Source organism: Methylophaga sp. SB9B (assembly GCF_004832235.1).
GTDB lineage: Bacteria > Pseudomonadota > Gammaproteobacteria > Nitrosococcales > Methylophagaceae > Methylophaga > Methylophaga muralis.
On record NZ_SSXS01000001.1, the window covers coordinates 13,163 to 128,505 of the forward strand.

Below are 115,343 nucleotides of genomic sequence, written 5' to 3' on the forward strand. Positions count from 1 at the left end.
AGTTTTTTTAGCTTGTTCAATCGCTAAATGAAAAGCTGGGATGTTTTGAATAACATGATCTGCGGCTAGCACCAACAACAATGGATCGCTACCTGTGTCCAATGCTCTTAACGCTGCTAAAGCAATTGCCGGAGCGGTATTTCGAGCACATGGCTCTAAAATAATATCTTTCGCTACAAGATCGATTTCCTGTAATTGCTCAGCAACCATGAAGCGATGATCGATATTGCAAACAATTATAGGGGCAGCAGTGTCATCAAATCCGTATAACCTTGTAAGCGTATTTTGGAATAAAGAGGCCTCATCAAATAAGGATAAAAACTGTTTAGGCTTGTTTTTTCTTGATAATGGCCACAAGCGTGTGCCAGTTCCACCAGAAATTATTACAGGAATCATCTAAATCTATCCTTATTAAAACAATTCATTTTGATGCCACTTCCATGCCGTTGAAATAATTGATTCTATATCCTTATATACTGGTTGCCAGCCCAGCACATTCCGAGCAAGACTTGAATCCGCAACTAGAATGGCCGGATCACCCGTTCTTGGTGCTTCAATAGAAAAATCGATATCTTGCTGAACAACTTTCTTTGCTGCTTCAATCACCTGCAGAACACTGAAACCGTTTCCATTACCTAGATTGAAGGCAAATGCGCCATTATTATTCTGTAAATATTCACCAGCAAGAATATGCGCTGATGCCAAATCATTCACATGGATATAATCACGAATACAAGTACCATCTGGGGTTGGATAATTATCACCAAACACCTTCAATTCTGAACTTTTGCCGGCAATGGCAGATTTGAGAATATTAGGAATTAAATGTGTTTCAGGTTCGTGACGTTCGCCAATCTCGCCATCAGGATCAGCACCACTAGCATTGAAATAGCGTAGCGCAACGGACTTTATACCATATGCATGATGATAATCACTTAATACATCTTCAATTATTTTTTTTGATTGGCCGTATGGATTAATTGGTAGGCGCGAGTGTTGTTCATCTATTAACCCTTTCTTTGGCAAGCCAAAAACGGCAGCGGTGGATGAAAATACAAGTTTGTTATGCTTAGTTGCCACCATGGCATCCAATAAATTCAAAGTTCCTGCTACATTATTTCGATAATAGACTGCTGGGTTTTGTACGGACTCGCCCACCAACGATTTTGCACAGAAGTGCATTATCAAATCAAACGGGCCTTCATTTTGTAAAATACTTATAAGCGTGGCTGAATCAAGAATATCTGCCTCGATAAAGCGACTCCAGCGAACCGCTTCACGGTGGCCAGTGCTTAGATTATCAACTACTAAACTCTCATGATTCAGCAAAGCCAGGGCTTTGCAAATATGTGATCCGATATAACCAGCACCACCAAGAACTAACACTTTCATTTTTGGCATCCCTAAATTTCGCACAAAACCTTTGAAAGTTACCTAAGCAAATTTCTTGGTCATCTTTAACCTGAATTTTAATGAAGGACTTTGGCGAACGACATTAAATAGTAACGTTGTACAGATACAATATATCAGTCTAGGGATGGCCAAATAAAATGTTTAATCATGCATTTCTTGAACTTCACAGGCAATTACTTTAGCTTAACGTCATCACTTTTTTCCACAACAGTTTGATAAGGATCTCGTCAATGGCTGTAAAAAGTCTTATAAGAAAATGTTTATTTCCAGCAGCCGGTTATGGCACACGATTTTTGCCTGCTACTAAAGCTATGCCAAAAGAAATGTTGCCAATCGTTAGTAAACCATTGATTCAATATGGTGTTGAAGAAGCCATGGAGGCAGGAGTCAGTCAAATTGGTTTTATCACTGGTCGTGGTAAACGGGCAATTGCTGACCATTTCGACACCAGTTTTGAATTAGAACATCAGATCAAAGGCACATCGAAAGAAAAGTTTTTAGATGATATTCGCTATCTAATGGATAACTGCGAATTTGTATTTATGCGCCAACGTGAAATGCTCGGTCTGGGTCACGCAATTTTGACGGGTGAACCCATGATTGGCGATGAACCTTTTGCTGTCATCCTCGCAGATGATCTATGTGCAAAACCTGATGAAGGTGGTGAACGTGCACTTAGTCAGTTAGTGGCTCTATACGAACGTTATCGATGCAGTATTGTGGCTATTGAAGAAGTACCCGCCGAAGAAACCCATAGTTATGGTGTTATATCCGGTGATGAAATTGCCCCAGGTATTTATCAAATCAAAGACATGGTAGAAAAACCCAAACCAGAAGAAGCGCCAAGCAACCTGGCAATTATTGGTCGCTATATTTTGACGCCAGAAATCTTTGAATATCTACGTAAAACCAAACCCGGTACCAATGGCGAAATTCAGATCACCGATGCTTTGCGTTTGATGGCTCAAGAACGATTAGTTTTAGCGGTTAAATTCAAAGGTCGTCGCTTTGACTGCGGTAGCGTTGAAGGTTTTGTGGAAGCCACTAATTATTATTACGAACACGAACATTTGAATAAATCAGCGTAGTGCAAATAAATCACCATCATCGCTGCTGATATAAAGCGTACCGTTATCGACAAACGGTGATGCAAATATGGCCCACCCTGAATCAAATCGCCAAATTTGCTCACCGTTGTTTATATCAAGTGCATATAGAAAACCATCCATTGAACCTATATATACCTGATCACCTGCTATTGCCGGAGAGGAAAATAACACTGCCTGAGCGTCAAATTGCCAAAATGGTTCTCCACTCTCCTTATTTAAGGAAAATACTCGGCCATCTGTTGCAGCAAAAATAACCTGCTGATCTTTCAACGCAGGTGAAGCAAACAATCTGGATCCAGATTCAAATGTCCATAGCGGCTTACCGGACTCTAAATCCACAGCAAATAACACTCCGGCATCATTGCCTACATAAAGCAAATTATCTGCTGCAGAGATGACTGGTGATGCATCAATGGCAGCGCCAGTGTCCAAGGTCCAGATCCGTTCACCGTTAATCGAAACTGCATATAAAGAACCATCATCGCTGCCGAAATATAATTGATCTTTATGCATAGCAGCCGATGAATCTACCTGTCCCTGAGTTTCAACAATCCATTTAAGTTCGCCACTATGCCGGTCTATTGCGTAGAAATTGTGATCAAGACTACCAATAAAAATCGTACCTTTGGCAATCAGTGGAGAAGCAAACACTCTGTCTTGGGTTTCAAATGTCCATAAAAGATTGCCAGTAAACTTATTCAAGGCATAAATATTTTTGTCGTCACTGCCAAATACTAGCTGTTCTTCTGCAACTGACGGAGTAGAAAAAATTCCACCCCCAGTAACAAACTGCCATTGCTCTTCGCCCGACTTCTTGTCTAATGCCAGCATCCGACCGTCAAATCTGCCTGAAAACACTAAATTACCACTACTAACGGGTGATGATGAAGCGCCAACATCCGCATGATAACGCCAGAGAGTTTCAGGTTTTTGCTGTGGGCCTTGAGTAAGAAAATCACCACTACGATGTAAATCAGCTCTAAACATGGCTGAAGATTCAGTATCAGTTTTCTCTGAACAAGCACTGCTGATTAGAACCAGTAAAAATAGTCCAAAGATTGATTTAGTGAGTTTTAAAAATGGATATCGGCTCATTGTTTATCGGTACATAATTTGAAAAGGTTATTTATCTATCTAGACAGCTAAAGTTTCAGCCGGAGGGTTCAGACTAGAATTCATTAAATCATAACTCAGGATTAAACATAATCATTCAGATAAATAGCCTGACCCTGCAGGATAGCCAGTTTGATCATTTACCTGCAAGATTCGTTGCTTGATATCTTCTTTCGTTGCTGTAAAAACATAAGGAGCCAGGTCACGAAGCCGTCCTTGTATATAGGGAGAAACATCTGCCCCCTGCAAAAATAATTCTGTGCGGACTTCGCATATACGCATGATGCCCTCGCGAAAACCAACAATAGTTGCAGCGGGCCGCCGATCTTCGCCCAAGGTCCATCCCCTGCTTTGCCATTCCTGATAACAATCCGTGATTAAGCTTTGTGAGCTTTGCATATCTGCTGCCACAAGCAAGTTTGAGTACATTGAAAATAAAATAACAATCAGTTTTTTCATTTATAGCCATCTCAGCTGTTATTCATAATTAGATATGACTGGCAAAAAACCGTGAAAAATTCCTGCATCACTAGATGAATGCGCTGCTGAGGTGCAAAGCTGCTGTTTTGTGGTGCGAATAATCTTTCATTTACCCAATAAAAAACATTAACCATATGTTTTTAAATGATTTAATTTTTTGGCATCGTTAATGCAATAACAAAGTTGTAGTTTTCTTCAGTGCATGTTCGTTCTCTCTCGCTGCGTGCTGAGCTTTGGGTAAACCTTCGGGTTTACCTTTCTTTTGACAGTTTTATAGCCTTAATCAAAACACGCTCTAAATAAAATCCTAGCTAATGTAAATTTTTCCGATCAGAACGGCTCAATTGAAACAGCTCAACAATCTAATCAATCTGAGTCTCAAATTTTACGAATCAATTTTCACACTGATTTCTTTGGATAGTTCTAAGCCAATCCCGTCAAGCTAACGCTAAAAAGACCCTGCTTTAATACCAACATGAAGTTTTTCCCTATACCGGTATGAAACTTGCGTCAGGGAATTTCAATATCGATTGGAACAGGCAATGGTGATGGTCAATCTTTCTACAAACATTCAGAATTTCCTAAGCGCGCATCAGCTATCAGCTAAATACGCACAACAAATTGATGATTGGTTTGCTGAGGTCGTTAAGGAATTGGTTTTGCACCAAAAAGGAGCAAAACGCCCCATAATCATCGGCATCCATGGTGCGCAGGGTTCAGGCAAAAGTACTTTAGCTGAATGTTTGGTTCACATATTAACCACCCAACACCATCAATCTGCAATTGCCTTATCCTTGGATGATTTCTATCTAACTCATCAACAACGAGTCGACCTAGCCAATACTGTTCATCCGTTATTGGCTACTCGAGGTGTACCAGGAACCCATGATGTTGAACTGGCATTAACGACCTTGGACAAATTACTCTCACAAAGAAAAAACATTGCTATACCGCGTTTTGATAAAGCACACGATGATCGTTTTCCTGTTGAACAATGGCCAGTATTAGAAAGCGCACCCAAATTTATTGTATTGGAAGGCTGGTGCATGGGTGCATGTCCTCAACCTGAAGAAGCCTTAACCACTCCAATCAATAAACTCGAACAAAGTGAAGATCCGGATGCTTATTGGCGACACTTTGTAAATCAAAAGCTCGAGCAGGAATATCAAGCCCTGTTCCAAAGAGTGGATAGCTGGATCATGCTTAAAGCACCTAATTTTGACTGTATCTATGACTGGCGATTGGAACAGGAAGAAAAACTGCAACAAGTCGTCAGCTCAACTGAAAACAAAATTATGAATGCCGATGATATCGCGCGGTTTATTCAATATTACCAACGTGTGACCCAACACTGTCTGGATACACTACCGGAACAAATGGATTATGTTTTTGAACTTAATATGGAAAGAGATATCGTGGCCTTGAAACGTCCGAAACAATCCCCCCTTGGAGCATCATGCCCCAAGGCCTCATTGTTAGTATTTACCGATCTGGATGGCAGTCTGCTGGATCATCATAATTATCGTCACGATGAAGCTGATCCCGTCTTGGCAAAACTTAAACAGCTGCAAATACCACTTATTCCTGTCAGCAGTAAAACCCAGTCTGAAATTGAACAAATAAGTGAATCACTGGAAAACCCACATCCCTTTATTTGTGAAAATGGGGCGGCAGTATTTATTCCAGTAAATTATTTTCCTAACCAGCCAACTGATACTAAAACCAGTGGTAAGTATTGGATAAAAGAATTTGTTCAACCACGCTCCCATTGGCAATCCATTATCAAATCGGTGGAACCATCATTTAATGATGATTTCACCACGTTTGCCCAAGCGGGTATTGACGGCATTATCGCCATGACCGGTTTGGATGTGCATGCCGCAGCGCGTGCAGCACGAAGACAATATGGAGAAGCTCTGGCCTGGCATGGTAATCCGCGTAAGCAAAAACAATTTATAGAAGAAGTCCGAAAACGTGGCGCACAAGTTTTAATAGGTGGGCGCTTCATGCATGTTTCAGGACAATGTGACAAGGGCAAAGCTATCCAATGGCTTAAACAGGTTTATGAAAATTTCTGTCCAGACAAACGCTTTACCAGTCTGGCAATTGGAGATAGTCAAAACGATGTGGCCATGCTGGAAACAGCAGATATGGCTTTATTGATTCCATCTCCAGTGAACGCACTACCCTTATTAAAACGACATCACGATGTAATGCAGGCAGCACATTGTGGACCTCGAGGTTGGGCGGAAGGTGTCCAGCAAGTCTTACAGCAGCTCCACCTAGGCACAGCATTAGTGCATTAATAACAAAGGGCTCCCATGGCAGACTTTCATCAGAACGGTATTATCACGACACTACATAATCTTACACATCGACATCTGGCAGATTTAGAACAAGATCTGGTGCAGTTCAGCCAGCAACGTCCCATGGGGTTATTGTTACCCTCTCTTTTTTCGGAGCTGCAAGGCGAAGCCCTGCCCGCCATTGTTCAGCAATTAAAAACCGTCCCGTATTTATCAGAAATTGTGATTGGGCTGGACCGAGCCAATGCCGATGAATTTAAACATGCTTTAGGTTTTTTTAGTGATTTGCCCCAACATCATCGGGTTATGTGGCACGACGGACCACGGTTAAGTGCGATTGATGCCGAATTACAAGCTTTGAATCTGGCTCCACATCAAGCTGGTAAAGGCCGAAATGTCTGGTATTGCATGGGATATATTTTAGCTTCAGGCAAAGCCGAATCAATTGCATTGCATGATTGTGACATTGTTACTTACAACACCGAACTATTGGCCAGATTAATATATCCCGTCGCTAATCCGATGTTTAATTATGAATTTTGCAAAGGCTATTACGCCAGAGTTTCAAGCGGAAAACTGAATGGCCGGGTCAATCGTTTATTAATCACGCCACTTTTGAGAGCACTTAAGACGGTCATGGGCCCAAGTGATTACCTCGATTATATGGATAGCTTTCGTTATTCATTAGCTGGGGAGTTTTCCTTCCGCCGTGATGTATTAAGTGATATCCGTATCCCTAGCGATTGGGGTCTGGAAATCGGTGTGTTATCTGAAATGCATCGAAACTACGCCAATAACCGACTATGTCAGGTCGATATCGCCGATATTTATGATCACAAACATCAAGATCTTTCTACCGACGATCAGCAAGGCGGTTTATCAAAAATGTCAGTAGATATTTCCAAAGCTCTATTCCGAAAACTTGCCACCAAAGGGACTGTTTTCAGCCCTGAACATTTTCGTAGTATTAAAGCTACCTATTACCGTATTGCATTGGATTTTGTGGAAACCTATCGAAATGATGCAGTGATGAATGGTTTGAAATTTGATATTCACCAGGAAGAAGCTTCAGTAGAGATGTTTGCACGTAACATCATGGACGCTGGACAGATTTTTCTGGACAACCCGATGGAAACACCTTTTATCCCTAGCTGGAATCGGGTGCAAAGTGCCTTGCCGGATATTTTCGAACGGATCTATCAGGCGGTGGAAGATGATTATCTGGAATATTCTGCTTAGGGGCTAAGTAATGACACAAACACCCGAGCGTCCAGCGGTTTTCCAAAATGTGCTTTATCATCTGACGACTGTCTACGGCGAAATCCAAGACTCTCAAACGCTTTCTAGTCTAGCGAATGAGTTATTGGCCATCATGCAAGTCAGCCCCGAAGCTCAGTCTCCTCAACCGTATCAAAATAAATGGCAGGCTAATGATATCGCCATGATTACTTACGGTAATAGCATTCTGAAAAGCGATGAAGCACCATTGCAAACGCTTAAACGGTTTCTGGATGATTATTTTGCAGAGAGTATTAATACGGTACATATCCTGCCGTTTTTTCCCTTCTGCAGTGATGATGGTTTTGCTGTGAAGGATTTTTTTCAGGTCAATCCTGAATTAGGCGATTGGTCGGATATCAATGCTATCGCCAAAGATTATCGACTGATGGCAGATTTAGTGATTAACCATGGCTCAAGTAGCAGCCAATGGTTTCAGAATTTTATCGCCGGTCACGGTGAGGGCCATGATTATTTTTATACTTGTGAGGCAGATACACCAATATCGCAAGTGGTCCGCCCACGAATCACACCGCTGTTAAGAGAGACCGAAACGGCTAATGGTATTAAACATGTCTGGTGTACTTTTAGCCACGAACAGGTGGATTTTGACTTTCGTAATATCGAAGTACTTAAAACCTTTGTAAAGATTATTCGATTTTATCTGGATCAGGGTATACGCCTGTTTCGCCTTGATGCTGTGGCATTTTTATGGAAACAGGCTGGCACTAATTGTCTGAACTTACCACAAACCCATGAGTTAGTGAGATTGATGCGTTTGTTAATTGAACAAGCTCAAAATGATGCGGTGATCATTACTGAAACCAATATCCCAAACCGGGAAAATCTCAGTTATTTTGGCAACGCCAATGAAGCCCATTGGATCTATAACTTTTCATTACCACCGCTATTACTCAACAGCTTAATAACTGGTAATTGTTTTTATTTACGCCAGTGGCTTATGAGTATGCCTCCCGCACAAAATGGTACTGCCTACTTTAACTTTATTGCATCACATGACGGTATTGGCCTGCGGCCTGCCGAAGGTCTGTTAACTGATAGTGAAATTGCCGCTCTTATCTCAACCATGCAGGGTTTTGGTGGTGAAATTTCCTGGCGTGCCGCTGAAAACAGTATTAAAAAACCTTATGAAATCAATATTTCGCTATTTGATGCGTTGCAAGGAACATTAAAAGGCCCCGATCAATGGCAACAGGCCCGGTTTATCTGTGCCCATGCAATTATGCTGGCACTCGAAGGTATACCGGGGATTTATATTCATAGCCTGTTAGCCTCCGGCAATGATTACCAACGGCTGGAGAAACAACAACATAATCGCGCTATTAATCGTCATCAATGGGACGATGCAGCCATTCGGGCGGCGTTAAAACATCCAACAAATAATCACTCTATGGTTTATCAAAAACTCACTGAGCTTATTAAACTTCGTATACAACAAGCTGCTTTTCATCCGAATGCCACGCAATATACATTACAAATGGGTGATTCTTTATTTGGCTTCTGGCGACAAAGTATTGATCGTCAACAAAGCATATTCTGTATATTTAATATCAGTGATCAGGCTCAAATACTTCGCATTGCCGATCTCAATCTGGTGGCCACCGATAACTGGCATGATCTTATCAGTGGCAATGTTATCGAATCTTGGCAAAGTGAAATTCAGCTGTCCCCTTATCAAAGCCTCTGGCTGAGCAATCGCTGATCCCCGTATTTTCAAAGTTAAGGATTTATTCATGACCGAACAAGTTGATATCCATAAATGTCTTTTCCCCGTCGCCGGCTATGGCACACGTTTTTTGCCGGCCACTAAAGCTATGCCGAAAGAAATGTTACCTATCGTTGATAAACCTTTGATTCAGTACGGTGTAGAAGAAGCGATGGAAGCCGGATTGTATAGCATGGGTTTTATTACTGGGCGAGGAAAAAGAGCCATCGCCGATCATTTTGATACCAGCTTTGAATTGGAACAGCAAATCCAGGGAACCAGCAAAGAGTCTTATCTTACCGATATCCGTAATGTTATGGATTCATGCGATTTTATTTTTATGCGTCAACGTGAAATGTTAGGTTTAGGCCATGCCATTTTGACGGGTGAACCAATCATTGGGCACGAAGCTTTTGCCGTATTACTAGCGGATGATTTATGCGCCACGCCAGAATCTGGTGGCAAGCGCGCCTTAGGGCAACTTGTCGAACTGTACAGAAAACATCAATGCACCATCGTAGCAATTGAAGAAGTGCCAGCCGATGCAACGGGTAGTTATGGTGTCATTTCTGGCGAGGAAATTGAACCGGATATTTATCGTGTTACGGATATGGTTGAAAAACCCAAGCCAGAAGACGCACCAAGTAATTTAGCCATCATCGGCCGTTATGTTTTGACTCCCGATATCTTTGAGTACTTACGCAATACACCACCTGGGGCAAATGGCGAAGTACAAATTACTGATGCCATCCGTGCCATGGCTCAAGAAAAGCCGGTACTGGCAGTTAAATTTAAAGGTCACCGCTTCGATTGCGGCAGCATTGCCGGTTATGTTGAAGCTACCAACTACTATTTCAAAAAACAATATGGTTGATTTGCATAAGTAAAATCAACTGCAAATTACGATCTTTAGCGAGTTTTTAAAATGTATATTTGTTAATCACGCTTCAAGGATAAGTTCGCAGTTGGCCTACAACAACTCCCTGAATACTGAGCCGTTTAGCATCAATCGTTACAGGTTCAAACGCGTCATTTGCAGGCATTAAAGTAATGGTGCCATCTTTATTGACCAACATGGTTTTAAGGGTGGCATCATAACCATCAACCAAAGCAACAATCATGTCACCGTGCTTAGCCTGTCTGGTCGACTCCACAACCACATAATCACCAGACATAATGCCTTTACCGATCATCGACTCACCACTGATTTTGAGAACATATCGTCCTTTACCTTTGAACATGATGCCAAGGTCAATTTCAGACTCATCTGGCACGGCTTCAATCAAACGGCCAGCAGCAATTTTACCCATCATCGGCAATATAAGAGATTGATCTGAGGTTGCTGGTTCGTTCAACTGTAAACCACGCGTTCTGCCAGTAAGTCGTTCCAAGTAGCCACCATCAATCAAAGCTTGAATATACCGATGAGTAGTGCCTTGCGAGGCAATCCCCAATCCCTCAGCAATTTCGGTCACCAGGGGGGCTTCACCATTTTTTTCAATGTAATGACGAATAAAATTGAGCGTATCTTGTTGTCTTTTGGTTAGCATGGCTATTTACTCGCAATGAGAATAAAAGGAGAAGATAAAATATAGAGAATTTAATCAATAGATACAAGCACTATTTTTTAATTTAATCTCATGCTCCGCCATATCATTGAATACATAGAATAACGAGACTTTTAGACTGGCATAATTGATGCGCAACTGGTATCTTTATGAGTTAAAAAAGAATCAAGTACGAGGTAATCATGTTCAAAAAAATCGATGAATTTTTGATGCAAAAATTTCCGCACATCATCTTGCTCTTTACCATTTTCTGGTTGGGTTTAGTTGCTATCGGCTGGTATTTATCCAAGTAAAAACTGCTGGTTTAAATCGCCGGTCAAACGATGTAAACCACACTCGAGTATGATTTGATCCAGATCAATGTCTTCTAGCGGGGTCAGCATGATAATCAACAACGGAAACACACTATTTACCGTTGTTTTGGAGATTTATCATGCACAAATTAGAAGAATGGTTAATGGAACACTTCATTGAGTTCATTATAGTTATGTCACTGGCCTGTATCGGACTGGTGGCCTATGGCTTACTGATGTCCTGACATTTCGGGTTGAATTGCTAAGCCAAAGTAAACCTTTAATATTTAGATATTTTTTCGGTGTCCCGTAACTGAATCTAGCCATGCCCCTTGAGGAGTCTATGGAGAGATTATTTCGGGACACGTTTATTTTCTTAATAGTCGTTCAACGTGACTCTAGTAATTAACATTATTGTTGATGTCATACTCTCAGATAACGCAAAACTAAATGATAAACTCAATCTCGATAAAAAAACGGATCCAAGCAACCTGGTTATAAATTCTTTATCAGCCTGCATAGGTCAGCAGCAAATCCTTTTTTCTAACGCTTTGAATAATTATTGCCCGTTATGTGTATTAATGACTTCGGCAATCTTTCCCAACATGCATTTAAAATGCAGAATATGTCACCTTTCTGAGTTTATATTGACAAAATTTAGCTTTATTAACGCCGCCAAAATAATTTTGTAGAGCTTTACCACACTGCTGAAGTCTTGCTGTTCTATTTATGCGTGATGAAAAGAAATAAGCTCTCACAATTTACAATACAATGAGTTATATTCATTTCCTAAGAGATGCTTTCGATATTATCTACTTCAGCTCCCAATTTTTTGTTGATAAATACAGTCATTTCAGCACATTATTAACAAATGAGCGATGAAACCGAAAACACCAGTCAACAAATAAGAAACGTATTTTTCGTATCGGATCGAACCGGTTTAACGGCCGAATCTTATGGAAAATGCCTATTAGCCCAATTTCCAGATATTGAGTTTGAAACAATCACACTTGCTTTTGTCGATAGCAAAGAAAAAGCAGAAGATGCTCGAGAGCAAATTAACTCGCTTTGTGCCGAATCGGATCTACCACCGTTGGTTTTTAGTACCTTAGTGAATAACGAAGCCCAACAAATCATCGAAGACAGTGATGGTTTAGTGATTAGTTTGTTTTATAACTTTATCGGTTCAATGGAAGGCTTTCTTGGCATTCAAGCTTCACAAAAGGTAGGGGTTTCACGAATATTAATAAGTGATACAACCTATCAAAAACGTTTGGATGCGATTGATTATGCGTTGACCCATGATGATGGTATCCGTCCGGATCAATATGAAGAGGCGGACGTCATTCTCGTAGGTGTTTCGCGTTGTGGTAAAACACCAACCAGCTTATATTTAGCGATGAACTTCTCGCTTAAAGTAGCTAACTATCCATTAACTGTCGAAGATTTGGAGGCAGAGGAGCTGCCGGAATATCTGAAAATTCATAAACATAAACTTGCCGGTTTAACGATTAAACCTGTACCGCTGAGCCGAATTCGTCGTCAACGTCGACCTGATAGTAATTATTCCTCTTTGGAAATTTGTCAGGCAGAATTAGATAAAGCAATGATTATGTTTGATAAAATTGATATTCCAGTATTTGATACTACGAATACTTCTATTGAAGAAATATCCAGTCGTGTTGTTCGCACTCTGGGGCTTGCGCGAGAGCGCATCCGCGAATCAACCATTACATTTAACAAAACTAAAAATTTAAGGTAGGTGTCATGACCGAATATGTAATTCCACTCGATAAATTGTGCATGAATGATGTCGGGAGAGTTGGCGGGAAAAATGCTTCTTTAGGCGAAATGTTACAAAATCTAGCACCTTTGGGTGTAGCCGTTCCAAGCGGTTTTGCAACAACGGCTGACGCTTATAGAGAGTTTTTACAACATGATGGGCTACAAGGAAAAATAAACGATTTATTGCGTGAACTGGATGTAGACGATGTTGTTGCACTGCAAAAAGCAGGCAAAACAATCCGTGAATGGATCATGACTATCCCGTATCCAGAAGAAATGGAAGCAGCAATTGATGAGGCTTATCGTAAATTAGAACAAGAGTACGGTACTTCGACCAGTTGGGCTGTTCGTTCATCAGCGACTGCCGAAGATTTACCAGATGCATCGTTTGCCGGACAACAAGAAACCTTTCTGAATGTTTCAGGTTTAGACCATATCAAGTTTGCCATCCGCGAAGTATTTGCTTCACTATTTAATGATAGGGCAATTGCCTATCGTGACCATCAAGGCTTCGAGCACAGTGAAGTTGCATTGTCTGCCGGTATTCAGAAGATGGTGCGTTCTGATATCGCTGCTGCTGGCGTGGCTTTTACATTAGACACAGAAAGTGGTTTCCGTGATGTCGTGTTTATCACAGGTAGTTACGGCTTGGGCGAAATGGTGGTTCAAGGTGCAGTTAATCCCGATGAATTTTATGTTCACAAAACCACATTAAGCGCAGATCGTCCGGCTGTATTACGCAGAACATTGGGTCAGAAAGCCCTGAAAATGGTTTACTCGGGCGATGCCAAATCACCAGTCAAAACAGTTGATGTAGATGCCGAAGAACGATTACATTTTTGTTTGAGTGATGAAGAAATTGAATCATTGGCCCGTATGGCGATGATTATCGAAAAGCATTACCAAAGACCAATGGATATTGAATGGGCTAAAGATGGTAATGATGGCCAGATTTATATCGTTCAAGCACGTCCGGAAACAGTTGAAAGCCGTAGCGTAAATGTCACAGAACAATTCATTTTAAAAGACAAAGGTGAATTGCTGGCTAGAGGCCGAGCCATTGGTCGGAAAATTGGCAGTGGCCGGGTGAGACTTTTAACTAGTCTTGATCAAATGGATCAATTTGAAGCTGGTGATGTATTGCTCACTGACATGACCGATCCAGATTGGGAACCGATCATGAAAAAAGCTGCTGCGATTATTACCAATCGCGGCGGACGTACTTGTCATGCAGCCATTATTGCGCGTGAATTGGGTATTCCTGCTGTTGTAGGCTGTGGCGATGCCACTGAAAAAGTCGCTGAAGGCATTTCTGCAACGGTTTCCTGTGCCGAAGGTGATGAAGGTTATATTTATCAAGGACTTCTGGATTTTGAACACCGTGTTCAGTCCTTAGACCAAATGCCTGAATTACCGGTCAAGATCATGATGAATGTGGGTAATCCTGATCGTGCATTTAGCTTTTCCCAGCTTCCTAATGATGGGGTTGGTTTGGCTCGACTGGAATTCATTATCAACAATATGATTGGTATCCATCCTAAAGCGTTAATGGCTGCTGATGAAATGGATGCGGAAGTCCAACAAGTCATTCGCGAAAAAACTACCGCTTATGGTGATCCAGTAGAGTTTTACATCAGTCGTATTACTGAAGGTGTTTCTACCATTGCTGCTGCATTCCATCCGCATAAAGTTATTGTGCGTATGTCCGATTTTAAATCGAATGAATACGGTAACCTGATTGGTGGTGCGCAATTTGAACCACACGAAGAGAACCCGATGATTGGTTTCCGTGGTGCGGCTCGTTATAGTTCTCCAGAATTTGAAGCTTGCTTTGAATTGGAATGTGAGGCGATTAAGCGTGTGCGTGACGTCATGGGGTTAACTAACGTTGAAGTCATGATTCCTTTTGTTCGCACCTTGAGCGAGGCTGAAGCTGTAATCAAAATTCTTAAAAAGAATGGTTTGGAACGTGGCAAGAATGGCCTGCGTTTAATCATGATGTGTGAGTTACCTTCAAACGCAGTACTTGCAGATCAATTTCTGGAATTCTTTGATGGCTTTTCAATCGGCTCTAATGACATGACTCAGCTGACACTGGGCTTAGATCGTGATTCAGCCCAAATTGCCGCTGCATTTGATGAACGTGACCCTGCGGTATTGGCGATGCTGGAAATGGCAATTAAAGCCTGTCACAAAGCGGACAAATATGTCGGTATCTGTGGACAAGGCCCTTCAGATCATCCTGATTTGGCAGAATGGCTACTTGAGCGTGGAATCAGCAGTATTTCATTAAATCCGGATACTGTCGTCAGTACCTGGCAAGCATTAGCTAAATAATAAAATTTGCTAGCATCCATGACAAAAACTATGGGCCCTACGGGGCCCATAGTTTTTTTATGTTGCTAGTTCAGAGTTTTTTTCGGCGATACTTTTAGAGAAAATTCAGTCAAGCTTTAAATCCACTGAAGCCTCTCCGTGAACTACTCCGTTGATAAGTATCTCTATGCTATGGCGACCACCGTAATATTGCCGAGTGGTCAATTTTAAAAATCCATGTGACTTCTTCAAAGAAATGCTTTCTCCTGCCAATAATGTGATGTTTTTCCATTTATAAACTTTGGCGGTGGTCTTACCATTGCTTTTGACATGCCAGACTCGATAATCCACCACCAGTTCTTGTGCCTGGCTAGTTTTAGAATTGATTGATATCTGCATTTCCAGCTTTTCACCTAACCGGATGTGTTTCCCGGTTAATTCGAAATCAACATTTACCGCTGGCTTCTCACTGTAGCCCAGTAATGGGAACACAGCTGGGTCACCTGACTTAATCAGACTACGAAGCCCGTGGCGGACAATCCAGCGGCGTTGTAATGTGGGATTTTTTAGCCACTCGCGACATAAATCAATTACACGCTGAGGATTATCTTTACTAATATCGTTTAAATTATTGGCAACGGATTTTTGAACATATTTGCTTTTGTCATCTTTCAGCTGGTTGAGTAAGTCAAATACAGGCTGCGGGTTTTGTTGTAACGCTTTTAAATGCCCTCCCCAAGGCAGTCTTGGTCGCATTCCTTCTGATGCAAGTCGCCGGACATGTTCATTTTCATGCTGACACCAGAGCAATAATTCTTTATAGGTCAGCTCAAAGTGCTGCTCTATATAGGGTCTGATAGCAAATTCTGCAGTAAATAAGGGCGTCAGGTGCTTCAATAAATCCAAGGCTATTTCAGGAGGTGCTGCAGGCCCTGTTTGCCAGCGTAATCAATTAACGGCCATGCCATAAAACTATGCCATCCCTTTTCGATATTCTTGCCAGGCCAGTTATCGGCAAGCTGTTTAAGCCATTGCGCATTCACTGCATAGTCGTCATCCAATAGCGTATCCAGAATCTTACTGAGATGATTGACTCGGGTTTTCAGTGGCATAGATTCTAAATTATCAGTCGCCTGCTTTACGAAATCATCTGCCACAAATCCAGCGTGATATTGCTGAATTAATTCAGCTAACACTCCAATCGAATCAGGATTGATATGATCTTTTAGTAATGGTGGTGTATCGGATGCAGTAGACGGTTCGGAACTTGCCATCTGAATTACTCACTTTTGCCGGACATAAAAAAACCGTGGCTCGAAAGCCACGGTTTTTATTTTACGGTATTACGGAGAGAATTAAGCTTGTTGTGCTTTTGCTCTTCTACGCATTGCCATAAAGCCCATCAAACCAGAACCGAACAACCATACTGCTGCTGGTAAAGGTACTTCAGAAGGCATTGAAGTAAATTGACCAAGCAGTTTAACTGTTGTGTTTTTACCTTCTTTCAGGAAAATTTCATCAATTAATTTAATACCATTTTTAGTATGAATACCAAAACCTAATAATTCAAAGTAATAGTCAGTACCAGCATAGCTATAGAATTTAGTAGGAACTGAAGTTAGGAATGTAGTGGTATCACCTGTTGGGTTAACAACGTTATTCAATGAAAAACCATAGTTAAAGGTTTCCGAGAAAGCAGATGGTGAAGTGAAGTTCAACGTTAGAGATAAATCAACACCTTCTGCTTGGGTACCAGAATAAATGATACCGTTGTAGAAATTCAGGTAACCGGCGATGAATGTTTGATCAACATCTGTGTTAAAACCTGTTCCAGTCATTTTTAATTTACTAGGATCATGATATTGAGCGACTGGTTGAAAGCAAAACCAACCGCAACTCTGCCATGACGTGTGGCTATATGCGCCTTCGCCCCAAGTAAATTCATTTGTACCCACACCAGTTGTTACCATCCCGGCAGGACCTGTAGGGTTTTCAAATGTTCCAGAAGTACTGCCTTGGAACGTAGCAGCATTAGCTGTCAGAGAAGCAGCCAAAAGTGAAGCAAAAAGTAGCAAATTTTTCATAAAATTTCCTTTTCAGAAAAAAGCAACCCGGCTATCTTTTGATAAGACCCGTGGCTTTCCGTCTCTTGGCTCACACCAAGGTTGGCACTCAGTTAATTAATATTGTTCCGGTTACCTTCTGGAGCAATGGTGCCAATCTTAGAGGAAAAAATCCCTGAAACAATTGTACCTTGGTACTAGCTAATAACTTTTTTGAATAAAGCGATGGATTCAACGTGGCTGGTGTGTGGAAACATATCCATAATTCCAGTCTGAACTAATGTATATCCATACTGGTTTACTAACTCTCCGGCATCACGAGCCAGGGTTGCCGGGTTGCAGGAAACATAAACAATGGTTTCAGCTCCCAAATCGGCAATTTGACCGAGTACTTCAAAAGCTCCACTTCTTGGAGGGTCTAATAACACTTTAGTAAACCCGGCTTGAGCCCAAGGATAATCTTTAAGTTGTGTCGTGGTGAGATCGGCCATTTCAAATTCAGCATTCTCCAAACCGTTAATTGTTGCATTGCGCTGTGCATGGGCTACCAATGATTTATCGCCTTCAACACCAATGACGCTGCTGACTCGCTTTGCCAGTGGCAGGGTAAAATTCCCTAAACCACAAAATAAATCCAGAACGCGATCATTTTGCTGCAAATCCAGCAGCTCAATCGCTTTGGCAATCATTTTATGGTTAATACCCGCATTGACCTGAGTGAAATCACCCGGTGCAAACTCCAGTCTGAGCCCCTCCTCCGGCGCATAATACAATTGCGGTGCTTCAGGCCATAATGGACTGACGGTATCCGGACCACCAGGCTGCTGATAGATCCACAAATCATGCTGTTGACCATAGTTGATCAGTTTTTGCTTATCCGTTTCACACAATGGATCCATATTTCTAAACACCAATGCGGTATGGGCATCGTCCATGGCAACTTCTATCTGTGCGATGCGATTGTAGGCTTCAAGACTAGCAATCATTTTGCCCAGCACTTCCAAGCGTAAGCCAACCCGAGGGTCAAGTACTTCACATTGAGTGAGTTCAGCTAGATACGGTGTGCCTTTTTCACGAAAGCCTACCAATACTTTTTCTTTTTTAGTGACATAACGCACGCCCAGTCGAGCTTTACGACGATACCCCCATAAGGGTCCAGTTAAAGGTGGCAACCAATGTTCAGGAGTAAGTTGACCAAAATGTGACAGCTGTTCCTTCAACGTATCCTGTTTCAAGCTTAGCTGTGCTTCAGGTGCCATGTGCATCAAACTGCAGCCGCCACAAATACCAAAATGCTGGCATTTGGGATCAACCCGATCTGCTGACGCATTTTCAACAGAAACTACTTTGGCTTCGTCGTATTTTTTATGTAGCCGGGTATACATGAAAGAGACATTCTCGCCTGCCAATCCCCCATCAACAAAAACCGTTTTGCCGTCAATTCTGGCAATGCCACGACCATCATGTGAAAGGCTTTCTATAACAGCCTGGACAGCTTCTGTAGGAAGCCGTTGTTTGTGATTACGTCGTGCCATTTATTCAAACCTATAAACTGAAATTACATAAAAAAAGTCCGGCTATGCTTTTGCATAACCGGACTTTCACTTGATTAGAAAATTATTTTTGTTGCCAACTGCCGCCTTGTTGGAACCACCAGCCTTTAGCTGCGTTACTAATCCAACGTCTGGCAAAGGTTTCCTGAATATCAGATTCCCATTCTGGATGACCATTCGCACGGGCGATTTCAGCATATAAAGCTTTACGATCCTGATTCTCTTCGGCAATAAGTGTATTTACTGTATTACGATCTTTAAGCGGTACTGCTGAGGCTTCACGTAAGGTAATCAAACCGTTACTGGTCAGGCCAATAGCGCCCGTTTGATAAAACGGATGTAACAGCTCATGGCGTTGCTTCATTTTAGCCTGCAATGCATTAATTGCCGGTGAGTTAATATTCAGATTAACTTCTGCTTGAGCAGGTGATACCAGCCAATTCAAAACCTGCATCGCGAGCGGTAATGTTTGTTTCAGCTCGCTTGTATCTTCCGGAGAAGTTGATTTCGGTTGGGATTGAACTTCCCGTCCCCAGACATCTTCAATAATGCGGTCTGCGGCTTTTTCGGCAGCAGCGGCAGGAAAATAAATATTTATCGTGACACAGGAAATCAGCATTAAACCTGCTGTGCTTCCCATTAACCATTTTAATAAACGCATTCGACTTTCCTTTATTGAATAACTGGCCCGTCACTGTGACGAACCGCTTTTAACCTGGCTATTAATTCAGGCCAATCTACTTCCCGGGTAAACCCCACCACATTAATCCATGGAGGTAAGCCACCACCTTTGACAATATAGTACCCCTGCTCAGTCGGTTCGACACCATCCATCTGGCAAACTGAATTCATCAAACGACAACTTAGACCAATTCTTTGATAGGAAAAATCTTCAAATAAGCCCATAAATCCTCGCGATAAAATTGCCGAAGGTCCGCCACCGACTTGCGAAATATTATTTACAGCCCGCTGACTGATTCGCCGCCTTCCAGGATCTTTTTCCGGCGTCATAAAGACCGCGTCGAACTGTACCGGCTCCCAGTTTGATAAGCGTAGATTATGTATCTTGCCATCAATTTTGCCGCTTATATTACCAAAATCAAACGTGCTGGTGAGGGTCTGCAGATCTAAACGACTAATATCAATATTGGCGTATAGCTGCGGCAAACTGCCAAATGGCTGCTGTAAACGTAAATCTCTGATGACGGTAGTGCCATCAAATATTTTCAGCAATAACGCACCGTCTACAGTGATCAATTCATCTCGGTAACTGACATTTGGAATCATGCCGGACAATTTTCCCTGTAACTCGGGCCATCCCATCAAGCTGCTTAATTGATCCATCGATACCGGACTAAGCAAGCCTTGAAACTGCCATTGCATTCCTTGTTCTCCTGCCAAACTTAGCTGGAAATCATTCAGTGATAATTCCCCATCCAGAATCGGCAGTGATAGGCTTTCAGTAAAACGAATCTGATTCCGGCTAACCTCAGCCAATAGTTTCGAGCCACCTAGCGGTAAAGACAGAACTGAAGCCGATTGCCATCTTAATTCTATCGGCATAACTGTCGCCTGATTGGTCCAACCCAATTGACCGTCCAGATTTTCAATGCTGAACCGCCCTGCCTCATCGGAAATATTGACGGACTGTAAATCTATATTGAATTGATATTGTTCAGCCTGCCATTGCACATCGGCTTTAAGTTGTCCGGTCGTTTGTAAACGACTTAAAGATGAACCTGGGAAAAAGGGTTGTAACCAACCTTTATACAGAGAATCCACATCATCACTCTTAAGCGCCAGTTGCAAGCTCGTTAATTGCAAAGCTTTGCCTTGTAGCTGACCTGTTGCCTGAACTGACTCTCCCTGTTCTAATCCAAAATGGTTTACCTGCCACTGCAGATCCTCTTTAGCAAAACGGCCTTCGCTGTGAATGGTCACTGGTTGCTCGGCCAAATCGAGAAAGATTGGCTCAAAATAGGCCTGACCATCATCTATCGTGAGGGTTTGTTGCCAGTTCCAAGTGCTCGAATCGGCTTCTAGTTGCAATCTGACCTCTGCTGCTAAAAGCTCCCCGACATAACTTCCACCTGGATCAGAAAAGCCGATATTAGTTAATTTACCAATAACATCAGCCGAGTTGAGTTGTTGTTGCTGACCGCTAAGTTTGGCATTGATATCGGCTTTGGCATTTACAGTCCATTGCGCAAGCATCGTTAGTTGCTGCTCAGTGAGATAGGTACTGACAAAATTGACCAGATCCGCCAATTCTATTTGTTGTCCCGTTAGATCGGCTTGCCAGTTTCCCTGCTGGTAATTTGCCTGAAGATCGACACGACCTTGCTCTATTCGAATACCGTTAAGTGTTAACTGATAACTTTCTTCTTCCGCTCTGGATTGAACTTTAAATGTAATTTGTTGATTGCCCCATTGTGCATGGGTGAAGTCCAATTGACCGGCCTGGCAATCAAGTTGGCCGGAAAACCAGCGCAACGTATCACAACGAAGTCTGACATTGGTCAATTGCCCTATAGGTTCAACTAATTGAACTTTTCTGGCACTGGCGGTAACTGCCAGTCCCGATGACTTGAGGCTAATGTCAACTTGCAGATCAGTGATATCAAGCTGCTCGCTTGACCAGAGGCCTATCTGAATAGCGACCTGATCTATAGCACGTACGGAGGTGGTTACCACGAGTAACAAAACCATCAAAACGATTACATTTCTCGTGTTGAATGGCATTAGTCTGCTGGAAACACACCCGTGGAAAGATAGCGATCACCACGATCACAAATGATGCAGACAATCACTGCATTGTTAACTGTTTCGGATAGACGTAAAGCTGCAGCGACATTGCCGCCCGATGAAACGCCACAGAAGATACCTTCTTCACTGGCAAGTCGGCGCATGGTTTCTTCAGCAACTTCCTGCTGCATATCCAGAGTAATATCTACCCGTTCAGGTTCAAATATTTCCGGTAAATATGCCGCTGGCCAACGGCGAATACCGGGTATTTTTGCCCCATCCACTGGTTGCACACCGACAATTTGTACCGCTGGATTTTGTTCTTTTAAATATCGGGAAACGCCCATGATGGTGCCGGTAGTGCCCATGGCACTGACAAAATGTGTCACTTCACCTTTTGTATCTCGCCAGATTTCCGGCCCGGTAGTTTCATAATGCGCTAATGGGTTGTCAAAATTACCAAATTGATTCAGTACCTTACCTTCTCCCATCGCCTGCATCTGTAGTGCTAGATCACGAGCCGATTCCATACCGTCGGTCAGAATGATTTCAGCACCATAAGCCCGCATTGATGCACGGCGTTCCAGACTCATGCTTTCCGGCATAATCAAAATCATCCGATAGCCAAGAATGGCAGCGACCATCGCCAGAGCAATACCCGTATTACCACTAGTGGCTTCAATCAAGGTATCGCCGGGCTGAATATCACCTCGTTGCTGGGCATGGCGGATCATGCTGGCAACTGGTCGGTCTTTAACCGATCCAGCCGGATTATTGCCTTCGAGTTTGGCCAGAATAGTATTGCTGGTATTTCCGGGTAAACGCTGTAAACGAACTAGCGGTGTATTGCCAATGAATGATTCAATGGTTGGATAGTCAGTCATTCTGGCCTTCCACTAAAACAACGTAAGCTGTGGCGTAATCACCATCGTCACTGAGACTGAGCATGGCGGTTTGGATATTTTTTTCAGATAACAATTGCTCGGCATAGTCATGAAATACCAGCTCGGGTTTACCCAGACTATTATTACGCACAGCGATATGTTGCAGGCTCAATCCATCGCGAAATCCAGTGCCTAATGCTTTGGCGGTGGCTTCTTTTGCGGCGAACCGTTTGGCCAGAAATGCCGCAGGTTGTTTGTTTTGTTGAAACTGCTCGAATTCAGTTATATCCAGGATGCGCTGCGCGGCTTTATCGCCGTACTTGCTTAACATTTCAGCTATGCGGGGAATATGTACTAAATCCGTGCCAATACCGCTGATCATCCGCGACGGGCTTCCAGCATTAATTGTTTCATTTCACGCACCGCAGTCTGAAAGCCGGTAAAAAATGAGCGAGCCACAATGGCATGACCGATATTGAGTTCAACTAATTCTTTAATAGCGGCAATAGGCTGCACATTATGGTAATGCAAGCCATGACCGGCATTGACCTGCAATCCCAGCGCATGGGCTTGTTCAGCCGCTTTGCGAATAACCTTTAGTTCTTTTTTGGCTTCAGCAGCTGAACTGGCCTCGGCATAACGACCGGTATGCAATTCAATGACTGGCGCACCACAGGCAACCGCCGCTTCAATCTGTTTTAATTCAGGATCGATAAATAACGAAACTGTTATTCCAGCTTCTGCTAAACGCACGCATGCATCGTGCATCCGTGATTGCTGGCCAGCTACGTCCAGTCCACCTTCTGTTGTGAGTTCTTCACGACGTTCCGGTACCAGGCAACAATCAGCCGGACGATAAAGTTCAGCAATACCGAGCATTTCATCGGTAACCGCCATTTCCAGATTCATTTTTGTTTGTAGGATATCGGCCAGCATTCTGACATCGCGATCCTGAATATGCCGACGATCTTCGCGTAAATGCAGCGTAATACTGTCAGCTCCGGCTTGTTCAGCTTCAATGGCCGCTTGAATCGGATCGGGGTAACGGGTACCGCGGGCTTGTCTTAACGTAGCCACATGATCAATATTGACGCCAAGATAAATCGACATGATGTTCCTTAATTAACTGTTTTTAGTTCCGGCATAACGCTGCATTTCAGCAAACAACTGCCGGCTTTTCAGCGGTTTGCCATCTAAATAGTAATTTATTATCAAACGCATCAACTGCTTTGTTTCACTGAGGCTAACAGGGTCATTGAGGTTTTCCTGTTGTAGCTGTAACAAACTAGCGCCCGAAATAATACGTTTGGTGTCATTTATTAAACACGGCTGCAATCCTAGTTCTGGCTGATAACTGTAATGTAGATGCGCTTCTACCGGGTCACCCTGATTATCAGTAGTCAGATCCAGTCCATAGCCTAATGCTTCCAACAAGCGTTTTTCAAAAAGTCTTAACACCTGTTCAGCCTGCTCGGCTTGTTGCAGTCCTTCTAGTACTTTTTGATAGGCATCAAACACTAAAGGTTCGGGCTGTTGTTGCGTTAATAATCTGACGAGTAATTCATTAATGTACAAACCACACAAGGTGGCATGGCCTTTCAACCAATAAGGTGCATTGGTGGTTTCAATTTTACTCAATGTCAGCAAATCACCGCGACCAAACCAGTTCAACCAAACCGGTTGGAATAATTGCAGAGGATTAGAGTGTCGACGTTTATTTTGTCGCATGCCTCTGGCAACCAGGCTTAAGCGACCATAATCCGCGGTAAAAACATCCACCAGCAAACTGGTTTCCCGATAGGGGCGTTGGTGTAAAACAAATGCCTGGGTGAACTCCACCGGGTTGCCTAATCAAAGATCGTCGTTGTAGCCCAGACTTCTTAACATGCGCTCATTATCAGACCAGCCTTCACGAACCTTAACCCATAATTGCAGAAACACTTTGCAGCCAAACAGCTTTTCCATATCTTCTCTGGCATCTTTGCCGACCTGCTTGAGCAATTCGCCTTTTTTGCCGATAACGATGGATTTCTGACCACTGCGTTCGACATAAATAACAGCGCTGATGCGATACATACCGTTGTCATCTTCAAACTGTTCGATATCAACTGTCAGTGAGTAAGGCAGTTCCTGACCTAAATGACGAAACAGTTTTTCGCGAACCATTTCGGCTGCCAGAAAACGTGAACTTCGATCGGTAAGTTGATCTTCATCAAAAATCATCTCGCCTTCAGGCATTAATTTATATATCGACTCTTCAAGGGATTCCAGATTGATCCCTTTACGCGCAGATAAAGGCACGATATCCGTAAATTTAAATAAAGCAGCGAGCTTTTCTACCTGAGGAAACAAAGTCGCTTTATCTTCTAATTTATCAATTTTATTCATCACCAAAATGACTGGCTTGGTGGTTTCCTTTAATTTCTGTAATACCCGTTCATCCTCTTCGGTCCACTTCATACCTTCAACAACAAAAACCACCACATCGACATCTTCCACCGAGGCCGCCGCAGCACGATTCATATATCGATTCATCGCGCGTTTACCGTCACTGTGAATGCCGGGTGTATCGACATAGATAAATTGACTTTGTTCTGTCGTTTTAATACCCAAAATACGATGGCGGGTTGTTTGTGGACGACGTGAGGTAATACATAGTTTTTGTCCCAATACCCGATTAATCAGAGTCGATTTACCGACATTAGGACGACCGATAATGGCGACATAGCCACTACGGAAAGCTTGTTCTTCATTCATAATTTTGACTCGATTAGCGTCAGGGCACGTTCAGCGGCTTTTTTTTTCAGCCTTACGATGACTGCTTCCTTGAGCCACGACTAATTTATTCAATAAACTCACCTGACAGGAGGCCTCAAATACAGGCTGGTTATCGGCGGATTCAATTTCTTTCACACTGTAAAGTGGTAATGGTAATTTGCGGCTTTGCAATAATTCCTGCAAACGGGTTTTCGGGTCTTTAACTGTTTCAGTGACGTCGATAGAATCCAGACGCTCATCATAAAGTCTCAGGATAAGTGGCTTGACGACATCCATACCACTATCCAGAAACAGCGCGCCTAAAATAGCTTCTAATGCGTCCGCCAGAATTGATTCACGGCGAAACCCGCCGCTTTTTAATTCACCCTGACCGAGAATTAACACTTCACCTAATTTAAGTTCGCGTGCTATTTCTGCCAGTGTTTCGCCTTTTACCAAACTGGCTCGCAGACGGCTCATTTTGCCTTCTTTAGCCTGCGGAAAACGGTTAAATAATTCTTCGGCAATCACGAAGCTTAATATCGCGTCACCCAGATATTCCAGTCGTTCATTATTCTTTGGGGCCGCACTGCGGTGCGTCAGGGCCTGCAATAAAAGATCGTCGTTATTAAATTGAATGCCAAGTTGCTGGCACAGTTTTTTCTGCTTGATGTTTATCATCGAATGGCCGGTTCCACATCCACTTCGGTAACAAAATGTCCGACTAAATCAATATGGGCGATGAACGGTTTACGCACTTCATAATCAATAACGATTTTAGTGACGTAGGTATTACTTCTGCCTCGGAAGAGTTCGATGTTTTCTTTCTTAACACTGGAAATATAACCGGTGTTAAAACGACGACTGAGTAACAACATCACCTGTTCATTGGTGAGTTTATTATTTTTTAATTCGGTTTCCATCGACTTCATGATTTGTTGCACGCCGTAGTATTCCTGATACATCGGCAGCAACCGCATGGTTAAGGTGGCAAAAAATGCAATGATTGCCAGCACAATCACCCAGCTGATTAACGTCATTCCCTGTTTTTTTTCATGATGCACTCCTCGCGCCTTTGTGACGTTTTTTAATTCACAACACAAGCGGCTCTGAAAGTTAAATAGACCTTAGTTAATTGAACGACCCACCCTAGACCAGACAATGCCACCATCATCCCAATTCCAGCTCATCCAGATAAAAAATGCTTTGCCGACAAGATTTTCTTCCGGCACAGTTCCCCATACTCGGCTGTCATTACTATTATCGCGATTATCGCCCATTACGAAAAAGTGACCTTCTGGAACCGTTATCTCGCCCTCCATAGACATGCGTTGCGGATCCAACAATATGTCATGTGAAGCTTCGGTTAACTGCTCCTGCTTAAGCTCGGCACGTGGTGCAATCATACCCGCCAACTCTGCAGGTTTCTCTCCAGCTTGCTGCTTGATTTCCTGACCATTAATAAACAGTGTTTTATTGAAATATCCCACTGTGTCACCAGGCAAGCCAATAACCCGTTTGATGTAATCAATTTCCGGTTGCTGGGGATACCGAAACACCATCACATCGCCACGTTCCGGGCTACCGGTATTCAGGATTTTAGTGTTAATCACTGGCAGTCTAATGCCGTAGGAAAACTTGTTCACCAGAATAAAATCACCGATATGCAGAGTCGGTAACATCGAAGATGATGGAATACGGAACGGTTCAGCGACAAATGAACGAATCACCAGCACCAATAAAATAATCGGGAAAAATGATTTGGCGTATTCAACCATCGCCGGTTCATTTTCATTGGCAGGACGCTGGCGCGCTAACCAGAAACGATCAACTAACCATATCAGGCCGGTTATCGCGACCAGTAACACCATTATTGCTGGGAAACTCACTTGACGCTCCTATTATGATTTCTTGGATAACTGCAAAACCGCCAAGAAGGCTTCCTGCGGCACATCCACTTTGCCGATGGATTTCATACGTTTTTTACCGGCTTTTTGTTTTTCTAGCAATTTACGTTTGCGAGAAACGTCGCCTCCGTAACATTTTGCTAAGACATTTTTACGCATTGCCTTCACTGTTGAGCGCGCAATAATATGTCCGCCAATGGCTGCCTGAATCGCCACATCAAACATTTGACGCGGAATCAATTCCTGCATTTTTTCAACTAACTGGCGACCACGCGATACACTTTGGTCTTTATGTACAATCATCGATAAAGCATCCACTTTTTCGCCATTGATTAATACATCCAGCTTCACCAGCGCGGCGGCTTCAAAGCGAATAAAGTGATAATCCAGCGATGCATAACCGCGACTGACCGATTTAATGCGGTCAAAGAAATCGATTACCACTTCATTCATTGGCAATTCATAACTTAAGGCAACCTGTTTTCCCATGTATTGCATGGATTTTTGTACGCCGCGTTTTTCGATACATAACGTTATGACTGCACCAAGATAATCCTGTGGCACCAGCATATCGGCAATAACGATAGGTTCACGAATTTCTTCAACTGAACCGGCATCCGGTAATGAGGCAGGATTTTCAATCTTGATCACGTCACCTTTTTTGGTAACGACTTCAAATACAACGGTCGGTGCGGTGGTGATCAGATCCAGATCATATTCACGTTCCAGCCGTTCCTGAATGATCTCCATATGAAGTAAACCAAGGAAACCACAACGGAAACCGAAGCCCAGAGCTTGGGAATTTTCCGGTTCAAAAAACAACGAGGAATCATTTAAACGTAATTTACCCAATGCTTCACGGAATGCATCGTAATCATCACTGCTGACAGGGAATACCCCAGCATACACCTGCGGTGTGACCGATTTAAAACCGGGCAACATTTCGGTTGCGCCATGTTGAGCCATGGTTAAGGTATCGCCCACCGGTGCACCATCAATTTCTTTGACACCGGAAATCACATAGCCAACTTCACCGCAGTTCAGCGCAGGACGTTTACTACGTTTTGGAGTAAATACACCAACTTCATCGACTTGATATTCTTGACCGGTCGACATGACTTTGATTTTGTCACGGGTTTTCAGTCGGCCCTGTTTGATACGAACCAGCGAGATAACCCCCACATAACTGTCGAACCAGGAATCAATAATCAAAGCCTGCAATGGTCCTTCCGGATCACCTTTTGGTGGCGGAATACGAGCAACCAGCTCTTCTAAAACTTCATCAATACCGATGCCCGTCTTGGCGCTGCAGCGAACTGCATCAAGCGCATCAACACCGATGATATCTTCAATTTCCTGCGCTACCCGATCCGGTTCTGCTGCGGGCAAATCAATTTTGTTTAAAACCGGCAACACTTCTAGACCAAGATCGATGGCGGTATAGCAATTCGCCACACTTTGAGCTTCAACACCTTGTGCGGCATCAACCACCAGCAATGCGCCTTCACAAGCCGCCAATGATCTGGAAACTTCATAGGAAAAGTCAACGTGACCGGGCGTATCGATAAAGTTGAGGTGATACGTTTCACCGTCTTTCGCGGTGTAATCCAACGAGACACTTTGCGCCTTGATGGTAATGCCCCGCTCTTTTTCGATATCCATCGAATCGAGAACCTGCTGGGACATTTCACGTTCAGTCAAGCCACCACAGATTTGAATAAAGCGGTCTGCGATGGTGGATTTACCGTGGTCAATATGAGCAATAATTGAGAAGTTTCTAATATTTTTCATTGAGTAGCGATTTTGAACGTATCGGAGGTTGAAATATGGTGTTGCAAGATGTGTTCAGCTCCATGATTTAGGATGTATTGCCAACGCGGATCCCGCATCGTGCAAATGACCCAGTATTATACGCACTTAACTGAGTTATAACGATAATAAATACTGGCATACCAAATTGATCTGTCGTACTCAATCCAAAAAATTGAGAGTAAAAACATTGCTTAAATATTAGGGATCGTTAGCATTAAGCGCTTTCACGCCTTTCTTCTTTGAAAACGGAAACTACATGCAGGCTAGCCAAATCGACAATGACGTCCTCAATGGTCCGATTATTTCCACTTTCTTACGCTATGCCATCCCTTCCATTCTGGGCTTACTGGCCATTACCACCGCCAGCATTGTGGACGGAATATTTATCGGCCAATTTGTCAGTTCGGAAGGCCTGGCTGCCATTACCTTATTGATTCCATTTTTTACTCTGGTGTTTGCCATCGCGCTGATGCTGTCGATTGGCGGTGCCGTCCGAGCTGGAAGTTACCTTGGACAGAATAAAATCCAAGCCGCTTCTGCTGTTTTCAGTAAATGTCTGATAAGTATTTTTATCGTTGGCCTGTTGTTTATGGGCATTTCTTTAATGCTGGATCAACAGATATTAGCGCTACTCGGGGCACCGGAAGAGTTAATAACGCTGGTATTGCCCTACTTTCGTATTATTTGTGTGGTGCTGGTTATACAGATAACCAGCATGGTGCTCTATTACTTCATCCGGCTGGATAACTGCCAAAAATTGGGGACAGCAGCTCTGATTGCTGGTGCGCTTATTAATATCGGGCTCGATGCGCTGTTTATTATTGGACTGGAAATGGGCTTAAGTGGTGCTGCCTGGGCCACATTGATTGCTCAGATAGTCCAGATGCTGATTCTTGCAACTTATTTTCTCAATAAACAACGGCGATTAAAGTTGATTTTACGTCCTGGCAACTGGTCAGAAGTCGGCAAAGTTGCCTATAACGGCCTATCCGAATTTGTTAATGAACTCTCCGGGGGCATGGTTATTTTGTTGCTGAACTGGTTATTGATCATCTACCAAGGGGTGAGTGGTTTAGCGGCATTTGCTGTCATTAATTATCTGATTTTCATCAGCCTGATGATCTACTACGGTATTGCTGACGCGCTGCATTTATTGATCAGTCAAAATCATGGTGCAAGACAAGCTCAGCGGATCCGTGATTTTGTCACGACAGCCTTAGGCATGGTGTTTGTTATCTCAATGATATTAGTGAGTATTTTATTGCTTTACCCACAATGGTTAATTCAGCTCTTTTTACAAGATGATGCATTGGAAAGCCAACTACTCTCAGCTGAGTTTATTCAATTGGTTTGGCCATTATTTGCGGTGAACGGTTTGAACGTCACTTTATCGGTTTATTTAACAGCTATGCAAAAGCCTTTGCCATCTATGTTTGTCGCGTTGTCTCGCGGTTTAATCCTGCCTGTCAGTTTATTATTTCTGTTATCAGCCTGGTTGCCCGACAAGCAGTTTCTCATCGCACTTCCTCTTGCTGAAGGATTGACCTTTATCCTGGCATTATTCCTTTACTGGCATTTTTCACCCAGCAGGATTATCAAACAAAATTTTTAACATACCCAGAAAAAAGCCGGATGTCGTTGCAACATCCGGCCAAAACTCATCAAGCATTCATTCAGGGGATACAGCTTGATGAATTAAAACTGCCAAGCTACACTCAGGCGAACATCCCGGCCGGGTTCGTTATAACCTCTGACGAGACCATAGCCTGGTAAATTGGTGAAATCGGCAACGCTTGCGTGATCGATATAATCTTTATTAAAGATGTTATGGATGGTTAACGTAATACGGAAATCTTCTGAAGTTGACGGAATCCATTGAGTATAGAAGTCATGTACTCCATAGCCAGGTTGATCCACTTCTGCATCTGGATAGGTTGCTTGATCACCAAAATCAATATCATCACGTCCTTTCACAAAACGTGCATTCCAACCAAAATTCCATTGTGAATTAAGTTGGTATTCAAGTTGAGCTAATACTGTGTCACGAACAGTATTAGCTATACCGTTATGATCATAAGCATTCGCTTCCACACCATCCACTTCAGCATCGTTATAGTGATAGCTGACGCGAGCCATTAAACTATCCCAGCGATGACCTAATTCCAGAATATAACCATCTGATTTTAACTCGCCCAAATTATCAAAGATATTTCTTGCTGGCCCTACCGTTCCTGAAACCCCAATAACATCTTTGATTTCACTTCTATAGGCCTTGGCAGAACCAAACCATGTTGCTGAATCATACGCAACGCCGAATTCAATATTCTCTGCCTTTTCAGGTTTCAAATCTTCAGCTTGAGTTGTAAAGCCAAGTTTAAACGCATCTTGTGCTAAAGGTCCCTTAAAGGCTTCAGCATAAGAAGCAAAGGCACTCCAGTTATCTGTAAAATGATAATTCAGACCGATATTCGAACTGACATCGCTTTCATTATGAGAAGTATTGCCAAAATCAGTATCTAATTCATAATCATCATAACGAAGACCCGCGCTTAACAATAAGGCATCGGTTAACTGGATATCATCCTGAAGATATACGCCTTTAACCTTGGACTTATCTTTGTAATTCTCACCATCACCGTCGGCAGTGGACTCATCTTCACGATAATCAACACCATAGGTGACCTTGTGCATACCTATGACAGACGTATTACGTAAATCAAAGCCAGTACTCTCGCCTGTGCCTGTGAATGGACCAAAAAAACCGTCTTGAAAAAACTCTGTCTCAGTATTGTAAATGGTCAGTGCCAAATCCAAATAAGCATTATCAAGTGGGTTTAATTCATAGTTAAAAGTGGCTGTTTTACGTTCACTGTCAATTGGATATATCAGATTCCCACGGTTAGCTGGCGCTCCTAGTGGTGGTGGACTGAATATCCATTGAGGGCGCTGGGTTCTATCACCCTCATCTTTGTGTTTTTCGTAACTGAGACGGACAGTTTGACTGTCAGTCAAGTGCCCGACAACTTTTGCAAACAGATACTCTTGATCAGCTTCTGTTCCTAATACTTCATCGCCATTACCATCTTCATAATTGTCGACATCTGATTGCGTATAGGAAACCATGCCGCTCCAGTCTTCGGTCAGTTTTCCAAACAGAGTGGTGCTTGTTTTAAAACTATCTGTATTGCTTGAGAACATGCCCTTTACCAAACCACCGAAGTTTTCACCTGGCTTGAGCATATCTTCTGGATCTTTGGTCACAAATTTAACTGAGCCGCCTAATGCACCTGGACCAGACAAAGCATTACCCGCCCCAGCATTGACTTCAACACGTTTTAGTAATTCAGGCTCAATACTTATACGGCCAGCGTGGTGGAATTGACGGGTCGCCTGTTGGGCACCATCAATAGTGATATTTAACAACTGATCTTCGATACCCCTAACGTAAAGTTTTTGGGCAAACCCCGGTCCTCCACCAATTGTCACCTCAGGTGATTGGCTAAAGAGATCTTGTAAATCAGTTGCCTGAAGTTTTTCAATTTGTTCAGCTGAAACACTGTTCGTTTCTGGAGTAACGGTATTACTCGTTACTTTTATAGCCTCTAACTGAACACTTTCATTATCATCTGCCCAAACAACCTGACTTGAGAAAGCGGCGGTTATTGCCAACGTTAAGATCGTCGGCCGACATACAAAACTGCGGTTTATTTTCACTCTAACCTCGCGAATAATAATCATTGTCAAATAGAACAGATTCGCATTCTAGTCAGAGTGAAGCCAGATTAAAATCAAATTTACAATTGTTACAATTGAGCTGTTATTCAGCTGACTAACTTTCCTCCGTTATCGCAATTGCATGATCATTCTCAATCCGCCGAATTGATGAATTTGTGCCCATAATTTGCCCCCTGTTGCTTCGACTTGCCGCCGGGCAAGCGCCAGCCCAACGCCAAAACCTTTTTGTTCGCTTGAATGGGAGCTAGGTAAACGGAAAAATGGTTTGAAAATATTCTGTAAATGCTCTTCGGGTACCCCAGGCCCCTCATCATCAATTTGTAGCTCATAGCGATCCAGGTGCTGTTGCAAGCTGATGCTTACCTCTCCATTGGCTGGAGTATACGAAAGCGCATTACGTAATATATTTTCAATGGCATGTCCTAATGCACGATCACTGCTTTGCTGCAGACAAGCCGTTTCAGGCGTTTGCACGGTAATCAAATGGTTTGGGAATTCAAATCGCGCATTCTCCACAATACTGTCTATCAAATCCGTCAGATCCAATGATTCATTGCGTAAAGCGGGTCGCTCGTTTTCAAACCAGGCAAGGGTTAATGCATCCTCGACTAATTCACGCATCTGCTGACATTCATAGCGGATCCGTTGCAACGATTCATTCTCAGGAGTGCTTTGTTCAGCAATACTAAGCGCTAACTCAACCCGCGTTAATGGGGTACGCAGTTCATGTGATAAATCTGAGGTCAGGTGACGCTGTGTCTGTATCTGCTCGCCAATTCTCTCTGCCATGCTGTCGAAAGTGCCAGCAAGCACCGCAATTTCATCGTTACGTTTTCCCAAGTCTTCCCGCACTCGCACGGCAAAATCACCATCGCTGAATTGTTTGGTGGCTTTTTCAAGCTGTCTTAAGGGTGACATAACGTGCCGGTAAATCACTGCACTCAAGATCGCCATCAACAACATAGGCAAGGCAATTTGCAATAACAAACTGGCATAAGTCCAATAACCACCGGGGCGCATACGTTGTGGCAAGCGGATCAAAAAATGGGTATGTCGGTCTGCAAACATAATATCCATGATCGGATTTTGAGCAAAATACAAATGAATTTTCCAACTGACATCCCGGCCCAGACTGAAAGTATCGATAAAATAATCGTCCATTTCACTGTCGGCCAGAAGCGTTAGCTGCGATTTCACTATAGCGACCCAAGTATCTTCCTGCAGCTGAATGGTGTTAATCCATTCAGCCAGTTTTTCTTCTTCGCCTTGTAGATACAGTGATTCTGCATGTCTGGCATAGTCAATTAACTGCTGCTGATACTGCTTATCAATAAAACTCATGTGCTGCTCAGTTCGCAGAATCAAATGATGAATTATCCAGAACAAAGCAATTGTGCCGATGGTAATCGTTGCACATAATTTCCAGAATAAACGCCGTTTCATAGCAACATATAGCCTGTACCATGAACTGTTTGCAGCCTATCGACGGGCATACCGACATCCATTAATTTGCGCCTGACCCGGCTCATATGCATATCCAGGCTACGATCGTAACGGCTGAAATCGCGTTCCATCACTAATCGATATAACTGCGGTTTACTTAGTAGATGATTGGCATGTTGCGTCAAAGTCCAAAGTAATTTGAACTGGATCGGTGTCAGTTGCACAACATGCTCATAAAAATAAACCCGTTGTTTTTTCCTATCCAGCTTCAGGCCTTCATGCTGTAAAACCGAATCTTCCTGTTGAGAATGATCGATGATTCCGGCTCGTCTCAGAATTGCTTCAATACGCAACACCAATTCTGTGAAATTAAAGGGTTTTGGCAGATAGTCATCCGCACCGTTTTTAAACCCAATAATACGTTCTTCTTCAGCACCATGAGCCGTCAAGATGATTACCGGAGTCTGTCGACTTTGGCGAAGAATGCTTAATACAGAATAGCCGTTACGCTCAGGTAGGCTGACATCAAGTAAAATCAGATCAAACTGGCCGCTCACCGCAGAGAGTAAACCCTCTTCACCATTAAAGCTTTGGGTAACGGTAAAGTTTTGTTGTTCAAGCAACTGCTTTAACTGATGATTTAATACCGGATCGTCTTCAATAATGAGAATGCTGATAGCAAGTTTGTTTTTATCGGTCATGGAATATGTGATGCTTCACGCCTAGATGATAATAATTATCATTAATGATAAAACGAAATTGCCCAAATAAGAAACTTTGTTTTATTCAACGCTTTTGGCAGACAAAAAAAAGCAGCTGATGAGTGGCATCAACTGCTTTTCAAACCAGCAAACAATAACTTTTACATTATTGAGCTATCTATTGTTCCGGGTATTATTCCGGAATTTTTAATGCGAGAAATTGTGACGCCCCAGAGCGTTGTACCAACACTGGAATAGCTTTATTGGTTGGCAGATTTTTAGCCACTTCAATAAACTGTTTTGCATCGACAACCTTCTCGTTATTAATGCTCAGAATCACATCACCCGGCGCAATACCTGCTTCTGCTGCAGGACCAGACTCAATTTTTCTGACTGTTACACCACTTTGATTTGGTCCTAACTCAGCACGTTGTTCAGCTGATAAGTCAGTGACTTCCATCGCCAGTCGACTATCATGGAACTGCCCGGCCCGAGGCGAACTGCCACTGGCAATTTGCTCATCTTCGGGTAATTCTTCAACAACGACTGAAAGCGTCATCATTTTGTTATTACGCATAATTTCCGCTTTGGATTTTTTACCTATTGCGGTACGACCAACAATTGGAGGTAAATCTGATGAGGCATCTACAGTGCGATCATCAAATTTAAGAATAACGTCGCCCGCTTGAAAACCAGCTTTCTCAGCAGGGCTTCCTGCAATTACACGAGAAACCAAAGCACCACGCGGTTTGCTAAGACCAAATGATTCAGCCAATTCACGGGTTACATCCTGAATCACCACACCCAACCAACCACGACTGACATAACCTTGTGACTTGATTTGATCAACCACATCCATAACCACGTCAACCGGGATAGCAAATGAAACGCCCATAAAGCCGCCAGTACGGCTGTAGATTTGCGAGTTGATACCAATCACTTCGCCATCAAGATTAAATAGCGGACCGCCTGAATTACCTGGGTTAATGGCAACATCAGTTTGAATAAAGGGAACATAACTGTCGCTTGGCAGACTACGACCTAATGCACTGACAATCCCGGCAGTAGCCGAATAATCAAAGCCAAAAGGTGAACCAATAGCAAGTACCCATTCACCAACTTTCAGATCATTAGAGTCGCCTAATTTAACGGCTTTTAAATTCATGCCTTCTGCATCGACTTTCAATAAAGCCACGTCACTACGCTCATCACTGCCTAATAATTCAGCGACCAGTTCGGTGCGATCACTGAACCGAACGATAATTTCGTCAGCATCTTTAATGACGTGGTGATTAGTTAAGATAAAACCATCCGCCGACAATACAAAACCAGAACCTAATGAACTGGGTTGTGGTGCACGGGGTTGAGACGGGTCACCAAAGAAACGTCTGAAAAAATCATCAAATGGCGTACCCTCTGGCATTTCCATGCCTGGCGGAAATGGCGAGGAAGCCATCGCTTCGCTTGGTTTACTTTTGGTGCTGATATTGACGACGGCTTCGCCATTTTCAGCCACTAATTCTGTAAAATCAGGTAAACCGCCACGTGCATGTGCGGTTGAACTCAACATTAACCACATCAGCAATGCCATGATCATGGCGCCAGTTGTTTTGGATTGCGTCATTATTTTTCCTCTATTAATTGAGTTTCGATGGCAATTTTCTGGTTTTTGAGTCGTTTTTTAACCCAATAGAAGCCAAGCATCAGACCAGCCAATCCAGCAATAATTTCCACTAATTCATTGGCAACCATAAATCGACTGAATCCGGCGCCGGCAAACATGAACAATATCGGTAGCAGATACATCATGTAGGCACCGTGCAATAAGGCTTCTTCCGGAATAGATACGTTCATTTGCTGGCCGGGCTGCACGGGATGTTTTTTAGGTACGCTAATCGTTGAAAACCGTCGTCCAACATGTTCACTTAACAGTCCGGTACCACAGCCTTTTTTTACCTGACATTTATCACAGGTGGATTGGCGTTCAGTCTGCAGCCATATGGTTGATTCATCTGAACGAATCACTTTGGCTTTTTGTTCGATCATCTCGACTCAGGTCCAGCGTATTGAATTGCCGCACCGATTTTTTCCACAGTCACTGCCGGGACTTCACCTACCACGGTAACAAAATGTGCATGAATAACGCTACCGAAAGCATTAACTGCTCCCATATGAGAACCGCCATGGAAATGATTATGTTGAGAACGCATTTTTTCGATAAATACCGATACTGAACTCAAACCATCGCTATAGACACGTTGTTCGACATGGGCGCCGTTGTTGGAGCGTAAGCGATTTTGATGGGCCACCAGCATAAAACCTTCAGGCAACCATTTTGTCTGCCAATTTGAAAATTTCGCCAAATCCTGTGTTGTCATTTCACCCGGTTCGGTACGATTCCATACCATTTCATTACCGGACATTTGTGCTTCCAGCGAGGCATCAGGAATATCGACACCGGTTTGGATATCAGTAAATTCAAAGGTTTCTAATACTTCACCTTGCTCATCAATCAGTTCAGATTTAAGTAGCAGATCTGTTTCTTTATCCATCCACAACCGATAACCGTAGCGATAACTATCAACAGGCTTGATATCGACTCTCTGAGTCAATTTGCCGGCGATACGATCCTCATCACCCAGCTTTAATTCGTAAAAAGCAGTTGCTGAGCTTAAGCGGCGCGGTAAATCGCTGGGAAAGCCTCGCCCTAAAGGACGTTGACTCACATTAATTTGTTTGCCGTCTGGATTGATGCAGGTAACAGTATCATCAGAACGAATGACTTCCCGAGCAGCGCCATTTAAAGAAATAAGTCGTTCTGATTCGGTACCGTCATCGTTACGATGGTAAATACGCACTGATTGGAATGTTTTGCCACTTTGGTAGGCAAAAACACCTTCATAGTTGAGTTGCTTGGCTGCTTGGCTCATTCGCTCGAGTAATTCTATCGAAGCGGATTCTGCCTGTACTGTCGGAATGAACAACACCAACAGCGCAACACAAAAACGAAATCCTTGGCGCATTTTTTAACGCTCCGTGCCGTAAGAGACGACACGCCCGTAAGAGAACATTCCTGAAGCACCAACATATTCGTTGTGATCAACCAGATAAGTATTGAGCCTGTCTTCAATTTCCGGCTCGGCGACTGTCCAGCGATTAGAAGTCTGACTGACCATAGTTGCTGGTGCTTCATTTGCAACGACGCTTGCGACCGGAATGTTATTTGTTGCGGATTGCTGCTGAACCACACCTACTACTGCAAGTGCACCTATGGAAGCCGCCATGGCCAATCCGGTTGCCTGTTTCCAGAAGTTTTGCGGGAAGCGAATCAGTTTTGCAGTAGATTTGTTTTCGATTGCCATTGAATAAGCCGGCTCATCATCAAGCGCAGCAGAAATTCGTGAGGTTAAATCTAAGGGACTCAGATTGATGCTTCGGGTGTATCCATGCAGGATATCGCTAGCTTGCTGGTAGCGCATAAACGCTTCACGGGCAGAATTGTCGTTGGCGATCAATTCCAACGCTTGTTCAAGTTCACTACCGGTCAGCTGGCCATCAACCAAAGCAGACACTAATTCGAGATGATTAATTGCCATTGTTATTATTCCTCTTCACCCATAACTGACTTAACTTGTTTATCGATAGCTTCCCGTGCCCTAAAAATCCGCGACCTGACGGTACCAATCGGACAATCCATCGCTTCTGCGATTTCTTCATAACTCATGCCTTCAAATTCACGCAATTTGATTGCGGTGGCTGTCTCTTCAGGCAAGTCTTCAATCGCTTGCTGAATCGCTTCTTCCAACTGCACACACATGAGACTGTTTTCAGGGGTCTCAAATTCCTTAAGTTCTGGCGCATCGTAATAATTTGTTGCATCCATCGCATCGACATCACTCATCGGAGGTCGACGGGAACTGGCAGTAAGATGATTTTTTGATGTGTTGATAGCGATACGATACAGCCACGTGTAGAACGCACTGTCGCCACGAAAGTTCGGCAATGCTCGATATGCCTTTATAAAGCTTCTTGCGCAACATCCATTGCTTCTACTGGGTCATGCACGAAACCGGTTATCACATGTATGATTCGCTGTTGATATTTCATTATCAGCAGATCAAAGGCTTTTTTATCACCCGCCTGCACCCGCTGAACTAATTCCTGATCCACGTTCATTTTTTTATCCGGCCTACTCCGACAAGCCGGAGACGATTTCTGTTTAATGCTTGATTGACCAATGTCATTTATTTTTGTTCCACAATCAGTGCACAATAATTGTTGGCATTCTACCTGTAACAGGCCCCATGACGACAACTCATCATTTTGATCTGCTGATAATCGGCAGCGGTACGGCAGGTTTAACCTTGGCATTAAAGATGGCAGACCAAGCCCGCGTTGCCGTTCTATCCAAAAGCCAGCTTGAGGAAGGCGCATCACTTTATGCTCAAGGCGGCATCTCTGTTGTACTCGATAAAGCCGATTCTTTGCAATCCCATATTGATGATACTTTGCGCGCCGGAGGCGGATTATGCGACGAAGCAGTCGTGCGTTTTACTGTTGAACATGCGCGAGAAAGTATCGAATGGCTAATTGAACAAGGGGTTTCCTTTACCCGTGATGATATGACCACCGAGTCTTATCATCTGACTCAGGAAGGTGGCCATAGTCATCGCCGGGTCATTCACTCGGCGGATGCAACGGGTCGTGCGGTAGAAACCACATTGTTGGATAAAGCCAAAGCGCATCCGAATATTTCTTTATTTCCCTATCACATCGGCATTGATCTGATTACTACCCGCAAACATTTGGCTGCAGAAGACAATACCTGTCTGGGTTGTTATGTTCTGGATATTAAAGCCGATCAACCGAAAACCTTTCTGGCACCGGTTACCGTGCTGGCTACTGGCGGGGCAGGAAAAGTCTATCTCTATACCAGCAATCCGGATGTCTCCACCGGCGATGGTATTGCTATGGGCTGGCGAGCAGGCTGCCGAATCGCCAATATGGAATTTATTCAATTTCATCCAACTTGTCTTTATCATCCAAAAGCCAAATCTTTTTTAATCAGTGAAGCCTTACGCGGTGAAGGCGCAACGTTAAAACTGGCTGATGGCACGCGCTTTATGCCGGCATTTCATCCGCAGGCTGAACTAGCACCGAGAGACATTGTGGCAAGGGTGATTGACCATGAAATGAAACGTCTGGGTCAGGATTGTGTATATCTGGATATCAGTCATCAACCCAAAGAATTTATTACTTCTCACTTCCCCACCATCTATAAGCGCTGCCTGCAATTTGGTGTGGATATGGCAAAAGAACCCATACCAGTTGTGCCTGCAGCACATTACACCTGTGGCGGCGTCATGACCGATATGCATGGCAGAACGGATATTGATGGTCTGTATGCTGTTGGGGAAACTGCCCATACCGGCTTGCATGGTGCGAATAGGATGGCCAGTAACTCATTGCTGGAATGTCTGGTGTTTGCCGATGCGGCGGCAAAAGATATTGCCAATCGCCCGAAAAAACAACTACCTGAAAATATTCCACACTGGGATGATAGCCGCGTACATCCGGCTAAAGAGGCAGTTGCGATTAGCCATAACTGGGACGAGTTACGCCGTTTTATGTGGGACTACGTGGGCATAGTGCGCAGTACTCAACGACTCAATCGTGCTCGTCAGCGCTTGTTTTTATTACAACAAGAAATTAATGAGTTTTATAGTCAGCACCATATCAGTAACGATTTACTGGAGCTACGTAATCTTGCGGATGTGGCGGAATTGATTATTGAATCGGCATTGCAACGCAAGGAAAGTCGAGGGTTGCATTACACACTGGATTATCCTGAAATGTCTGATGGTAATGCCAGTAACAGTATTATCGCTGGAAAAACGCCAATCTGATTCGTACTCGTAATTGTCGATATTGTTGTTTATCAACAGCATCTTTCATCACAATTACTGATAAACGTTGATTAGTATCCGTCTTAAAATTGAGGATAACCGCTAGTCGCGTTGCCCATGATGATTCCAGCGATAACGTAGCAGAGAGTGATTCATCTGCGTAGCGGATTTGCCAAAAGTCTTTATTCGAGTTCATTAACGTAATTGGACGTTTAGAATATCGGCCGATCAGACCTGAGCGATAAAGATGAACTAGCAAACTCAGTATCAGTGCTAACACGAAGAATATTTTAAAAACGAATTCCACAGCCATTAACGACACACTGACTGTGGCCAGAAAATGCACTATAACGCTGTAAATCAGCAGATATCTTGATGGTTTTAATGGTAGAAAAAATCCTTTTTCTCGCATTTTGATTCCATATTTTCGGTAATGCCACAAACTCGTTACAATGACATGCTCAAATCTATCTTATGCCTAAGAGTAAATTCATGACCACTGACTATCAATCCATTTTGCAACAACAGTCTTCTGCCGGACTCGCAGAGAGGAATGATGACAAACAATTTGTGATCCCATTATCCAGTTTTGGCGTCATCACGGTCACCGGAGAGGAAGCCAGTAACTTCCTGCAAAATCTGCTCACCAACGATGTTAAACAATTAGATACAGCCAGCTCGCAGCTAACCGCTATGTGTAACCCAAAAGGACGTTTGCTGGCGCTTTTTACACTGATTAAAACACCCGATGGTTACCAGTTAGTGTTACCCAAAAGCCAATGTGCTTTTCTGACGCAGCGGCTGCAGATGTTTAAATTACGCAGTAAAGTTGAAATTATTGACCATAGCGAAGACTTACAAGTATCTGGTTTGCTCGGCGATTCTCAACCATCTTCTGCTATTGCATTACCATCAACTTCCCACGCGTTGTTGATTACAACGACTGACCAGATGGCCTCTGAGCTGGCATCATTAATGGAACATGGTTGGCAGCTTGCTTCTGAGGCGAGTTGGCATATTGATGAAATTAATGCAGGCATACCTTACATTTTGCCGGAAAGCCGCGAGCTGTTTACCGCACAACAGTTGAATCTGGATTTAGTTGGTGGGGTCAGTTTTCGTAAAGGCTGTTATCCCGGACAAGAAGTGGTTGCGCGCCTGCATTATCTGGGCGAGCCAAAACGTCGTTTGTTTCACGCTGTTGCAAACACAAATAGTCTGCCAGCAGTGGGAGAAACGGTTAATGACAATGAAGGTGCAGTGATCGGCCATATCGTTAGAGCCATTCACGGCCCTGATCAAAACTTATTTCTGCAATTAAGCTTAAAACTGGAAGGCGCAAATCACGATTTGTTTTTAAACGATGGCACAGCTATTGAGCAGGTGCAGCCATCTGCTGCCTAAGAAAAATTATTCAAGATCCAGCTTTTTAAGCTTGTAGCGTAACGCACGGAAAGTAATACCCAGACGTTTAGCGGCAGCCGTTTTATTCCAACGGGTTTCATTAAGGGCTTTTTCGATTATCGCCCGCTCTTGATCTTCAAGATGACTTTCAAGATCCTGATTGATTTCGGGTTCAACCAAAGCTGAGATCGACATAATGTTTTTTGTCGGTTGTGTTGCAACCGGTAACATTAAATCAGCAGAGGTAATACGTGTGCCTTCAGCCCAGGTCAACGCCCTTTCAAGCGTATTTTCCAGCTCTCGCACGTTCCCTGGAAAAGGATACTGCTGCAGGGCTGTAATGGCTTCCGGTGTTAACTTGGTGACAACTGAGTGCGTTTTACCAGCCAGATTTTGCAAAATATGTTCAGCCAGTAACTGTATATCGGCTTTGCGTTCTCTTAAGGGCGGCACCTGCAGCTCAATGACATTCAGTCGATAAAACAGATCCTGGCGAAATGTTCCCTTATCCACACACTCCGCCAGATTTTTATGCGTTGCCGATAAAATCCTGACATCAACATTGATTTCTTCGTGCCCACCTACTGGACGTATCGCTTTCTCCTGAATCGCCCGTAATAATTTGACTTGCATCATCAGTGGTAAATCAGCGACTTCATCCAGAAACAAGGTGCCGCCATCGGCATGTTGAAACAGACCCTGTTTATCGGCCACCGCACCGGTGAAAGCACCTTTTTTATGTCCAAAAAATTCGCTTTCTACTAACTCATTAGGAATAGCGCCACAATTTACCGGTACAAATGCTTTGTCCGATCTTGCACCCAGATCGTGAATTAAACGTGCAACTAATTCTTTACCAGTTCCGGACTCACCACTGATATAAACCGGTGCCTGGCTGCGAGCCAACTTGGCGACTTTGCCACGCAACTCACGCATTAACTCGGTTTCACCCAATAAACGATCACGCGAGCGTCGGTCATTTTTATGTGGTCTATTTGGTGAAAGTTTTAATGCGGCTTCTACCAATTCACGTAAAACCCGTAATTTCAAAGGTTTGGATACAAAATCAAATGCACCGGATTTCAATGCCGTGACTGCTAGATCCATATTGCCGTACGCTGTTATCACCGCAATGGGTAACTCGGGATGAGTAGCTTGAATACTTTTAACCAACTGCAAACCATCACCATCCGGCAAACGCATATCGGTGAAACATAGATCAAACGATTGCTGTGACAACAATCTCTCCGCTTCAGCGATGCTCTCCGCCGTCACACAATCAATTGACATACCGGACAAGGTCATCGACAGCAAATCAAGGATGTCAGGCTCATCATCGACAATCAACGCTTGTGGATTCATTGAATAAACTCTTGTCTTTGCGGTGGATAACTGATTCTGAAACAACTACCTAATTCAGGCAGATAACTTAATCTGGCGCCATTGGCCTGACATAACTCACGTGCCAGATACAATCCTAAACCGGTACCGCCTGTACGTTCTGAATGAAACGGCTCAAACAAATGTTGCATGGCTTGAGGACTCACGCCCGCGCCATTATCGATAACATCAATATGGATATCCTCTGACAGCAGTGTGACACGAATTTCAATGGGTTGAGCCTGCTCTTTATCAGCATAGTGCCATGCATTATCAATCAGATTCCACATTACTTGATGTAATTGCTCTTCATCAGTACAAATTCGAGCCAATGGTGCCGTTGACGTTAATAAAATTTGCTGTGGTGGTATATGTTTGATTTCGCAATATTCCTCCAGCAATTTTTCCAGCCACGGACTTAATACCACAACGCTTGGCTCGACATTCTTGCGTCGACTCATTTCCAGGATGGTTTCGATAATACTGTTCATCCGCACACTATGGCGCTGAATGATGCTGGTAAGCTTACTGACTGATGTATCATGACTCACGGTTTCAGCCAACAATTCACCCGCATGACTGATAGCACTTAATGGATTACGAATTTCATGTGCAATACTCGCCGTCAAACGCCCCAAGGAGGCCAGTTTTAGTTGTTGGGCGTGTTGAGCCAGCGCAGTGGTATTTTCGATAAATACCAACACTTCACCAGAATCAAGTTGCGTGGCACGGGCCAATAATTCTGGCAAATCTGCCCGAGCCTGAAACGGTTCAAATGCATCGGGTAAATGTTGTTTCCAACGCCAGATTTGATCGGCTAATTCAGGCACATACTGTTTGAGCAAAAATTCTTTCGGCGCATGTTCAATGCCCATAAATTTTGCGGCGGATTGGTTGCACAAGGTTACCCTGCCCTGTTCATCAACGACCAATACCGCCACTTGCATACGACTGATGATGTGTTGATTCAGATTAGCGAGTTTATTCAGATCCTGCGCTTGTTGTTCTGCCAGCATTTGTGAGCGCTGCATAGTACGTGACAGCAGATGTGCCAGCAGTGCGGTAATGAAAAATATCGCACCCAACATACCCGCCTGAGCAAAATGACTTTGGCCGACTCCGGTCAATTCTGCATAAACCGCTTCCAGCAGAACCGATAAGGTTGCGATAGCTGCGATAAACACTGCAAGTCGACCTGGAATCAATGCTCCACCAGCAACGACGACAACAACCAGCAATGCGCCAAGACCACTTTGCAAGCCACCAGCTGCATGAATAATTAACGCCAGAGCGATAATGTCGATAATCAGCTGAATGCTGCATTGGGTAACAAAGATTCCCCACTGGCGACTGGAAAATATCATCAGCAATACAGCCACCATCAAATAACTCAGGCTGACAAAATGATGTAATAACGGGTATTTATTACCGATGAATTCTGGAGCTAATTCAAGATAAAACACCACAAACAAAATGGCCGCCAGAAACAGACGGTAGCCGGAGAATAAGGTTAGCGCCCGCCAGGAGGCCTGATCTTGTTCTGATTTAGTGGTGCTGAAATATTCGCCAGCCATTATTTTTGATGCTGATAAGCCTCAAGATGCTCGGTGGTACAAAAATAATGCTGATTTTTCTGAATTGCTTCCTGTTCCAGCAAATGCAATCCACATTGTTCGCAGCGCACCATTTTTTCAGTTTGTTCGATTTGTCTTTCGTTTTTTATCTGCCGGTATAAATTCCGGAAGATGATAAATAGCAGCAGGCCTATCGCCAGCAGGAGCAAAATTCGCATGGTTTACCTCAAAAAAAAAGGGCATCCGTTATAGGATACCCTTTCTTGTTCAGTTGGCGATACAACTAGCCACGTGAAGCGCGCTTACGCTCGTGCTCCAGCAGGAATTTCTTCCGTACTCTGATGGATTTAGGCGTTACTTCCAGTAATTCATCGTCACCGATAAATTCCAGCGCCTGTTCCAAACTCATGCGAATTGGCGGAACTAAGGCCACTGCTTCATCAGAACCTGATGCACGCATATTGGTTAGCTGTTTACCTTTTAACGGGTTAACGACTAAATCGTTATCACGTGAGTGAATACCGATAACCATACCTTCATAGACTTCATCGCCATGGCCGATAAACATACGACCACGATCCTGCAAGTTAAAGATGGCAAATGCCACGGCTTTACCCACACCATTGGCAATTAACACACCATTGATACGTTTACCGAAGGTACCTGGTTTTACCGGTGCGTAATGATCAAATACGCTGTAAATAAGCCCGGTACCTTGTGTGGCAGTTAAAAACTCAGTACGGAAACCAATCAAACCACGTGACGGAATAATAAAGTCGAGACGCACTCGGCCTTTACCATCTGGTGACATATCTTTTAATTCACCACCACGAGTACCCATTTTTTCCATCACCGAACCTTGATGGGTATCTTCAACATCAATAGTTACCGCTTCGTATGGTTCTTCCTTGACGCCGTCCACTTCACGAATGATAACTTCAGGACGGGATACACCCATCTCGAAACCTTCGCGACGCATGTTTTCGATCAAAACAGAAAGATGTAATTCACCACGACCAGAAACACGGAATTTATCGGGATCTTCAACCAGTTGTTCTACTTTTAACGCCACGTTATGAATCAACTCGCGATCCAGACGTTCTTTAATTTGGCGAGTAGTAACGAATTTACCTTCTTTACCAGCAAACGGAGAGTTGTTGACCTGAAAGGTCATGGTGACCGTCGGTTCGTCAACGCTTAACGGTGGTAAAGCTTCAACAGCATTAGGATCACATAAAGTATCTGAGATATTCAGCGGATCCAGACCAGTAAACGCAATAATGTCACCAGCATGTGCTTCTTCAACTTCTTCACGGCGCAGTCCCATAAAGCCCATGACCTGCATTACACGACCATTACGTTTTTTACCTTCGGGATCAATTACTGTCACCGGCATGTTAGTTTTAACTTTGCCGCGCTCAATACGGCCGATGCCGATAACACCAACATAACTATTGTAATCAAGTGAAGTTACCTGCATACGGAAAGGACCTTCAGGGTCAACCGCAGGAGGACTCACTCTATCCACAACTAGTTGGAATAAAGGCGTCATATCACCATCACGAACGGTATCTTCCATACCAGCAAAGCCATTCAGACCTGACGCGTAGATAACATCAAAGTCCAACTGTTCGTCGGTGGCATCCAGATTGGCGAATAGATCAAATGTTTGATCCAATACCCAACCTGGACGAGCACTTGGTTTATCAATCTTGTTGATAACTACGATTGGTTTCAGACCCAGTGCTAATGCTTTTTGCGTAACGAAACGCGTTTGTGGCATCGGACCTTCTGATGAATCTACCAGCAACAATACGGAATCAACCATAGACAGAACACGTTCAACTTCACCACCGAAATCAGCATGGCCCGGTGTATCGACGATATTGATGCGGTAATCATTCCAGCGGATGGCGGTATTTTTGGAAAGGATGGTGATACCACGCTCACGTTCCAAGTCGTTCGAGTCCATCACCCGTTCTTGCAGCTCTTCATGTTCACTGAAGGTACCGGACTGACGCAGCAGCTGATCAACCAAAGTTGTTTTACCGTGATCGACGTGAGCGATGATGGCTATGTTACGTAGTTTGTTTATATCTCTAGAATTATTACTCATAAAATCAGTTCATTAAGGCATGTCTGGCATGCGCTGTTAAAAAATGTCCCGGTGGGGACCTCAATCACTTCAGGTTACCCGACACAAACGGGGCAATACTTTTTTGCAGATGAGCATGGATCGATAAGTTGCCTGCAATTACGTGTCCCTTATCCAAAACCTTGTCACCGCCGGTAAAATTCGTCACCGAACCACCCGCTTCTTCAACTAACAATTTACCGGCTGCTAAATCCCAGTTTTCCAGTCCGATTTCCCAATAACCATCCACTCGACCGGCGGCGACATAGGCTAAATCCAACGCTGCCGAACCGGCACGACGAATATCCGCCACTTGTGGAAAAACTGCGGCAAACATCTGCATATAAACATCAATATGTTGCGGATATTTGAAAGGGAACCCAGTAGCAATCAACGCACCATTGAGATCTTTGCGTTTAGTGACACGCAGACGGCGATCATTGAGCTTGGCGCCTTCACCACGGCTGGCGGTAAACAATTCGTCACGCATTGGATCAAACACAACTGCATGATCAATGCGTCCTTTGACCATCACACCAATCGATACACAATAATGCGGAAAACCGTGCAGATAATTTGTTGTTCCATCCAATGGGTCGATAATCCAGACCACATCGTTTTGACCTGTTTCACCGGACTCTTCCGCCATAATGGCGTGGTCAGGATAAGATTTTTTAATGGTGTTGATGATTTCCTGTTCCGCAAGGCGGTCAACATCGGTGACAAAATCATTCAATCCTTTAGCGGTAATTTCCAAATGATCGACATGTTGTAAAGAGCGCATAATCAGGCTACCTGCCTGACGAGCCGCACGTACGGCTATATTCAGCATTGGATGCATAGAACAAATTTTTCCAGAGCAAAAAAAAGAATGCGACAAAAATAGTAAATACTATTCCAGTCCAAAAAAAGAGAGCATAATTATAGCAACTATCGCCACTAATTCGCAGTTTAAATTTGTGGCAATAGACAGCATAAATATTTCCTGCTAGCCTTTTGTCAGGCTTGCATTTACAAACGAAATGGAAATGCTACCAACCCTAGTACACTTTAAGGAGATACAAATGAAATCATTAGCTAAACTGAGCGCCGTTATCCTGCCTTTGGCATTACTGACTGCATGTGCAAATACTGCTGAAATGGAAGCATTAAAAGGTTCAGTAGAATCTGCACAATCAACAGCTGATTCTGCTTTAGTTGCAGCTCGCAACGCGCAAAGTACTGCTGATACTGCACAACGTACTGCTTCTGACGCTGAATTAGCTGCTACAAATGCACAAAAAGCGGCTGAAGATGCACAAGCACAAGTTGATGCTTGCTGTGCAAAAATCGATCGTATGTTTGAAAAAGCAATGAGCAAATAATTTAAATAATTATTTTTTCATAGCTTCAAAACAAAAAAGCGGGATTAATATCCCGGCTTTTTTGGTTCTGCAGTTTGTAAATTTGTTAAAACATTTCTTCTGATAAATGCGCAGGCCACACCGGGATACCCGCTGCTGCAGAAATTTTATCCGCCGCTTCACGCGCAGCTTCCAAATTTTCAAATGGTCCTACGACTACTTCGTTTATCGCTTTATTTCTTAACGGCCAGAATTTATCCTGCATGTTTAAATCTTGTAATGCCTTACGCATTTTTGCGCCAGTGTTCAGTTGTAAGCCACCATGTACAAACCAGACATTATCAACAATCTTTTCTTCCTGCTGATTGATTTGCTTAACAACACCGTGTGTTGTCATCACGATTTCTTCTGCAAACGGCCAATCCTGCTCTGAAAGCATACTATCCTGAGCGTTTAGGATAGCCTGAATCATTGGAGTCATATTGCCACTTACTTCTTTATACATTTCAGGAATTGGGGCATGGGCTTCCAAAAACAATTTGCCATTTGAAACGGCTGCTTTATACGGCTGATGAAGAATATTTACCTGTGTATTAAGTGAAACCAGGCTGTATAAATGTTCAATATCTTCTGGGTACAAACGTATACAACCACTGCTGACGCGTAAGCCAACACCATATGGTTTAGCTGTGCCATGAATCAGATAGCTTGGGTTGGATAATCGTATTGCACGGGTACCCAATGGATTATCCGGACCAGGTGGAACGACTGCTGGCAGAATATCGCCGGCTGCTGCGTGTTCTCTGCGTACAGATTCAGGCGGTGTCCATGAAGGGTTCTCACGTTTTTGAATAATTGATAATTTACCTAGCGGTGTATCACGACCTTCACGACCGATACCAATTGGATGGGTAATTACTTGTTGTAATTGATTAGCTTGTTTTGGCGGAAAGTAAAATAACCGCATTTCCGGAATATTAATCACAATGCCTTTTTGCGGCGCATCCGGCAAAATGAATTTATTTGGAATCAATACCGGTTTGTTATCACCTGGCAACCAGGGATCCAGATTAGGGTTGGCCGCAGTCATCTCGGTATAGCCCAAATCAAATTTACGACCGATATCTAATAACGTGTCTTCGTGACGACTGTAAACAACGAGGTTGTGTCCGATGACACGCGTTTCCTCATCAGCCAATTCAAAGGTGGTTGCACCGACTGGAAGTACTAATAAACTACTCGCCAAACCGATAAATAAACGACTAATCATTACAAACCTATAGAGTTAAGGGTGAATAAACAGCGGCTATTGTACAATGATCCGCGAAAACTGTTATTGCTAGTGATGCTTTGCCAAGTTAAACAGTCTACAATCTCAGGCTGTGAAATTTTTGTTTTGATTCAAGATAGAAGCCAATGATGAAATACATCCTGCCGTTGTTCCTGATACTGTCACTGACCGCCTGTTCTTTCTTTTCAGGCAGAGAGCCTGTAGTTGCTGAAGAAAGCTGGACCGTAGAACGGGTTTATGCCGAAGCCAAAGCCGCTTTGAATATTAATGATTATCGAACAGCTATTGAATACTACGAACAGCTTGAAGCACGTTTCCCGTTTGGACAATATGCGCAACAGGCTTTATTGGATTCCGCTTACGCGTATTACAAAATGGACGAACCGGAAACGGCTATCGCAACTCTGGATCGTTTCATGCGGGTCTACCCATTAAACGAGCATATTGATTATGCGATGTATCTGCGTGGTCTAATCAACTTTAATCGTGACATGGGTATTTTGGAAAAATATATTCCGCGTGATGAAACGCAGCGTGATCCTGGCACTGCACTGAATGCGCTCCGTGATTTCACCACCTTGGTTAACCGTTTCCCGACCAGCCGTTATAGTGATGATGCAGCACAACGTATCGTGTATCTGCGTAATCGATTAGCGCAACATGAATTGCACGTTGCAAACTACTATATGCGTCGCGCTTCTTACCTTGCCGCAGCCAATCGCGCCAAATATGTGATTGAAAACTACCCGCGCACGCCAGCAATGCCAGATGCATTAGTGATTATGGCCAAGGCTTATAAAATTCTGGAATTAGATGATTTATCAGAAGACGCATTACGCGTTTTGGAAAGAAACTACCCTGGTCATGCCGGTGTAGCTGATGTACGTAAAACGACGCTGTTTGATTAACAGCGTCGTTTCTTTGATTACAGTTAAATTAGATAGCCTCTTCGCCATCTTCACCTGTACGAATACGGATAGCGCGTTCCAGCGGTGAAACAAAAATCTTGCCATCGCCGATGCGACCAGTATGTGCGGCCTTGGTGATTGCTTCGATACAAGCATCTACCTGATCATCTGCCAGCACGATCTCCATTTTCACCTTCGGTAAGAAATCCACAACATACTCGGCACCACGATACAGCTCTGTATGACCTTTTTGCCGCCCAAAGCCTTTGACTTCAGAAACCGTCATGCCGGTCACACCGATATCCGATAGTGCTTCACGCACATCATCCAATTTGAATGGTTTGATTATGGCTTCAATTTTTTTCATGTGATTGCCTATTCTATAGTTGACGTTACGGTATAACCTGATGTTATCGGATAGCGACGGTCTCTGCCAAATGCCCTGCCGGTAATACGAATACCGGGCGGTGCCTGACGTCGCTTGTACTCGCTACGATCCACCATTTTGATAACCTGTGCAACCGTTTCAGCATTAAATCCTGAGGCCACCAGATCTTCAAAACAACCATCATTGGCGACATAGGCTTCCAGGATGGCATCCAGCACTTCATAAGCAGGTAATGAATCCTGATCCAACTGATCGGCAGAAAGCTCAGCTGAAGGTGGTCGGGTTATAATTCGTTCAGGAATCGCTTTCGACAGGCTGTTGCGATAATCCGCGAGTTTATAGACCAGCGTTTTGTAAACATCTTTCAATGGCGAAAAACCACCTGCCATATCGCCATACAGGGTGGAATAGCCCACGGCCATTTCACTTTTATTTCCGGTAGAAAGCACCATTGCACCGGTTTTATTGGAGATTGCCATCAACAACACACCACGACAACGAGCCTGAATATTCTCTTCAGTGGTATCGGCCTGAGTGCCGGCAAACACCTCTTCTAGCTCATGGAGAAAGGTCTGAAATAAGTTTTCAATTCCTAAGACTCGATACTGGACCCCCAAAATACTCGCCATCTCTGCAGCATCATCCAAACTGATTTGTGCGGTGAACCTTGACGGCATCATCACCGCTTGTACGCGATCAGCTCCTAAAGCATCAACTGCCAGAGCCAAAGTTAAAGCTGAATCGATTCCACCAGAAAGCCCTATCACCACGCCAGGAAAACGATTTTTTTCCACATAATCTCTTAAGCCACAGACTAGCGCTTGATAGACGGTTTCCAACTCTCCCATTAGTGGTTGAAGTGAACCTTCAAGCTGAATACCCTGGGGGGTTTTGCTGATCTTTATTGGCACCAACGCTGTCGCAAACTGAACGGCTTGAACACATTTTTCACCAATGGCATTCACCGCAAATGAAGCCCCATCAAACACCAGCTCATCCTGTCCGCCCATTTGGTTGACATACAAAACCGGGACTGAATTCTCGCGCGCCCGCTTGCTAACCTCAGTCTCTCGCAACTGTGTTTTATCTTGTTTAAATGGCGAGGCATTCAGATTCACTATGATTTCAGCTCCGGCATCCACGGCTTGAGCTGCAGGCTCAACAAACCAGATATCTTCACAAATGGTCAGGCCAATTTTGATCTGGTTTATCTCAATAATGGTGGCTTCTCGGCCTTCAATGAAATAACGCTTTTCATCAAACACACCGTAATTAGGTAGTTTATGTTTAAGATATTGAGCAGTGATTTGATGCTTACTGATAACTGAAGCGGCATTAAATAATTCTTTACCGACTTCGCCAAGAGGATGACCGACAATAATAGTAATATCGTCAACCTGCTGACACAGTGTTTGCAGTGATTTATTGACTCGCTTTATCAGGCCCGGTCTTAATAATAAATCTTCAGGCGGGTAACCTGTCAGACATAATTCAGGAAACACAACCAGATCAGCGGCATAAAGTTTTCTGGCTTGTTCGGTGGCGACAATCACCTTTCGGGTGTTGCCGGCAACATCTCCGACAATTGGGTCGATTTGTGCCAACACCACCTGAAGTTGATTTTTTGTCATTAACGTTCCATCAGTTGCAACATGGTTGAGCCGATTTCAGCTGGTGATGCGGCAATCGCCACACCCGCAGCTTCTAATGCTGCCAGTTTTGCTTTGGCAGTGCCTTGACCGCCGCTGATGATTGCACCGGCATGACCCATACGTTTACCGGCCGGAGCAGTTAATCCTGCGATGTAAGCTGTGACCGGCTTACTGACGTATTGTTTGATGTAATCAGCCGCATCTTCTTCTGCCTGACCGCCGATTTCACCAACCATGACGATCCCCTGTGTTTGTGGGTCGGCCTCAAATAATTCCAGACATTCAATAAAGTTCATGCCGTGGATGGGATCACCACCAATACCTACGCAGGTGCTTTGCCCCAGCCCATTTTGAGTGGTTTGGAATACCGCTTCATAGGTCAGGGTTCCAGAACGCGAGACAATACCAATTTTTCCCGGCAAATGGATGCTGCCAGGCATAATGCCGATTTTGCATTCGCCAGGGGTTATGAGGCCAGGACAGTTGGGTCCGATTAACTTGGCATCGTAAGATTTCAATGCATGTTTTACCCGCAGCATATCCAGTACTGGAATACCTTCAGTAATACAGGCAATGACTTTAATACCCGCATCAGCCGCTTCCAAAATCGCATCAGCAGCATACGCTGCAGGCACATAAATCATCGAGGCATCAGCACCGGTTTCAGCAACGGCTTCATGAACCGTATTAAATACCGGCTTATTCAGATGCGTTTGCCCACCTTTGCCCGGTGTGACACCGCCGACAAATTGTGTGCCATAGGCAATCGCCTGTTCTGAATGAAAAGTGCCTTGTTTTCCGGTAAAACCCTGACAGATAACTTTGGTGTCTTTATTAACCAAGATACTCACGTTTTATTACTCCCCTGCCGCAGCGACGGCTAAGGCTGCTGCTTCTGTTAAATCCTGTGCCACTCGTAGATTCATGCCACTGTTTTCCAATAATGTGCGGCCTAAGTCGGCATTGGTACCTTCCAAACGCACCACCACGGGTAATGCTAAACCGACTTCTTTAGCTGCCTGCATAATGCCCTGAGCGATCAAATCACAACGCACGATACCACCGAAGATATTGACCAGAATCGATTTCACTTTTTATCAGATAAAATTAGTTTGAAGGCTTCGGCAACCCGATCGGCTGTGGTACCACCACCGACATCAAGAAAATTAGCCGGTTCACCGCCCTGCTTTTGAATCAAATCCATGGTGGCCATCGCCAATCCTGCACCATTGACCATGCAAGCCACATTGCCATCTAGGGCAATGTAGTTCAGTCCGAAATCACGGGCGATTACTTCAGCTGGATTTTCCTGAGTTGGATCAAATAAATCTGCCAAATCCGTGTGTCGGTATAACGCATTCTCGTCGACATTGATTTTGGCATCCAGTGCCAGCAAGTCTCCGCTATCAGTGACAACTAATGGATTGATTTCCAACAGACTAATATCTTTTTCACAAAACAGCTGATAGAGGTTTTGCATCAGTTGCTGTAATTGCTTGAATGCAACACCAGTCAACTGCAGAAAGAAACCGGCCTGACGGCATTGATAAGGCTGCAAACCTGCTACTGGGTCAACATATAAACTAAGGATAGCCTCGGGAGTTTTCTCTGCCACCTCTTCAATATCCATTCCGCCCTCGGCAGAAATCATAAACACCACGCGTTGGGTGACACGATCCACCAGCAAGGCTAGATATAATTCGCGAGTAATCGACGACGGTGTTTCAATCCAAATTTTATTAACAGGTAAACCTTCAGCGGTAGTCTGATGTGTGACCAGTTGGCTTCCAAGCAGCGCTACAACGGCTTCTGTTACAGCAAAAGAACTATCTTCTACTCGAACACCACCTGCTTTACCACGGCCGCCGCTATGTACTTGCGCTTTTACCACCCAACGTTCACCACCAATTGCAGCAAGAGCAGATTCCACCTCATCCGAACTGGAGATCATCCGCCCATTGGGTGTATTAATGCCATATTGGTTAAACAATTGTTTTGCCTGATACTCATGCAGGTTCATGTTGTATTCGCCTTGTTTGTCTTTGCGGCTGCTGACGAGACATGGCAGCAGTTAAACGTCATATTTTCGCCCATCAAGGTAATAATTACCATCATCTGACATGATATAGTTGCGTGCTGAAAACCAAGATGGAACTGTAAATGCGTACTCTGTACCCTGATATCGAACCTTTCCACCACCAGCTGTTAGCTCGTGAAGAAATATCAGCTGGGCGCCGCCACGAAGTTTATGTTGAACAGTGCGGCAATCCACAAGGTATTCCAGTGATTTTTTTACATGGTGGGCCCGGTTCAGGTTGTCGTCCGCAGCACCGTTGTTATTTTGACCCTGAGTTGTATCACATCATTTTGTTTGATCAGCGTGGTTGCGGACGTTCATTGCCATCAGGTGAACTTGAACACAACACCACGGATTATCTGATTGCAGATATGGAAGCTATCCGGAAATTGCTGAATATCGATAAATGGATGTTATTCGGTGGTTCATGGGGAGCAACTTTGGCTTTGGCTATGCCCGACAGCACCCAGAGCAGGTTTTAAATATGGTGTTACGCGGCACATTTCTCGGCCGACAACAGGACATAGACTGGGTTTATGCGGCAGGCGGTGCCTCCAGAGTATTTGCTGAAGCATGGGATAATCTGGTCAAAGATTTACCGGCCACCGAACAAAGCAAACCATTAGCTTATTATTATCAGCAATTAACTCAGACAGAGGAACAGCAACAACAAATTGCCGCCAACACTTTGCAAAATTGGGAAGGCACTATTGTCATGCTGCGGGATCAGCATTATCAACCCGATGCTGAGCAATCTGCGGGGCCTTTGGCGCATTCTCGAATTCAATTGCATTATGCATTGAATAGCTGTTTTCTTGGTGACACCCCATTACTCGACAGTATCAAACAAATTAATCATATCCCTGCCGTGATTATTCATGGGCGCTACGATATGGTGTGTCCGATGCAACAATCCTGGGAAGTTTACCAACGCTGGCCAAATGCTCAGTTTGAAGTATTACCACTTGCAGGACATGCAGCGAGTGAACCTGCCATCATTGATGCACTGGTTCGAACAACTGATCAATTAGCCTCACAACTCACATGATTGCATTGTTACAACGAGTGACTCAGGCAAATGTCACCATCGATAACCATCAGAACATCGCTCAAATCTGCCAAGGTTTTCTGGTATTTATTGGAGTAGAAAAAACAGACACGGCAGCCATAGCAGATCGACTGTTACAACGCGTTTTAAATTATCGCGTATTTAGTGATGCCGACGACAAAATGAATTTAAGTTTGCTGGATATAAAAGGTGACTTATTATTGGTGCCACAATTTACCTTGCCCGCGGATACTCGCAAAGGTAATCGCCCAAGTTTCACTCCCGCCGCTCCCCCTGAACAAGGCAAACAACTTTTTGATCATCTGTTGAATCAGGCGAAACATCACAGCATAGCGGTTGAATCTGGCCAGTTTGGCGCGAACATGCAAGTTTCTCTTACCAACGATGGACCGGTCACTTTCTGGTTACAGGTTAATTAATTTCGGATTTTTTATGCGTATATTGCTCAAATTTTTACTTGGTACAGCTTTAGTTATTGTGGGTATTGCAGCGTTAATGTTTGTCCCTTCGCCTCAGCCAACAGCGCCTAAACCTTGGGAAATAACCATCATGCCTGATGAGCAAATTGAAGTGATGGGCGTTCATTTAGGCAGCACCTCCTACGCAGAAATTCAGCAATTATGGCGTGAGGCTGGAGAAGTGGCTTTGTTTATGACCGAAAACCAGAATATCTCGGCTGAAGTTTTTTTTGAATCGATCAATCTCGGCGGACTGTCTGCAAGAGTCGTGGTGAATTTGCTGGTCGATGAGGATGAGTTAAATAGTATGGCGTCTCGCGCCGCTTCAGCCAAATTACAGCCAAGTGGTGCAAGACGTTATGATCCGGCTTTTGATGACAAACAACGTTTACTGACAGCTCCGGTAATCGCCATCACCTATATCCCAACGGTTCGTATTGATGCAGATATGTTATTGCATCGTTTTGGTGAACCCGAGAATATCAGTGATGAAGCTGAAGAAAGTTCAGCACAAATTTGGCACTATCCGCAATTTGGGCTGACGATTCGGTTACACCCGGATGAACGGACTGTAATGACTTACATAGCCCGTTGAGATTGTTCAGCTTGTTTTATATATTCCATCAGCTCATTCAAGTTAATAGCTTTGCTGAAATAAAACCCTTGAGCACGTTTACACTGACTTTTTTGTAGAAAAGCGAGCTGCTCGGCAGTTTCAACCCCTTCAGCGACGACTTGTAAAGCGAGACTGTTTGACATTGCCAGGATGGCATTTACGATGGCAGCGTCATCACTGTCTTCGGTTACATCACGAACAAAGGTACGATCAATTTTCAACACATTGAGTGGAAACTGTTTTAAATATGAAAGTGATGAATAACCCGTACCAAAATCGTCGATTGCCAGCGTGATCCCCAATTGGCTTAACTCGCGTAAGGTTTCAACTGCTTGCTCAGTATTTTCCATTAACAGGCTTTCGGTGATCTCCAGTTCCAGGTTTTTGGCCGGCATTCCAGTTTTATCCAGCAAATCACGAATAAAATTGACCAGTAGATTGCCTTTAAACTGGCGTCCTGAAAGATTAACGGCCATTAAAAAATCATCTGGTAAATTGTGACGATTGGCCATGAAAGCTTCGCAGGTTTGTTTCAATACCCATTCACCCACCATATTGATCAAGCCAGTATCTTCAAGCACCGGTACAAATATCGCTGGTGAAATGTCCCCCCATTGTTCGGTATGCCAACGTAATAAAACTTCTGCCCCGGCTACACGGCCAGTTTCAAGCTCAATTTGAGGCTGAAATTGTAGATAAAACTCTTGCAGATCGACCGCACGACGTAAGCCGGTTTCCATTGCCAAACGCTGCGATGCCTGCGCATTCATATCGGAAGAGTAGAATTGAAAGTTATTACGGCCGGTACTTTTAGCGTAATACATGGCTGCATCGGCATTACGTACGAGCATATCCACATCACGGCCATCGGCAGGATATAAACTGATACCGATACTAGGACTGATATTTACTTCAATGTTATCCAGCATATACGGCAAAGCCGTAGTACTGAGGATTTTTTCAGCGACTTTTCCGACGTACTGAGCCGAATGAATATCCTCCAACATAACTGTAAATTCATCACCGCCCAGTCTGGCAACCGTATCACTGTCTCTGACACAGGATCGGATACGACGCGCCACTTCACACAGCAAAATATCTCCGGCTTTATGCCCCAGTGAATCATTGATATGTTTAAAGTGATCCAGATCCAGAAAGAAAACGGCCAACCGGCCATTTTGTCGCTGCGCTTTATGAATAGCGTGTTCTAAACGATCTTTAAATACTCCACGGTTTGGCAAGCCGGTCAGGATGTCACTGCTGGCTAAACGTGTCAGTCGCTCTTCATTTTGCCGCTGATGGGTAACATCTTCATAAAGCCAGATGGATCCCTCAGTCGGGTTCTCCGGGTTTATTACCTGACCTGACACGGCACACCAGAACTTTTCGCCGTTGGCACGTACCATTTCGACTTGGGCTTCAAAATTTTCTGCTACTGACAAAGTGTTATAGGCTTGTTCGCCAAAGCGTTCGAAGGCGTCTTCGCTGGGATGAATGCACAATGTACTTTGCCCTTCGATATCCTCACGAGCAAACAAAAACAATTGTTCAAATTTAGTGTTGACCCGAATAATCTGCCGGTTTTTGATAAAGGCAATACCCACCATGGCATTTTCAAGAATGGCGTTTAATTCATTACTGGTCTGAAGTAATGCTTGTTTGGTGAGTTTCCAGCTGCTTATATCAGAAATAACACAGACCCAGATATCATCATCGAATTCTGACAATGGATTAAGCGAAAACCACATAGAGAAGGTTTCACCAAACCAGTTCCGGCCTTCAAACTCATGGTTGGCTTGTTGCAGTTGAGCAAGATCGGCAAGCGAATGAATGTCTGATGATGGGGCGAAAAACTGCAGAATATTTTGTCCTGCCAATTGTTGTTCATTGGCCTGTAAGATTTTTTCTGCTGCAGGATTACACGAACTGATGGAGCCATCCGCCTGAATGGCAAGAATCGCTTCTGGTACGCCATTAAGAATGGCTCGAAGCCGTGTTTCTCGAATCTCCAAAGAATGTTTGGTTTCATCCAACTTGGTAATTAAGGCTTGTGTTTGTGCGGCAAAAACGTTGAAGTCCTTGGCGAGTAAATTAAACTCACTCTGATCATTGTTGGTTGGCATACGGGTATCAAACTTTTCTGCCGACAAGTCATGCATCGCCATACGTAACCGTTGCATAGGCTGATTAATACGCGATGTCATGGCCAACACAAACCACGTTAAACCAAAAGCAATCACCAAACAGCTGATAATCATCCACCATCTTGCTGTTTTGGCCAGTGAGGCTGACTGCTGGGTTCTGGACAAACCCTGCTCACCAACTCTGGCAGAAAGGGTATTCAGGTTTTGCATTAAAACTTCCAGGATATTCAACCCCTGCTGCTGCACCGCCTGAGATTTTTCAAAGGTCTCTAGTTGCCGAATTCGCAGTTGATATACGGAGTTATTATCATCAATTACCTGGCGGGTAAACGAATTAATTCCCTGTTGTAACTTATCAACCAAGGTTAATAATTCAGGATAATTTTGCAGATTCTGTTTGATGATCAAAATGTCACTACGCAGCATGGCCTCCTGTTCCCGGATATCATTTTCCCGGATACTGAGGAGCAAGTCTGGATTTTGTGCCTCACGAATCTGTTGGCTCAGCTGGCTAATCCGCAGTACATTCAACATCAAGGAGTAACTGCTTCGTTCTACCGCTGTGTAATTTTCAATTAACGCTGTTTTGTCCGGCTGACTCAAAACCTCAGGGTTACTTAAGGACTGCATTTGACGAGTTAAGGTCAAATCAATTCTGCCGGTAATGGCTTCAGCCAGCTGCTGAATATCATCAGCCAACAGATTCACACTTTTTGTACGTTGATCAATTTGTTCGGCGAGTTGATGTTGGGACTGCATTTGTTGCAGCAATAAACTATCAGTTTCTAAAAATTGCTGATAATAATCACTCAACACACTGGTCAGTTCGGGAGCTATATCCAACTGCTCAACACTTTGCAGTAAACGATTCCAGGATTGTTCAAAGTCTGCTTCCAGTGGCTCTCGTGCTGAAACGTTGGCAAGCTCATCGGCATTGCGCGCACTGATAATTTGTTTTTGTCTGGAAATAAACGCAGCTGCGCTGCTACTTATTTGTCTGGCATTGTCCACCAGTGGAAAAACCTGCTCGGTCAACAGAAGTTGATTTTTGGTGTAATGATGATGACTGAACATGGCAATTGCAGCCATCAGTAATACCATCAATACGGTAATGACAGCCCAAAAATGCAGCAGTGTTCGGATGCTCCAATTGTTAAACATGTATATCCATATCCATTTTTTTACATCCTGTTATGAGGCTATTGTGAAAAATTTGCGTTTACCCACTCAAATGAATGGAACGCTCCGTTTTCCAATTTACTCAGCCAAAGCATGTGGCTGCCTTGCTGCTGATCTTTAGCCAGATTAATGTTGCTGCCTAGACCAATATCCAAATCGACCAAGGCATGCAAGGAGTCGATCATTGTTTCCCGATTGATTGGTCCATCCATACTTAGCAATGCCTCAGCTAAGATCCTTGCAACTATATAGCCTTCCAGAGAAATTGTATTCGGTTGTAAATCACTATCATATTCTTTTAATGCTGCGCGAAACTCTCTAACAAGTGGCAAATCAGCATCAATTTCTGGAACAACTTGACTGACAACCACGTTGGCATTGATGCCATCTAACGACTTTTCCAGTACATGACTGCCGACAAAAGATACATTGACGAACCAAAGTTCCGGCCTATCTTCGTATAACAGTTTAATAAATTTGGCTGAAGGCGCGTAACTGCCGCCCATCAGGATCACTTTCGGAGGAATATTGGCTTTAAGAATAGTGGCGACGGCACTTTCAACATTTAAGGTGTTGCGGCTGTAATAGGCATGCGTAAGGTAATCGACCTGATAAAACCCTCGGGCTTGTAATGCCATTGCGGCAGCATGGTAGACAGCATTTCCGTAACTATCCTGTTGAGTGAAAAATGCGATTTCTTCAGGTCGGATGCCGGCATTCAACACGCCATCAATCAGCATCTCAACTTCTTGTTTATAACCAGGCCGATAATTGATGATATATCGACTGGGAGGATTGGGTCTTAAAACATCGCCCCCCGAAAAAGCACCCACCAAAGCCACCTGAAGCTGTTCTGCAATCGGTGCCGTGACCACCGCTGTAGGTGTTCCGACACTGCCCAGAACAGCAACCACTGCATGTTCATTAATAAGTTGACGCATATTGGCAGCGGCTTGATCTGGTTCGTAGAAATCATCTATTGCCAGCAACTCAATCTGCTGACCTTTAATTCCACCATGCTTATTTAATCTGGAAAAATAGGCATTTATACCCGTCTGCATAGACAGACCCATTTCCGATAACGGACCCGTCAAGGGACCACTCATGCCAACTTTTATGTCTGCCGCTAAAACATCTTTCGTGAGTAATACACCAACACAGCATAAAGCAAAAAGCCTAATCAGACTTCGGTTCATTTTTTTCTTCGTTATTCGTTGAATCTATTTCCGGTTCGCTTTCGGGCGGATGGTTATCATCGTCCATCAACACACGATTTGCGGCACCTTCCATATCATCATATTGACCACTGCGAACGGCCCAGAAAAAGACTATGACACCTACTAAACCCAGCAATAACATGCCGGGTAAAAGTCCGTATATGACCTCCATGACCTACCTCTTAAATATTCGGCTAATTCTGGCAGCATTGCCTATGACAAGTAGCGAACTTATTGGCATTGTGATTGCTGCCAGTAAGGGACTGACTAGCGCCATCATTGCTAATGGAACCATAATCACGTTATAGCTAATGGATAATACAATATTCTGTCGGATGGTGCGTAAGGTACGGGCGGCTAGTTTACGCGCTAAAGCCACCTGACTTAATTGATTATGCGATAGCACGATATCTGCACTTTCAATGGAAACATCCGTTCCTGAAGCCAGTGCAATACCAACATCGGCTTGAATCAAGGCCGGTGAATCATTAATACCGTCACCTACCATCGCCACACAATCACCTTGTTGTTGCAACTGTTGAATAACTTGGCGTTTATCTGCCGGCAGGACTTCTGCCAGGCGCTGGATATTACCTAAATCCGCTGTCACCGAATTCACCACCTGTTGACGGTCTCCGCTTAAGACGGTGACTTTCAGGCCGTTTGCCAACATATCGGCAATCATGGTTTTAGCATCGTCACGTAGTGTGTCAAACAATCCCAGTATACCTATCAGCTTTTGTTCGCTGGCAACAAATACACAACTGATACCCTGCTGCTCCAGCTGATCAACCTTTGATTGCCATTGACTATTAAGCGTCACATCGTGCGAAATCATCCAGTCTGCTGTACCTACGAAGATTTTATCTCCGTCGATTTGTGCTTCGACACCTCTTCCTGGTGACGCATAAAACGCAGAGATATTTAACAAAGTCAGGTTTTGCTGTTGGGCTGCTGAAACAATTGTTTTCGCGATTCCATGTTCAGATTGTTGTTCGGCCGAGGCCGCGATCTGCAATAGTGATTGTTCTGAAATACCTTCAGCAGGGAAACTTTCAACCAGTTGCAATCGCCCTTCCGTTAATGTCCCGGTTTTGTCAAAAACATAATGTGTCACCCGCGATAAAGATTCCAACGCTACGCCTTGCTTGATCAAAATACCGTTGGTCGCTCCAACCCCACTGGCAACAGCAATAGACATTGGCGTGGCCATACCAAAAGCACATGGGCATGTCACCACTAAAACAGATGCTGAAGCCAGTAAGGCTATTTCAAAATCACTGCCCATCCAAAACAAAAAGGTTAATGTCGCTAAGGTAAGTGTGATCACAACAAACCACGGTACGATTTTATCTGCCAGCGTCTGAATCGGTGCTTTTGAAGTTTGAGCTTCATCCATCAGAGCAATGATTTTGGCTAAGGCCGTATGTCGCAATACTTGCTCGGCTCGCACAGTGAAGGCACCTTCACCATTGATACTACCGGCGACAACCGTATCATTAAGTTGTTTACGAACCGGCTGTGACTCACCCGTCAACATCGATTCATCTACTGCACTTTCACCATCTGTCACCACACCATCAACTGGAATATTTTCTCCTGGACGTACTAACACCAGATCTCCCACTTTAACGGAGCGAATCGGTAGTGTTTGCTGTATCCCTTCAGTGATGACGGTTGCCAGTTTTGGTTGCAATTCCAGCATCCGGCGAGTGGCTGAAAGCGCATTACGTTTAGAAAGTGCTTCTAAATAACGACCAATCAGAATAACGAAAATAAAGTTCACCACTGTATCAAAAAATACCTCTCCCTCCAGAGACCCGGTAAAGGTGATATAGCTTGAATAGAGATAAGTCGCAGTGGCACCGATAGCAATCGGTAAATCCATCGTTAAATAGCGGCTACGCAAGCCACTGATTGAATTTCGAAAAAAGGGATAACCTGAATAAAGCAAGGTTGGTGTAGCAATAACAAAACCAACCCAATGAAATAGATCTCGGAACTCATCTTCTGCCGCACCCGAATACAGGGCGATAGAAACCCACATCAGGTTCATCATCGCAAAACCGGCAAAGGCCATGCGGTAGACTAAACCGCGATGTCGTTTCGCTAAAGCGCCTTCTGCTGTATCCGGGTCAAATGGCACCGCGGCATAACCTAATTTGGCGAGATGCTGCATTAAAACCGATAACGAAGTTTCGCGATTATCCCAGCGGATTCGACAGCGTTTAGCGGTTAGATTGACATCGGCAGCTAAAACGCCAGGTAATTTGTAAAGTGCATGTTCGATTAACCAGACACAGGCTGCACAATGAATCCCTTCGATTAACAGATGTATCGTGCGTTTTTCATCAAGTGAATCAACATAATCTGCTTGGATTTCATCGATATCGTAGGCGTGAAAATCATTAGCTGTATCAGGTGGTGGAGCGAGCGATTCGCCCTCTGGAGTTTTATTGTAGAAACTTTGCAAGCCGGCAGCGTAGATAGTTTGACAGGCCATCTTGCAACCATGGCAGCAAAACTGATGCGAAGTTGACTGGATAAGAGCAACAAATTCACCTTGGTGCTTTATTGGAAGACCACAGTGAAAACAATCGCTGGTATTAACTTGCGTAGTGGCTTCAGACAAAGAAATTCAACTTACTTATTACAAACGATATTTATGGATCGATAAAAATTCGTCGGGTGATTAAAAACTCATCGTCACCACGTTTTGCCTCAACGATAATGTCCCAGTTACCCGGCAAGCCAAACTCAATATCAACCGCATAACGGCCGAGGCTCATAGGATTCATTTCCACCGAAAAATCTTCACGCATATCAGATGGGCGATAAGCAAAGAAGGTGACGGAATCTAATTGAACCGCAGCAGAATTCTTACCATGAATGAAGACTTCATAAGGCTGACGTTGATTTACCCTGCTTTTCGGCGGAGCCATAATCACGCCATTCCAGCCTAATTGTTTTTCCTGTTCCATTTGCAATTCTTGCTGAGCGTACTTCTTACCACGCTCATAATAGTTATCAACCACTAGATTGGGCGGTGAACTGAATGCAAGATAAATGAAAATAATATTGACGGTTACAAAGGTGCATAAAAACGCCAAAAAGCCTAACACCCACGGGTTTTTTAACGCTTGATTATTCTCTTGTGAAATAGCCATCATTTCGGTCCCATAAAGATACTTTCATATTGCACAGAGATATCTGGATTAGAAATGACATTGGCAGTAAATGTCAGATGTTCCAGTTCTGTCTGGAGTTTACCGTCCGGTATTCGAACCAAAGCCTGTAATGGGCTAACCTTTCCTGGTTCAATGATAACGCTCTCATCTATGCCATGCAAAGTTGCTCCGTCTAAACCGCTGATGGTGTAACTAACTTCAATATTCTCATTGGTTTTATTAAGCATTTTCAATGTATAGCGGTTTTGGATAGAGCCGTCACTCAGTTGAACAAATACCGGTTGCCTGTTGTGAATTACCTGGAATTCTGTGGTGGATAATGTTGCAAAGCCATAGCCGACGCCAGAAAATGCAACCATTAAAATAAATGAATAGATGAGAACTCTGGGGCGTTTATACAAAGCGGCTGGTGGAGCATTGTGATGTAAATCTTTGTATGAAGCATAGCGGATCAAGCCACGTGGCTGGTTAGTTTTATCCATGATACTGTCACAGGCATCAATACACATACCACAGGTGATGCAACCTTCCTGCTGACCTTTACGAATATCAATACCGGTAGGGCATACAGCAACACAGACTTTGCAATCAATACAACTGCCTTTAGTGGAGTCAACTGCACCTTTTTTAAGTTTGCCACGAGGTTCGCCCCGTTCTGCATCATAAGCAGGCAAGACGGTATCTTGATCATACATAACCCCTTGCAGACGGGCATATGGACATAACCAAAAACAAACCTGTTCTCGCATAAATCCAGCAAAAACATAGGTCCCTACGGTAAACATACCTAATACGATCCAAGCCACCAATGAGGCTTGAAGCGTGAAAAAATCATGCCAAAGCTGGAATACATCAGTGAACCAGGCGGCAAACGTTAGACCGGTTAATAGTGCAATTGCCAGCCACAAACTATGTTTAAGTGTAATACGTGAAATTTTACTGAATGAGGCCGGAGCACTTTTAAACTTCATTGCCTTCTGCGGTGTATCACCTTCAATACGGGTTTCAATAAAAGTAAAAACGTCAGTCCATACTGTCTGAAAACAGAAATAGCCACAAAACACCCGACCGGCGATACTGGTCACTGCAGCCAGTAAGATGGCAAAGAACAATAATGTGAGAGATAACATCCAGATATCTTGCGGGAAGATAGTGATATCAAAGAAGTGGAATTGACGATTGGGGATGTCGAAAAGGACGGCTTGTTTGCCGTTCCAACGCAAATAAGGACCGATGAAGAAAATCAACCAGACTGACATGCCAAACCATTTCAGTCGTCTGAACCGACCTGACATGCGTTTTGCTACAACTTTAGTTCCGCCGGCGTTAACATGCCAGTCTGAGACCTCATCATAGATGTCGTTAATATTGAGCTCAGCTGACTTCAGATTTTCCGACACAGTTTCGACCTCGTATAGAGCTTAACCGATGGAATTATAACACGATTATGCTCATTAGCTTTTACTAATTTAGCTTCTCACAAATAAAAAAAGCCGATTGGATCGGCTTTTTTAATCAACTATTGACTTAATTATCGTTGGAGCTATCTTCCATATTTCTAACGACTTTATAAGCAATTACTGCAATTACAACAATTGTCAGAACAACACTTACAATGGCCCCAATCACAACTGCATCTAAACCCATAATCTTCTCCTGATTTGAACTAACTTATTTATTCAAGCCAGTTTTACTTTTTTATTCGCCACCACCAAGTTGATGCACATAGATAGCTAGTTTTTTGATTTCATTTTCACTCAAGCGTTCAGTTTCAGTGCCATCGTAATAGTCTTCTGGATCATCACCGAACTCTTCTGCTTCCAGACGCACTGCAAGTCTTTCATTCCAGGCTGGCATAACAGCAACGCGTGTTAATGGATCGTTTGCATCATTAACGCCGTGCAAAATAGTGTGACGGATTTCATCTGGCTCACCAGAAAAACGCCATACTTTATCAGCCAGATTCGCAGAACCAAGTTGCTGAATACCTTTGGCATCAGCTCCATGACAAGCTACACAGCCCTTCTCGTTATATAGCTTCCATTGTGCGTCGGTGGCTTCACCATTGGCACTGTTCACAACAAACTCAACTAAACCGTCTACTTCTTCTTCGGTTAATAAATTTGCATGTGCCGGCATCATGCCTTGACGACCTTTTGCCAACGTTTCGATAATTTTACTTACTGTGCCACCGTATAACCAATCATCATTGGCCAGGATAGGATAACCTGAACCTGGTTGAGGATAACCACCAACACCATGGCATGCAGCACAGTTATCACCATAAAGTACTTTGCTAGAACCTACGGCATAACGTAATAATTCGTCATCTTCCAAAATCTCTTCTGCAGTCATGGCAGCGATACGATCTTCAAAAGGTGCACGTTTTTCTTCGATTTTTGCCAGGTCTTCTTTATATTCTTTAATTTGAGTCCAACCCAAAATACCCTTGGTATTGCCAGTCACTAACGGCAGTGATGGATACAAAATAAAATAAACCAGAACTAACAATCCACTCAGGTATAAAGCTATTGTCCACCAGCGTGGCGGCGGATTAGTTAACTCTCTGATGCCATCCCATTCATGACCTGTATCTGGACATTCATGAGGATTTTTATTGTTATCAGCCATCATTTTTCTCCGAATTTATATCGTCATCTCTCAGCGCCATGTCACGGTGTGATTCAAGTTTTTCTTTATTCTTAGGTCGTAATGCCCAGAAATACATACCAAACATCAATATAAAAATAATGACTGTCAGTATCGTGCCCACCCAATCACTTGCGGTCATGGCCGACCAGTTTGTCTCAAAATAAGACAAGAAATTACTCACGGTAATCTCTACCTGGTTCAAACTGGATCATTGTGCCAAGTACCTGCAGATAAGCTACCAAAGCTTCCATTTCCGTTTTGCCTTCTACCGCTTCGGCAGCACCCAGAATTTGTTCATCTGTATAAGGTACGCCCAATACTTTCATTGCTTTCAAGCGGCGAACCATGCCTTCGCCATTGATGGTGGCATTATCTAGCCATGGGTAGCGTGGCATGATGGACTCAGGCACTACAGAACGTGGGTCACGAAGATGCTGGATATGCCATGCATCAGAGTATTTTCCACCTACACGAGCCAAGTCAGGCCCAGTACGCTTAGACCCCCACTGAAATGGGTGATCATATTTAGATTCAACTGCTAATGAATAATGACCATAACGATCTTTTTCATCACGGAATGGACGCACCATTTGTGAATGGCATAAATAACAGCCTTCACGTTGATAGACGTCACGACCAGCCAATTCTAAAGCCGTATATGGACGAACACCTTGCAGTTCTTCATATTCAGGAAAGACATCATCCTCAAATGTATTTTGCAGATAAAACAACGGGACAATCTCAACAATACCGCCTACAGACACTACTAATGCTGTAGCTAGAGCAAGTCCCCAAACGTTTTGTTCAACCCAATCTTGAAAACTAACGCGTTTATTAGATTTATTAGCCATGCTGATTCCCTCAAATATTCGCTGCAGTTGCCATTTCGGCAGATGGTTTTGCAATCGCGCGGCGAATAGTCACTGTTACGTTAAACAGCATGATGACCGCACCCAGGAAGAAAATCAGTCCACCGATTGCACGCATCGCGTAGTAAGGATGCATCTGTGCGACTGACTCAACAAAGGTATATGCCAAGTTGCCGTATTCATCATAAGCACGCCACATCAGACCTTGCATAATGCCTGATACCCACATTGCGGTGATGTAAATCGCAGTACCGATGGTCGCCATCCAGAAATGCAGATTAACCAGCTTAACGGAATACATCGTCGTACCCCACATGCGTTCAACCATATGATACAACGCACCTACAGAAACCATCGCAACCCAGCCAAGCGCACCTGAGTGAACATGACCGATAGTCCAGTCAGTGTAATGTGACAAGGCGTTTACTGTTTTCGAAGCCATAACCGGGCCTTCAAAAGTCGACATCGCGTAGAACGCTAAAGAGACAATCAGGAATCGTAAAATATAGTCCGTGCGTAATTTGTCCCAAGCACCACTCAGAGTGAACATACCGTTTAACGCACCACCCCATGAAGGAATAATCATCGCTAATGAAATGGCAGCACCCAGTGAACCTGTCCAATCTGGTAATGCTGTGTATTGAAGGTGGTGAGCACCTAACCACACATAACCAAATACCAACGCCCAGAAATGGATAACCGATAAACGGTAAGAATAAACAGGACGGTTTGCCTGTTTAGGTACGAAGTAGTACATGATGCCAAGGAAACCCGCAGTCAGGAAGAAACCAACTGCGTTATGACCCCACCACCATTGAATCATCGCATCCTGAACTCCAGAGAAGATCGAATACGATTTCCACATGCTGACAGGAATAGCCAAGCTGTTTACTACATGGAGATAGGTGATCATGATCATCATTGCCAGGAAGAACCAGTTGGCAACATAGATATGTGAAACCTTACGGATCGATAAGGTCATGATGAAATTGAACATGTAGCTTACCCAGACTACCGCAATCAAAATATCCAGCGGCCATTCCAGCTCAGCATATTCTTTTGATTGAGTTAAGCCTAAAGGCAACGTGATGATGGCGCCGAGAATAATCAGGTTCCATCCCCAAAAGGTGAACCAGGCCAATTTATCACTCCAGAGTCTTACTCCAGAGGTACGTTGCACAACATAAAATGCTGTGGCCATTAATGTTGATCCACCAAATGCAAAAATTACCGTATTGGTATGCAATGGACGTAATCGACCAAAACTAATGTAAGGATTATCAAAATTAAGATCTGGCCAGGCTAACTGCGATGCAATAAATACACCCATACCCGTTCCGGCAACCAAATAGACTACCGCCATATAGGAGAACCATTTGACTACTTCAAAGTTATACTGTTGTTTCGCCTGCATAGCGATCACACCTTCTCTCTCATGAAAACTCTATCACTGCTTCTTTTATTTATTCTCAGAAACAGAACCCAATTTCATATCGCCCAACAATCAAGCTCGACAAATTTTACCGCAAAACAACAATGTTGATGCTTTCAAATCCGTGATCCAGATCAACTTTGCTGATTTTGCTAAGCCTTTTGCCAAAAATTGCGAGCCTATAAGCTTTTTCGCAAACTTTGCGTTGACTAAACCAGGGAATTTTCCTGACTTCATCAGGTGTGGTCAAGTTTTAGCGATTCATTCATTCATCTAATCCCTAATAACTGACATAAAACAAAGGTTTAAACCTTATGCTTAATATGGGTATTCACATCAATAACCACAAACATTGAAGATCACCCGCATTCAGACTCTAAATCAAGTAGCAATATTGGCTTTCTGCCTTCATTTAATAGCAAATTGTAGGTACGACAAGCAGCACCAAGCGACATTATTTCTAATGAAATACCATATTGGGCAAATGTGTGGGTAATTTTGATCGAGTGAGAGGTAAGACCGTCATCCTTCACCAAGATGACAACGTCGGCTTGAAAGGATTTGATTTTTTTAATCTGTGTATCGCTGATATTTTCATCGAAGCGATTCAGATCCAGCGCATCAAATATGCCTTCAGGAGTGAGAATGCAATTATGCGTGATCTGTTGTTGAGGTTGATTTGAAGATTGAATCAGCAGAAAGCCGTCGCCATAACTTTTTATTACAAGAGCGTCAGTAACGGCTTCCTGACTAATTTTCATTTTTTATTAAAAACCAGCGGCATTATTTACGCGATCACGTAACTCTTTTCCGGGTTTGAAATGCGGTACATATTTTTCATCAAGCTTAACGGATTCACCACTTTTTGGATTACGTCCCACTCTGGGTGGACGATGATGCAAGGTGAAACTGCCAAACCCTCTGATCTCAATACGATCACCACGTGACAGACAATCACTCATCTGTTCAAGAATTAACTTCACCGCTAGTTCAACGTCTCGATAATTCAATAGAGATTGTTTTTCGGATAGTATTTCTATCAAATCAGACTTGGTCATAATTTCCTAGATTCCCGGCAGTAGACTTTGGGTTATGCCTTAACGTTAAGGCAGCTGTGTAACAAGAAAAAATAAGCATCCGGTAAATTACCGGATGCTTACTAAATGAACAGATTAGCTATCTTTCTGATTCATTTGTTCTTTCAGCAAATCACCTAAAGTGGTATTGCCGGAACTAACATTACTGTACTCTTTCACAGCTTCGGACTCTTCTTGATCATCCTTAGCTTTAATAGACAGAGTCAGCGTGCGATCCTTGCGCGACATTCCTGTAAATTTAGCTTCTACTTCATCACCGACATTCAGCACTTTGCTGGCATCTTCGATACGTTCACGCGAAATATCCGCAACACGAACATAACCTTCAACGCCTTCTGCCAATTCAATTGTTGCGCCTTTGGCATCAACTTCAGTGACCTTACCTGTAACAACAGAACCACGTGGATGTTCAGACAAATAGGCAGAGAATGGATCATCCTGCAATTGTTTGATACCCAGAGAAATACGTTCACGTTCAGGATCAATTGCCAGTACTACGGCTTCAACTTCATCGCCTTTCTTGAAGTCACGAATCAGTTCTTCGTTTTCTTCTTCCCAAGAGATGTCAGACAAGTGAATCAGGCCGTCAATGCCACCGTCCAAACCAATGAAGATACCGAAATCAGTGATTGATTTGATAGCGCCACTGACTTTGTCACCTTTGTTATGAGTCATTGAGAACTCTTCCCAAGGGTTGGTTTGGCACTGTTTGATACCCAGTGAAATACGACGACGTTCTGCATCGATATCCAGAACCATTACTTCAACTTCTTCGCCTAATGTGACCAGCTTAGAAGGATGTACGTTTTTGTTGGTCCAGTCCATTTCAGACATGTGAACCAAACCTTCAACGCCGTCTTCGATTTCAACAAAGCAACCGTAGTCAGCAATGTTGGTCACTTTACCTTGAATGCGTGTGCTGTTCGGATAACGACGAGCGATATCTTTCCAAGGATCATCACCCAATTGTTTCAGGCCTAACGATACACGTTCACGATCTTTATCAAATTTCAGAACTTGAACATCGATTTCATCACCGATGGCAACAACTTCTGAAGGATGTTTAACACGTTTCCATGCCATATCAGTGATATGCAACAGACCATCAATACCGCCAAGGTCAACAAACGCGCCGTAATCTGTCAGGTTCTTAACGATACCTTTAACTACTTTGCCTTCTTCCAATGTTTCCAGAAGAGCTTCGCGTTCAACACTGTTCTCAGCTTCCATAATGGCACGGCGAGAAACAACGATATTGTTACGTGGGCGATCCAGCTTAATCAGTTTGAACTCAAGCTCTTTGCCTTCGAGGTGTGAAGTATCACGAATAGGACGCACATCAACCAGTGAACCTGGCAGGAACGCACGGATGTTTTCCAGATCAACAGTGAAACCACCTTTGACTTTTCCAGAGATAATCCCCAGAACAGTTTCATTAGCTTCGAATGCGTGTTCCAATCTGATCCATGCTTCGGCCGCTTTGGCTTTTTCACGTGATAATAATGTCGCACCAAATCCATCTTCCAGAGTTTCCAGAGAAACATCGACCAAATCACCAACAGAAACGGTGATTTCACCTTTTTCGTTCATGAATTCGGCAACTGGGATAGCGCCTTCAGATTTCAGACCTGCGTTAACCATAACAACATCAGGACCAACATTGACTACCGTACCGGTAACAATTTTGCCTGGTTGCATTGGAGTTGCGTTTAGACTCTCTTCAAAGAGATCAGCAAAGCTTTCGCTCATTATAAATATCCTTGATCCTGTATAGATAACAGAATCGCCCGTAAGACCTGCTAATGCAGGAAATTAACAAAAAACTTAACTGGAACACCCAGCTAAGTACCCTAATAAATCAGTCAATTAATGCACTGACTTTTTCTAATACAGCTTCAATACCAAGTTGTGTTGAATCCATAATAACGGCATCATCGGCAGGCCGCAGTGGCGCTACTTCACGTTGCGTATCACGATCATCACGTTCGGTTATTTCGGCTAAGAGATCGGAAAGGTTACTATCAATTCCTTTCTCTTTCAACTGCTTATATCTTCTCTCCGCCCGAACCTCGGCACTGGCTGTTAAAAAGACTTTAAATGCTGCGTCAGGAAACACGACTGTCCCCATATCGCGGCCATCTGTGACTAAACCAGGTGGCTGACGAAAATCACGTTGTCTTTGCAACAGAGCTGCACGTACCGCGGGAAATGCGGCAACTTTTGATGCAGCATTGCCTGCTTGTTCTGAACGAATCAACAATGAAACATCTTCACCTTGCAGTATCACCTGCAACTGGCCTTTGGTTAATAAGAACTGTACATCCAAATGCTTAGCTAATTCAGCCAGCGCTGATTCATCAGTTAAATCAATGTGATGCATGAGCGCCGCTTGTGCCAATACACGGTAAATGGCACCACTATCCAGATAATGCCAGCCCAGTCTTTCCGCCATAAGCTGCGCTAACGTGCCCTTGCCGGATCCGCTTGGACCATCAATCGTCAAAACCGGTATTTCAGACATCGAAGGCATCAATTTGTAAGCCACTGTCAGTGGCTAATTCAACAAAATTGGGAAATGAGGTGGCGACATTGGCACAGTCATTAATCTGAATCGCACCACCAGCCTGTAATGCGGCCATGGCAAATGACATGGCAATTCGGTGATCGCCGTGACTATCTACTTCACCACTACCGATTACACCACCCTCGATAATCATGCCATCGGGAGTGGGTTGCGCATCAATTCCAAGAGTTTGTAAGCCATCAGCCATGACTTGAATGCGATCACTCTCTTTAACACGTAATTCTTCTGCACCAGTTAATAATGTGCGACCTTCTGCACATGCTGCAGCAATAAATATCGCTGGAAATTCATCAATGGCCAATGGTACCTGGTCTTCAGGAATTTCAATTCCGGTCAATGGCGCATAGCGAACCCGAATATCAGCAACCGGCTCACCACCGGTCAATTTTTCATTACTCAAACTAATATCCGCGCCCATTTGACGCAAAATATTGATTACACCAATACGGGTCGGGTTTATACCAACATGTTGCAGAGTAATATCCGACCCCGGCGCAATCGCAGCTCCAACCATAAAAAACGTGGCCGAAGAAATATCTCCAGGCACATCAATGGTCGTGGCGGTTAATTTGCCACCGCCTTTAATACTGATCCGATTATCCTCAACCTGAACTGGATATCCCATGCCCTGCAGCATACGCTCAGTATGATCACGTGTCGGCGCAGGCTCAGTAACGCTAGTGGTTCCGTCGGCATACATCCCTGCCAGTAACAGACAGGATTTCACCTGGGCACTGGCCATGGGCAAGTCATAATCAATTGCCTTTAATGTATTGCCACCATGAATAGTCAAAGGCGGTTTGCCATCGGCACTGTCAATCTTCGCACCCATCAATGCCAGGGGATCGGTTACCCGACGCATTGGACGAACTGATAATGATTTATCTCCAGTCATGGTGACATCAAATGACTGACCAGACAGTAATCCACTTAATAAACGAATAGAGGTGCCGGAGTTACCGACATATACATCCTTTTCCGGCGCTTTCAAGCCATGCATACCTACACCATGCACAGTGACTTTGCCTTCGACCGGGCCTTCAATGTTGACGCCCATTGCACGAAAAGCCGCTAATGTTGCCAGCGCATCTTCGCCTTCCAGAAAACCAGTGACCTCAGTGATGCCTTCTGCCAATGAACCCAGCATGATTGAACGGTGTGAGATGGATTTATCTCCCGGCACACGAAAACTACCTGTCAGATTGCCACCGGCCTGTACCACAAATTTACGATCTTGTTGCCCGCTCACGCTGTTGTTCACTCCCATTTACACTTCGCTGTTATCTTTCAGAGTTGGATCGGCAAAACGGCTATCTCTGGCCCGTTTTGCCCGGCCAAAGACATCAATAAGAAAATCACCATCATCTTGCCGAATCGCCTGTTCAATTTGATCGAGGCCGCTACGATATTGTTGTAATAATTCTAGAATCGCGTTGCGATTGCCAAGACATATGTCACGCCACATCACTGCATCACTTGATGCAATACGAGAAAAATCACGGAAACCGCCAGCGGCATAACGTAATACTTCATCACAGTCTTCACGTTTCGCTAACATGCCCACCAGATTAAAGGCTAAAACATGTGGTAAATGACTGGTGGCGGCCAGCACCACATCATGGTGCTCAACCTCCATATCAAAAACATCTGCACCGGTTTGCAGCCACATTTGACGCACTTGTTCGAGCGCGTTTTTGTCAGTTTCAGCTACCGGAGTTAATACCACACGATGCTGCTGATATAGCTCTGCAAAAGCCGCTGAAGGTCCACTCTTTTCGGTGCCAGCAATTGGATGCCCGGGTACAAATCGGTCGAACTTATTGCCTAAAGCCTGACGGGCTGCATCTACAATTTGCTGTTTGGCACTGCCACCATCGGTCACAATTGCCTGCTGCTTGAGATGGGGAGCTATTTGCTCAAATACAGCCTGCATCGCGCCCATAGGCACAGCGACAAATATCATATCGGCATCGGTAACAGCCTCAGCCAATGTTTCGGCGGCATTATCAATAATACCTAATGCCAAAGCTTCATCACGCGCAGCCTGTGAACGCGAAAAACCTGTGACCTGTTCAACCAGTCCAGCTTTTTTTAATGCCAGTGCCAGAGAGCCACCAATCAGGCCTACTCCAATAATAGATAAATGCTTAATCATTAAGACTCTGACAGACTGTTAGCTAGCGCTTCAAGGCAACGCTGATTTTCTTTTGCCAGACCAATACTGATACGTAAATGGTTTGGCAGACCATAACCTGCAACTGGTCTGACAATAACGCCTTGTTGCAACAACTTTTCATAAATTTCAGCTGCATTGGTTTTCACATCAACACAGATAAAATTGGCTTTTGAAGGAATGTAATTCAATCCCATTGCATTAAAGCCATCAATATATTGCTGCATGCCTTCGTTATTAACCTGCTTGGCACGTTGCAGATAATCTTCATCACCCAGAGCAGCAATCGCTGCACACATTGCCAAGTGATTGACATTAAATGGCTGACGCAGACGATTTAATAAATCGGCAATCTCCGGGCTGGAGAGAGCAAATCCCACTCGCAATCCCGCCAAACCATAAGCTTTGGAAAAGGTGCGACAAATAATCAGATTGGGAAATTCAGCTAACCAGTCAATGCTGTTTATGTCCTGATCGCCATATTCAACATAGGCTTCATCGAGCACTACTATCACGTTATCCGGCACAGCCTGCAAAAATGCATGAACTTCCTGTGCCGGTATATAGGTACCGGTTGGGTTATTCGGGTTGGCAATAAAAATCAGCTTGGTATTTGCAGTAATAGCCTGCTGCATAGCCGGTAAATCATGGCCATAATCCTTAGCAGGCACCTCTACCAATTTGGCACCAATCGCTTGTGCAACCAATGAGTAAACTGCAAAGGCGTGTTGAGCAAACATGACTTCGTCAGCAGGTGAAGCAAAACAGCGGGCGATAAGCTCCAACACATCGTTAGATCCATTACCCAAGGTAATCTGCTTGGCATCAACCTGAAACTTTTCGGATAGGGCTAATTTTAATGAATATCCATTTCCGTCCGGGTAACGAGTCAGGTCTCGAGTTGCCAATGCAATTGCAGCTTGTGCAGCCTGGGAAGGTCCTATTGGACTCTCATTTGAAGCCAATTTAATAACATCTCTTACGCCATATTGACGCTGCAATTCCTCTATCGGTTTTCCCGGCACATAAGGCTGCAAACCGGCAATACTTTCTACCGCTAAATCACACAGATTCATTTTTGCTCCGCTGGTTTTCTAAAACTATCCAAGATCAGCAACACCGCGCCGACACAAATGGCGGCATCTGCGATATTAAATGCCGGCCAGTGATAACTGCCAACATAGACGTCAATAAAATCGACCACATACCCGTAAATAAAACGATCGATCACATTGCCAATAGCACCACCAATAATCAGTGATATCGCAATGGCTTCAAGCTTGGCCTGTGACTTCAGTCGAGACAACCAGATAATCAACACAATCGAAACAGTGACCGCCAAAACGATAAAAAACCAGCGCTGCCAACCTCCGGCTCCTGCAAGAAAACTGAAGGCTGCACCACTATTATGAGCCAGAGTAAAATTGAAATACGGCATTACCGCCACGGTTTGATAGAGATCCAGCCAATTGGACATAATCACTTTAGTCAGTTGATCCAATGCAATGATCAACGCGCTTACCCATAACCACTTCAACATTGTTTTTGCCTCAAGCAAAACGGCGGTTTTCGCCGTTGCCTTCAATATTTTCAATACAGCGACCACACAGCTCTGGATGTTCGGCATGAGTACCGACATCTACCGTCTGATGCCAGCAGCGCTCACAACGTGCATTAGTCGAAGCATGAATATCCACGGCAAGCTCACTCAAACCAGTCTGAATTGCCGTGGCAGATTTATCCGCGAATGAAAAATATTTTGCCGATGATGTGATTAAGACAAATTTCAGTTCATCGCCGGCTTTATTCAATATCGTCAGCAACGGTTCATCAGCGTACAAAGCTACATCGGCAGTTAAACCACCTTTTACTTCACCTTGATTACGTTTATTTTCCAGTTCTTTGGCAACAGCATCCCGCACAGCAAATAACTGCTGCCATTCTGCAACTGATAACGCACTATCAACTGATAAGGGTGCCAAATGCTGATACCAGTCATTCAATAACACCGAAGCATTACGCTTGCCTGGAATAAACTCCCACAGCTCATCAGCAGTAAAACTCAAAATCGGCGCGATCCAGCATGTTAATGCCTCCAGAATATGGAACATCGCTGTTTGTGAGGAACGACGTCCAAGACTGTCCGTTGGCATTGTGTATTGACGATCCTTGGTGATATCCAGATAAGCACTGCCCAGCTCATTGGCACAGAAGTTATGCACTTTCTGATAAATCAAATGGAACTGATAACTTTCATAGGCCGCCAGGATTTCCAGCTGCAAATGATATGCGCGATCCAAAACCCAACGATCTAACGGTAACAATTCATCGGTAGCCACCAGATTGCTTGCAGGGTCAAAATCATTCAGATTCGATAATAAATAACGTGCAGTATTACGAATACGTCGATAAGAGTCGGCGGTGCGTTTGAGGATTTCATCCGACACACTCATTTCAGCACTGTAATCGGTAGCTGCTACCCACAGACGAATAATGTCCGCACCCAGGTTATTCACCACTTTTTGCGGTGAAACCGTGTTGCCCTTGGATTTGGACATTTTTTTGCCTTCGGCATCCACAGTAAAACCATGAGTCAATACAGACTTGTAGGGTGCTTTGCCAGTAGTGGCAACCGAGGTCAATAAGGATGACTGAAACCAGCCACGGTGTTGATCACTGCCTTCCAGATAGAGATCAGCAGGACGTTGCAAACCGTCACGACGGGTTAACACACAGGCATGCGACACACCGGAATCAAACCAGACATCCAGTGTATCGGTAACTTTGAAATAATTGTCGGCATCGGCACCAATCAGCTCGCTGGCGTCCATATCAAACCAGGCATCAATGCCTTTTTGTTCAACAGCTAATGCCACTTTTTCGATCAGTGCTTTCGAGTCAGGATGTAATTCCCCGCTTTGTTGATGCACAAATAACGGGATCGGCACGCCCCATGTACGCTGACGGGAGATACACCAGTCCGGACGACCTGTCACCATATTTTCAATACGTTTTTGGCCCCAATCCGGCATCCATTTGGTTGCTGCAATTGCCTGCATTGCCTGATCGCGCAGACCATTCTGCTCCATGCTGACAAACCATTGAGGTGTGGCGCGGAAAATGATCGGCGTTTTATGCCGCCAGCAATGCGGATAGCTGTGACGGATATCCACATGACATAACAAGGCATTCTTTTCTTTTAATAATTCGATGACCAGCGGATTGGCTTTAAATACCGATTCACCAGCAAATACCGGGGTGTCAGGTAAAAACACACCGTTACCACCGACCGGATTATCAACTTCCAGTTTATATTTAAGACCAACGATATAGTCATCCTGACCATGACCCGGAGCGGTATGTACTGCGCCAGTACCGGCATCAGTGGTGACATGATCGCCTAAGATGACTGGCACTTTACGATCGTAAAACGGATGCTGAAGCAATAAACCTTCCAGCTCAGCACCTTTACAACGGGCGATGACTTCACCGGTTAACTGATAACGTTCCAGAGCTTTTTCATAAAGCGCTTCAGCCAACACTAAACGTTCATCAGCACATTGCACCACGACATACTCTAAATCTGGGTGCAGACAGACGGCCTGATTAGCGGGCAATGTCCATGGTGTGGTAGTCCAGATAGCGATGCCGACCGGGCCAGTCCCGTTATTCGGGCAGGCATTATCAAATGCAGCAACATCCACCAGTTGAAAACGTACATCAATCGCCGGTGAGGTTTTATCTTCATATTCGACTTCGGCTTCGGCTAACGCAGATCCACAATCCACACACCAATGCACCGGTTTTACACCTTTGTGCAGATGGCCGTTTTCAATGATTTCACCCAAAGTGCGGATAATGTCAGCTTCAAACTGAAAATCCATTGTCAGATAAGGGTTATCCCAATCAGCTAATACTCCCAGACGTTTGAAATCTTCACGCTGTCCATCAACCTGTTTGGCCGCATATTCACGACAAGCCTGACGAAACTCTGCCGGGCTCACTTTAACGCCCGGTTTGCCAACTTTTTTCTCGACATTTAATTCGATAGGCAGCCCATGGCAATCCCAGCCGGGAACATACGGTGTGTCAAAGCCACTAAGCGTTTTAGACTTGAGAATAATATCTTTGAGAATTTTATTGACGGCATGACCAATATGGATATCACCATTGGCATACGGAGGGCCATCGTGCAGAATGAATTTCGGTTTACCCTGATTGGTTTCCCGCAACTGCCGGTAAAGGTCTTGCTCCTGCCAACGCTTTAAAATCACGGGTTCGCGAGTAGGCAGTCCCGCTTTCATCGGAAACTCAGTCGCAGGAAGATTTAAAGTGTGTTTGTAGTCGGCCACAAAACGTCTCGTTGTCGTCAAATAATAAAGCGCTCGATTATACGGGTTTTTCGCGCCGACCTAAATCACTGAAAACAGTTTGTTTTGGCTTTGGCTGATGCTAGGGCCTGATTTCCAGTAAAATGCTCAACCAATATCCATTATGTAAATTCAAGAGCACCAAATTCGATGACTGCAACGGAAAAAGTGATCATTAAAGGCATCACTGAAGACGGCGATAAATTCCGTCCCAGCGATTGGGCGGAAAGATTGTGTGGTGCAGTGGCCAGCTATGGGCCGGGTAGGCGGATTATCTTTCATCCCAACGTTAAATTGGCCTCATTGGAAGGCACGAAATGTGTGGTGATTGATGCTCAGCTTGAAGAAGATGATGTGATGCTTTTCGAGTTCCTACTGGAATTCGCCAAGGATAATCGACTACAAGTTGAAAGAATGGATAAGTTACCCGAGTCTTAAAAGTTAATCCTCATGCTCGGCATCTGGCCAGTTTTGAATATAGTTTTTAAGTAGTTTATTTTCGAATTTGGCTTTTTTCAGCAGCTCTTCCACCACATCGGTAATCGATAGCATGCCTTCTAACCGGCCTTTGTAAACCACTGGTAAATGGCGGATATTATGTTCCACCATCATATTCATCACCTCTTCCAGCGTATTATCAGGATCACAGGTGTAAGGATTTGGTGTCATCGCATCAGCGGCCGTCTTCGGCTCCCACATCGCATGTTTTTTGTGTAACACGCTAAGTAAATCACGCTCTGACAGAATACCCACCAGAGCGCCATTTTCCGTAACCACCAATGACCCGATACGATGTTCCATCATTAAATGGACTGCTTTATCCAAGGAGTCTTTCGGTGTCAGGCCGATAACCGGCTTACCTTTATTTTTGGTAATGAGTCTGACTTTCATCTCTCTCTCCGGCAACGATTAGAAATTCATTCTGCTTGAGAAGTCCGTTCGCTGGCAAGCCTTATTAGAGATGTTCGCGGGTTGACCGGAAATCAATATCCGGCCAGCGTTCCATAGTCAACTCCAGATTGACGCGGGTTGGAGCAATGTATGTGAGGTTATCCGCACCGTCCAACGCTAGATTCATCGAGGTTTTACGCTTGAATTCCTCCAGCATTTTCACATCATCGCAATACACCCAACGTGCCGTATTGACCTGAACCGGCTCATAAGCACATTCCACCCCGTACTCACCTTTCAAACGATGTACAACTACATCAAACTGCAACACACCGACCGCCCCCAGGATTAAGTCATTGTTATCCAGTGGACGGAATAACTGTGTGGCACCCTCTTCACTAAGCTGTTGCAGACCTTTTAACAGCGCTTTGTTTTTCAGAGGATCTTTCAATCGCACCCGACGAAATAATTCTGGTGCAAAGTATGGAATACCAGTGAACTGCAAATCTTCACCTTGAGTAAAGGTATCGCCGATCTGAATGGTGCCGTGATTATGTAATCCGAGAATATCTCCAGGCCAGGCTTCTTCAGCCTGTTCACGCTCTGCCGCCATAAAGGTGACTGCATTCGCAATGGTGACGTCCTTGCCAATACGGGTCTGGCGTAATTTCATGCCTTTGGTGTAATGACCACTGCAAACGCGCATAAAGGCAATACGATCCCGATGCTTTGGATCCATATTGGCTTGAATTTTAAACACAAAACCGCTGAAATTCTCTTCATCGGCCGCGACATCACGGGTTTTAGTTTCACGTGGTTGCGGTGCTGGCGCGTATTCAACATAGGCATCCATCAATTCGGTCACGCCAAAGTTATTCATCGCGGAACCGAAAAACACCGGGGTCATTTGTCCAGATAAAAAGGCATCCAAATCAAATTGATCGCTGGCTCCGCGTACCAAATCGATTTCTTCACGTAATTCTTCGGCCATTGAGCCAAACAACTCATCCAGCCGTGGATTATCCAAGCCTTGTATCAATTCGCCCGCTTCTTTGCCGCCATGCGCCTCGAACAAACGAACATTATCGTGATAAAGATGAAAAATACCTTTAAAGCCTTTGCCCATACCGATTGGCCAAGTGATTGGCGCACAACGAATATTCAGAATATTTTCAACTTCACTGAGCAAATCCAGTGGATCTCGCCCTTCACGATCCAGTTTATTAATGAAGGTCAGAATAGGCGTATCGCGTAACCGACAGACTTCCATTAATTTAATGGTACGTTCTTCAACACCTTTGGCACTGTCAATGACCATTAATGCCGAATCCACAGCGGTCAACGTACGGTAAGTATCTTCCGAGAAGTCAGCATGGCCGGGGGTATCCAGCAAATTAACGATGCGATCTTTATAGGGAAACTGCATGACCGAAGAAGTGACCGAAATGCCCCGCTCCTTTTCCATTTCCATCCAGTCAGAGGTCGCATGTTTATCCGTTTTACGGGATTTGACACTACCGGCCATCTGAATCGCGCCGCCGAATAATAAGAGTTTTTCAGTCAACGTAGTTTTACCCGCATCAGGATGCGAAATAATGGCAAAGGTACGGCGTTTAGAGACTTGTTTCTGTAACAGGCTTTCGGACATATTGACTCAGTTTAAAATATGGATTGGCCAATCGGCATGGCAGCACGGGCAATAAACCGCGTATTTTGGATGAAAATCAGGATGCAGACAATTCGGTGCTTGCGGCTTCCACTCGATTACGCCCAGATTGTTTGGCTCGATACATCGCCTGATCAGCTCGTTCGAACAAACGTCGACGACTTTCCTTGCCAGGTATAGCTTCGGCAACCCCAATGCTTACAGTGATCTTGCCAACAGTTTTGAATTCAACCGTTTCGATATGTTGTCGTAAACGTTCGGCTAATGCTATCGCTTCTTCAAGCGAATTGTGCGAGGCCAAAACAATAAATTCTTCACCACCCCAGCGGCCTAAATTGTCACTTATCCGCAGTTTTGATTGTACTTCTTCAGCAAGTCTGGTTAACACCTGATCGCCCACATCATGGCCATAAGTATCATTAACTGATTTAAAACGATCCACATCAAACAGCAAAATCGAGCAAGGATGTCCATAACGTTCTGCTGCGGCTAGCTCGGCATCAATGGCCAATTCCATTCGATAGCGGTTCCAGATTTTGGTCAATGTATCGGTATGAGCAATCTCTTTAAGCTGTTTGTTCGCCCGTTGTAATTCAGTATTCAACCGACTGATTTGGTGAACGGTAATTGCTACCGCTAAATCTTCGGCCAGATCCTGCGCCGCATGCTGTTCCTTTACTGACCAACGGGGTGCTTCGGTATCAATAGTTTCTACCCAAATTTCGTAACCACGTTCTTCAACTCGATGCAGCGGGTTTGAGGTCTCGGCCTCTATAATTTGTTTTTTGCCTACCCAACTAAATTGTACTTTTTTAGCATTGCGGAATAACAATAGCCATCCGGATTGATTCTGCTCAATGGGTAAAGGTACGGCCAATAAGCCAGCACGACTGCGCAGATTGACCAGTTTATCCAATGGACTGTTTGATAGTTGATCACAAGCCCAGCAAACCTTATTCCCATTGTGTTCAGAAAGCCACTTGCCCACAATATCCAGCTCATAACTATCGAGCGTTTCGCCGGTGCAACTCACTTGATCATGATATAGCAAGGCAATACCGCTGCAATTGAACAACTGCATCCAGTTTTTGCCATATTTCTCGAGTAAAGCTTTTGGTTGAACCACTTTGTCACGTTCCGTTGAAAGCAATTCACGACTATCTAACACCTGCTGCAAAAACGTTGCTTGCTGCCTGGCTTGTAATAAAAACATTCTTTGTGTTGCCATCTGCACCAAATTAAAAGCTGCATCGCGCTCTGCTGCAGACACCTCAACAGCTGTAAAGTGATGACAAGTAAGAATTCCCCAAAGTTGTTGCTCACCCGCAATCGCTATGCTCAATGAAGCAGCGACTTTTATCTCACGTAAATAGCGTTGGTGATGAGGTGATAATGCACGCAGCATTCCCGCGGTTAAATCTAACTGCGGCAGGTCAAGATCAGCTGAAGTTGGTGTTAAAGGCACTATTTGCGCATTGACATCCGGTATATTGCGTAGCGGTTGAATAACATAACGGTTTCTGACTTGAGCAGGAATATCACTGGCTGGGAATCGATAATTCAATAAACTTCGAGATGGATTACGGCAGACTTCGGCAATAGCTGTACGATTCCAATGCGAATCAAATTGACATAACAAGACACGATCATAACCAGTAACAGCTTGTATGCTCTGTACTAACATTTGCTGCAACAATTCAATCTGCTGAACCTGTGCCAAACGACTCAACCATTCATTAACGATTGGCATTAGACGCTGTTCGCCAGATCGGGAAAGTGGTTCAAATTCAATAATAATTGAATCGTCACTGCGATATGCCATCACATAAAAGCGTTGATAAGTTCCAAGCACCTGACGATTGATGATCAATGCAGCTGATAAACGTAAGTTGTTACTTAGAGACTGTTTTATGCGCTGTTGTAATTTGCTGCCAAGAATATCCTTTGGTGCAGATGTCAGTGCCTTGTCTATGGATATACCCAGCTTTTCCTGCAAATTTACACTGACTTGCAAAACTTCCTGTAAAAGACTGTCAAAACGAATAAGACAACCAAAGGATTGGATTCCATCAATCCGAATATCTGATGCAGATTGCCCTTCTATAGAATTAGCCAATGAATAATTCCAATAATTAATAAAGCACAGAATTGATGCTGAAATTGTAGTCTTAAAAAACTAAAAAAGCTGAAGTTCATTCAAATGCTTTATCAGCACACTTGATGCATCTTGTGACCGTCAAATCGAAATTTAATTGGGCTTCACTGATGGGTTGATTACAAACATAACAAAAGCCAAAATCATCCTGCTCGATGCGTCTCAATGCACCGTCAATAGCCTGCAGTTGAGCTTGTTTGTATTTAATGGCTTCTTGTTTTTTAATTTGTAAATGAAAAGATAAGACATCCAGCTGTGAAGGTTGGATTTCCACCAGCCTGGTGTTATCCACGTCATTATCGGTTAACAACACCAATTTAAGTTCTAGCAATTTCTGCCGGTAGTTTTCCAACTGCACAATATTCATTTGATTCAAACGTAATTTCCTGATTAGCGAAGCAATAGCATTGGAATATCGCTCATTCGCACCATTTTGGCAGTGTTACTGCGACCAGAAATTGACGGATACGTGAATGGCCATACGCACCCATTACCATCAAATCAATAGCGTTTTTACGTTGATAATCATGAAGCGCCGGTTGCACTGCACCTTGTAATAACGCAGTAGTGACTTCGAAGCCCGCATCAATAAGTTGTTGCTTTGCATTGTCCAACTGAGCTTGATGATTAGAATCGTCTTCAGCCACCATAACGATATGGCATTCCAAACCTTTCAGCAGATCGCTAACAGCAACTTTTTCCAGGGCTTTGGTGGCTGTTGCACTGCCATCAAAAGCAATCATAAAGCGCTGCGGAACATTAAATTCCGGCAAGGTAATCAGAATGGGTTTAGTCAACGCACGAATCACATTTTCCAGATGACTACCCAGACTATGGGTTTCATTTTCATGAGCTTGTCCCTGACGACCTAACACCAAAACACGGGTGTCATCCTGCATATCGGACAAGGTTTCCATCAAACCACCATGACGTTGATGCGTTGTCACCTCAACGGCGCCATGTTGCTGGGCTAATGAACTGGCGTCATGCAAAATGTTTTTGCCATGTTCCAATGCCAGACGACTGCGTTTTTCATCCAGCTCAACCAGCTCTTTCAGCAAGTTTTCACGACTGCCCAAGCCGATATTGCCTGACAGATTTTTACTGTTTTCAGGTTTGGGATATTCGGTTTTATCCAACACATGCAATAAATCAAGTGATGCTTGTAATTTGTAACTTGCCCAAGCGGCAGCTTTACAGACTGCTGGTGACGTTATCGAACCATCGATACAGGCTATTATTTTTGTCATCTCTCTCAATCCTCTATTTATTAGTGACCGGCGAGCATTTTTTCGACTTCTTCCGGCTTATCGTGCACACCAAATCTGTCAACAATAGTTGCTGTGGCAGCATTCATGCCCACCAGTTCAACCTCAGTACCTTCTCGGCGGAATTTGAGTACGACTTTGTCCAGTGCAGAAACGGAGGTGATATCCCAAAAATGGGCATAACTCAAATCAATTTCGACTTTTTCTAGCGCTTCTTTAAAATCAAATGCCGCTGCAAACTTGTCCGCTGAGGCAAAGAAGATCTGACCTCTGACTTCATAAAGACGTTTAGTATCCTGTTCGCTAAGGTCACTTTTTACCACCATAAAGTGCGCGACTTTATTGGCAAAGAACAAGGCTGCCAGCAGTACGCCAACAAATACACCTAAAGCGAGATTATGGGTAAACACCACGACCAGTACGGTCATGACCATGACGATGTTGGTCGACAAAGGATGTTTTTTCAGATCACGAATTGATGTCCATGAAAAGGTACCAATCGATACCATGATCATTACAGCAACCAAAGCAGCCATTGGAATCTGTACTAGCAGATCATCCAAAACCAAAACCATAAACAACAGGAACAAGCCGGCTGTCATGGTAGATAAACGTCCACGCCCACCGGATTTAATATTGATAATCGACTGACCGATCATTGCACACCCTGCCATACCGCCCAGTAAACCTGAACCAATATTGGCAACGCCCTGACCTTTACATTCACGGTTTTTGTCGCTTGATGTATCGGTTAAATCATCGACGATAGTTGCTGTCATCATCGATTCCAACAAGCCGACTACTGACAAAGCCATGGCATAGGGAAAAATGATCGCTAAGGTTTCAAAATTTAACGGTACATCTGGCCACAAGAATATCGGTAAGGTATCCGGCAAATCACCCATATCACCAACGGTTCGAATATCGATATTGAATACGACTGCAACTACGGTCAGCACAATGATAGTGACTAGTGGTGATGGCAATAAACGACCAATTGTTGGCACATAAGGGAATAGATAGATGATACCCAAGCCCGCAGCCGTCATAGCATAAACATGCCAGGTAACATTGGTTAGTTCGGGTAATTGCGCCATAAAAATCAATATAGCTAATGCGTTAACAAAGCCCGTCACGACTGAGCGTGAAACGAAACGCATCAGATTTCCCAGCTTTAAATAACCCATCACAATCTGAATAACACCGGTGAGTAATGTTGCTGCTAGCAGGTATTCCAGACCATGCTCTTTAACCAGCGTGACCATTAATACTGCCATGGCTGCAGTAGCCGCTGAGATCATGCCAGGGCGACCACCAACGATTGAGATAATCACCGCGATACAGAATGAGGCATATAAACCGACTTTCGGATCGACGCCGGCGATGATTGAAAAAGCAATGGCTTCGGGAATCAGCGCCAAGGCCACAACAATACCGGCGATCAAATCGCCACGGATATTGGAAAACCAGTCTCGTTTAAGGTTTTGCAACATTAATCAGCTTCCTGTGTTCAAAAGATTTTTTCAGATAAAAATTATTGCCAAGCTGAGTGACATTTTGATGTCGACTGCATTCTTTTAACGGTGGCGATAACCAGCACAACCGCATTGTTGGCGGGGACGATGTGTTAAACATCAAGGACCAGATTAAGTCCTGAGGGAAGTGATACGCTAGGGTGGATTAGACTTCACGTTGATAATTGGGCTTATTCGGAAAACCGGCCAATATACAGTAATTTGCTTTGTGCTCAAAACTTTGCCGGAAAGTTCCCCACTAAAATAGTGTTTAGATGTACCGGATTTTATAACTGTTTGAATGCTACAATCAGCCCCCTGAAATCTGCTGCGGAGCATTGTGTGGAAAGCTATTACCTATTAGTCGATTGGTTAGAAAACCATCCTCATCTCTACACTGTAGTTGGCCTTTTCTTGCTGGTCCTTATTGCCTGGATAGCAAACTGGTTGGTTAAACGTATTCTGGTTCGTGGTGTCTACCGCATTCTGAAAACCAGTCAATTAGGTCGTTATTCATCTTTGGCGGACTCCCCGTTTATCAGACGGATGGCCAATATTGTTCCAGCGATTATTTTGTCGACTGGAATTGTTGTTATCCCGAACATTTCTGAAACCGCTGTCACAGTGGTGCAAAACGTTACCTCTGCTTTTATCGTGCTGACTATCGCCTTAGGTCTTGGCAGTCTGCTGACGATTGTCAACGACGCCTACAGCAAGCGCCCAGATGCACATCTGAAACCGATTAAAGGTTATATCCAGGTTCTTAAAATCGCCATATTTGCGATTGCCACAATATTGATCATCGCTTCATTAATTGACCGCTCACCACTGATTTTATTGTCAGGGCTGGGTGCGATGGCTGCGGTATTGTTATTGATTTTTCAGGACACTTTGCTGTCACTGGTAGCCAGCGTGCAAATCAATTCCAATGATTTGATTCGTGTCGGTGACTGGATTGAAATGACGCCACTCAATGCCGACGGTGATGTTATAGATATTGCATTGCATACGGTGAAAGTGCAGAACTGGGATAAAACCATTAGTGTTATTCCGACCAAACGCTTTCTTACCGATCCGTTTAAAAACTGGCGCGGCATGCAGGAATCGGGTGGACGACGCATCAAACGCAGCATTTTGATTGATCAGCAAAGTATTCATTTTTTATCGGATGATGAGCGTAAGAAACTGCATCGTTTCAGTCTGATGGATAATTATTTGCAGCAAAAACAAAAAGATATTGATGAGTGGAATCAACAACTGGCTGAATGGGGCAAGGAACCGGTTAATACTCGGCGCATCACCAATATTGGTAGCTTCCGGGCATATGTGAATAATTATCTGAAAAATCATCCAAGTATTCATCAGAGTTACACTTTGATGTCACGCCAACTTGAACCAACCGCCAATGGCCTGCCTTTAGAGATTTATTGTTTTACCAATACCACCAACTGGATTGAATACGAGGGCATTGCGTCAGATATCTTTGATCATATGCTAGCCATATTGCCGGAATTTGGTTTACGGGTATTTCAACAACCTAATGGTTTTGATATGCGTGAATTAAGACCGCAATCCTTGCCAAAGCAAGATCCTGAAATAAGTCCAGCATTAGGTGATACACCAGAAAAAGCATCGTAATATCCTGATAATGTAACCCTCTCTTTGCTAAATCAAAGGAAGTTGATTGACTGCAAAAATGGATAAACAACCCGCTATCAATACCCACAATGTGGCACAGCTTATTTTGTTATTAGCTGGGTTAACAGCTATCGCACCACTTGCGATTGATGCCTATTTGCCCGCTATGCCACAAATGGCAGCCGAATTTGCCGTCAGTATTCATGCGATTGAATTATCGCTCAGTTTGTTTCTGGCGGGTTTTGCTGTCGGTCAGTTGGCGGGTGGTCCACTATCAGATCACTTTGGCCGCAGACGCATCATCTTTATCGGCCTAACTTTATTTTGCATTGCCAGCATGGGCATCGTGCTTAGTCATACTCTGCATGGCTTATGGCTGTGGCGAATTATTCAGGCGATAGGTGGCGGCATGGCGATCGTCAATTCCTCAGCCGTGATCCGCGATATCAGCAGTGGTCGAGATAGCGCACGCTATTTATCACATATGGCGATTATCATGATGATTGCGCCGCTACTTGCTCCGCTTATTGGCATGATTTGTCTGCATATTGCCGGCTGGCATTCCATTTTCATTGTGTTGTTTGTCTATGCATTATTAATCGGGCTGCTGCTCTATCGCCTATTGCCGGAAACCCGCATTCAGCCTACCCAGACCACCTCCGCACTGCGCCGCTATATCGAAGTTTTAACGCATCGTAAAGCTTTGGCCTATCTAGCGGCGCAAAGTTTTACCTATGGCGGTTTGTTCAGTTTTATAACCGCCTCACCTTCTGTTTATATGGTGTATTTCGGCGTCTCGGCTTCCGTGTATCCACTGTTATTCGGCGTCAATGTATTAATGATGATTGTGGTTAACCGTATTAATGTCCGGCTGTTACATTTCTACGACCCGCCGTGTTTATTGAGACTCGGGCAAATTCTGCAAGTCATTATCGGCGTAATAATGTTGCTGTATATCCTGATTATCCCCGCCCCAGCTTTGAGTCTGATTGTTGCCGGCATCATGATATTTATTGGTTGTCAGGCACTGATTGTGTCAAATGCCGTGGCCAGTACTGTGGAGTTTTTCCCGCGTAGTAGTGCCACCGCTACCGCAGTGCTGGGTTCGTTTGGCTTTTTATCCGGTGCAGCCAGCGGATTACTGGTAAGTTCTTTGGGAGATGGCAGCCTCTGGCCGATGATTAGCGTGATGAGCGGATGTGCCATCGCTGGCTTGGTTATCAAAACCCTGATTTTACGCAGTTGCCGAGTTAATCCAACAGAAAAGAACGGCTGTTAACCTTGCATTAACCCTCAGACCATTAAATTGGCGTTCACATTGACACCCATTTCATAGGGAGCGCGATATCAGGTGAACGTTATCAACCCGGAACGATATCTAAAAAAACTGTTTTTATTGCCATTGCTGTTATTGGCAGCATGCAGCATCACTTCAGAACAACCGAATTACGACACATTGATCTCCACCGAACAGCAACAGGTAACGGAGTGGCAGAATCTGCCGCAACAGACTGAGGTCGCTTATCTGAATGATTTGGTTGATAGCGCTATGTTCGAAGAACTGTTGCAAGTCGCCATGCAATCCAATCCCGGCTTGCAACAAACATTATTGACCCTGCAAATTCGCCAATCTCAATTAATCCAGGTCTCTGGCGAGAAACGCCCTTTTGTCAGTTCCGGTCTATCCGCGCTCAACAGCAGTGACAGTGATGCCAGTTTCGGTGCAAATGTCAGTGTCAGCTGGCAAGCCGATTTATGGGCAAACTGGCTGACAATGAACGTGCTGCCAATCTTGATATCACCGAACAAAACCTTTTGTATCAGTCAGCACGGGACACTTTAGCCGCCGAAGTTATGCGAGTCTGGTTAACATTGATTGCACAGCAACGGGCGATTGATATTGAACAGCAGCGTCTGAACAGCCTGCAGCAAACTGAAAGCTTTATTCTGCAACGCTACCGCCAAGGTTTAGGCACATTGGAAGATTTAGACAGTGCTCGCAGCTCAGTGGCCACTTCCGCTGCCAATATTGAAGCGTTAACTGAAAATTACCGTCAACAAACTATTCAACTGAAAACCCTGGTTGGCCAGGTCAATAACCCGGCATTTTCGCTGCCCACTGAGTACCCCGAAGTTGTTATTCCAGCAATTGATTTACCTGAACAAACCTTAAATCGCCGTCCTGATCTGTTAGCCGCCTACGCTGCAATAGAAGCTGCCAGTGCTCGAACCGATGTCGCTTATAAAGATTTGTTACCCAGCCTTAATCTGCAAGCAGTATTAGAAGATGTCGGCAGCTCTCCCCGGGCAAGTTTATTTACTGCCCCAGTGTGGAGCTTATTGGGACAATTAACGGCACCGCTGTATCAAGGTGGGCAACTAAGAGCCGAAGCCGAAATTCGCGAACTGGAAACTGCATTCAGTTATCAACAATATCGCGATACCTTATTAAATGCGGTAACAGAAATCGAACAGGCATTAAGTCAGGAACAGGCTTTGATCAAACGCCAGCAACATATTGAAACGGCGCTAGCCAGTGCTGAAAACAATCTACGTCAATATCAGGCAAATTATCGCAGTGGTTTGCGAACCATACTGGATCTGTTGATCGTGCAGCAGCAAACCTTTGATCTACGCTCACAACTGGACGACCTTATTTATCAACGGCTGTTAAATCGAATTTCACTGGGATTGGCACTGGGGCTGGAGGCTAGAGCATGACTAAAAGAGTTCAATGGTTAGTATTTCTAGGAGCTTTACTGGCCTTTGTCGCTATTTATATGTTCACTCAGAATCAGATTGAACGCTATGCCAACCGTCCACTACCTGTGCGAGAAGTACCGCAAATACGTCCTGAAGTCTCGGTGATAACGGTTATGCCGGGAACCTATCAGTCCCAAGTCAGCGCTTATGGCGCCACTCAGCCGCATTACCATATCACTCTGGCGGCGCAGGTCGCCGGACAAGTCGAACAATTATCTCCCCGCTTTGAAACCGGTTTCCGGTTGAAAAAAGGTGACGAAATGCTGCGACTGGAAAACAGTGACTATCGTGCCGCAGTAGCAGCTGCCAAACAGCAACTTGCCGAAGCCAAACTCGTCTATCTGGAAGAAGAGCGTCAGGGTTTACAGGCTCAGGTGGAATGGGCTGCTTCTGGACTTGACGGTGATCCGGATTCGGATTTGGTATTACGCGTTCCCCAATTAGCCAGTGCAGCAGCCAGTGTAACTAATGCCGAAGCATTATTAGCCAGTGCTGAAAAAGATTTACAGCAGAGCATTATTCGCTCGCCTTTTGATGCATTGGTCATAACCCGCGATGTGTCCCCCGGCAGTTATCTACAGACGGGAACCCAAGTAGCCTCTTTGTACAGCACTGATTGGGTTGAAGTAAAAGTCTCGCTGTCCGATCGTGAATGGCAGAGTTTGCCTGAAGCCGAAAGTTTGGTTACCGGTGAGTGGCCTGTTGATTTACATGCTGTGGAAGGCGATGCGAGCTGGCAAGGGAAAGTGTTGCGAGTTGAACAACACCTTGATGGCACCACTCGTCAACGTTCATTGATTGTCGGGGTAGATAAACCGCTGGATCAACAACCAGCAATCTACCCCGGTATATTTGTCGAGGTCAGCCTGGGTGGTCGGCAAATGGATAATCTATGGCAAGTACCATTAACCAGCTTAAGCCAACGTGGAGAGATCTGGCATGTGACAGCCGAGCGTAATCTGGCTAAATTCGCTACTTCGCCAGTATTTAGTGATGAGCACTTTATTTACATCGAACCACCTTCATCTTTAATCGACTCCCCACAACAAATCTTATTGCAACCAATCAGTAGCTACGTTGAAGGCATGGCCGTCGCCCCGATTGAGGCGGTAGATTATGAGTAAAAATATCGGTCGCAGCGGCATTATTGGTTGGTTTGCCACCAATCCGGTAGCGGCTAACCTGTTGATGCTACTGGTTATAATCATGGGCTTAATGTCTGTTGGTGATTTACGCAAAGAAGCTTTTCCCAGCAGTGAACCAGACAGCCTGACAATTTCAGTTTCCTATGACAGCGGCTCGGCAAAATTGTCTGAAGAAGGTCTGGCGATCAAAATTGAAGAGCAGCTGGAAGGTATCATTGGTATTAAAACCATTACCAGCGACTCGACTCGCAGCGGCGTCACCGTCACAGTGGAAATGCAACGCGGTTACGATCTCGACACGCTGATGCGTGATGTTAAAGCGCAAGTGGATGCGATATCCACCTTCCCTGCTGAAGCCAAAAATCCGGTGATCAAAAAGGCCGAACGGGAAGAACATGCTATCTGGTTACAACTGTATGGTGATACTGATCGTCATACTTTGCAGCAGCTCGCTGAAACACTCAAAGCAGATCTGTTAACCAAATCCACTATCAATAGGGTCACCATTTCCGGCTGGTTGGATCCAATGATGATGATCGAAATCGACGATGGTCGTTTGCAATCTTACGGACTGTCATTAAGCGATGTCGAAAATGCGATTAATAGCAATTCATCTACCCCGTTAACAGCTGTGCTGCGTAATGAAAATGTTTATCTGCAACTGAATGCTTCTGAACAAGCCTATTTAAAACAGGATTTTGCCAGGATCCCACTGTTAACCGACGACAACGGACAGCAGATTTTATTGGGCGATGTGGCCTATATTCTGGACAGTTTTGATGATGATACCTCCATGCTGTCACGGTTTCAGGCCAAAGACAGTATCGGTGTACAGGTCGTCACCACCGGTTTGGATGATATTGCTGACTCGGTTGCCGATGCTTATCAAATCGTCGAGCAATGGCAAAACAGCAATAAATTGCCTGCTCAAGTGGAACTTGCAACCTGGTATGACCGCAGCACCAGCATCATGGATCGACTGAACTTATTGATTAAAAATGCTTTGACAGGGATTGTGCTGGTATTTGTCCTGCTGGCTGTTTTTCTAAACCTGACCGTTGCTTTCTGGGTGGCAATGGGACTGCCCTTTGTGTTTCTCGGCACCTTGTTTTTCATGGGCGATTCCTATGCAGGTTTGTCGCTCAACTCATTTACCACTTTCGGCTTTTTGATGGCTCTCGGCATTATTGTCGATGATGCCGTGGTGGTCGGTGAAAGTATATACAGCGTCCGATCCAAGGAAGGCGACACCTTGCGAAACACCATAAAAGGCACCATGCGAGTAGCCGTGCCGACCTTATTTGGTGTTTTTACTACCGTAATAGCCTTTTATGCGCTGTCGCAGATTGAAGGTCGACTTGGCGAACTTTATTCCCAATTTGCCGCGGTGGTGGCTATTGCGTTAATCATGTCAGTGATTGAATCCAAACTGATCTTGCCCGCCCATCTGGCTTATTTGAACACGCATAAAAAGCCTTCACAAAACATACTCGCAACAGGCTGGCGTAAAGTTCAGCAAGGTGCCGATGGCGGTTTGCAGTGGTTTGCCGAATATATTTATCAGCCAGCCATTGAGTTCGCTTTGCGGTTTCGTTATGGATTGCTGATGGTATTTATGATGTTGTTTATCATCGTATTTTCCATGCCATTTAACGGTAGCATTCGTATGAGCTTTTTCCCGGCTATTCCTGGTGACACCGTTAGGGCAAATGTGTCGATGCATAAGGATGTCAGTTTTGGGCGTACCCATGAAACCTTGTTAATGATGGAACAAGCAGCCTATGAAACGGATAAATCATTACGTGAAGATACCGATTCAGGAAAGAGTGGAATAGCCAACTTACAATTACTCTCTCAGGCAGATCATAGTGGTGGTGTAACGGTCGAATTAGCTGCCGACTCACCATATGATTTAATCGAATTTCGTCGTGAGTGGGAAAAACGTGTCGGCATGCCTGAAGCCGTCCGTAGTATGCGTATTCAAAGTGGTCGTCAATCTGATGATGCGCTTCGGGTAGAGTTACGTTCCAATGATGATGATGTGCTGACTTTGGCCGGTGCTGAAATGTATAAGTTACTGGAAACGATGCCGGGCATTATCGGTTTACAGGATAATTTGCAACCCGGTCAGCCTCAATTACAACTTAAACTCAATCAACAGGGCCGAGCTATGGGACTCAGCACTGATGAGCTGGCCAGGCAAATTCTGCAAGGCTTTGGTGGCCAAGTAGTACAACGTTACCAACGTAATAGTGATGAAATCGAAGTCAAGGTTCGCTATCCAGAAGCAGATCGGCAAAACCCGGCGGACGTATTGAAATCGAGAGTCCGTCTGGATGATGGCACGGTTATTCCATTATCCAGCGTGGCCGATGTCAGCTATGGTTTTACACGAGACAGCATTACCCGTATCGATGCTAAACGCGCCATCTATCTCTCAGCAGATGTCGATAAAGATCAGCTTTCCGTCACCGAGTTTGTCGCTCAGCTCAGGCGTGATGTTGTGCCACAACTTGAAGGAAAATATCCTGGCCTGACTGTCTATTTTGCCGGTGAAGCCGCTGAGCAGGAAGAAACCCAATCATCGATGTTAAATCTGTTTTTATTAGCGATGTTGGGCATTTATATTCTGCTGGCGATTCCACTGAAATCCTATATCCAACCAGTATTAATTATGACTGCGATACCATTTGGTATTGTTGGCGCTTTGTTGGGTCATTGGATGAATGATCTTTCTTTGGGCATTTTGTCGCTTAACGGCATCATCGCATTAAGTGGTGTGGTGGTGAATGACAGTCTGCTACTGGTCTCTCGATTTAATGATTTAAAAGAAGAGTACGCCGATGTGAAACAAGCCATATTATTGTCTGCCAGGGATCGTTTACGGGCCGTATTGCTGACCTCATTTACGACTTTTGCCGGGCTGATGCCATTATTGGGTGAAACCTCCAGGCAAGCACAGTTCCTCATTCCCGCAGCAGTGTCACTGGCTTACGGCATCATGTTTGCGACGGTCATTACCTTAATATTGATACCGTTGTTATTAATGATTCAACACGATGTGGCGCAGTATTTTCATCGTGGCAGCAAAGTCGTATTGCCGGCAACTGAACAAGGACCAGCCTGATGATTAGTGTATTACTTATTGAAGATGATCTAGATCTGGCACAAACCGTGATGGATTATCTGCAATTAGAAGCCATCAGTTGTGATCATGCGAGTAATGGTGCCGCAGGCCTGAATTTGTTACAGCAGAATTATTATGATGTATTGCTGCTGGATTTAAATCTGCCAAGGATCGATGGTTTGACTGTATGTGAACGTCTGCGAAATGAAGGCTCGAACATTCCGGTATTAATGCTAACAGCGCGCGATCAACTGACTGACAAACAGGCTGGTTTTGCAGCTGGTACCGATGATTATCTGGTGAAACCTTTTGAGTTAAAAGAGCTGGTGATGCGGATCCATGCATTGTCACGCCGTCGCAGTGGGCAAACTCAGCTATTGCGCTGTGGCGATTTGCAGATGAATCTTCAGCAACGTCAATTAAGCAGAGCGGATATCAATCTCCACTTATCTCCTACTGGTTGGCGGATTCTGGAATTGTTATTACGTGAATCCCCTAATGTCGTCAGCCGTCAGCGACTTGAGATTGCGGTATGGGGCGAAGAGATACCGGACAGTGACAGTTTAAAGGTGCATCTGCACCATTTACGAAAAACCATTGATGGGGGATTTGAAACCTCGCTGCTTCACACCATTCCAGGCGTTGGCATTGCTATCAGGGATGATAATGAAACGTAAAATAAGTCTTAAACGCCTGGTGACCGTCAGCTTTTTATTGTTTGGCGGTACCATTGTGCTGGGCTATTCATTGTTAAGCGCTCATTTTTTTATTAGGGGTATGGACAATATCGTCACGGGTGGCATGGAAAACGCTGCACTCACCTATATTGCCAATAACAAATCTCTTGCCGAAAACGAATTAGTTGATTTTAGAGGCAGTCAACTTTCAGGAAGATGGGAATCACAACCATTGGAGATTCGTCAGGTATTTTCAAATCCCCCGCAGCGCAGCGGCGAATTAGTCAAACGAGATGATTCAGACTGGTTTAATCGTCCTGACAAAGTCTATTTTGCCTTGAAAGTCGATTTAGCTAACGAATCGGTGTACATCACCAGAACACTTTCTCGTGAAAATGTCTCCAGTTTAATGGGCCGTAATATGGCCGAAAGCATGCGTTTATTAATCGGCGTCAGTGCTTTGATCGCATTAACCTTGATGCTAATCACCTGGTTATTAATGCGCAGCATTTCTACCCCAGTTGCTAGACTGAACGAATGGACCCAATCATTAACGCCGGAAACGCTGTCACAACCCGCGCCCGACTTTTTGTATCCAGAACTCAATCAAATGGCAAAACTCATCCAGAACAGCTTGTCATCAGTACAGCGTAGTCTGGATCGGGAGCACCGATTTCTGCGGTATACCAGTCATGAGTTACGTACACCTATCAGTGTTATTCGTAATAATATTGAGTTGCAACATAAAGTATTGCAGCAGACCTCTTCCAGCTTGAACCCAATGCAGAAAGATATTGCCGATCGCATTGATCGGGCCAGTATTACCATGCAGCATCTCACCGAAACCTTGCTTTGGCTGAGCCGTGAAGATAACGAGAAGCTTCCGGAATCGGTGGTGGAGATAGATAAACTGCTGTTAGAAATTACTGAGGAAATGCGTTATTTATTACGCGATAAAACGGTGGATCTCATCATTAATACCCAGTCTTATCAATGTTCAATCAGTGCAGTTGCAGCCAGAATCGTCATAGGCAATCTGATTCGCAATGCATTTCAGCATACCTGGGAAGGCGAAGTCATCATCAGTCAGCAAGGCCCACAAATCAGTATTATCAATCGGCAGTTTAATGCAGATATTGATGTCATTCCCAGCGAATTAGGATTTGGGCTTGGCTTACAACTTACTGCACAATTAACTGAGAAGCTGGGTTGGTTTTATCAGAATCTGGCTGATGAAACTGGCCATAATGTGATTCTGGATGTAACGCCACGTCAAATCAGTTAGGGATTGTTGGTCTTTCCTCGGCACCATTGTTCTAAACTATTTTTCAGTCTCACCAGGCAGTAACGACGCGCTTAGATATTATTCACAAACTGTCGATAAAACTGCACTGCGGTGCGGCCACTATGACTGGCTCGACGCATAGCAAACTGTTTGGCCTGTTCATGCAATATAGCGGGATCAACCGTGACATGTTCAAACAAGGTATCCACCATGGCGAGGTATGTATCCCAACTGGGTGGATAAAACGACAGCCATAAACCAAAGCGATCCGATAAAGCCAGTTTGTCTTCCAGGCTGTCACTGTAATGCACCTCTCCTCCCACCACGCGGCTGGCCTGATTCTCTGATTGTTGTTCCGGCATAAGATGACGACGGTTCGAGGTAGCATAAATTCTGACATGTTCCGGCGGTAATTCCAGACCACCTTCCAGTAAACTTTTCAGCGGTTTGAAACCTTCTTCACCTTGTTCAATGATAAGTCATCGCAAAAGATCACAAAGCGAAATGGCCGATCTTCCAAATCATCCAAAATTTCCGGTAACCAACCAAGCTCCGCCTTATCGATTTGCAACATGCGTAAGCCTTGATCGGCAAACTCGTTTAATAAGGCTTTAATCAATGAGGATTTACCGGTACCTCTTGAGCCCCATAACAAAGCATGATTACTGGTTTCACCATTAATGAATCGACGGGTATTTTCAACCAGTTGCTTTTTTTGTTCTTCAATGCCGATAAGTTGATCCAGCTTAATCAAATCCAGCCGAGTAATGGCTTTAAGTTTTTGGCTATGCGCCCGCCATACTGCGGCACGAATTTGATGCCAGTCCAGATTATTCATCGGCTAGATTCCTGTATACAAAACTAATCGCTATGATGGTGTCTGAGTTTGCTGATCGTCAACTGCTTAATTCAAATGCAATCGGTACTTTTACCTCCAACTGCTGTTGCGACATTTCTGCTGGGAAAGCCGGTAATGGTTGAGCCTTTTCCAACATTTCCATCACCGCCTGATCCAGCCTTTGGAATCCAGAACTGGCATCAATTCTTGATTCTCTGATTTTGCCATCACGGCTGACAATAAAAAATAACTGTACTACGCCCTGTTCACCCCGGCGTCGGGAAATTCCCGGATAACGTTTTTTCTCTGCCAATGTTCTGGCCAGTAAACTGAAATAGGTTTGTTGGGCTGCCTGTTGTATAGCTGAAGCAGCCTGACTGGAGATTGTACTGCTCTCTGCGGCCTCACCTTGTTCAGCGATTTGTGTGTTTTCCAACTGTTTTTCGGAATTTGCAGCCGCATGTTCTGCCGGTTCAGTTGTTGCAGCAAGGTTTTCTGATGTTTTTGGGTTTGGTTCAAGCTTATCGATAGCAGGCGCGGTGTTCACCGCTTTTTTTATATCAGTTTGCTGTAAAGGTTTTTTTGTTTCGGTTTTAGTGGGCTTTTGCTCTATTTGAACAGGATCATTATTGCGCTCCTGAACTTCTGTAATCGTCGTTTGCTCGTCAATATTTGTCATTGGCTCTGCGGCAGCAGCTGCCTGTTGTTTTGCCATCGTGGTGGCATCGAGCATACTGATATCGATTGTAATCCCCGCCTCAACCACCGGAGGAACCGGTTTAAGCAAATGTGGGTGTTTAATCGTATACATGCCAAACGCAAACACATGAATCGACATAGCGCTAAAAATAGCCAATAACCAATAACGAAATTTAATCATGTCGATCTGTCAGGCTTTGAGTGGCCAGTGAAACCTTCAATATCCCTGCCGCACGAACCTGTTTGAGTAAATCCGTTAACTCGGTTGCCATTACATTTGCATCGGTTTTAACCAACAGCTTGAAAGTCTGGGGATCCTTACTGTCCGCTATTTTCCGCTGCAAACTATCGGCTAAGGCGTTGGCTTCAACTAAAGCATCGTCCAAAGCCAACACTGCTGTGGCTGATACCAGCAAAACAGCATCGTGTTCCTCTATCGGTGACTGTTGTTGTGATGTTGGTGGCTGGATGGTGATAAGTTCACTTGCCGTCAATTGGCCAGCAATCATAAAAAATATCAGCATCAAAAAAACAATATTGATTAACGGGATCATATTGTCATCAAGCTGATTTGCTCGCGCTGCAGGTTTTGGCAGCAACATCATATCGCCAACCCTGACAAACTGACTTTTTCAACACCAATGGATTTTAATTGGTCGAGAAAATCGATCATCTGCTGTGTTGTCACACCTTCAGCAACGGATACAACGAACACCCCAGCTTTATCTTCTTGAAGCTTTTGTTTTATTGGAGTGAGTTTTGAAACAGAGTAACGTCTTTGATCAAATTCATATTCTCCACCGGCTTGCAACAGTAAATAGTATTGAGTTCGTATTTTGTCAGTGTTGTAAGACTCACTAGCAGCCGTAATATCCATCTGCCGCCACTGGGTAAACCCGGATGACAACATAAAAAACAACAACAGGATAAACACCACGTCAATTAAAGGCGTTAGGCTAATTAATCGACGTTTTGCTGCCAGCGGGTGTTCAAGCAACATTTTTTAAGCTTTCAACTGGTTTTATTGTTGAGAGTTTTATAAAAGGTGCATGAGTAAAAACCTGTGTCACTCCATCGTTGATCAGGGCTGCCACTCGCTCTGTTTTTCGCTCCAGCCAGTTATGTGCTAGTAAGGCAGGTATTGCCACCGCGAGCCCTACGGCTGTGGTTAATAAGGCCTGCCAAATCCCTCCAGAAAGCACTGCAGGGTCGACCTGACTGCCTGCCAATTCCATCTGCTGAAAAGCCAGGATCATGCCGAGAACGGTCCCAAATAAACCTAATAACGGACTTAAACTGGCAATGACTTCCAGTGGACGCAGATAACTGCGTAATTGATTGATTCGTAAACTGGCGACCGCTGTAACTCTTCTTTAAGTAATTCTTTGGGGATCTCAGCCTGTCTCAAACCTTCCATAGTTAACGCTAATAACTCATCTAACGGTTTGGCGATTTTCAGCACGCGAATAGCCTGTTCAGGCTCATTTTGTTTCCACAGCGCAATGGCTTTATTCGCAGTAGCAGTTGATTCAGGCGCTATCAACATCATTTGCCAGATTTTGATTAATACAATGCTGACCGCAATGATCGAAAAGCCCAGCAAAACCCACACGACGGGACCGCCAATATCTAATAACTCTTGTAAAAGCGTCAAAAAAGAAGGAGTTTCGACTTCATTCATCGCCGAGCACTGCCCAGTGGGAAGTTATGAAAATTGAGTTTGTGCACAATGCCTGATCTCTTAGTTAAAACAGAGATAATGATAATAGTTATCATTAAGCTTTGCAAAGAAATCTTTAACAATGGACGATTTTTTTATTTTGCAATCAAGTGGATAGCAATGAATAACTGGAATGTACCGATATTATTTAACGTTTGTGATTATGAAATACCCATCCTAAAAGTCATTATGGAAAATACGATATAACCACAGAACAAAGCTCACAAGTATCATTAATAATATTGGAACAACACGATGAATTACCAAAAAAAAAGCCCCGCTAAGCGGCTTTCAAATCTAAGCTGAATCAGCTGATTTATTCTGCTTCTGCTGCAGTTGTCTCATGAACCGCTTTCATGCTCAAGCGAATACGGCCCTGACGATCTACTTCCAAAACCTTCACTTCAATCATGTCACCTTCAGACAGTTTGTCGCTTACATTTTCCACACGCTCATCAGAGATTTGTGAAATATGCACCAGACCATCTTTACCTGGCAGAATGGTAACAAATGCACCAAAATCCATCAGCTTGGCAACGCGGCCCTGGTAAATCTTGCCTACTTCGACTTCAGCAGTGATTTGCTCAATACGGTGTAATGCATCCTGACCCGCATTGAAATCAGAAGAGAAAATCATCACCGTGCCATCATCTTGGATATCGATGGTCGCGCCAGTTTCTTCAGTGATTGCACGAATAGTCGCACCACCTTTACCGATAACATCACGAATTTTATCAGCGTGAATTTTCACCGTGATAATGCGTGGGGCAAACTCGGACATTTCCTGACGGTGGGTTGAAATTACTGCATTCATTTTTTCCAGAATATGCAGACGGCCATCACGGGCTTGAGCCAGTGCGGTACGCATGATTTCTTCGTTGATACCTTCGATCTTGATATCCATTTGCAGTGCAGTCACGCCTTTCGCGGTACCTGCGACTTTAAAGTCCATATCACCCAGGTGATCTTCATCGCCCAGGATATCGGTTAAAACGGCATAACCATCGGGTTCTTTAATCAGACCCATTGCAATACCAGCGACTGGTGCTTTAATCGGCACACCAGCATCCATTAATGCTAATGATGTACCACAAACCGAAGCCATTGAGCTTGAACCATTTGATTCAGTGATTTCTGAAACCACACGAACCACATATGGGAATTCTTCAGCTGTTGGCATAACCGCTTGAATACCGCGTTTAGCTAATTTGCCATGACCAATTTCACGACGTTTTGGTGAACCGACAAAGCCGGTTTCACCAACGCAGAATGGAGGGAAGTTGTAATGCAGCATAAAGCGATCACGGTATTCACCTTCAACCGCATCAATCATCTGTGCATCACGTTCAGCACCCAATGTTGCAACAACAATCGCCTGAGTTTCACCACGGGTAAACAAGGCAGAACCATGAACACGTGGCAGTACTGTAGTTTCAACAAATACTGGGCGAACAGTTTTAGTATCACGGCCATCGATACGTGGTTCACCAGCAATAATACGGCCACGAACCAGTTCTTTTTCTAATTTGCCAAACAAACCTTTAACATCATCAGCAGACCATTCACCATCTTCGGTCACTAATGTATCCACAGCTGTTTGACGAATTTCGGCCAGTTGATCCTGACGTTGCATTTTGTCGCTGATCGCATAAGCGTTTTTAATGCCTTCAAATGCTTGTTCTTTAACTGCATTGTATAAACGATCATCTTTTTCCGGAGCAGTCCATTCCCAAGCCGGTTTGCCAGCTTCAGCTTTCAACTCTTCGATCAGTTTGATCGCAGTTTGCATTTGCTGATGACCGTACATCACAGAACCTAACATGACTTCTTCAGGCAGTTCAGAGGCTTCAGATTCAACCATCAATACAGCACTGACAGTACCGGCAACAACTAAATCCAATGAGCTATTGGCTAACTGTTTCTTTGAAGGATTCAGAATGTAGTTACCATCAACATAACCCACACGGGCGGCACCTAATGGACCATTAAACGGCAAACCAGAAACAGCTAATGCTGCAGAAGCACCAATCATCGCCGGAATATCTGGATCAATTTCAGGATCCAAAGCCATTACGGTGGCAATAACCTGAACTTCGTTGATGAAACCTTTAGGAAACAATGGACGCAGAGGACGATCGATCAGACGGGATGTCAGAGTTTCTTTCTCGGAAGGACGTCCTTCACGTTTGAAGAAACCGCCAGGAATTTTACCGGCCGCGTAGGTGCGTTCTTGATAATTAACGGTTAATGGAAAGAAATCCTGTCCTGGATTAACATTTTTCTTACCGACGACAGTGACGAGCACTGCAGTTTCACCCAGACTGGCGATAATTGAACCACCTGCCTGACGCGCGATTTTTCCGGTTTCCAGGCTAAGCGTATGCTCACCGAACTGAACTGTCTTTTTAACTGAATTCACTAGTATTTCCTTCTCTTGACAACACCAGTCACAAACCTTTTCATGACTGATTTATAAAAACGATAAACGCATAAATGAATATGCCCCTGAAACCGCGGGGGATTTCAGGGGCATATCAGTCAACGCATCAACCTTATGCCAATGCTATTGGCGCAGGCTCGATGAGTTGTTTTACAGACCACGTTGGGTAATTAGCGACGCAGACCTAAGTCAGCAATCAAATCACGGTAACGGGTAATGTCGGTTTTTTTCAGGTAGTCGAGCATTTTGCGACGACCACTAACCATTTTTAACAGACCTTGACGTGAATGATGGTCATGGGTGTTACTTTTGAAATGGTCTGAAAGATTCGTAATACGCGCGGTTAACAATGCAACTTGAACTTCAGCTGAACCAGTATCACCTTCTGTACGAGCGTATTTTTTAATAATTTCTTGTTTTTGTTCTGCAGTAATTGACATAAAAACTCCAACTTTTGTATAGCTTTTGCTATGAGTTAAATTCTGAAATAATCCAGCAAGTTAAACCAGACTACCCAACCTTTTAAGAGTGGCGGATTTTACCGGTTTTATCCGCTCTTCACAAGCGAGTTAAACCGTATCGCCAGTTACAAACAAGCGTTTTGCTGACACAGTGCCATCCAACGCTATTTCACCCAGACCGATAAATTGATCCTGATAATCAAATAAACGAACTTTTGCGCTTTGTCCCTGCGTTTCCGTTAATACGGTGCGTCCAAAACGCATATCGGCAGACATCTCAGCATCCAACCTTACCTCAGGCCATTCTGGCAAGGCTTCATGGGCGGGTAATAATTGTGTATCAAGGCCGGTAAAACCCTGTTGTTCGGCCAGTTCCTGTAACGTCTCCAGACTCAGCGCTTGGGTTAAATCATAGCCAGCGGCATCGGTACGTCTGAGCATAGTGACATGTCCACAACTGCCTAAAGCCGCTGCAATATCCTGAACCAAGGTGCGTATATAAGTCCCTTTGCTACAGGCAACCTGCAGCGTAAAACTTTCGGCATCACTCGCCAGAAGCTCAATACTGTAGATAGTAATAAGACGAGATTTACGCTCGATTTCAATACCTTGACGCGCCAGTTTATAAAGCGGTTGTCCCTGATGCTTTAAGGCTGAAAACATGGGTGGAATCTGCTGTTGCTCACCGACAAAGTCCTGCAAAATGCTTTGCAGTTGTTCAACGGAATAGTCAGGGATATTTTGTTCGGCGATAACAGCACCGTCACTATCACCACTATCGGTAAGAACACCTAGCTGACAACGTACTTGATACTGTTTATCTGCATCGAGCAAATAAGTGGAGAGTTTGGTGGCTTCGCCAAGGCAAACAGGTAAAACACCCGTTGCTAGAGGATCAAGACTGCCAGTATGGCCTGCTTTGTTGGCGTTAAACAAACGTTTGACGCGTTGCAGAACATGATTGGAACTGAGCCCGGTTGGTTTATCGACAATCACGATACCGGTAATATCACGACCTTTTTTACTGCGTTTGGCCATCGACGAAACTCAATCTTTATCAGTTTCTGGGTCAGACTCTGGCTCGTCCTTAAGATCGGCATTGGCTTTGGAAATTAATTCATCCATATAAAAGCCATGTTCCAATGTGGTGTCATAACGGAATTGCAGTTCCGGCATGATGCGTAATTTCACCCGCTTTGCCAACGCACGGCGTAAGTAACCTGCCGCATTATTTAAACCTGCCAAACACTCTTTGGCAGCTTCTTCAGAATCAAAACCACTGAGTCGTGTGACATAGATACGCGCGTATTTCAGGTCGGATGTCACATCTACATGAGACACCGTGACCATACTGACACGCGGATCAGCCAGATCATGCTGAATCAGCAAGGCCAATTCACGCATCATGACCTCACTGATTCGATTTGTGCGACTAAATTCTCTTGCCATTAAAGACTCGGTTTCATCAGTACACGTTCAAAGACTTCGATTTGATCGCCCGGTTTAACATCTTTGTAGTTTTTCACACCAATACCACATTCGGTACCGGCATTAACTTCATTAACATCATCTTTGAAACGACGCAGTGATTCGAGTTCACCTTCGTAAATAACTACGTTATCACGCAGAACACGAATTGGATTGTTACGTTTCACACTGCCTTCGAGTACCAAGCAACCAGCGATATCACCAAATTTTGGTGAGCTGAACACATCATCAACCCTGGCCAGACCAATAATTTCATCTTTATAGACAGGTTCAAGCATACCGGTCATGGCTTTGGTCACGACATCCAGCAAATCGTAAATGATGCTGAAATATTGAACATCCAGGCCTTTTTCAGCAATTACTTTACGCGCGGTATTATCAGCACGAACATTGAAACCGATCAAAATCGCATCAGAAGCAGCTGCCAATTGTGCGTCAGTTTCGTTAATACCACCGACACCTGAACCGATAACTCGAACCTGAACCATATCTGTCGACAGTTTCTGTAGACCTTGGCTAACCGCTTCAACTGAACCATGGACATCGCCTTTGATAACCACATTAAGGGTTTTCAAATCGCCAGCTTCCATTTTGTTGAACATATCATCCAACTTGGCAGCCTGTTGCTGAGCCATTTTCAGTTCACGAGCTTTGGTTTGACGGAAGCTGGCAATTTCTCTCGCCGTACGATCGTCTGGGGCAACCTGCAACTCATCACCTGAAGCCGGAGTTCCAGAAAGACCTAATAATTCAACTGGAGTCGAAGGACCGGCTTCATCCATTGGCTGACCATTTTCATTGAACAAGGCACGAACCCGACCGAATTCCTGACCGACTACAACAATGTCACCTTTACGCAACGTGCCACGTTGAACCAGCACAGTAACCACAGTACCGCGGCCTTTATCAAGACGAGACTCAACAACCGTACCGTGTGCAGGACCTTTGACAGGCGCTGTCAATTCCATGACTTCAGCTTGCAGAGAAATTGCTTCAAGTAAATCTTCAACACCCATACCGGTTAGAGCTGAAACGGGCACAAACTGCACGTCACCACCCCAGTCTTCCGGTACGACTTCATGATTGGTTAATTCTTGCTTAACCCGATCCGGACTGGCATCAGGTTTATCCATTTTGTTTACCGCTACAATCAGCGTAGAACCAGCAGCTTTAGCATGTTGCACCGCTTCAATGGTTTGAGGCATAACCCCATCATCAGCCGCAACAACCAATACCACGATATCCGTAACCTTGGCACCGCGTGAACGCATTTCAGTAAATGCCGCATGGCCTGGTGTATCCAGGAAGGTAACTTCACCACGGCTGGTTTCAACTTTATAAGCGCCGATATGCTGGGTAATACCACCGGCTTCACCAGAGGTCACTTTAGTACGTCGGATGTAATCGAGCAGTGAGGTTTTACCGTGATCAACATGACCCATAACAGTGACTACTGGAGCTCGCGGAACCGCTTCGCCGGTAATTTCAATTGACGTTTCTAAAGCCTGTTCAACTTCATTTTCCTGAACCGGTTTAGCCACGTGGCCCATTTCTTCAACCAGAATAACGGCTGTATCTTGATCCAGTACTTGATTGATAGTGGCCATAGTGCCCATACCCATCAAAGCTTTAATTACTTCAGCAGCTTTCACTGACATACGTTGTGCTAAATCAGAGACTGAAATGGTATCCGGCACACTGACTTCACGGACAACCGGTGCGGTTGGACGTGAAAAGCCATGTTCTGTAGAAGTTTCAACAGTAGTCGTTTTTTGTGAAACACCTTTTTTCTTCTTACGACGACCTTTGCCTTCACTGACATGCAGTTCTTTGCGTTCAAACTCATCATCACGCTGGAAACGACCACGTTTTGCTGGTTTGTCTTTACTGGCAACGTGTTTTGCGTCTGCTTCTTTACGATCTGGTTTTTGCTCTTTAGCTTGTGCTTCAGCAGCTGCCAAACGTGCTTCTTCTTTGGCTTTTTCTAAAGCTTCTTCCTCTTCGCGGGCTTTTTTGCGGGCTTCGAGCGCTTTTTCAGCGTCGATTCTCGCAATATTTGCAGCACGACGTTTGGCATCGGCTTCTTCCAACTTTTTATGAGCGAGTTGAGAAGCTGTCAATTCTGGTTTAGCAGGTTGTTTTGTCGCCGGAGTAGGAGCAGATTGTTTTTCTTGTTTGGCTTTCGCTTCTTCTGCTAAGGCCCGTTGTTCTTCTTCTGCCGCTAATCGCGCTTCTTCAACCGCCTGTCTTTCAGCTTCAATAGCTGCAGCTACTGCAGCAGCTTCTCTTTCAGACTCTTCCTGCTCACGGCTGGTTTGTTCTTGTTGTTTACGCGCAATTTCCTGCAGACGTAGTTGTTCCTGACGAGAAACTTCTTCAGCATGCAGCTGTGCTTGAGATAAAACGGCTGGTTCTTCAACTGGAGCTACAGCAACCGCTTCAACATCAGTACGTTTTACAAAAGTCCTTTTTTTACGGACTTCCACGCTGACACTTTTACCAGCTTGCCGTGAAGTACCACCACCTAATTTAATTTCACTAACCGATTTACGTTTAAGTGTAATTTTTTTAGGCGATGCATCATTATCACCAGCCGATTTGCCATGTCTTTGCTGCAAAAATTGCAGAAGCGTCTGTTTTTGGTCTTCAGTGATCAAGTCATCTGGCTTGGAAACTTTAATTCCAGCTTCGTTAAGTTGATCTACTAAACGCTCAGGTGTGATACCGACTGTGTCGGCCAGGTCCTTAACCTTCATGTCACTCATTGGTTACTCCCCTGTTTCAGTTTGTTCGTCTGCAAACCATGATTCACGTGCTTTCATGATAAATGCGGCAGCTTGTTTTTCATCAATGCCACCAGCTTCTACCAATTCATCCACAGACTGATCTGCAAGATCATCAACCGTCATAACACCATGACTATTCAGTTTGGCAATTAACTCAGTGCTCATTCCAGGTATATCGTTCAATGTTTCGGCAGGAGAAGCATTTTCAATTTGCTCTTCACTGGCGATAGCTCTGGTCAACAACACATCTCTGGCACGTGAACGTAATTCGTTAACAATATCTGCATCAAATTCTTCGATATCAAGCATTTCTTGTTCTGGGACATATGCCACTTCTTCTAAAGAAGAGAAGCCTTCCTGGGCCAGAATCAACGCGACATCTTCATCAACATCCAGATCCGCCATAAAGGTTTGAATCAATGAGCTGATTTCGGTTTCGGCTTTTTGATCGGCATCCGATGCAGACATGACATTCAGTTCCCAACCAGTTAATTGGCTGGCAAGTCGGACATTCTGGCCACCACGACCAATAGCCTGTGATAACTGACTGTCTTCAACGGCGATGTCCATGCTGTGAGCATCTTCATCAACAACAATCGATAATACTTCTGCTGGCGCCATAGCATTAATAGCAAAGCGGGCGGGCTCTTCATCCCACAGGATAATGTCAACACGTTCACCAGCTAATTCATTGGTCACAGCTTGTACACGTGAACCACGCATACCAACACAAGCACCAACAGGATCAATTCGTGGCTCGTGAGCTAAAACAGCGATTTTGGCACGTAAACCAGGATCGCGGGCAGCACCCTTGATCTCAATCATGCCATCACCGATTTCAGGCACTTCCAGGCTGAATAGTTCAATCAACAATTCTGGTGCTACACGACTGACAATCAGTTGTGGTCCACGTGCTTCCGAACGGATTTCTTTTAAATAGCCACGAACGCGATCACCACTGCGGAAGTTTTCACGCGGAATCATTTCTTCGCGAGGCAGTAATGCTTCAGCATTGCCACCTAAATCCAGCGTGACATTGCCGCGCTCGACTCGTTTAACTGTACCGTGGATCATTTGGCCCAGTTTCTCGCGATACATATCGACGACTTGGGCGCGTTCGGCTTCGCGTACTTTTTGCACAATAACCTGTTTGGCAGTTTGTGCAGCAATACGGCCAAACTCAACTGATTCCATTGGTTCGCGGATATATCCACCGACTTGCGCATCGGCTTGTTTTTCTAGTGCATCGGATAATGTGATGTGGGTTTCTGAAGATTCAAAGTCGTCATCATTATCATCAACAATCAACCATTGACGGAATGTTTCATAGTTGCCAGTTTGGCGATCAATCGCAACATGCGCATCTATTTCCATTTCATAACGCTTACGGGTAGCCATTGCCAGTGCCGCTTCAATCGCCTGAAATATAACTTCTTTTCCCACGCCTTTTTCATTAGACATGGCATCAACAACCAGCAAAATTTCTTTATTATTCATCACGCCCCCAGTGGATCGATGCAAGCGATTGATCCAAAACTAAGTTTTTACATTAACAGCAAATAATACGCTTTTTCAGGCAACCAGTCGTGCTTTAGCCAACTTTGCCAATGGTAAGGCGTAAACCTCGCCATCTACTTCAATTAATACGTCACCATTATCAAAGCCATGCAATATACCGGTAAAATTCCGTCGACCATCCACCGGTAACTTAGTGGTGATTTTTGCTGGCGAACCAGTAAAACGGATAAAGTCACGTTCCTTGAATAAAGGACGATCAAATCCGGGGGAGGAAATTTCCAGGGAATAGGCTTTTTTGATGGGGTCTTCGACATCGAGAATGCCACTGACCTGATGACTGACGCGTTCGCAATCTTCAATGCCAATGCCTTGATCTGCATCGATATAGATTCGCAGCAGTGGATTTTGTCCACCCTGCATGTATTCCACACCGACCAGCTGGTATCCCAGCGACTCAATCGGTGCTTCAATTAGTTTTTCAATTTGATCAGATACGGCCATAGGCAAACAAATAAAAAAAAGGCCATTGGCCCAATTTTAACTCCACAAAAACAAAAACCCCAATTAGGGGTCCTGTCTTAACATTATTATTGGTAGCGGGGGCTGGATTTGAACCAACGACCTTCGGGTTATGAGCCCGACGAGCTACCAGGCTGCTCCACCCCGCACCTGACTAAGTCGCATACTATACACAGGATGCGACTTACCCGCAAGCCTGTTTGTTAATTCTCTTTCAGTTTCCGCGTTAAGGTATTGCGGCCCCAGCCCAATAATTTTGCGGCTTCCTGACGCTTGCCCGCCGTTTTCTCTAAAGCAACCTCCATCAACAGGTGTTCAATCATCGGAACCACATCTGCCAATACCCCTTCCTGACCACTTAATGCCTTGCTTGCTGCCCATTGACGGAACAGTTGCTGCCAATCGCCACCACTACGGCTTGACTCAACACTGGCATCGGCAGTGAGTTCCATTGGCAGATCATCCATCTGCACAACCTGACCTGGAGACATCACGGTCAGCCAGCGGGAGGTATTCTCCAGTTGTCTGACATTACCAGGCCATGGCAGCTGCGATAAGTAGCGTTCCACTTCAGGGGAAACACTCTTAACCCCCATATTAAGTTCGCGTGCTGCTTTGTTAAGAAAATAGGCCACCAATGCTGGAATATCTTCACGGCGTTCGCGTAATGATGGGATATGAATACGGATAACGTTTAATCGATGAAACAAATCTTCACGAAAATCCCCTCGTTCAACCTGCTGCTCCAGATTCTGATGCGTCGCAGCGATAATTCTCACATCGGCTTTTACCGGACTATGCCCGCCAACTCTGAAAAATTCTCCATCCGAAAGCACCCGCAACAAGCGGGTTTGCAGTTCAAGCGGCATATCGCCAATTTCGTCTAGAAATAATGTACCGCCATCGGCTTGTTCAAAACGGCCTTTACGTTGTACATGTGCTCCGGTAAACGAGCCTTTTTCATGACCAAATAATTCTGATTCCAATAATTCTCTAGGAATAGCAGCCATATTTAACGCAATAAACGGTGACGCGCGACGCGGACTATGCTTGTGTAAAGCGTGTGCGACCAACTCTTTACCCGTGCCTGATTCACCATTTATTAATACCGTGATGTTGGAACGTGCCAAACGACCAATAGCTCGAAACACTTCCTGCATCGCTGGCGCTTCGCCAATAATCTCACTGCCAATATTCATTTCACCAGCAGGGTTAGTATGCTGCTGACGATGATGAGTTATTGCCCGCTGAACTAAATCTACTGCTTCATCAACATCAAAGGGTTTAGGCAAATACTCAAAGGCACCACCCTCATAGACGGATACTGCGCTATCCAAATCTGAATAAGCCGTCATGATAATCACTGGCAAATCAGGCTGGTTTCGCTGGATTTCAGCAAGTAACTGTAATCCATCAAGTCCAGGCATGCGGATATCACTAACCAGCACATCTGGTGGTGTATCGGTGCCGCGTTTGAGTTGCTCTAAAACCAAATCTCCGCTTTCAAAGGCTTTGACAGAAATATCTACGGCTTCCAATGCCTTTTGTAATACCCATCGAATTGATCGGTCATCATCAACAATCCATGCTATCGCTTTAGCGCTCACGGTTTTAACTCCAAAGGAAAAATAATTGAGAATATGGTTTGGCCGGCATGGCTAGTACAACTAACTGTACCCGCATTACGCTGTACCAGATTCTGTACAAGATAAAGTCCAAGTCCGGTGCCGTCAGCTCTTCCCGTGACTAAGGGATAAAACAAGCTATCCTGTAATTGTTTGGGAATGCCCGGTCCGTTATCCTCGACTTCTATCAAAACACCTAATTTATGAAATCGCTTCTCTATGGTGAGATTACGTTGAATCCGAGTTCGTAAACGGATCACCCCAGCGCCATGCATCGCTTGCACCGCATTACGGACAATATTCAAAACAATCTGTATCAGCTGATCAAAATCCGCATACAACTCGGGAATACTGGGGTCGTAGTCGGCTATAAACTTTAGTCGTTCGTCTACCTCAATATCAACCAACTGCCGCACCCGTTGTAATACTTCATGAATATTTACTTGGTTTTTTTCTGATTGCTGATACGGTCCCAACATTCTTGTCATCAAGTTTTGCAGACGATCGGCTTCATTTATGATGATCTGGGTGTATTCCTTTAAATCATCAGAATCGAGTTGCCGCTCCAATAATTGCGCAGCACCTCTTAAACCACCCAGTGGATTTTTGATTTCGTGCGCCAATCCACGCACAACCTGTTGCTGGGTATGCAGATTTTCATCACGATTCACTCGTTGTTGATAATCCAGTTGTGCCAGTTCAACCAACAATCGGGGTTCAGCAACATCCAGCATTTTTATTGAACAATCAACCACTATTTCGCCGGCCGCTGGAAGAAACAACTGAATTTCTCGTTCAATTAACGCCTGTCCATTACTGATAACCCGACGCAACGACGTTAGTAAATGTGTTTCACCTGGAAGCAGGGTTTGAAAAGGAATGTGTTCAGCCTGGCGTTGGCTGATTTCAAACATAACTTCAGTTGCCGTGTTGATATAACAAACACGTAGATTTGTGTCGAGTACCAATATGGCGGTAGTCAGACTTTCCAGTACATCATTACTGGATAACTGTTCTATATTGATAAGTTTGTCATTTAAGTTCATGGCATGCCATTTGCAAAAAACGCTCCATTTGTAAGCACATTAGAAAACATAAAATTTAACGTGATGATTCCAATAGAAATAATTTAATTTTACTTATATGCAAATCAAGCAGAGGTATTATTTTAGGTATTTTGGAAGTCTAATTACGCCATTGTACGCTTCATTTTGGTGCACAAGGTTATTCAAGAAAACTTAGTTGGGATTCTGAGGGGGCGGAGTTGGGGCGTGGCCTGGTATGGTTGGATGACCCGGTGTTGATGGAAGGCTAGGAGTTGACGGAAAGCCCGGAGCTGAGGGAAGACTTGGTATTGAAGGATTGGCTGGAATTGTTGGTGCTCCAGTTCCTGGAGTATTATTTTGTTCGCGGCCTGGTTGCAGTAAGCTGCTCCGCTGCAAGTGAAAAGTTGTTGGTGCACTTTGAGCCAGGACTTCGCCAGACGCATTTAATACGACAGCTGAGAGTTGATGTGTTCCTCTATCAAGATTTTCCAGTAAGAAACTCAATTGAGGCATCGGCAGCCCCACAGGTAAACCATCGAGATAAAGCTGAATCCTATCACCACGTTCTGGTACCAATACTGGGATAACCTGCAGATTCACTACGACATTGCCATTATTGACCCGAATACCAGCATCATCTTCAGGAGAAACGATAATCAACTGATAATTCGGTGCGGGTTCAGTTTGGTCTGTTTCCGATTGTTCCGTTGCTGTTTGTGTATCATCAGTAGTAAGGTCATTGCTGCCAGGTATTGCTACAGGGGTGTATATCATTGAGTGGCGCAGTTCAATCTTTTCGGCATTTTCAGTCGGCTGGTCTGAATAGACTTCGTTGCCGTTTTCATCAATCCATCGATAGATGTCACCGGCAACCGCGGTTCCCAAACCCACTAACATAAAAATAATAAATTTCATGAATAGGAATATAGGTTAGGGCTTTCAATTGTGCAACTGACAAACAAAAAAAACGCCTCCATAAAGGAGCGTTTTGTGACTGCAATCAAAAATTTACAGGCTGTAGTACAGATCAAACTCGGCAGGATGAGTTTCCATACGCAGACGAGTAACTTCTTCCATCTTCAACGCGATATAGCCATCAATCATGTCATCAGTGAATACGCCGCCTTCGGTCAAGAAAGCACGATCTTTGTCCAGCTCCGCCAATGCTTGATCCAGCGCATGGCAAACTTTTGGAATCGCTGCATCTTCTTCTGGTGGCAAATCGTATAAATCTTTATCCATTGCATCGCCAGGGTGGATCTTGTTTTTGATACCATCCAGACCCGCCATCATCATTGCACTGAACGCCAAATATGGGTTCGCAGATGGGTCAGGGAAACGTACTTCGATACGACGGCCTTTTGGATTGCTGACAAAAGGAATACGGATAGAGGCACTACGGTTACGTGCTGAATAAGCCAACATAACAGGTGCTTCAAAGCCTGGGACCAAACGTTTGTAGCTGTTTGTACCCGGGTTAGTGAATGCATTTAATGCTTTAGCATGTTTGATGATACCGCCAATGTAGAACAAGGCTGTTTCAGACAAACCACCGTACTTGTTACCAGTAAACAGGTTTTCACCGTCTTTGGCCAACGATTGGTGAACGTGCATACCGCTACCGTTATCACCTACTAAAGGCTTTGGCATAAAGGTCGCTGTTTTGCCATAAGCATGTGCAACGTTTTGCACGACATATTTCAGGATCTGAACTTCGTCGGCTTTTTTAACCAAGGTGTTGAATTTAGTACCGATTTCACATTGTCCCGCAGTCGCCACTTCGTGATGGTGAACTTCAGTAATCAGACCCATTTCTTCCATGGTCAAACACATGGCAGAACGGATGTCTTGGAGTGAATCAACAGGCGGTACTGGGAAATAGCCACCTTTTACGCTTGGGCGGTGACCTTTGTTACCATCAGGGAATACTTTTTCGGTGTTCCATGAAGATTCATTTGAATCGATTTTGTAGAAAGAACCGG

Annotated in this window: 100 protein-coding genes, 1 tRNA gene, 5 pseudogenes and 1 riboswitch (1 of these 107 cut by a window edge); of the genes and pseudogenes, 24 read left to right on the forward strand and 82 right to left on the reverse strand. The window is 44.2% G+C overall.

The features are described 5' to 3' along the window. Both E8Q33_RS00060 and galE read right to left on the reverse strand, forming a co-directional pair. Positions 1-396, reverse strand: a 396-nt coding sequence (locus E8Q33_RS00060) for a sugar phosphate nucleotidyltransferase (RefSeq protein ID WP_247869835.1), incomplete at its 3' end; no start/stop codon positions are given. 15 nt (positions 397-411) lie between these two features. After that, positions 412-1,392, reverse strand: a complete 981-nt coding sequence (gene galE, locus E8Q33_RS00065) for a UDP-glucose 4-epimerase GalE (RefSeq protein ID WP_136552042.1) — start codon at positions 1,390-1,392, stop codon at positions 412-414. A gap of 251 nt (positions 1,393-1,643) precedes the next feature. On the opposite strand from galE, the gene galU (E8Q33_RS00070) reads away from it, so the two are divergent. Further along, the gene (galU, locus tag E8Q33_RS00070; protein ID WP_069297140.1) at positions 1,644-2,501 is read left to right on the forward strand and encodes a UTP--glucose-1-phosphate uridylyltransferase GalU; all 858 of its coding nucleotides are present in this window, start codon (positions 1,644-1,646) and stop codon (positions 2,499-2,501) included. Here the strand turns inward: galU (E8Q33_RS00070) and E8Q33_RS00075 are convergent. Continuing rightward, a complete protein-coding gene (locus tag E8Q33_RS00075) occupies positions 2,493-3,617 on the reverse strand; it encodes a PQQ-binding-like beta-propeller repeat protein (protein WP_136552044.1) in 1,125 nt (374 codons plus the stop codon). The genes galU (E8Q33_RS00070) and E8Q33_RS00075 overlap by 9 nt on opposite strands. A 111-nt stretch (positions 3,618-3,728) precedes the next feature. Continuing rightward, positions 3,729-4,094: a hypothetical protein gene (locus E8Q33_RS00080; protein WP_136552046.1), complete on the reverse strand. Its 366-nt coding sequence runs from the start codon at positions 4,092-4,094 to the stop codon at positions 3,729-3,731. A gap of 563 nt (positions 4,095-4,657) precedes the next feature. Between E8Q33_RS00080 and E8Q33_RS00085 the strand changes: the two genes are divergently transcribed. From E8Q33_RS00085 to galU (E8Q33_RS00100), 4 genes are read left to right on the forward strand one after another with little or no spacing between them, the layout of a single operon-like run. After that, entirely contained in the window at positions 4,658-6,421 is a 1,764-nt protein-coding gene (locus E8Q33_RS00085; RefSeq protein ID WP_247869836.1) for an HAD-IIB family hydrolase, read from the forward strand. A gap of 15 nt (positions 6,422-6,436) precedes the next feature. Continuing rightward, entirely contained in the window at positions 6,437-7,660 is a 1,224-nt protein-coding gene (locus E8Q33_RS00090) for a glycosyl transferase (RefSeq protein ID WP_136552048.1), read from the forward strand. 10 nt (positions 7,661-7,670) lie between these two features. Beyond that, positions 7,671-9,422 carry a sugar phosphorylase gene (locus E8Q33_RS00095; protein WP_136552050.1) on the forward strand — a complete coding sequence of 584 codons (1,752 nt, stop codon included), beginning with the start codon at positions 7,671-7,673 and terminating at the stop codon, positions 9,420-9,422. Positions 9,423-9,453: 31 nt separating this feature from the next. Continuing rightward, positions 9,454-10,299: a UTP--glucose-1-phosphate uridylyltransferase GalU gene (galU, locus tag E8Q33_RS00100; RefSeq protein WP_069297064.1), complete on the forward strand. Its 846-nt coding sequence runs from the start codon at positions 9,454-9,456 to the stop codon at positions 10,297-10,299. Positions 10,300-10,372: 73 nt separating this feature from the next. Here galU (E8Q33_RS00100) and lexA read toward each other — a convergent pair whose 3' ends face one another. Continuing rightward, positions 10,373-10,975 (reverse strand): transcriptional repressor LexA, encoded by a 603-nt coding sequence (gene lexA / locus E8Q33_RS00105; protein WP_069297067.1) that lies wholly within the window; start codon positions 10,973-10,975, stop codon positions 10,373-10,375. Positions 10,976-12,157: 1,182 nt separating this feature from the next. Here lexA and E8Q33_RS00110 point away from each other — a divergent pair. Beyond that, a complete protein-coding gene (locus E8Q33_RS00110; protein ID WP_069297092.1) occupies positions 12,158-13,048 on the forward strand; it encodes a pyruvate, water dikinase regulatory protein in 891 nt (296 codons plus the stop codon). 5 nt (positions 13,049-13,053) lie between these two features. Continuing rightward, positions 13,054-15,408, forward strand: coding sequence for a phosphoenolpyruvate synthase (gene ppsA / locus E8Q33_RS00115; RefSeq protein ID WP_069297093.1), 2,355 nt, complete (start codon positions 13,054-13,056; stop codon positions 15,406-15,408). Positions 15,409-15,513: 105 nt separating this feature from the next. On the opposite strand, the gene E8Q33_RS00120 is transcribed toward ppsA, so the two are convergent. From E8Q33_RS00120 to lepA, 15 genes are all read right to left on the reverse strand, one after another. Then, positions 15,514-16,293 (reverse strand): DNA alkylation repair protein, encoded by a 780-nt coding sequence (locus E8Q33_RS00120; protein WP_168800109.1) that lies wholly within the window; start codon positions 16,291-16,293, stop codon positions 15,514-15,516. Positions 16,294-16,295: 2 nt separating this feature from the next. Then, entirely contained in the window at positions 16,296-16,661 is a 366-nt protein-coding gene (locus tag E8Q33_RS00125) for a hypothetical protein (RefSeq protein WP_136552054.1), read from the reverse strand. 81 nt (positions 16,662-16,742) lie between these two features. Further along, positions 16,743-17,471: a choice-of-anchor K domain-containing protein gene (locus E8Q33_RS00130; RefSeq protein ID WP_136552056.1), complete on the reverse strand. Its 729-nt coding sequence runs from the start codon at positions 17,469-17,471 to the stop codon at positions 16,743-16,745. Positions 17,472-17,489: 18 nt separating this feature from the next. Further along, a riboswitch (cyclic di-GMP riboswitch) is annotated at positions 17,490-17,567 on the reverse strand. A gap of 80 nt (positions 17,568-17,647) precedes the next feature. After that, a complete protein-coding gene (gene rlmD, locus E8Q33_RS00135; protein WP_136552058.1) occupies positions 17,648-18,985 on the reverse strand; it encodes a 23S rRNA (uracil(1939)-C(5))-methyltransferase RlmD in 1,338 nt (445 codons plus the stop codon). 82 nt (positions 18,986-19,067) lie between these two features. After that, positions 19,068-19,664 (reverse strand): YdbL family protein, encoded by a 597-nt coding sequence (locus E8Q33_RS00140; protein WP_069296201.1) that lies wholly within the window; start codon positions 19,662-19,664, stop codon positions 19,068-19,070. Positions 19,665-19,675: 11 nt separating this feature from the next. Further along, positions 19,676-21,697 carry a hypothetical protein gene (locus tag E8Q33_RS00145; protein ID WP_211116054.1) on the reverse strand — a complete coding sequence of 674 codons (2,022 nt, stop codon included), beginning with the start codon at positions 21,695-21,697 and terminating at the stop codon, positions 19,676-19,678. 47 nt (positions 21,698-21,744) lie between these two features. Next, the gene (cysM, locus tag E8Q33_RS00150) at positions 21,745-22,632 is read right to left on the reverse strand and encodes a cysteine synthase CysM (RefSeq protein WP_136552062.1); all 888 of its coding nucleotides are present in this window, start codon (positions 22,630-22,632) and stop codon (positions 21,745-21,747) included. Continuing rightward, positions 22,625-23,014, reverse strand: a complete 390-nt coding sequence (gene acpS / locus E8Q33_RS00155) for a holo-ACP synthase (RefSeq protein ID WP_136552064.1) — start codon at positions 23,012-23,014, stop codon at positions 22,625-22,627. The genes cysM and acpS overlap by 8 nt, the downstream gene beginning before the upstream one ends. Further along, complete coding sequence (gene pdxJ / locus E8Q33_RS00160) at positions 23,011-23,742, reverse strand: pyridoxine 5'-phosphate synthase (protein ID WP_069296205.1); 732 nt, start codon at positions 23,740-23,742, stop codon at positions 23,011-23,013. The genes acpS and pdxJ overlap by 4 nt, the downstream gene beginning before the upstream one ends. Positions 23,743-23,754: 12 nt before the next feature. Continuing rightward, positions 23,755-24,471 (reverse strand): DNA repair protein RecO, encoded by a 717-nt coding sequence (recO, locus tag E8Q33_RS00165; protein WP_136552066.1) that lies wholly within the window; start codon positions 24,469-24,471, stop codon positions 23,755-23,757. A 12-nt stretch (positions 24,472-24,483) separates the two neighbouring features. Next, positions 24,484-25,389: a GTPase Era gene (gene era / locus E8Q33_RS00170; RefSeq protein ID WP_136552068.1), complete on the reverse strand. Its 906-nt coding sequence runs from the start codon at positions 25,387-25,389 to the stop codon at positions 24,484-24,486. A gap of 30 nt (positions 25,390-25,419) precedes the next feature. Next, on the reverse strand, positions 25,420-26,070 hold the full coding sequence (gene rnc / locus E8Q33_RS00175) for a ribonuclease III (RefSeq protein WP_136552070.1): 651 nt from the start codon (positions 26,068-26,070) through the stop codon (positions 25,420-25,422). Beyond that, the gene (locus E8Q33_RS00180; RefSeq protein ID WP_247869837.1) at positions 26,067-26,453 is read right to left on the reverse strand and encodes a DUF4845 domain-containing protein; all 387 of its coding nucleotides are present in this window, start codon (positions 26,451-26,453) and stop codon (positions 26,067-26,069) included. The genes rnc and E8Q33_RS00180 overlap by 4 nt, the downstream gene beginning before the upstream one ends. 63 nt (positions 26,454-26,516) lie before the next feature. Next, positions 26,517-27,278 (reverse strand): signal peptidase I, encoded by a 762-nt coding sequence (lepB, locus tag E8Q33_RS00185; RefSeq protein WP_247869838.1) that lies wholly within the window; start codon positions 27,276-27,278, stop codon positions 26,517-26,519. Between the two features lie 12 nt (positions 27,279-27,290). Beyond that, positions 27,291-29,087 carry a translation elongation factor 4 gene (lepA, locus tag E8Q33_RS00190; protein WP_136552072.1) on the reverse strand — a complete coding sequence of 599 codons (1,797 nt, stop codon included), beginning with the start codon at positions 29,085-29,087 and terminating at the stop codon, positions 27,291-27,293. A 277-nt stretch (positions 29,088-29,364) separates the two neighbouring features. Between lepA and E8Q33_RS00195 the strand changes: the two genes are divergently transcribed. After that, complete coding sequence (locus E8Q33_RS00195; RefSeq protein ID WP_136552074.1) at positions 29,365-30,720, forward strand: MATE family efflux transporter; 1,356 nt, start codon at positions 29,365-29,367, stop codon at positions 30,718-30,720. Between the two features lie 83 nt (positions 30,721-30,803). Here the strand turns inward: E8Q33_RS00195 and E8Q33_RS00200 are convergent, their stop codons facing one another. The 8 genes and pseudogenes from E8Q33_RS00200 to rpoE all read right to left on the reverse strand — a co-directional run bounded on the left by E8Q33_RS00200 (position 30,804) and on the right by rpoE (position 39,163). Further along, positions 30,804-32,822: a TonB-dependent receptor domain-containing protein gene (locus E8Q33_RS00200; RefSeq protein WP_247869839.1), complete on the reverse strand. Its 2,019-nt coding sequence runs from the start codon at positions 32,820-32,822 to the stop codon at positions 30,804-30,806. 129 nt (positions 32,823-32,951) lie between these two features. Continuing rightward, positions 32,952-34,286 carry a sensor histidine kinase gene (locus E8Q33_RS00205; RefSeq protein WP_136552076.1) on the reverse strand — a complete coding sequence of 445 codons (1,335 nt, stop codon included), beginning with the start codon at positions 34,284-34,286 and terminating at the stop codon, positions 32,952-32,954. Continuing rightward, positions 34,283-34,987, reverse strand: coding sequence for a response regulator transcription factor (locus E8Q33_RS00210; RefSeq protein ID WP_136552078.1), 705 nt, complete (start codon positions 34,985-34,987; stop codon positions 34,283-34,285). Before E8Q33_RS00210 ends, E8Q33_RS00205 begins: the two co-directional genes overlap by 4 nt. A 193-nt stretch (positions 34,988-35,180) precedes the next feature. Beyond that, positions 35,181-36,611, reverse strand: a complete 1,431-nt coding sequence (locus E8Q33_RS00215; RefSeq protein WP_136552080.1) for a DegQ family serine endoprotease — start codon at positions 36,609-36,611, stop codon at positions 35,181-35,183. Next, positions 36,611-37,033 carry a SoxR reducing system RseC family protein gene (locus E8Q33_RS00220; RefSeq protein WP_136552082.1) on the reverse strand — a complete coding sequence of 141 codons (423 nt, stop codon included), beginning with the start codon at positions 37,031-37,033 and terminating at the stop codon, positions 36,611-36,613. Before E8Q33_RS00220 ends, E8Q33_RS00215 begins: the two co-directional genes overlap by 1 nt. Further along, positions 37,030-38,010: a MucB/RseB C-terminal domain-containing protein gene (locus E8Q33_RS00225; protein ID WP_136552084.1), complete on the reverse strand. Its 981-nt coding sequence runs from the start codon at positions 38,008-38,010 to the stop codon at positions 37,030-37,032. The genes E8Q33_RS00220 and E8Q33_RS00225 overlap by 4 nt, the downstream gene beginning before the upstream one ends. 3 nt (positions 38,011-38,013) lie before the next feature. Next, positions 38,014-38,583 carry a sigma-E factor negative regulatory protein gene (locus E8Q33_RS00230; protein ID WP_069296219.1) on the reverse strand — a complete coding sequence of 190 codons (570 nt, stop codon included), beginning with the start codon at positions 38,581-38,583 and terminating at the stop codon, positions 38,014-38,016. Between the two features lie 5 nt (positions 38,584-38,588). Continuing rightward, positions 38,589-39,163: pseudogene (gene rpoE, locus E8Q33_RS00235) on the reverse strand (RNA polymerase sigma factor RpoE). Positions 39,164-39,291: 128 nt separating this feature from the next. Here rpoE and nadB point away from each other — a divergent pair. Beyond that, positions 39,292-40,893 (forward strand): L-aspartate oxidase, encoded by a 1,602-nt coding sequence (gene nadB, locus E8Q33_RS00240; RefSeq protein WP_136552086.1) that lies wholly within the window; start codon positions 39,292-39,294, stop codon positions 40,891-40,893. Here nadB and E8Q33_RS00245 read toward each other — a convergent pair. Beyond that, positions 40,868-41,305, reverse strand: coding sequence for a protein YgfX (locus E8Q33_RS00245; protein ID WP_136552088.1), 438 nt, complete (start codon positions 41,303-41,305; stop codon positions 40,868-40,870). The genes nadB and E8Q33_RS00245 overlap by 26 nt on opposite strands. A gap of 80 nt (positions 41,306-41,385) precedes the next feature. On the opposite strand from E8Q33_RS00245, the gene E8Q33_RS00250 reads away from it, so the two are divergent. Continuing rightward, positions 41,386-42,297: a folate-binding protein YgfZ gene (locus E8Q33_RS00250; RefSeq protein WP_168800110.1), complete on the forward strand. Its 912-nt coding sequence runs from the start codon at positions 41,386-41,388 to the stop codon at positions 42,295-42,297. Between the two features lie 6 nt (positions 42,298-42,303). Here the strand turns inward: E8Q33_RS00250 and E8Q33_RS00255 are convergent, their stop codons facing one another. The 5 genes from E8Q33_RS00255 to suhB all read right to left on the reverse strand — a co-directional run bounded on the left by E8Q33_RS00255 (position 42,304) and on the right by suhB (position 48,226). Continuing rightward, positions 42,304-43,659 (reverse strand): sigma-54 dependent transcriptional regulator, encoded by a 1,356-nt coding sequence (locus E8Q33_RS00255; protein WP_136552092.1) that lies wholly within the window; start codon positions 43,657-43,659, stop codon positions 42,304-42,306. After that, positions 43,656-45,251, reverse strand: a complete 1,596-nt coding sequence (locus E8Q33_RS00260; RefSeq protein WP_136552094.1) for a PAS domain-containing sensor histidine kinase — start codon at positions 45,249-45,251, stop codon at positions 43,656-43,658. The genes E8Q33_RS00255 and E8Q33_RS00260 overlap by 4 nt, the downstream gene beginning before the upstream one ends. Further along, a complete protein-coding gene (locus E8Q33_RS00265; RefSeq protein ID WP_069296226.1) occupies positions 45,251-45,469 on the reverse strand; it encodes a PP0621 family protein in 219 nt (72 codons plus the stop codon). The genes E8Q33_RS00260 and E8Q33_RS00265 overlap by 1 nt, the downstream gene beginning before the upstream one ends. 65 nt (positions 45,470-45,534) lie before the next feature. Then, positions 45,535-47,367, reverse strand: coding sequence for a translational GTPase TypA (typA, locus tag E8Q33_RS00270; protein WP_136552096.1), 1,833 nt, complete (start codon positions 47,365-47,367; stop codon positions 45,535-45,537). Between the two features lie 64 nt (positions 47,368-47,431). Continuing rightward, positions 47,432-48,226 (reverse strand): inositol-1-monophosphatase, encoded by a 795-nt coding sequence (gene suhB / locus E8Q33_RS00275; RefSeq protein ID WP_069296228.1) that lies wholly within the window; start codon positions 48,224-48,226, stop codon positions 47,432-47,434. 223 nt (positions 48,227-48,449) lie between these two features. Here suhB and E8Q33_RS00280 point away from each other — a divergent pair, with 223 nt between their 5' ends. Next, on the forward strand, positions 48,450-48,749 hold the full coding sequence (locus E8Q33_RS00280) for an Lpp/OprI family alanine-zipper lipoprotein (protein WP_069296229.1): 300 nt from the start codon (positions 48,450-48,452) through the stop codon (positions 48,747-48,749). Positions 48,750-48,834: 85 nt separating this feature from the next. On the opposite strand, the gene E8Q33_RS00285 is transcribed toward E8Q33_RS00280, so the two are convergent. Next, positions 48,835-49,998 (reverse strand): L,D-transpeptidase family protein, encoded by a 1,164-nt coding sequence (locus E8Q33_RS00285; RefSeq protein ID WP_069296230.1) that lies wholly within the window; start codon positions 49,996-49,998, stop codon positions 48,835-48,837. 146 nt (positions 49,999-50,144) lie between these two features. Between E8Q33_RS00285 and E8Q33_RS00290 the strand changes: the two genes are divergently transcribed. Next, on the forward strand, positions 50,145-50,927 hold the full coding sequence (locus tag E8Q33_RS00290; protein WP_176718916.1) for an outer membrane protein assembly factor BamD: 783 nt from the start codon (positions 50,145-50,147) through the stop codon (positions 50,925-50,927). 28 nt (positions 50,928-50,955) lie between these two features. On the opposite strand, the gene E8Q33_RS00295 is transcribed toward E8Q33_RS00290, so the two are convergent. The 4 genes and pseudogenes from E8Q33_RS00295 to sucC all read right to left on the reverse strand — a co-directional run bounded on the left by E8Q33_RS00295 (position 50,956) and on the right by sucC (position 54,987). Then, a complete protein-coding gene (locus tag E8Q33_RS00295; RefSeq protein WP_069296231.1) occupies positions 50,956-51,294 on the reverse strand; it encodes a P-II family nitrogen regulator in 339 nt (112 codons plus the stop codon). Between the two features lie 8 nt (positions 51,295-51,302). Then, complete coding sequence (locus E8Q33_RS00300; protein WP_136552098.1) at positions 51,303-52,946, reverse strand: NAD+ synthase; 1,644 nt, start codon at positions 52,944-52,946, stop codon at positions 51,303-51,305. Beyond that, entirely contained in the window at positions 52,946-53,818 is an 873-nt protein-coding gene (gene sucD / locus E8Q33_RS00305) for a succinate--CoA ligase subunit alpha (RefSeq protein ID WP_136552100.1), read from the reverse strand. The genes E8Q33_RS00300 and sucD overlap by 1 nt, the downstream gene beginning before the upstream one ends. Positions 53,819-53,824: 6 nt before the next feature. Then, positions 53,825-54,987, reverse strand: a pseudogene (gene sucC, locus E8Q33_RS00310) (ADP-forming succinate--CoA ligase subunit beta). A 140-nt stretch (positions 54,988-55,127) separates the two neighbouring features. Here sucC and pip point away from each other — a divergent pair. The 3 genes and pseudogenes from pip (at position 55,128) to E8Q33_RS00325 (ending at position 57,166) form a co-directional block, all read left to right on the forward strand. Beyond that, positions 55,128-56,092, forward strand: a pseudogene (gene pip, locus E8Q33_RS00315) (prolyl aminopeptidase). Then, complete coding sequence (dtd, locus tag E8Q33_RS00320; RefSeq protein WP_136552101.1) at positions 56,089-56,532, forward strand: D-aminoacyl-tRNA deacylase; 444 nt, start codon at positions 56,089-56,091, stop codon at positions 56,530-56,532. Before pip ends, dtd begins: the two are co-directional and overlap by 4 nt. Before the next feature lie 13 nt (positions 56,533-56,545). After that, positions 56,546-57,166 carry a lytic murein transglycosylase gene (locus E8Q33_RS00325; RefSeq protein ID WP_247869840.1) on the forward strand — a complete coding sequence of 207 codons (621 nt, stop codon included), beginning with the start codon at positions 56,546-56,548 and terminating at the stop codon, positions 57,164-57,166. Here the strand turns inward: E8Q33_RS00325 and E8Q33_RS16520 are convergent. The 19 genes from E8Q33_RS16520 to ileS all read right to left on the reverse strand — a co-directional run bounded on the left by E8Q33_RS16520 (position 57,151) and on the right by ileS (position 80,074). Beyond that, positions 57,151-60,492, reverse strand: a complete 3,342-nt coding sequence (locus E8Q33_RS16520) for an EAL domain-containing protein (protein WP_136552103.1) — start codon at positions 60,490-60,492, stop codon at positions 57,151-57,153. The genes E8Q33_RS00325 and E8Q33_RS16520 overlap by 16 nt on opposite strands. Before the next feature lie 38 nt (positions 60,493-60,530). Then, entirely contained in the window at positions 60,531-61,706 is a 1,176-nt protein-coding gene (locus E8Q33_RS00335) for an ABC transporter substrate-binding protein (protein ID WP_136552105.1), read from the reverse strand. Next, the gene (gene ccoS / locus E8Q33_RS00340; protein ID WP_069296237.1) at positions 61,687-61,899 is read right to left on the reverse strand and encodes a cbb3-type cytochrome oxidase assembly protein CcoS; all 213 of its coding nucleotides are present in this window, start codon (positions 61,897-61,899) and stop codon (positions 61,687-61,689) included. Before ccoS ends, E8Q33_RS00335 begins: the two co-directional genes overlap by 20 nt. Positions 61,900-61,902: 3 nt before the next feature. Further along, a complete protein-coding gene (locus tag E8Q33_RS00345) occupies positions 61,903-64,359 on the reverse strand; it encodes a heavy metal translocating P-type ATPase (protein ID WP_211116055.1) in 2,457 nt (818 codons plus the stop codon). A 31-nt stretch (positions 64,360-64,390) separates the two neighbouring features. Next, positions 64,391-64,897, reverse strand: a complete 507-nt coding sequence (locus tag E8Q33_RS00350; RefSeq protein ID WP_245652120.1) for a FixH family protein — start codon at positions 64,895-64,897, stop codon at positions 64,391-64,393. Next, positions 64,894-66,315 carry a cytochrome c oxidase accessory protein CcoG gene (ccoG, locus tag E8Q33_RS00355; protein ID WP_069296239.1) on the reverse strand — a complete coding sequence of 474 codons (1,422 nt, stop codon included), beginning with the start codon at positions 66,313-66,315 and terminating at the stop codon, positions 64,894-64,896. The genes E8Q33_RS00350 and ccoG overlap by 4 nt, the downstream gene beginning before the upstream one ends. 298 nt (positions 66,316-66,613) lie before the next feature. Beyond that, the gene (gene ccoP / locus E8Q33_RS00360; protein ID WP_245652138.1) at positions 66,614-67,549 is read right to left on the reverse strand and encodes a cytochrome-c oxidase, cbb3-type subunit III; all 936 of its coding nucleotides are present in this window, start codon (positions 67,547-67,549) and stop codon (positions 66,614-66,616) included. After that, positions 67,539-67,748, reverse strand: coding sequence for a cbb3-type cytochrome c oxidase subunit 3 (locus E8Q33_RS00365; RefSeq protein ID WP_069296506.1), 210 nt, complete (start codon positions 67,746-67,748; stop codon positions 67,539-67,541). Before E8Q33_RS00365 ends, ccoP begins: the two co-directional genes overlap by 11 nt. After that, positions 67,741-68,418 carry a cytochrome-c oxidase, cbb3-type subunit II gene (gene ccoO / locus E8Q33_RS00370; protein ID WP_069296505.1) on the reverse strand — a complete coding sequence of 226 codons (678 nt, stop codon included), beginning with the start codon at positions 68,416-68,418 and terminating at the stop codon, positions 67,741-67,743. Before ccoO ends, E8Q33_RS00365 begins: the two co-directional genes overlap by 8 nt. A gap of 10 nt (positions 68,419-68,428) precedes the next feature. Further along, positions 68,429-69,850 (reverse strand): cytochrome-c oxidase, cbb3-type subunit I, encoded by a 1,422-nt coding sequence (gene ccoN / locus E8Q33_RS00375; protein WP_069296504.1) that lies wholly within the window; start codon positions 69,848-69,850, stop codon positions 68,429-68,431. A gap of 377 nt (positions 69,851-70,227) precedes the next feature. Next, positions 70,228-70,629 (reverse strand): MTH938/NDUFAF3 family protein, encoded by a 402-nt coding sequence (locus E8Q33_RS00380; RefSeq protein ID WP_069296503.1) that lies wholly within the window; start codon positions 70,627-70,629, stop codon positions 70,228-70,230. Between the two features lie 6 nt (positions 70,630-70,635). Beyond that, positions 70,636-70,926, reverse strand: coding sequence for an integration host factor subunit beta (locus E8Q33_RS00385; protein WP_069296502.1), 291 nt, complete (start codon positions 70,924-70,926; stop codon positions 70,636-70,638). 114 nt (positions 70,927-71,040) lie between these two features. After that, positions 71,041-72,714: a 30S ribosomal protein S1 gene (gene rpsA, locus E8Q33_RS00390; protein ID WP_069296501.1), complete on the reverse strand. Its 1,674-nt coding sequence runs from the start codon at positions 72,712-72,714 to the stop codon at positions 71,041-71,043. 109 nt (positions 72,715-72,823) lie between these two features. Beyond that, the gene (gene cmk, locus E8Q33_RS00395) at positions 72,824-73,486 is read right to left on the reverse strand and encodes a (d)CMP kinase (RefSeq protein WP_136552109.1); all 663 of its coding nucleotides are present in this window, start codon (positions 73,484-73,486) and stop codon (positions 72,824-72,826) included. Further along, a complete protein-coding gene (gene aroA, locus E8Q33_RS15525) occupies positions 73,479-74,798 on the reverse strand; it encodes a 3-phosphoshikimate 1-carboxyvinyltransferase (protein WP_211116056.1) in 1,320 nt (439 codons plus the stop codon). The genes cmk and aroA overlap by 8 nt, the downstream gene beginning before the upstream one ends. Before the next feature lie 18 nt (positions 74,799-74,816). Further along, a complete protein-coding gene (locus E8Q33_RS15530) occupies positions 74,817-75,704 on the reverse strand; it encodes a prephenate dehydrogenase/arogenate dehydrogenase family protein (RefSeq protein ID WP_211116057.1) in 888 nt (295 codons plus the stop codon). After that, entirely contained in the window at positions 75,704-76,798 is a 1,095-nt protein-coding gene (gene hisC, locus E8Q33_RS00405) for a histidinol-phosphate transaminase (protein ID WP_136552111.1), read from the reverse strand. Before hisC ends, E8Q33_RS15530 begins: the two co-directional genes overlap by 1 nt. Next, positions 76,795-77,262 (reverse strand): signal peptidase II, encoded by a 468-nt coding sequence (gene lspA / locus E8Q33_RS00410; RefSeq protein WP_069296497.1) that lies wholly within the window; start codon positions 77,260-77,262, stop codon positions 76,795-76,797. Before lspA ends, hisC begins: the two co-directional genes overlap by 4 nt. A gap of 10 nt (positions 77,263-77,272) precedes the next feature. Further along, on the reverse strand, positions 77,273-80,074 hold the full coding sequence (ileS, locus tag E8Q33_RS00415; RefSeq protein ID WP_136552113.1) for an isoleucine--tRNA ligase: 2,802 nt from the start codon (positions 80,072-80,074) through the stop codon (positions 77,273-77,275). Positions 80,075-80,242: 168 nt separating this feature from the next. Here ileS and E8Q33_RS00420 point away from each other — a divergent pair, with 168 nt between their 5' ends. Beyond that, complete coding sequence (locus E8Q33_RS00420; protein ID WP_136552115.1) at positions 80,243-80,530, forward strand: DUF3579 domain-containing protein; 288 nt, start codon at positions 80,243-80,245, stop codon at positions 80,528-80,530. A 3-nt stretch (positions 80,531-80,533) separates the two neighbouring features. On the opposite strand, the gene E8Q33_RS00425 is transcribed toward E8Q33_RS00420, so the two are convergent. The 6 genes and pseudogenes from E8Q33_RS00425 to E8Q33_RS00450 all read right to left on the reverse strand — a co-directional run bounded on the left by E8Q33_RS00425 (position 80,534) and on the right by E8Q33_RS00450 (position 87,565). Next, positions 80,534-80,983: a CBS domain-containing protein gene (locus tag E8Q33_RS00425; RefSeq protein ID WP_136552117.1), complete on the reverse strand. Its 450-nt coding sequence runs from the start codon at positions 80,981-80,983 to the stop codon at positions 80,534-80,536. Positions 80,984-81,047: 64 nt separating this feature from the next. Beyond that, entirely contained in the window at positions 81,048-82,631 is a 1,584-nt protein-coding gene (locus E8Q33_RS00430; protein WP_136552119.1) for a peptide chain release factor 3, read from the reverse strand. A gap of 76 nt (positions 82,632-82,707) precedes the next feature. Then, entirely contained in the window at positions 82,708-84,765 is a 2,058-nt protein-coding gene (locus E8Q33_RS00435; protein ID WP_136552121.1) for a sensor domain-containing diguanylate cyclase, read from the reverse strand. Between the two features lie 76 nt (positions 84,766-84,841). Beyond that, complete coding sequence (locus E8Q33_RS00440) at positions 84,842-85,171, reverse strand: TraR/DksA family transcriptional regulator (RefSeq protein ID WP_247869872.1); 330 nt, start codon at positions 85,169-85,171, stop codon at positions 84,842-84,844. 23 nt (positions 85,172-85,194) lie between these two features. Beyond that, positions 85,195-86,054 (reverse strand): annotated as a pseudogene (locus E8Q33_RS00445) (universal stress protein). A gap of 20 nt (positions 86,055-86,074) precedes the next feature. Further along, positions 86,075-87,565, reverse strand: coding sequence for a SulP family inorganic anion transporter (locus E8Q33_RS00450; RefSeq protein ID WP_136552125.1), 1,491 nt, complete (start codon positions 87,563-87,565; stop codon positions 86,075-86,077). A gap of 363 nt (positions 87,566-87,928) precedes the next feature. On the opposite strand from E8Q33_RS00450, the gene E8Q33_RS00455 reads away from it, so the two are divergent. The 8 genes from E8Q33_RS00455 to E8Q33_RS00485 all read left to right on the forward strand — a co-directional run bounded on the left by E8Q33_RS00455 (position 87,929) and on the right by E8Q33_RS00485 (position 98,221). After that, positions 87,929-89,224, forward strand: coding sequence for a mechanosensitive ion channel family protein (locus E8Q33_RS00455; RefSeq protein ID WP_136552127.1), 1,296 nt, complete (start codon positions 87,929-87,931; stop codon positions 89,222-89,224). Between the two features lie 46 nt (positions 89,225-89,270). Further along, positions 89,271-90,503: a multidrug effflux MFS transporter gene (locus tag E8Q33_RS00460; RefSeq protein WP_247869842.1), complete on the forward strand. Its 1,233-nt coding sequence runs from the start codon at positions 89,271-89,273 to the stop codon at positions 90,501-90,503. A gap of 72 nt (positions 90,504-90,575) precedes the next feature. Then, positions 90,576-91,067, forward strand: coding sequence for a hypothetical protein (locus E8Q33_RS15800; RefSeq protein WP_247869843.1), 492 nt, complete (start codon positions 90,576-90,578; stop codon positions 91,065-91,067). Further along, positions 90,980-91,945, forward strand: coding sequence for a TolC family protein (locus tag E8Q33_RS00465; RefSeq protein WP_247869844.1), 966 nt, complete (start codon positions 90,980-90,982; stop codon positions 91,943-91,945). The genes E8Q33_RS15800 and E8Q33_RS00465 overlap by 88 nt, the downstream gene beginning before the upstream one ends. Continuing rightward, positions 91,942-93,111, forward strand: coding sequence for an efflux RND transporter periplasmic adaptor subunit (locus tag E8Q33_RS00470; protein WP_136552129.1), 1,170 nt, complete (start codon positions 91,942-91,944; stop codon positions 93,109-93,111). The genes E8Q33_RS00465 and E8Q33_RS00470 overlap by 4 nt, the downstream gene beginning before the upstream one ends. Then, complete coding sequence (locus E8Q33_RS00475) at positions 93,104-96,259, forward strand: efflux RND transporter permease subunit (RefSeq protein ID WP_136552131.1); 3,156 nt, start codon at positions 93,104-93,106, stop codon at positions 96,257-96,259. The genes E8Q33_RS00470 and E8Q33_RS00475 overlap by 8 nt, the downstream gene beginning before the upstream one ends. Then, a complete protein-coding gene (locus E8Q33_RS00480; protein WP_136552132.1) occupies positions 96,259-96,936 on the forward strand; it encodes a response regulator transcription factor in 678 nt (225 codons plus the stop codon). Before E8Q33_RS00475 ends, E8Q33_RS00480 begins: the two co-directional genes overlap by 1 nt. Beyond that, positions 96,926-98,221 (forward strand): HAMP domain-containing sensor histidine kinase, encoded by a 1,296-nt coding sequence (locus E8Q33_RS00485; RefSeq protein ID WP_136552134.1) that lies wholly within the window; start codon positions 96,926-96,928, stop codon positions 98,219-98,221. Before E8Q33_RS00480 ends, E8Q33_RS00485 begins: the two co-directional genes overlap by 11 nt. Positions 98,222-98,292: 71 nt before the next feature. Here E8Q33_RS00485 and E8Q33_RS00490 read toward each other — a convergent pair. The 18 genes and pseudogenes from E8Q33_RS00490 to glnA all read right to left on the reverse strand — a co-directional run. After that, positions 98,293-99,059, reverse strand: a pseudogene (locus tag E8Q33_RS00490) (ATP-binding protein). A 58-nt stretch (positions 99,060-99,117) separates the two neighbouring features. Next, on the reverse strand, positions 99,118-99,939 hold the full coding sequence (locus E8Q33_RS00495; RefSeq protein ID WP_136552136.1) for an energy transducer TonB: 822 nt from the start codon (positions 99,937-99,939) through the stop codon (positions 99,118-99,120). After that, positions 99,932-100,363, reverse strand: a complete 432-nt coding sequence (locus E8Q33_RS00500) for a biopolymer transporter ExbD (protein ID WP_069296482.1) — start codon at positions 100,361-100,363, stop codon at positions 99,932-99,934. Before E8Q33_RS00500 ends, E8Q33_RS00495 begins: the two co-directional genes overlap by 8 nt. Continuing rightward, entirely contained in the window at positions 100,360-100,758 is a 399-nt protein-coding gene (locus E8Q33_RS00505; protein WP_136552138.1) for a biopolymer transporter ExbD, read from the reverse strand. Before E8Q33_RS00505 ends, E8Q33_RS00500 begins: the two co-directional genes overlap by 4 nt. Continuing rightward, positions 100,748-101,101, reverse strand: coding sequence for a MotA/TolQ/ExbB proton channel family protein (locus E8Q33_RS15805; RefSeq protein WP_371413244.1), 354 nt, complete (start codon positions 101,099-101,101; stop codon positions 100,748-100,750). The genes E8Q33_RS00505 and E8Q33_RS15805 overlap by 11 nt, the downstream gene beginning before the upstream one ends. Next, positions 101,050-101,439, reverse strand: coding sequence for a hypothetical protein (locus E8Q33_RS15810; RefSeq protein ID WP_247869845.1), 390 nt, complete (start codon positions 101,437-101,439; stop codon positions 101,050-101,052). Before E8Q33_RS15810 ends, E8Q33_RS15805 begins: the two co-directional genes overlap by 52 nt. Positions 101,440-101,794: 355 nt before the next feature. Continuing rightward, positions 101,795-103,897, reverse strand: a complete 2,103-nt coding sequence (gene pnp / locus E8Q33_RS00515; RefSeq protein ID WP_136552139.1) for a polyribonucleotide nucleotidyltransferase — start codon at positions 103,895-103,897, stop codon at positions 101,795-101,797. 191 nt (positions 103,898-104,088) lie between these two features. Further along, positions 104,089-104,358 carry a 30S ribosomal protein S15 gene (rpsO, locus tag E8Q33_RS00520; RefSeq protein WP_069296634.1) on the reverse strand — a complete coding sequence of 90 codons (270 nt, stop codon included), beginning with the start codon at positions 104,356-104,358 and terminating at the stop codon, positions 104,089-104,091. Between the two features lie 129 nt (positions 104,359-104,487). After that, positions 104,488-105,417, reverse strand: coding sequence for a tRNA pseudouridine(55) synthase TruB (truB, locus tag E8Q33_RS00525; protein ID WP_136552140.1), 930 nt, complete (start codon positions 105,415-105,417; stop codon positions 104,488-104,490). Between the two features lie 9 nt (positions 105,418-105,426). Continuing rightward, complete coding sequence (rbfA, locus tag E8Q33_RS00530) at positions 105,427-105,828, reverse strand: 30S ribosome-binding factor RbfA (RefSeq protein WP_069296636.1); 402 nt, start codon at positions 105,826-105,828, stop codon at positions 105,427-105,429. Then, positions 105,828-108,632 (reverse strand): translation initiation factor IF-2, encoded by a 2,805-nt coding sequence (gene infB, locus E8Q33_RS00535; RefSeq protein ID WP_136552141.1) that lies wholly within the window; start codon positions 108,630-108,632, stop codon positions 105,828-105,830. Before infB ends, rbfA begins: the two co-directional genes overlap by 1 nt. A 3-nt stretch (positions 108,633-108,635) precedes the next feature. After that, complete coding sequence (gene nusA / locus E8Q33_RS00540; protein WP_136552142.1) at positions 108,636-110,150, reverse strand: transcription termination factor NusA; 1,515 nt, start codon at positions 110,148-110,150, stop codon at positions 108,636-108,638. Positions 110,151-110,225: 75 nt separating this feature from the next. Then, a complete protein-coding gene (rimP, locus tag E8Q33_RS00545) occupies positions 110,226-110,672 on the reverse strand; it encodes a ribosome maturation factor RimP (protein WP_069296657.1) in 447 nt (148 codons plus the stop codon). A gap of 90 nt (positions 110,673-110,762) precedes the next feature. Next, a tRNA-Met gene (locus E8Q33_RS00550) sits at positions 110,763-110,839 on the reverse strand. A gap of 54 nt (positions 110,840-110,893) precedes the next feature. Then, positions 110,894-112,297, reverse strand: a complete 1,404-nt coding sequence (gene ntrC, locus E8Q33_RS00555) for a nitrogen regulation protein NR(I) (RefSeq protein ID WP_069296639.1) — start codon at positions 112,295-112,297, stop codon at positions 110,894-110,896. Then, a complete protein-coding gene (gene glnL, locus E8Q33_RS00560; RefSeq protein ID WP_069296640.1) occupies positions 112,294-113,361 on the reverse strand; it encodes a nitrogen regulation protein NR(II) in 1,068 nt (355 codons plus the stop codon). The genes ntrC and glnL overlap by 4 nt, the downstream gene beginning before the upstream one ends. Positions 113,362-113,553: 192 nt before the next feature. Next, the gene (locus E8Q33_RS00565; protein WP_247869846.1) at positions 113,554-114,276 is read right to left on the reverse strand and encodes a DUF4124 domain-containing protein; all 723 of its coding nucleotides are present in this window, start codon (positions 114,274-114,276) and stop codon (positions 113,554-113,556) included. Positions 114,277-114,369: 93 nt separating this feature from the next. Further along, on the reverse strand, positions 114,370-115,343 hold the 3' portion of the coding sequence (gene glnA / locus E8Q33_RS00570; protein WP_136552143.1) for a glutamate--ammonia ligase. The gene runs 436 nt beyond the window's last position; 974 of the gene's 1,410 nt are visible here — the last part of the coding sequence; its start codon lies beyond the right edge, outside the window; the stop codon is at positions 114,370-114,372.

Bases quoted from the DNA above. Each gene is read 5' to 3' on its own strand.
- E8Q33_RS15810 (WP_247869845.1), bottom strand. From the start codon at position 101,439: ATGAATGAAGTCGAAACTCCTTCTTTTTTGACGCTTTTACAAGAGTTA.
- suhB (WP_069296228.1), bottom strand. From the start codon at position 48,226: ATGCATCCAATGCTGAATATAGCCGTACGTGCGGCTCGTCAGGCAGGT.
- E8Q33_RS00225 (WP_136552084.1), bottom strand. From the start codon at position 38,010: ATGCGCCAAGGATTTCGTTTTTGTGTTGCGCTGTTGGTGTTGTTCATT.
- E8Q33_RS00505 (WP_136552138.1), bottom strand. From the start codon at position 100,758: ATGTTGCTTGAACACCCGCTGGCAGCAAAACGTCGATTAATTAGCCTA.
- rnc (WP_136552070.1), bottom strand. From the start codon at position 26,070: ATGATAAACATCAAGCAGAAAAAACTGTGCCAGCAACTTGGCATTCAA.
- E8Q33_RS00420 (WP_136552115.1), top strand. From the start codon at position 80,243: ATGACTGCAACGGAAAAAGTGATCATTAAAGGCATCACTGAAGACGGC.
- hisC (WP_136552111.1), bottom strand. From the start codon at position 76,798: ATGAATCTGTGTGATTTAGCGGTAGAAAGTATTGCCGGTTTGCAGCCT.
- E8Q33_RS00250 (WP_168800110.1), top strand. From the start codon at position 41,386: ATGACCACTGACTATCAATCCATTTTGCAACAACAGTCTTCTGCCGGA.
- E8Q33_RS00265 (WP_069296226.1), bottom strand. From the start codon at position 45,469: ATGCGAATTTTGCTCCTGCTGGCGATAGGCCTGCTGCTATTTATCATC.
- E8Q33_RS00500 (WP_069296482.1), bottom strand. From the start codon at position 100,363: ATGATGTTGCTGCCAAAACCTGCAGCGCGAGCAAATCAGCTTGATGAC.
- rlmD (WP_136552058.1), bottom strand. From the start codon at position 18,985: ATGGCACGACGTAATCACAAACAACGGCTTCCTACAGAAGCTGTCCAG.
- ccoO (WP_069296505.1), bottom strand. From the start codon at position 68,418: ATGGCTAATAAATCTAATAAACGCGTTAGTTTTCAAGATTGGGTTGAA.
- E8Q33_RS00295 (WP_069296231.1), bottom strand. From the start codon at position 51,294: ATGAAAAAAATTGAAGCCATAATCAAACCATTCAAATTGGATGATGTG.
- E8Q33_RS00195 (WP_136552074.1), top strand. From the start codon at position 29,365: ATGCAGGCTAGCCAAATCGACAATGACGTCCTCAATGGTCCGATTATT.
- E8Q33_RS00260 (WP_136552094.1), bottom strand. From the start codon at position 45,251: ATGGCTGGCGAATATTTCAGCACCACTAAATCAGAACAAGATCAGGCC.
- E8Q33_RS00335 (WP_136552105.1), bottom strand. From the start codon at position 61,706: ATGAACCGAAGTCTGATTAGGCTTTTTGCTTTATGCTGTGTTGGTGTA.
- rbfA (WP_069296636.1), bottom strand. From the start codon at position 105,828: ATGGCAAGAGAATTTAGTCGCACAAATCGAATCAGTGAGGTCATGATG.
- E8Q33_RS00130 (WP_136552056.1), bottom strand. From the start codon at position 17,471: ATGAAAAATTTGCTACTTTTTGCTTCACTTTTGGCTGCTTCTCTGACA.
- ccoP (WP_245652138.1), bottom strand. From the start codon at position 67,549: ATGATGGCTGATAACAATAAAAATCCTCATGAATGTCCAGATACAGGT.
- dtd (WP_136552101.1), top strand. From the start codon at position 56,089: ATGATTGCATTGTTACAACGAGTGACTCAGGCAAATGTCACCATCGAT.
- E8Q33_RS00380 (WP_069296503.1), bottom strand. From the start codon at position 70,629: ATGAAAATTAGTCAGGAAGCCGTTACTGACGCTCTTGTAATAAAAAGT.
- E8Q33_RS00485 (WP_136552134.1), top strand. From the start codon at position 96,926: ATGAAACGTAAAATAAGTCTTAAACGCCTGGTGACCGTCAGCTTTTTA.
- glnL (WP_069296640.1), bottom strand. From the start codon at position 113,361: ATGAACTTAAATGACAAACTTATCAATATAGAACAGTTATCCAGTAAT.
- E8Q33_RS00230 (WP_069296219.1), bottom strand. From the start codon at position 38,583: ATGGCAATTAATCATCTCGAATTAGTGTCTGCTTTGGTTGATGGCCAG.
- E8Q33_RS00440 (WP_247869872.1), bottom strand. From the start codon at position 85,171: ATGAATATTGTGCAGTTGGAAAACTACCGGCAGAAATTGCTAGAACTT.
- E8Q33_RS00220 (WP_136552082.1), bottom strand. From the start codon at position 37,033: ATGATCGAACAAAAAGCCAAAGTGATTCGTTCAGATGAATCAACCATA.
- acpS (WP_136552064.1), bottom strand. From the start codon at position 23,014: ATGATCAGCGGTATTGGCACGGATTTAGTACATATTCCCCGCATAGCT.
- E8Q33_RS00385 (WP_069296502.1), bottom strand. From the start codon at position 70,926: ATGACCAAGTCTGATTTGATAGAAATACTATCCGAAAAACAATCTCTA.
- ccoS (WP_069296237.1), bottom strand. From the start codon at position 61,899: ATGGAGGTCATATACGGACTTTTACCCGGCATGTTATTGCTGGGTTTA.
- E8Q33_RS00425 (WP_136552117.1), bottom strand. From the start codon at position 80,983: ATGAAAGTCAGACTCATTACCAAAAATAAAGGTAAGCCGGTTATCGGC.
- E8Q33_RS00140 (WP_069296201.1), bottom strand. From the start codon at position 19,664: ATGCGTTTATTAAAATGGTTAATGGGAAGCACAGCAGGTTTAATGCTG.
- cmk (WP_136552109.1), bottom strand. From the start codon at position 73,486: ATGTCTGAAATACCGGTTTTGACGATTGATGGTCCAAGCGGATCCGGC.
- E8Q33_RS00325 (WP_247869840.1), top strand. From the start codon at position 56,546: ATGCGTATATTGCTCAAATTTTTACTTGGTACAGCTTTAGTTATTGTG.
- galE (WP_136552042.1), bottom strand. From the start codon at position 1,392: ATGAAAGTGTTAGTTCTTGGTGGTGCTGGTTATATCGGATCACATATT.
- E8Q33_RS00095 (WP_136552050.1), top strand. From the start codon at position 7,671: ATGACACAAACACCCGAGCGTCCAGCGGTTTTCCAAAATGTGCTTTAT.
- lspA (WP_069296497.1), bottom strand. From the start codon at position 77,262: ATGTTGAAGTGGTTATGGGTAAGCGCGTTGATCATTGCATTGGATCAA.
- ppsA (WP_069297093.1), top strand. From the start codon at position 13,054: ATGACCGAATATGTAATTCCACTCGATAAATTGTGCATGAATGATGTC.
- rpsA (WP_069296501.1), bottom strand. From the start codon at position 72,714: ATGAGCGAAAGCTTTGCTGATCTCTTTGAAGAGAGTCTAAACGCAACT.
- lepA (WP_136552072.1), bottom strand. From the start codon at position 29,087: ATGAAAAATATTAGAAACTTCTCAATTATTGCTCATATTGACCACGGT.
- E8Q33_RS00210 (WP_136552078.1), bottom strand. From the start codon at position 34,987: ATGACCGATAAAAACAAACTTGCTATCAGCATTCTCATTATTGAAGAC.
- infB (WP_136552141.1), bottom strand. From the start codon at position 108,632: ATGAGTGACATGAAGGTTAAGGACCTGGCCGACACAGTCGGTATCACA.
- E8Q33_RS00475 (WP_136552131.1), top strand. From the start codon at position 93,104: ATGAGTAAAAATATCGGTCGCAGCGGCATTATTGGTTGGTTTGCCACC.
- nusA (WP_136552142.1), bottom strand. From the start codon at position 110,150: ATGAATAATAAAGAAATTTTGCTGGTTGTTGATGCCATGTCTAATGAA.
- E8Q33_RS16520 (WP_136552103.1), bottom strand. From the start codon at position 60,492: ATGTTTAACAATTGGAGCATCCGAACACTGCTGCATTTTTGGGCTGTC.
- cysM (WP_136552062.1), bottom strand. From the start codon at position 22,632: ATGACTGACTATCCAACCATTGAATCATTCATTGGCAATACACCGCTA.
- E8Q33_RS00450 (WP_136552125.1), bottom strand. From the start codon at position 87,565: ATGTTGCAAAACCTTAAACGAGACTGGTTTTCCAATATCCGTGGCGAT.
- E8Q33_RS00280 (WP_069296229.1), top strand. From the start codon at position 48,450: ATGAAATCATTAGCTAAACTGAGCGCCGTTATCCTGCCTTTGGCATTA.
- E8Q33_RS00205 (WP_136552076.1), bottom strand. From the start codon at position 34,286: ATGAAACGGCGTTTATTCTGGAAATTATGTGCAACGATTACCATCGGC.
- E8Q33_RS00350 (WP_245652120.1), bottom strand. From the start codon at position 64,897: ATGATGGCTATTTCACAAGAGAATAATCAAGCGTTAAAAAACCCGTGG.
- E8Q33_RS00215 (WP_136552080.1), bottom strand. From the start codon at position 36,611: ATGACGCAATCCAAAACAACTGGCGCCATGATCATGGCATTGCTGATG.
- E8Q33_RS00300 (WP_136552098.1), bottom strand. From the start codon at position 52,946: ATGACAAAAAATCAACTTCAGGTGGTGTTGGCACAAATCGACCCAATT.
- E8Q33_RS00110 (WP_069297092.1), top strand. From the start codon at position 12,158: ATGAGCGATGAAACCGAAAACACCAGTCAACAAATAAGAAACGTATTT.
- E8Q33_RS00470 (WP_136552129.1), top strand. From the start codon at position 91,942: ATGACTAAAAGAGTTCAATGGTTAGTATTTCTAGGAGCTTTACTGGCC.
- E8Q33_RS00085 (WP_247869836.1), top strand. From the start codon at position 4,658: ATGGTGATGGTCAATCTTTCTACAAACATTCAGAATTTCCTAAGCGCG.
- E8Q33_RS00075 (WP_136552044.1), bottom strand. From the start codon at position 3,617: ATGAGCCGATATCCATTTTTAAAACTCACTAAATCAATCTTTGGACTA.
- rpsO (WP_069296634.1), bottom strand. From the start codon at position 104,358: ATGTCAATTACTGCAGAACAAAAACAAGAAATTATTAAAAAATACGCT.
- E8Q33_RS00495 (WP_136552136.1), bottom strand. From the start codon at position 99,939: ATGATTAAATTTCGTTATTGGTTATTGGCTATTTTTAGCGCTATGTCG.
- pdxJ (WP_069296205.1), bottom strand. From the start codon at position 23,742: ATGTCGATTTATCTTGGCGTCAATATTGATCATGTGGCTACGTTAAGA.
- galU (WP_069297140.1), top strand. From the start codon at position 1,644: ATGGCTGTAAAAAGTCTTATAAGAAAATGTTTATTTCCAGCAGCCGGT.
- E8Q33_RS00565 (WP_247869846.1), bottom strand. From the start codon at position 114,276: ATGAAATTTATTATTTTTATGTTAGTGGGTTTGGGAACCGCGGTTGCC.
- typA (WP_136552096.1), bottom strand. From the start codon at position 47,367: ATGAGTAATAATTCTAGAGATATAAACAAACTACGTAACATAGCCATC.
- lexA (WP_069297067.1), bottom strand. From the start codon at position 10,975: ATGCTAACCAAAAGACAACAAGATACGCTCAATTTTATTCGTCATTAC.
- E8Q33_RS00430 (WP_136552119.1), bottom strand. From the start codon at position 82,631: ATGTCCGAAAGCCTGTTACAGAAACAAGTCTCTAAACGCCGTACCTTT.
- galU (WP_069297064.1), top strand. From the start codon at position 9,454: ATGACCGAACAAGTTGATATCCATAAATGTCTTTTCCCCGTCGCCGGC.
- truB (WP_136552140.1), bottom strand. From the start codon at position 105,417: ATGGCCAAACGCAGTAAAAAAGGTCGTGATATTACCGGTATCGTGATT.
- E8Q33_RS15530 (WP_211116057.1), bottom strand. From the start codon at position 75,704: ATGATTAAGCATTTATCTATTATTGGAGTAGGCCTGATTGGTGGCTCT.
- ccoN (WP_069296504.1), bottom strand. From the start codon at position 69,850: ATGCAGGCGAAACAACAGTATAACTTTGAAGTAGTCAAATGGTTCTCC.
- nadB (WP_136552086.1), top strand. From the start codon at position 39,292: ATGACGACAACTCATCATTTTGATCTGCTGATAATCGGCAGCGGTACG.
- E8Q33_RS00080 (WP_136552046.1), bottom strand. From the start codon at position 4,094: ATGAAAAAACTGATTGTTATTTTATTTTCAATGTACTCAAACTTGCTT.
- E8Q33_RS00285 (WP_069296230.1), bottom strand. From the start codon at position 49,998: ATGATTAGTCGTTTATTTATCGGTTTGGCGAGTAGTTTATTAGTACTT.
- rimP (WP_069296657.1), bottom strand. From the start codon at position 110,672: ATGGCCGTATCTGATCAAATTGAAAAACTAATTGAAGCACCGATTGAG.
- E8Q33_RS00255 (WP_136552092.1), bottom strand. From the start codon at position 43,659: ATGAATCCACAAGCGTTGATTGTCGATGATGAGCCTGACATCCTTGAT.
- E8Q33_RS00125 (WP_136552054.1), bottom strand. From the start codon at position 16,661: ATGGCAAGTTCCGAACCGTCTACTGCATCCGATACACCACCATTACTA.
- E8Q33_RS00290 (WP_176718916.1), top strand. From the start codon at position 50,145: ATGATGAAATACATCCTGCCGTTGTTCCTGATACTGTCACTGACCGCC.
- E8Q33_RS00090 (WP_136552048.1), top strand. From the start codon at position 6,437: ATGGCAGACTTTCATCAGAACGGTATTATCACGACACTACATAATCTT.
- era (WP_136552068.1), bottom strand. From the start codon at position 25,389: ATGAATGAAGAACAAGCTTTCCGTAGTGGCTATGTCGCCATTATCGGT.
- E8Q33_RS00480 (WP_136552132.1), top strand. From the start codon at position 96,259: ATGATTAGTGTATTACTTATTGAAGATGATCTAGATCTGGCACAAACC.
- E8Q33_RS00465 (WP_247869844.1), top strand. From the start codon at position 90,980: ATGGGCAAACTGGCTGACAATGAACGTGCTGCCAATCTTGATATCACC.
- E8Q33_RS00245 (WP_136552088.1), bottom strand. From the start codon at position 41,305: ATGCGAGAAAAAGGATTTTTTCTACCATTAAAACCATCAAGATATCTG.